Source organism: uncultured Gimesia sp., assembly GCF_963976445.1.
Lineage (GTDB): Bacteria > Planctomycetota > Planctomycetia > Planctomycetales > Planctomycetaceae > Gimesia.
The window spans coordinates 1-84,271 of sequence record NZ_CAXBKP010000030.1 but is presented as its reverse complement, the minus strand read 5'-3'; the positions used below and the strand labels follow the sequence as shown (position 1 = coordinate 84,271).

65 protein-coding genes and 2 tRNA genes are annotated in these 84,271 nt (G+C 48.1%); 37 read left to right on the top strand and 30 right to left on the bottom strand.

The window, feature by feature from the left end:
• Nucleotides 1–97: 97 nt before the first annotated feature.
• Together AAC022_RS23720 and AAC022_RS23715 are read right to left on the bottom strand one after the other, a co-directional pair.
• On the bottom strand, nucleotides 98–1,012 hold the full coding sequence (locus AAC022_RS23720; protein ID WP_339735151.1) for an ABC transporter ATP-binding protein: 915 nt from the start codon (nucleotides 1,010–1,012) through the stop codon (nucleotides 98–100).
• A gap of 20 nt (nucleotides 1,013–1,032) precedes the next feature.
• Nucleotides 1,033–1,482 carry a GntR family transcriptional regulator gene (locus tag AAC022_RS23715; RefSeq protein ID WP_339735149.1) on the bottom strand — a complete coding sequence of 150 codons (450 nt, stop codon included), beginning with the start codon at nucleotides 1,480–1,482 and terminating at the stop codon, nucleotides 1,033–1,035.
• A gap of 250 nt (nucleotides 1,483–1,732) precedes the next feature.
• On the opposite strand from AAC022_RS23715, the gene AAC022_RS23710 reads away from it, so the two are divergent.
• Nucleotides 1,733–2,980 carry a hypothetical protein gene (locus AAC022_RS23710; protein WP_339735147.1) on the top strand — a complete coding sequence of 416 codons (1,248 nt, stop codon included), beginning with the start codon at nucleotides 1,733–1,735 and terminating at the stop codon, nucleotides 2,978–2,980.
• Between the two features lie 108 nt (nucleotides 2,981–3,088).
• Here the strand turns inward: AAC022_RS23710 and AAC022_RS23705 are convergent, their stop codons facing one another.
• Nucleotides 3,089–4,288, bottom strand: a complete 1,200-nt coding sequence (locus AAC022_RS23705) for an aminotransferase class V-fold PLP-dependent enzyme (protein WP_339735145.1) — start codon at nucleotides 4,286–4,288, stop codon at nucleotides 3,089–3,091.
• A 106-nt stretch (nucleotides 4,289–4,394) separates the two neighbouring features.
• The gene (locus tag AAC022_RS23700; protein ID WP_339735143.1) at nucleotides 4,395–5,552 is read right to left on the bottom strand and encodes a serine hydrolase domain-containing protein; all 1,158 of its coding nucleotides are present in this window, start codon (nucleotides 5,550–5,552) and stop codon (nucleotides 4,395–4,397) included.
• 292 nt (nucleotides 5,553–5,844) lie between these two features.
• Between AAC022_RS23700 and AAC022_RS23695 the strand changes: the two genes are divergently transcribed.
• Nucleotides 5,845–6,510 (top strand): response regulator transcription factor, encoded by a 666-nt coding sequence (locus AAC022_RS23695; protein ID WP_339735141.1) that lies wholly within the window; start codon nucleotides 5,845–5,847, stop codon nucleotides 6,508–6,510.
• Between the two features lie 300 nt (nucleotides 6,511–6,810).
• Nucleotides 6,811–7,188, top strand: a complete 378-nt coding sequence (locus AAC022_RS23690; protein WP_339735140.1) for a rhodanese-like domain-containing protein — start codon at nucleotides 6,811–6,813, stop codon at nucleotides 7,186–7,188.
• A 147-nt stretch (nucleotides 7,189–7,335) separates the two neighbouring features.
• Here AAC022_RS23690 and AAC022_RS23685 read toward each other — a convergent pair whose 3' ends face one another.
• The 3 genes from AAC022_RS23685 to AAC022_RS23675 are packed head-to-tail and all read right to left on the bottom strand — an operon-like array spanning nucleotide 7,336 to nucleotide 8,250.
• Complete coding sequence (locus AAC022_RS23685) at nucleotides 7,336–7,686, bottom strand: BON domain-containing protein (protein ID WP_339735138.1); 351 nt, start codon at nucleotides 7,684–7,686, stop codon at nucleotides 7,336–7,338.
• Nucleotides 7,687–7,715: 29 nt separating this feature from the next.
• On the bottom strand, nucleotides 7,716–7,931 hold the full coding sequence (locus AAC022_RS23680; RefSeq protein WP_339735136.1) for a carbon storage regulator: 216 nt from the start codon (nucleotides 7,929–7,931) through the stop codon (nucleotides 7,716–7,718).
• Nucleotides 7,903–8,250: a hypothetical protein gene (locus AAC022_RS23675; RefSeq protein ID WP_339735134.1), complete on the bottom strand. Its 348-nt coding sequence runs from the start codon at nucleotides 8,248–8,250 to the stop codon at nucleotides 7,903–7,905. Before AAC022_RS23675 ends, AAC022_RS23680 begins: the two co-directional genes overlap by 29 nt.
• 496 nt (nucleotides 8,251–8,746) lie before the next feature.
• Here AAC022_RS23675 and AAC022_RS23670 point away from each other — a divergent pair, with 496 nt between their 5' ends.
• The 3 genes from AAC022_RS23670 to AAC022_RS23660 all read left to right on the top strand — a co-directional run bounded on the left by AAC022_RS23670 (nucleotide 8,747) and on the right by AAC022_RS23660 (nucleotide 13,570).
• Nucleotides 8,747–10,207 carry a PAS domain S-box protein gene (locus AAC022_RS23670; protein WP_339735132.1) on the top strand — a complete coding sequence of 487 codons (1,461 nt, stop codon included), beginning with the start codon at nucleotides 8,747–8,749 and terminating at the stop codon, nucleotides 10,205–10,207.
• A 205-nt stretch (nucleotides 10,208–10,412) separates the two neighbouring features.
• Entirely contained in the window at nucleotides 10,413–11,819 is a 1,407-nt protein-coding gene (locus tag AAC022_RS23665) for a magnesium chelatase (RefSeq protein ID WP_339735130.1), read from the top strand.
• A gap of 50 nt (nucleotides 11,820–11,869) precedes the next feature.
• A complete protein-coding gene (locus AAC022_RS23660; protein WP_339735128.1) occupies nucleotides 11,870–13,570 on the top strand; it encodes a hypothetical protein in 1,701 nt (566 codons plus the stop codon).
• A 79-nt stretch (nucleotides 13,571–13,649) separates the two neighbouring features.
• Here the strand turns inward: AAC022_RS23660 and AAC022_RS23655 are convergent, their stop codons facing one another.
• The gene (locus AAC022_RS23655; protein WP_339735126.1) at nucleotides 13,650–16,973 is read right to left on the bottom strand and encodes a hypothetical protein; all 3,324 of its coding nucleotides are present in this window, start codon (nucleotides 16,971–16,973) and stop codon (nucleotides 13,650–13,652) included.
• Nucleotides 16,974–17,446: 473 nt separating this feature from the next.
• Here AAC022_RS23655 and AAC022_RS23650 point away from each other — a divergent pair, with 473 nt between their 5' ends.
• Nucleotides 17,447–19,081 (top strand): hypothetical protein, encoded by a 1,635-nt coding sequence (locus AAC022_RS23650; RefSeq protein ID WP_339735124.1) that lies wholly within the window; start codon nucleotides 17,447–17,449, stop codon nucleotides 19,079–19,081.
• 20 nt (nucleotides 19,082–19,101) lie between these two features.
• Here AAC022_RS23650 and AAC022_RS23645 read toward each other — a convergent pair whose 3' ends face one another.
• From AAC022_RS23645 to AAC022_RS23625, 5 genes are all read right to left on the bottom strand, one after another.
• A complete protein-coding gene (locus AAC022_RS23645; protein ID WP_339735123.1) occupies nucleotides 19,102–20,265 on the bottom strand; it encodes a multiheme c-type cytochrome in 1,164 nt (387 codons plus the stop codon).
• A gap of 69 nt (nucleotides 20,266–20,334) precedes the next feature.
• The gene (locus AAC022_RS23640) at nucleotides 20,335–20,736 is read right to left on the bottom strand and encodes a hypothetical protein (RefSeq protein WP_339735121.1); all 402 of its coding nucleotides are present in this window, start codon (nucleotides 20,734–20,736) and stop codon (nucleotides 20,335–20,337) included.
• An 85-nt stretch (nucleotides 20,737–20,821) separates the two neighbouring features.
• Nucleotides 20,822–21,928, bottom strand: coding sequence for a DUF1559 domain-containing protein (locus tag AAC022_RS23635; RefSeq protein WP_339735119.1), 1,107 nt, complete (start codon nucleotides 21,926–21,928; stop codon nucleotides 20,822–20,824).
• Between the two features lie 127 nt (nucleotides 21,929–22,055).
• Entirely contained in the window at nucleotides 22,056–23,354 is a 1,299-nt protein-coding gene (locus AAC022_RS23630; RefSeq protein WP_339735117.1) for a tetratricopeptide repeat protein, read from the bottom strand.
• A complete protein-coding gene (locus tag AAC022_RS23625) occupies nucleotides 23,351–24,385 on the bottom strand; it encodes a hypothetical protein (RefSeq protein ID WP_339735115.1) in 1,035 nt (344 codons plus the stop codon). Before AAC022_RS23625 ends, AAC022_RS23630 begins: the two co-directional genes overlap by 4 nt.
• Before the next feature lie 568 nt (nucleotides 24,386–24,953).
• On the opposite strand from AAC022_RS23625, the gene AAC022_RS23620 reads away from it, so the two are divergent.
• The 3 genes from AAC022_RS23620 to AAC022_RS23610 are packed head-to-tail and all read left to right on the top strand — an operon-like array spanning nucleotide 24,954 to nucleotide 28,838.
• Nucleotides 24,954–25,808, top strand: coding sequence for an HAD-IIB family hydrolase (locus tag AAC022_RS23620; protein ID WP_339735113.1), 855 nt, complete (start codon nucleotides 24,954–24,956; stop codon nucleotides 25,806–25,808).
• Between the two features lie 44 nt (nucleotides 25,809–25,852).
• Complete coding sequence (locus tag AAC022_RS23615; protein ID WP_339735111.1) at nucleotides 25,853–27,073, top strand: glycosyl transferase; 1,221 nt, start codon at nucleotides 25,853–25,855, stop codon at nucleotides 27,071–27,073.
• 4 nt (nucleotides 27,074–27,077) lie between these two features.
• On the top strand, nucleotides 27,078–28,838 hold the full coding sequence (locus tag AAC022_RS23610; protein ID WP_339735110.1) for a sugar phosphorylase: 1,761 nt from the start codon (nucleotides 27,078–27,080) through the stop codon (nucleotides 28,836–28,838).
• A gap of 28 nt (nucleotides 28,839–28,866) precedes the next feature.
• Here AAC022_RS23610 and AAC022_RS23605 read toward each other — a convergent pair whose 3' ends face one another.
• The gene (locus tag AAC022_RS23605; protein ID WP_339735108.1) at nucleotides 28,867–29,274 is read right to left on the bottom strand and encodes a VOC family protein; all 408 of its coding nucleotides are present in this window, start codon (nucleotides 29,272–29,274) and stop codon (nucleotides 28,867–28,869) included.
• 132 nt (nucleotides 29,275–29,406) lie between these two features.
• Nucleotides 29,407–29,775, bottom strand: a complete 369-nt coding sequence (locus tag AAC022_RS23600; RefSeq protein WP_339735106.1) for a cupin domain-containing protein — start codon at nucleotides 29,773–29,775, stop codon at nucleotides 29,407–29,409.
• A gap of 207 nt (nucleotides 29,776–29,982) precedes the next feature.
• On the opposite strand from AAC022_RS23600, the gene AAC022_RS23595 reads away from it, so the two are divergent.
• Nucleotides 29,983–30,525, top strand: coding sequence for a hypothetical protein (locus AAC022_RS23595; protein ID WP_339735104.1), 543 nt, complete (start codon nucleotides 29,983–29,985; stop codon nucleotides 30,523–30,525).
• A gap of 46 nt (nucleotides 30,526–30,571) precedes the next feature.
• Entirely contained in the window at nucleotides 30,572–31,102 is a 531-nt protein-coding gene (locus AAC022_RS23590; RefSeq protein WP_339735102.1) for a type 1 glutamine amidotransferase domain-containing protein, read from the top strand.
• Nucleotides 31,103–31,148: 46 nt separating this feature from the next.
• Here the strand turns inward: AAC022_RS23590 and AAC022_RS23585 are convergent, their stop codons facing one another.
• Nucleotides 31,149–36,593: a neutral/alkaline non-lysosomal ceramidase N-terminal domain-containing protein gene (locus tag AAC022_RS23585; protein ID WP_339735100.1), complete on the bottom strand. Its 5,445-nt coding sequence runs from the start codon at nucleotides 36,591–36,593 to the stop codon at nucleotides 31,149–31,151.
• Between the two features lie 209 nt (nucleotides 36,594–36,802).
• On the opposite strand from AAC022_RS23585, the gene AAC022_RS23580 reads away from it, so the two are divergent.
• From AAC022_RS23580 to AAC022_RS23515, 14 genes are all read left to right on the top strand, one after another.
• Entirely contained in the window at nucleotides 36,803–37,975 is a 1,173-nt protein-coding gene (locus AAC022_RS23580) for a XylR family transcriptional regulator (protein ID WP_339735098.1), read from the top strand.
• A gap of 108 nt (nucleotides 37,976–38,083) precedes the next feature.
• A complete protein-coding gene (locus AAC022_RS23575; RefSeq protein ID WP_339735096.1) occupies nucleotides 38,084–38,569 on the top strand; it encodes a MarR family transcriptional regulator in 486 nt (161 codons plus the stop codon).
• Between the two features lie 893 nt (nucleotides 38,570–39,462).
• Nucleotides 39,463–40,077, top strand: coding sequence for a sigma-70 family RNA polymerase sigma factor (locus AAC022_RS23570; protein ID WP_339735094.1), 615 nt, complete (start codon nucleotides 39,463–39,465; stop codon nucleotides 40,075–40,077).
• A gap of 18 nt (nucleotides 40,078–40,095) precedes the next feature.
• Nucleotides 40,096–42,204 (top strand): protein kinase, encoded by a 2,109-nt coding sequence (locus tag AAC022_RS23565; protein ID WP_339735092.1) that lies wholly within the window; start codon nucleotides 40,096–40,098, stop codon nucleotides 42,202–42,204.
• 200 nt (nucleotides 42,205–42,404) lie between these two features.
• The gene (locus AAC022_RS23560) at nucleotides 42,405–43,862 is read left to right on the top strand and encodes a glycosyltransferase family 2 protein (protein ID WP_339735090.1); all 1,458 of its coding nucleotides are present in this window, start codon (nucleotides 42,405–42,407) and stop codon (nucleotides 43,860–43,862) included.
• Between the two features lie 685 nt (nucleotides 43,863–44,547).
• A complete protein-coding gene (locus AAC022_RS23555; protein ID WP_339735088.1) occupies nucleotides 44,548–45,471 on the top strand; it encodes a DUF1559 domain-containing protein in 924 nt (307 codons plus the stop codon).
• A 52-nt stretch (nucleotides 45,472–45,523) separates the two neighbouring features.
• Nucleotides 45,524–46,048 (top strand): hypothetical protein, encoded by a 525-nt coding sequence (locus AAC022_RS23550; RefSeq protein ID WP_339735086.1) that lies wholly within the window; start codon nucleotides 45,524–45,526, stop codon nucleotides 46,046–46,048.
• 85 nt (nucleotides 46,049–46,133) lie between these two features.
• Nucleotides 46,134–46,754: a GntR family transcriptional regulator gene (locus tag AAC022_RS23545; RefSeq protein ID WP_339735084.1), complete on the top strand. Its 621-nt coding sequence runs from the start codon at nucleotides 46,134–46,136 to the stop codon at nucleotides 46,752–46,754.
• 18 nt (nucleotides 46,755–46,772) lie between these two features.
• The gene (locus tag AAC022_RS23540; RefSeq protein WP_339735082.1) at nucleotides 46,773–50,165 is read left to right on the top strand and encodes a PSD1 and planctomycete cytochrome C domain-containing protein; all 3,393 of its coding nucleotides are present in this window, start codon (nucleotides 46,773–46,775) and stop codon (nucleotides 50,163–50,165) included.
• Between the two features lie 15 nt (nucleotides 50,166–50,180).
• Entirely contained in the window at nucleotides 50,181–51,581 is a 1,401-nt protein-coding gene (locus tag AAC022_RS23535; protein WP_339735080.1) for a DUF1501 domain-containing protein, read from the top strand.
• A 48-nt stretch (nucleotides 51,582–51,629) separates the two neighbouring features.
• Nucleotides 51,630–52,748, top strand: coding sequence for a mandelate racemase/muconate lactonizing enzyme family protein (locus AAC022_RS23530; protein WP_339735078.1), 1,119 nt, complete (start codon nucleotides 51,630–51,632; stop codon nucleotides 52,746–52,748).
• Nucleotides 52,749–52,794: 46 nt separating this feature from the next.
• Nucleotides 52,795–53,829, top strand: coding sequence for a succinylglutamate desuccinylase/aspartoacylase family protein (locus AAC022_RS23525; RefSeq protein ID WP_339735076.1), 1,035 nt, complete (start codon nucleotides 52,795–52,797; stop codon nucleotides 53,827–53,829).
• Between the two features lie 32 nt (nucleotides 53,830–53,861).
• A complete protein-coding gene (locus tag AAC022_RS23520; protein ID WP_339735075.1) occupies nucleotides 53,862–55,535 on the top strand; it encodes a sodium/solute symporter in 1,674 nt (557 codons plus the stop codon).
• A gap of 40 nt (nucleotides 55,536–55,575) precedes the next feature.
• Nucleotides 55,576–56,406, top strand: coding sequence for an alpha/beta fold hydrolase (locus AAC022_RS23515; protein WP_339735073.1), 831 nt, complete (start codon nucleotides 55,576–55,578; stop codon nucleotides 56,404–56,406).
• A gap of 29 nt (nucleotides 56,407–56,435) precedes the next feature.
• On the opposite strand, the gene AAC022_RS23510 is transcribed toward AAC022_RS23515, so the two are convergent.
• On the bottom strand, nucleotides 56,436–56,768 hold the full coding sequence (locus AAC022_RS23510) for a PEGA domain-containing protein (protein WP_339735071.1): 333 nt from the start codon (nucleotides 56,766–56,768) through the stop codon (nucleotides 56,436–56,438).
• Between the two features lie 530 nt (nucleotides 56,769–57,298).
• Between AAC022_RS23510 and AAC022_RS23505 the strand changes: the two genes are divergently transcribed.
• From AAC022_RS23505 to AAC022_RS23495, 3 genes are all read left to right on the top strand, one after another.
• Nucleotides 57,299–57,372 (top strand) — tRNA-Pro (locus tag AAC022_RS23505).
• Nucleotides 57,373–57,601: 229 nt separating this feature from the next.
• Complete coding sequence (locus AAC022_RS23500) at nucleotides 57,602–58,591, top strand: aldo/keto reductase (RefSeq protein ID WP_339735069.1); 990 nt, start codon at nucleotides 57,602–57,604, stop codon at nucleotides 58,589–58,591.
• 365 nt (nucleotides 58,592–58,956) lie between these two features.
• Nucleotides 58,957–60,120 carry a transglutaminase-like domain-containing protein gene (locus tag AAC022_RS23495; protein ID WP_339735067.1) on the top strand — a complete coding sequence of 388 codons (1,164 nt, stop codon included), beginning with the start codon at nucleotides 58,957–58,959 and terminating at the stop codon, nucleotides 60,118–60,120.
• A gap of 60 nt (nucleotides 60,121–60,180) precedes the next feature.
• Here AAC022_RS23495 and AAC022_RS23490 read toward each other — a convergent pair whose 3' ends face one another.
• From AAC022_RS23490 to AAC022_RS23480, 3 genes are all read right to left on the bottom strand, one after another.
• Nucleotides 60,181–61,584 carry a PepSY domain-containing protein gene (locus AAC022_RS23490; protein WP_339735065.1) on the bottom strand — a complete coding sequence of 468 codons (1,404 nt, stop codon included), beginning with the start codon at nucleotides 61,582–61,584 and terminating at the stop codon, nucleotides 60,181–60,183.
• 97 nt (nucleotides 61,585–61,681) lie between these two features.
• The gene (locus tag AAC022_RS23485; RefSeq protein ID WP_339735063.1) at nucleotides 61,682–62,176 is read right to left on the bottom strand and encodes a hypothetical protein; all 495 of its coding nucleotides are present in this window, start codon (nucleotides 62,174–62,176) and stop codon (nucleotides 61,682–61,684) included.
• A 110-nt stretch (nucleotides 62,177–62,286) separates the two neighbouring features.
• Complete coding sequence (locus AAC022_RS23480; protein ID WP_339735061.1) at nucleotides 62,287–63,213, bottom strand: DUF1559 domain-containing protein; 927 nt, start codon at nucleotides 63,211–63,213, stop codon at nucleotides 62,287–62,289.
• A 51-nt stretch (nucleotides 63,214–63,264) separates the two neighbouring features.
• Between AAC022_RS23480 and AAC022_RS23475 the strand changes: the two genes are divergently transcribed.
• A complete protein-coding gene (locus AAC022_RS23475; protein WP_339735059.1) occupies nucleotides 63,265–63,792 on the top strand; it encodes a hypothetical protein in 528 nt (175 codons plus the stop codon).
• Between the two features lie 2 nt (nucleotides 63,793–63,794).
• Here the strand turns inward: AAC022_RS23475 and AAC022_RS23470 are convergent, their stop codons facing one another.
• The 5 genes from AAC022_RS23470 to AAC022_RS23450 form a co-directional block, all read right to left on the bottom strand.
• Nucleotides 63,795–64,649 (bottom strand): GntR family transcriptional regulator, encoded by an 855-nt coding sequence (locus AAC022_RS23470; protein ID WP_339735058.1) that lies wholly within the window; start codon nucleotides 64,647–64,649, stop codon nucleotides 63,795–63,797.
• A gap of 291 nt (nucleotides 64,650–64,940) precedes the next feature.
• A complete protein-coding gene (locus AAC022_RS23465) occupies nucleotides 64,941–66,344 on the bottom strand; it encodes an alkaline phosphatase PhoX (protein ID WP_339735056.1) in 1,404 nt (467 codons plus the stop codon).
• A 380-nt stretch (nucleotides 66,345–66,724) separates the two neighbouring features.
• Nucleotides 66,725–67,870 (bottom strand): MlaD family protein, encoded by a 1,146-nt coding sequence (locus AAC022_RS23460; protein WP_339735054.1) that lies wholly within the window; start codon nucleotides 67,868–67,870, stop codon nucleotides 66,725–66,727.
• 90 nt (nucleotides 67,871–67,960) lie between these two features.
• Nucleotides 67,961–68,776, bottom strand: coding sequence for an ATP-binding cassette domain-containing protein (locus tag AAC022_RS23455; protein ID WP_339735052.1), 816 nt, complete (start codon nucleotides 68,774–68,776; stop codon nucleotides 67,961–67,963).
• A gap of 38 nt (nucleotides 68,777–68,814) precedes the next feature.
• A complete protein-coding gene (locus AAC022_RS23450) occupies nucleotides 68,815–69,657 on the bottom strand; it encodes an ABC transporter permease (RefSeq protein WP_339735050.1) in 843 nt (280 codons plus the stop codon).
• Between the two features lie 359 nt (nucleotides 69,658–70,016).
• On the opposite strand from AAC022_RS23450, the gene AAC022_RS23445 reads away from it, so the two are divergent.
• Both AAC022_RS23445 and AAC022_RS23440 read left to right on the top strand, forming a co-directional pair.
• The gene (locus tag AAC022_RS23445) at nucleotides 70,017–70,787 is read left to right on the top strand and encodes a hypothetical protein (RefSeq protein WP_339735048.1); all 771 of its coding nucleotides are present in this window, start codon (nucleotides 70,017–70,019) and stop codon (nucleotides 70,785–70,787) included.
• 321 nt (nucleotides 70,788–71,108) lie between these two features.
• Complete coding sequence (locus AAC022_RS23440) at nucleotides 71,109–71,576, top strand: SRPBCC family protein (protein WP_339735046.1); 468 nt, start codon at nucleotides 71,109–71,111, stop codon at nucleotides 71,574–71,576.
• 54 nt (nucleotides 71,577–71,630) lie between these two features.
• Here the strand turns inward: AAC022_RS23440 and AAC022_RS23435 are convergent, their stop codons facing one another.
• From AAC022_RS23435 to AAC022_RS23420, 4 genes are all read right to left on the bottom strand, one after another.
• Complete coding sequence (locus tag AAC022_RS23435) at nucleotides 71,631–73,289, bottom strand: PQQ-binding-like beta-propeller repeat protein (RefSeq protein ID WP_339735044.1); 1,659 nt, start codon at nucleotides 73,287–73,289, stop codon at nucleotides 71,631–71,633.
• A gap of 14 nt (nucleotides 73,290–73,303) precedes the next feature.
• The gene (locus tag AAC022_RS23430) at nucleotides 73,304–73,582 is read right to left on the bottom strand and encodes a hypothetical protein (protein ID WP_339735042.1); all 279 of its coding nucleotides are present in this window, start codon (nucleotides 73,580–73,582) and stop codon (nucleotides 73,304–73,306) included.
• Nucleotides 73,583–73,681: 99 nt separating this feature from the next.
• A complete protein-coding gene (locus AAC022_RS23425) occupies nucleotides 73,682–75,067 on the bottom strand; it encodes a sulfatase (RefSeq protein WP_339735040.1) in 1,386 nt (461 codons plus the stop codon).
• 34 nt (nucleotides 75,068–75,101) lie between these two features.
• Complete coding sequence (locus AAC022_RS23420) at nucleotides 75,102–75,617, bottom strand: DCC1-like thiol-disulfide oxidoreductase family protein (RefSeq protein ID WP_339735039.1); 516 nt, start codon at nucleotides 75,615–75,617, stop codon at nucleotides 75,102–75,104.
• A gap of 291 nt (nucleotides 75,618–75,908) precedes the next feature.
• Between AAC022_RS23420 and AAC022_RS23415 the strand changes: the two genes are divergently transcribed.
• From AAC022_RS23415 to lexA, 3 genes are all read left to right on the top strand, one after another.
• The gene (locus AAC022_RS23415) at nucleotides 75,909–76,886 is read left to right on the top strand and encodes a vWA domain-containing protein (RefSeq protein ID WP_339735037.1); all 978 of its coding nucleotides are present in this window, start codon (nucleotides 75,909–75,911) and stop codon (nucleotides 76,884–76,886) included.
• A 294-nt stretch (nucleotides 76,887–77,180) separates the two neighbouring features.
• Nucleotides 77,181–80,708 carry an acyl-[ACP]--phospholipid O-acyltransferase gene (locus tag AAC022_RS23410; protein WP_339735035.1) on the top strand — a complete coding sequence of 1,176 codons (3,528 nt, stop codon included), beginning with the start codon at nucleotides 77,181–77,183 and terminating at the stop codon, nucleotides 80,706–80,708.
• 192 nt (nucleotides 80,709–80,900) lie between these two features.
• Complete coding sequence (gene lexA, locus AAC022_RS23405) at nucleotides 80,901–81,509, top strand: transcriptional repressor LexA (protein WP_339735033.1); 609 nt, start codon at nucleotides 80,901–80,903, stop codon at nucleotides 81,507–81,509.
• 14 nt (nucleotides 81,510–81,523) lie between these two features.
• Here the strand turns inward: lexA and AAC022_RS23400 are convergent, their stop codons facing one another.
• On the bottom strand, nucleotides 81,524–82,087 hold the full coding sequence (locus AAC022_RS23400) for a DinB family protein (protein WP_339735031.1): 564 nt from the start codon (nucleotides 82,085–82,087) through the stop codon (nucleotides 81,524–81,526).
• Nucleotides 82,088–82,366: 279 nt separating this feature from the next.
• Between AAC022_RS23400 and AAC022_RS23395 the strand changes: the two genes are divergently transcribed.
• Nucleotides 82,367–82,439: transfer RNA gene (locus AAC022_RS23395), tRNA-Ala, on the top strand.
• Between the two features lie 205 nt (nucleotides 82,440–82,644).
• Nucleotides 82,645–84,189, top strand: coding sequence for a hypothetical protein (locus AAC022_RS23390; RefSeq protein WP_339735029.1), 1,545 nt, complete (start codon nucleotides 82,645–82,647; stop codon nucleotides 84,187–84,189).
• The last annotated feature ends 82 nt before the right edge of the window (nucleotides 84,190–84,271 follow it).

Sequence of the window (84,271 nt, the reverse complement as noted above, 5' to 3'; positions counted from 1 at the left end):
CCGCCTGCGTTCCCGCCATTCTTTCCAGAGCAGAGACTGTAAAACGAAATCCATAATACGGGTCCTTTAATCTATCGCTCTCAAGATACTATGCTTGTTATACAACAACCGGAGTTCCCGCCTGCGGCCAGCCCTGCGTGCGACCGATCACAAACGATTCAAAAATTTCATCCAGACTCAAATCCACGACTTCATGATCGATTCCCAATTCGGCTAAATGCTCCACAAAGTCCGCTGCACCATCAACGGTTACCACAAACTGATCATCCAACTGCAGCACATCGAGCAACCCTGCCGGCGGTGAGACTTCAGAGATACCTGTGGAAGTCAAAATAATGCGTTTGACTTCACTGCGCAGTGTTTCGGTAGCAGCATGGCGTATAATTCTGCCGCCATCCAGAATCGCTACTGCGTCCGCGACCGCTTCGACTTCATCGAGTAAATGCGAACTGAACAATACGGTCCGCCCGGCTGCCTGGAGATGTTCGATCAGATCGCGATTGAATTCCTTGCGGGCAATCGTGTCCAGCCCTAACGCGGGATCGTCCAGAATGACCACATTGGGTTCATGCGCGAGGGCCAGTGTTAATCCCAGTTTGACGTTTTGTCCCTTGGAAAGCTGTTCAATTCGCTGATGTCGGGGAATGTGAAAGCGTTCCAGATAATCATCGGCGAGTGACTGATTCCAGGCGGGATAAAAGGGGGCCAGAAAATGACAGAGTTCGATCGGCGTCATCCAGCCATACATCGTCTGGTCTTCCGCCAGATAACCCACACGACGCCGAAGTTCAATCGCATCTCGCGTGGGGTCACAACCATCGACCTGCATTGTCCCGCTATCCGGTTTCAATAAACCGAGCAGCATTCGTATCAAAGTGGTTTTACCGGCTCCGTTTCGCCCCAGTAAAGCCAACGTCTGACCACGGGGAATGTCCAGTGAGACATCATCCAGTACGACATTCGCACCGAATTGTTTATGAACCTGATGAATTCTGATCGCCGATTCTGACATGAGAATCTCCTGATGAAAGGTTACGCGGTTCTGGATTCTGGCTTGTGTTTCTGTTGCGCAGCGGCTTCTGCTTTGAGTTCCCGTTTCACATCCGCAACCGACGCCGTTAACAGCTTCCGCAATTCAGCCGCCGTCAGCCCTAATAAAATGCCACGATGCACGACCGCAGAAAACTCCATTGAAAACTGATCTCGCTGTTCGGCCATCTGTTGTGAAGTTTCTGTCACAGCAGATTGAGGCAGCACGAACGTTCCTTCTCCGTGACGCATTTCGACCAGCCCTTCGGCAGATAAACGCTCATAAACGCGTACAATCGTATTCACATTGACGGTCAACCTCTGTGCCAGCTTGCGAACGGAAGGCAAGCTATCCCCCGGTTTCATAGTTCCTGAAAGACAATGTGCCCGGATTTGTTCCATGATCTGCCGAGAAATCGGCGTCGAAGAACCGCGTTCAATTCGAATATGCATGATGACCCCTCCCAAAGAGTACACAGTACTATAACAGTGAATATTTTCAGGTCAAGACCATTTTTTCACTGTTCGAAGTTTTCGAGAAATCACGAACTCTCGATTCTTTCGAATTTCCTTGCAGAAGTGTGGGGAATCCAGCATAGTTAACATAAACACTCACTGACCCATCTTCAGGATGCTGATTGTTTTCATTCGCTTTGGCTCGAAGTATCTCGCTAACCTGCCCCTGAATAACAGGAGAGACAACATGTCGCAAATGAACCGGCGAACCTGGCTCCAGCAGGCTTCGGCTGCTTCCCTGCCTTTGTTGATGTCAAACACAACCCGTGCTACAGAATCTCCCGCGCGACCGAAGCTGCCCGTTGCCGCTGTCGTTACCGAATACACGCCCAATTCTCACACTGACGTCCTAGTCGGAAAAATCCTCGCAGGGTTTCAACAACAAGGGGGACTGGGACCTGACCTGTATCTTGCCTCGCTGTATACCGATCAGGTTCCCGAGCGCGACATGAGTCGGGCATTGTCCCGCAAATACAAATTCCCCATCGCTGCCACCATTGAAGAAGCCCTCACACTGGGAACTAATCAAGTTCAAGTCGCCGGCGTTCTGAGCATTGGAGAACATGGAACATACCCCCACACGCCGAAGACGAAGCAGCATATGTATCCCCGCAAACGGTTTTTCGATGAAATTACGGCGACATTCAAAAAGTACGACAAAGTAGTCCCGGTGTTTAATGACAAGCATCTTGCCTATCGGTGGCGGGATGCAAAAGCCATGTATGACACCTCTCGCAAAATGAACTTTCCGCTGATGGCGGGTTCCTCACTGCCAGTGACATGGCGCAAGCCAGCATTAACACTACCTGAGGATTGTGAAATTGAAGCGGTCTTAACCGTCGGTCGTGGCCAATTTGAAGCACATGGATTCCATGCACTCGAAGCACAACAATCACTGATTGAACGTAGAACAGGTCCCACCGGAGTCATCGCCGTACAGACGGCGCGGGGCTCGCAAATCTGGGAGGCAGAACGGCAGGGTCTGTGGGCACGTCCCATGTTACAGGCGGCGCTGGATGTGATCCCGAATGTCGCCAAGGGAGACTGGGAAGACATCCTGAAAGACGACAGTGCCTTCTATTTCCTGGAACATCAGGACGGCTTAAAAAGCACCATCGCGATGGCCAACCGCCTGAGTGTGCACTATGCCGTCGCGGTGAAGCTGCGCGGACAGGAAAAACCGCTGGCCACCTGGTTCAAACTGGAACTGAATCCCCCCTTCGGCCATTTTGCGTATCTGCTCAAAGCCATCGAACAAATGATCCACACCAATCAGGTTTCGTATCCGGTCGAACGTACGTTACTCACAACTGGCATTTTAGACGCGGTGATGCACAGTCTGGCTGCGAACGGAAAACGGATCGAAACGCCACAGCTGGCGATCGATTATGAGAATGGAAATTGGCCTTTTGCGAATCAGAATCGGAAACACTAGAGTACATCCCCTTTAACCATAGCGTCCCTCGTTCTATGATACTCGGTCTAAATCGCCCTGAAGACGCTACAGTAAACCTGGACACAGGCTCAATTTCAGCGATCGGGACTACTTCAGTTCCTCGCACAAGCGTTTTGCTAAAATGTGTACATTTTCTGCAGTCAGACACAACGGATTAATGGTCAGCAAGCCTTCGTGTAATCGAGCATGGTTCACATAAATCGGCGGCGATCCCTGACGCAGTCGCTGACAGACTTCAAACGCGGTTCCCACACTCTCTTCATCAATATGAATATCTAGAAGAGGCCAGCGCTCACTGCTGAACGGCGTGGCCAGATAACAGGTGGCGTTAACATTCGCCAGTTCCAGCTCCTCGCCGATTAATTCCAACCAGGATCGAAATTCCTGATTCTGCGCGTCGTATGCTCCCGAGGCAAACAGATCGAGCGCCGTCAGGAGCGCGACGATTTCTTCCTTGGAAACCTTCAAAGCCCGGCCGATTCCATGCCGGGGCAAGCCATGAAACAATGACGTATCGATCAAATCAGCGGGAGGCTGCCAGAGCTCGTAATGGTCGTCCATGTCGAGCATCTGTAATGCGGCCGAAGAAATCAACTCGCGTTTGCCACATAATAACCCGGTTGACTGCGGTCCCCGAATCGCCTTCCCACCACTGAAGGCAACCAGAGCAGCGCCTGTGGCTGAGATCGCCTTCAAATTGGCACGAGGAGGCAGTTCGCCCGCCGCATCGACTAGAACCGGCAAATCATGTTGTCGCGCGACTTCAACGACTTCTGTTAATGTCGGCTGTGAATTAGCCGCATGCACATACACGATACCTGCGGTGTTCTCGTTAATCGCAGCCGCGTACTCCCAACTTTCCGTACGACGCACTCCGGCATTGGAAACAATTTCATTGAAGCCAACCTCAACCAGTCTTGCTCCCGCAGCACGAACGGCATGGTCGTAACCGCTGCGCTGCTCCCGCGCAATGATGAATTCATGCGGAAATCCGTCACAGTGAGGTAGCTGTTCCATCCGCTTTAAATCATGACCTGCCAGAATCGCCGCCGTTCCCAACGTCAGAGCGCCCGCCGCTCCTGAAGTCACCAGCCCCGCTTCCGTTCCTGTATGCCCGGCGATTTTTTTCGAGGCAGCCGCCTGAAGCTGCTCCAGTGGAACCGACTCACCCGCAGCTTCGCGAAATGCATCGAGTACTTCGGATGACATCGGTGCCCCGCCCAGCCGAGTCACGCTGCCGCAAGCGTTAATGATCGGCGCCACGCCGAATCTTTGATAAATACTCATCAGTGACCATCTCTCTGAAGAACAAAATAAGCCAGGAACTTGAGTGCTTCTTACATGCTACTGGCAGGAATCGCGGGAGCATTGCCCCCCGCGTGTCAGAGTGAATTCACTTGCCAAAGCGTTCCAGCGCCCAGTTTTTGAACACGCCGCGTGCCTGCGCCCCTTTGCCCGGAAAACCGCCATGCTGCACCATCCAGATCACGACGATTCCTTTCTCGGGATAGATTTCCATATTCGTCGCGTGGGCTCCACCGTGCCCGAACCAGTCCGAACCAACGGCCAGTCCGAGTCCATAACTCTGTTTAACAGAGTCCGGCGTCTGTCGTTTTGTCAGTTCTTTAAACGCCGCTTCACTTAAATAACGCCGCCCATTCAATTCGCCACCATTAAGCAGCATCTGACAGTAAGTCCCGGTATCTTGCGCCGTGGAAAACAGACCGCCGGCTGGCATGGGAAACCGACGATTCCGATCAGTGAGCGGGTAGGTCAGCTGGTTCAGAGGAAACTCGACTAAATCTGTTTTTGCAGCATCGGGTCGATACGACTTTGCCAGACGAGCAACTTGCTCTGCATTGGGCCAGAAAGTGGTGTCTTTCATTCCGAGGGGATCAAACAGCCTCTGCTGCATGAAGTCTTCGTATTTAGTGCCTGTCACCACTTCGATGATTCTCGCAGCCGTGTTGATGCCGGCATTGGAGTATTGGTAGTGTGTACCGGGCTCGGTTTGCAGTGGTGTCATCGCATAACTGCGTACGGCTGCTTCCAGCGGAAGCGCATCGAGCGTCGGCACTTCAACGGCTGATTTAAAGGGCAATCCGCTCACATGACTGAGCACTTCCCGGATCGTAATCGGATGGGTTGGCTTGTGAAGTAGCACGTGCTTGTTATCTTTTTCAGCCACAACCATCTGACCGCGAAATTCAGGCAGGTACTTTTCGACTGGATCATCCAGCGAAATCTTGCCTTCATCGACCAGCATCATGACCGCGGTCGCCGTCATCCCTTTGGACTGCGAGGCAATCCAGAACATGGCATTCGGTTGTATCGCTTTCGCCCCCGCGATATCAGCAAAACCAACGGTATCCACCGACAGCACTTTGTCCTTGTCGGCCACTAATGCCACAGCGCCTGCCAGTTCATGCCGATCGACAAATGGCTGGAGCACCATTTTCGATGAACTGGGAGATTCGGCGTACAACGGTCCGAGCAGTGTAACAGCAGTTAATAGTGTGAGGACCGTAAATCGGGAAATGTGAAGTCTCATGGGAGTCCTATATTTTGGGTAGCGGAATATTTTGTTCTATCTTAAAGCAACTTCAGGATTCGGGTAAAGGGGCCGAAACCTGGAAACCATGATCCCTGCCCAAAATCAATGGCAAGCAGGAATTACCAGACCAGAAAGCAAATACGCTCTTTCGAACCATTTCATCTGTTTGTACAATGTCTTTAGTAAAGAGTAGAAAGAATCGAAGGGGCTGCTCTTAAGACCAGTTTCTACTTCTTACCGGCAATAATCAATTCATAATGTGAGACGACTTGATGAGAGCATCATTTTAATGAGCAATTCGAATCAGCAAAAAACGCGTATTATGATTGTCGATGATCATCCCATTGTCAGAGAAGGATATTCGCGGCTGATTGAACGAGAACCCGACCTTCAAGTCTGCGCAGAAGCAGATAGCAAAGTCGGTGCGATTAAGCAGATCATGGACGATCCTCCCGATCTGGTTATCGTTGATCTCTCTTTGAAAGATGGCAGTGGCCTGGAATTGATCAAAGATATCAAATCCCAATTCAAACAGATCAAAATGTTGACGGTCTCAATGCACGATGAAAAATTATTTGCAGAACGGTGTATTCGGGCGGGTTCGCTGGGGTATGTAAATAAACAACAGGCCGCGGGGCAATTAATCGAAGCCATTTACCGGGTCCTCAAGGGGAAAGTCTTCCTCAGTTCCGAGATCACAGAGCGTATGATCTGCCGCTCAGTCGGTTCCGAAAATTACTCTGACGCATCCCCCATTGAAAGTCTCTCTGATCGTGAGCTGGAAGTCTTTGAACAAATCGGTCAGGGAGAAACGACACGCCAGATTGCTGCAAAACTGAATTTGAGCCCCAAAACCGTGGAAACCTATCGGGAAAATATCAAACACAAGCTGAATCTGGATAACGCAACGGAATTAACCCAGAATGCAATCCAGTGGGTGCTTGAAAAAAACTAAAGGAATTGCCGAGTTCCAGTTTCATCAGGCTGGTATGACAGTCCAGGCTGAGCAAGCCCATTGTGGCCTGTCACACAAAAGCCCACGTTCCCCAAGTTCAATACCACATTTCCACTGGGGTATTTCCCGATAGCAGCATCAGAAATTCACCCTCATGCTCTCGCTCTCTTAGCCTGATGTTCACAGAGTTTGATATCGATAAAATAAAACCAACGATGCAGAATTTCTATGTTGTGTTTTAGAAGTACAAAAATGGAATGAGCGTAAAGCCGTTCAATATTTTTGTAGAGGGTTGAGACCATGGTGACCATCAGCAGAAATGACTTACAGAGGCTCATCGTATCATGCCCTGATCTGAAACTCGTCGAGGTTTTGTCCGAAACCTCGTATCAGGAATTTCACTTACGCGGGGCGATTAATATCCCATTGAATCATCATTTTGAGGAACAGTTTCTGCAGAAATTTCCAGATAAATGCCAAACGATCATTGTCTACAGTTTGAATTTCGAATGCCCGATTTCCGAGCAGGCCATGCAGCGTCTGTTGGAGTTGGGCTACCAGAATATTTATGATTATGAGCCTGGCAAAATCGACTGGAATGCTGCGCAACTTCCCGTCGAGCATGGTCATTACAAGACTGCTGTTTTTACGAAACAACAAGGGTTTCTTTTTCCATGAGCAGTCTGCTCAAATTGCGGAAGCCATGACAGGCTGCCACCGCAGAATATAAAGAGCGTCTCGCAGGAGAACTCACGTGCCTTCGTCTATATGTGCAGGCACGCAGTACAAGTCTCGGATGAAGACGAGGCCTATTCCATACCAGCATTAAAAATGAGGCTCGATATTTCTTTCAACAACCAATTCGTTAGTTAATGTCTTAACCCCATCCAACGACAAAACCCGGGTCTGGGCAACCTGTTTTAAGAAATAAGTAGGAACTTCTCCCTCCAGAAATACAGCTCCCTGATCTACCACAACGCGCACTCGAAACAACGGAGCATAACCTGAATTTCTCAGGGCCCGTCTGATCCGCGCCATAAGTTGATTGTCTGGATTGGGAAGCAATACGCTCCGCGTCTCTCCTTGTAGTTTCACCATTCTCTCCTTAGTTTTGACTGGCAGAATAAATAAATCAGGCAGCATAACAAAAAACAGTACAGGATTCCCTGCCAGCAACCTCAGGGAATTCATCAGAACAGCAGCGATTAAAGGACTAACTGATCCTGCTCATGGGGCTGCTCTGACAGGTACAACTCATCCTCACATAAGGGCTCGACGGGGACCTCATTTCGCCGAATCGGGATTTTCCGGGAACATTCGATTCCCAGTTTCACTTTTCCCCCTCGAACTCGGACAACCGTCAATACAATATCATCTGCAATCCGAATCTGTTCATTTTTTTTGCGTGTTAAAACGAGCATGACGTCCTTTCCCTGAATGGAGTGTACGCGAAATCTGATTCTGGCAAGAATAACGCGCCAAAAACGCCAGCCGTTCCAGCGTCCCTCGATCAAAATAAAGCAAACGTTGCCGACAGTCCTCACTTAATACGGTCGGATGGGCAGCTTGAATCACCCGCGCCAATTCCTCTCGCGTCATCCGACGGACTTGTTCGTTCGACAGATCAGCAATCAATGTATAATCTAATGCCTCTGCCTGATCTTCCCACATTAATTGATTCCGAGGGCGGGCGTCACTCTGTTTTTGTTCTGATCCCGTTGAGCTGCCTGTCGTATGCATAATGTTCATTCCCTGGAGAGAGTGCTTGAACCAAGATGAAAAATACGAAAAACATCCCTGCCCCTTATGCTCAGAGTTTTCCTTCCTACATCAATCTGAGACGCCGATAGTACATTCCATTACAATTGAGCACACGAGTCATGTCGCTAACCTGACTCTCTCGCACTATCTTTCCTCTAGACGATTCATCCATAAAGCATATTTCGATTATGAATTTCCTGTTAATCCCAATTCTGTCTCGCTACAACAGAGAGTTACTATGACTCACAGCAAAATGTGTTTCTGAAGCGAATCACCCATTGCACACTACATTACAGACTCTGTCATTTTTAGAAAACGGGGAATCTGTCCAAATTTGAGTAGGGGAATTCCCTAGACTCACTCTGCTGGGAAAACATCGTCGTGGGGAGCTTATTTACAGTTTCAGTGCGAATGGCTATTTTGAAGGTTTAATTCAGTTTAAGGGGGCCGTTTGAAGACCACATCCGGAAATAAAATGACTAGCATGCGCAATCCACAAGGCTTACCAGTTTTGCTGGTGGAACCAGATTCCGATTCACGGGCTCAGCTGACCCAGATATTGGAGAGCGATGGTTACCACATTGATATTGCCGAAACGCAGGCGCAAATGCTGGACCGAAATAACTGGTCTGATTACTTCCTGATTGTTCTCGAACACGACCTCCCCGATGGGAGAATTGACGAACTTTTACCCAAGCTGAAACAACTGGCGCCGCATACTGAGCTACTGGTGATCACATCTCAACACAGACTTGAGAATATGATCATCGCCTTTCGGAACGGAATCGCCGACTATTTTGTCAAGCCAATCGACGCTGATTTATTTCGCGCTTCGTTAAAACGAATTCTGCAAAACAAGACTGTCTCCAGCAAATTACGCCAGATACAGGCACAACTCAAGGCCATCGTGGAAGCAGCCATCGAAGCGGTGATCACGATTGACCGCAGGGGCATCATCCAATCGTTTAACCCGGCGGCTGAGAAAATGTTTGGCTATACTGCCAGCGAGATTATTAATCAAAACGTCAGTCTACTGACTTCACTCCCCACGCGAGCGCACCACGATGAATACATCGCCCGCTATCTGGAAACGGGAATCTCAGAAATTGTCGGAGCCAGACGGGAGCTGAAAGCCTGCCGCTGTGATGGATCGACCTTCCCTATTGAACTCTCGGTGACGGACATCCCTCAATTTGGCATCTTTGCCGGAATTATCGCTGATATCAGCGAACGCAAACAGGCAGAGCAAAAACAGAAAGAATTGTCCCGCGCCATCGCAGTCGCTGGACAGCAGGAACGTCGCAACCTTGCTAATATTCTGCACGATCATCTGCAGCAAGTCTTGGTCGGCGTGCGGATCCATCTAGACATTGCGAAAAATGATACTGCAAATCAAGACGTAAAACAGACCCTGATACGCGCCGATGAGCTACTCAATCAAGGCCTGGAAATCACGCGTTCCCTAACGGCAGAGCTGAATCCGGTTGTATTACATGAGGAAGGGCTGGCCACGGCGCTGGAGTGGTTAGCCCATAATATGAAAGAACGTTATAAATTAAGCGTAACTCTGGATCTCGATCACCGTGCCAACCCGCAAAATGAAACAACAAAAATTGTTTTATTTGAATGCATCCGCGAACTGCTGTTTAATGTCGTCAAGCATTCTCAAATGAAGGAAGCCCATGTCAGTATGACGCACCTGCCGAACCATGATATTGAACTGACTGTCTCTGATAAGGGCATCGGCTTTGATACGCGGCAACTTGACCACCGGCTCCCCGATGCCAATGGAATCGGCCTCAGCAATATCGAGTTTCGTCTGTCACTCATCAAAGGGAAATTCTGGCTGGATTCTCACCAGGGTGAAGGCACAACCGCGCATATCATCGCCTACCTGAATTCCGATAAAGTAAGCGATCCCAACCCAGATGCCTGAAATCAGGGGATGACAATACTTTTTCACTGAATCCAGGCATTCCTGAACAACTGCACTATAGCCAGCGTTCCTGTTTCGTCTATGATTAAGAGTGCCTCGTTATTTTCAGCAAATGTACCAACTTCTCTGTTTCTCTGTCCTTATTCAGAGCAACAGATTCTACGACATACAATCCCGCTTACTCACAGCAGAATGAGAATACTTTATGAATCGTCCCACCAATCTGGCGGAACTTCGCGAAAGCGGCTGGCAAAGCAAAACGGTCAAACGTGAGATTTACGATAACTTAATGCGTGCCCTGCAAAGCGGCGATGAACTCTTCCCCGGCATTGTCGGCTACGATGATACCGTGATTCCCGATATTGTGCTGTCTTTGTTGTCTGAACATGACATGCTGTTCCTGGGAGAGAAAGGACAGGCCAAAAGCCGCATCATGCGGTTGCTGGTGCGTTTCCTCGATCCAGAAATCCCCTATCTCGACATCCCCGACTCCCCCGTTCACGATGATCCCTACCAGCCCATCACCAGCGCAGGACGAACGTTCCTGGCCAACACTCCCGATCAGGAAGTGCCGATTGGCTGGTGGTCCCGCGATGACCGTTATGCGGAACGACTGTCCCCCGGAACCAAATTTGCCGACGTCATCGGCGAAATTGATCCCGCCAAACTCGCACACGGCGAAAGTATGTCCGCCGAAAGTGCCCTGCACTTCGGTCTGATCCCGCGCATGCATCGCGGCATCTTTGCCATGAATGAACTGCCTGAGCTGGATGAACTCGTGCAGGTTGGCCTGTTCAACATTCTGGAAGAACGCGACGTCCAGATTCGCGGCTATCCCATTCGCTTCGACCTCGACCTGCTGATCCTGTTTTCTTCCAATCCGTCAACGTTCAACCGAAGCGGTAAAGTAATCCCACAATTGAAAGACCGCATCGGCTCGGTCGTTCACACGCATTACCCGCGTGACCGCAGCCTGGGGATTGAAATCATGGAACAGGAAGCAGACGTGGAACTGGATGGCGAAGTGCCGGTAGTCGTGCCCTATTTCATGCGGGAAATCATCGAACAGATCACTGTCGCCGCCCGGGCTTCCAAATACGTCGATCACGATTCCGGCGTGAGTGCCCGGTTCAGTATCGCCAACTATCGCATGATGGTCGCTTCCGCCCGCAGGCGTGGTGCCGTCCTCGGTGAAAAACCGTCGGTCCCCCGCATCAGCGATCTGGGGCACCTCTACTCTTCTTCACTGGGAAAACTGGAACTGGACCTGATGGGAGCCAGCCAGATGTCCGAACGTCAAGTGCTCGATGCTATCATCGCCCAGGCGATTCAAGATGTGTTCCAGGAATACATCGTCGAACACGGCTTGGCAGAAATCAGCGAAATCTTCGCACAAGGCATCAAGATCGAAGTGGGAGACATGCTGCCGTCATCACAATACGCAGAGCGACTCAAACGGGTGCCTCCCATCTGGGACAAAGCTTTTGAAGTTAATGCATCCGGTGATGAGGCGATTCGTGCGTCCTGTATTGAATTCGTTCTGGCCGGCCTGTATGCCAACAGCAAAATTTCACGCTCGCAGGATCACGGTCGCATCACTTATGAAACCTGATCGGAATTCCGTTCTCAAATCACTCTCTTCAGAGAGATCGAGATACCTTTATGACTGACAAACGACTGACCGGCGGGATTATTCATACGTACCAGAAGTACGATCCGAAACGCATCCCCGATCCGATGCAGCCGCCCCCCGATCTGGTTTCCCCTGCGCTGAACCATATGATGTATTATGGCTCAATGCGGGAACTGACCGAGGAAGAGCTGGCGCGGGCGATTCGCCTGGATCCTAGCCAGATTGCCGGTCTCGGCCCCAGTCTGGATGCCCTGCTGGCAATGCTGGAAGAACGCAAACGCAAAATTCTGGAAACGTATGAAACAGATAGCGTCCGCAAAAAAGCCCGCCGCAGTTATCTCGATTATGCAAAACAGCTACAGCCTCCCAAACGGCAAAAAGATTTCTTTCATCAGGCCGTTCGCGCAGAGCAGATCTACGACCTGGAACGACTCTGGTACAAGGTTAATGATGATCAAAGCCCGTTCTCTCAAGGTCTGGTCCAACTGGTGGATCGCCTGGGTGACAAATACGAAATTGACGAGCTGGCGGCCAATTATTATTTCACAGGACGCACTTCCCTGACGATTCCAGAAGCGTTGGAAATCAAAGCGGAACTGGAAAAAATTGACGAACTGCTCAAACAACTGGAAGAAGCCCGCGAGACCGCACAGATCGCCATCATCGACATGGAAGCCCTTTCTGAATTCACTCAGCCGGGTGATGTCGAATCGCTGCAAGCGATGCAGAAACAGGTCCGCGATCTCATGCGAGAAATGGCCGACCAGCAAGGGCTGGAATTCTCGAAAGGCCAGTTTCAACTGACTCCCAAAGCGTATCGCCTGTTTCAGAGTCGCATTCTGGAGCGAATCTTCAGCGACCTGCAGGCATCACGCACCGGACGGCACGGCGGCCCGGTTATCGGCGAAGGTGCAGTGGAAATTCCAAGCACGAAACCATATGAGTTCGGGGATTCGGTCTCAAACATGGACATCGTGCAATCCTTCACCAATGCGATTCTGCGAGACGGACCAGGCTTGCCGATTCGTTTGAAATCAGATGATCTGGTGATTCATAAAACACGCAACTCGCCTAAATGTGCAACCACCGTTCTGATGGATATGAGCGGCTCAATGCGCTACGAAGGTCAATACGTCAACGTGAAGCAGATGGGTCTGGCGCTGGAAGCATTGATCCGCGGCGAATTTCCCGGCGATTATCTGCAATTCATCGAGATGTACTCATTCGCGAAACCGTGTACCGCCGGTGAGATTGTAGAGCTGATGCCCAAACCGGTCACGATCTTCGATCCTGTGGTCCGTTTGAAAGTGGATATGAGCGACGAACGAATCAGCGAGCAAGTCGTGCCTCCGCACTTTACGAATATTCAACACGCACTCCAGCTTTCACGGCACTTCCTCGCAACACAGGACACGCCCAATCGGCAAATCATCCTGATTACCGACGGCCTGCCCACCGCGCACTTTGAAGGTGAAATGCTGTACCTGTTGTATCCGCCCGATCCGCAAACCGAAGCCGCCACGATGCGCGAAGCCCATTTATGTAAACGCGAAGGCATCACGATTAATATCTTTCTGATCCCCAGCTGGTCCCAATCCAGCGAAGACATCCAGTTCGCCCATCGTCTGGCCGAAGCCACACAAGGCCGCGTCTTCTTCACCGCCGGCAGCGACCTCGACCGCTACGTCGTCTGGGACTACGTCAAACAACGCCGCGATATCATCGGTTAACGAAACCAGGCCCAACGATAGTGATCGCCGGGCCTGACTCATTTCGTTACTATTTCATCTGGTAGATTTGGAACGGTTTTTATTTATCCAGATCGTCGAGTTCAATCATCAGATGCAATTCATTTTCAATTGGTATATTGACACCCCCGAATGTCAACTTACCAACCACTCTCAAAGAGATTTCTGTTGGGGGATCTCCCTTCGAAAAGTTTTCATCTAAATATCCCTTTACCATCTCTTTGATATTTTGATGAAAAGTATAGTAGTCACTCAATTCGATCACATAAGCGTCCCGTTTTGCATCGTGCCTCATCTTTAATGAGTCGAAAGGATTTGATTTCTCTTTCGGACCTAAAACGGTTGACAGCCCTTGCCCCGAGTAGACGACACTTGCCACAATCGCTTTGCTATCGTTAGCATGCGCAACTAGGTCATTTCCGGGAATAGAAATCGTCAGTTCATGAGGTTCTCCAACTTTAATCCCTATATTTTCAATCTCATAGGCCGTTTTTTCGTCAGCCCCGGTTCCAGTCTTTTTAGCTTTATACCCATACTCCAGAACCACATTCTGTCGATCCCAGAGATAACTTTGTAAAGCGGCTGACTGACTGCCCGGAATCACCGGAATCGCCAGATGACCAGACACGCCGTAAGGCGTCGCCACATGCACGTCCACAAAGCCGTTCGGAAACTCCCGGCTATTCTCTTTATGAATTACCTGGACACCAGCTGGAATCCGCACTTCCATCACATCCCGACTGAGCAGCGAAAAGGCCGCGTTTCGATTTCCGGTCAGCACTTTGGTTTCGTGCACACTGAAATGATTTCCTACCAGAAACAACGTCGTTTCCTTGGCAGGATTGATGCCGGGTTGACCGTAATAGTCGATCAACTCGGGCGCCAGGTCGGTAATACCGGAAGAGAACATTTCAAATCCACCCAATGTATTTTCATTGGGCACACGGGCATACACGGTCTGCATCGGCAGCTTACTGGCGACCTGATGCACACGTCGCATGATCCGTTCGACTTCACCTTCCCGGTAGCGGTCCGCTTCACAGACCACATCTTCCAGCGCCAGTTCCATACACCGAATATCCTCACTCCAACGGGTATTTTCCAGCATCGAGGAGCGAGTTTTATGACCATCCCAGGGCCGCGTCATTCCGGACAGCTTGAAATACTGGCCATGCGAATCAAACGTCACATGCTCAATGAATGAAGGCATCAGAACAACCGCCACACACTCCCGCATGCCGGGTTCCAGTTCCCATTGTTTTCGAAGTTCATCTTTGGAAGGACCTCCGATCAGCATATCTTTGACGAGAACTTTGAAATTATTATCGATTGGCGGCGACTGCACGCGTGGATAAAACCGCCAGCCGAATGTATCAGCCCCATGTCCAAACGCGACTGCCGTTGAGTTCAAGGCGATGGTCTGCATATCGATCTCAATCCGCCGCGAATAGCGTGTCATGTTTTGGGCGTTGATCTTACCTGCAGAAAATGCCAGTGCCAACGCGAGTTGCATTTCGCGACGCATACTAAAAGAATCTGTGATATTCTGATCCTGTCGTTGGGGATCAAGGGCAAACACATGAATGGGCCAGCGACATTTGACATATTCGACGAATGCCTGCTCGGCCGCAGGATCGGAGCGCAGTTCGCTGTCATCCATCCCGGGATACTCCGATTCCGTCATCTTAAAATCGGTACCAAAGAAACAATGCTTGCCGGTACACATGCAGTTGCATTTCGGGTCACGGCTGACCCGTTTGATATCTTCATTGAGCTGCTCATTGAGGAGCGACGCTTCGACCAGAACCGCCCAGGCCAGAGAGCTGACCGTGGTCGGCAGAAGATTGAGCTTTTTGTTATCATTCCCCTCTTCATTCTTGGCATAGTTCTTTTTATTGAGAGTACCATCAAATTTCTGAGCGTCAAAGAGATCAGAACGGTGGAATATCCCCGGATCAGGCTGCTTTTCCAATATCCGATGTGTTTTCCATAACTGCTGTCGCAGCCTCTGTAATGTAGAATAATCTTCCGTACGGACCGCTTTATTAATCGTCTCACACAGTGCCATGCGGACTTCCTGTGGTGCCATCCCCTCGGGACTGCCAATCTGAGTTGCCAGCGTATTCCATAATTTGGGATTCGACTTCAGATAATCATAGGCAGCTTCCAGTTCTTCCCGCAGAAACCCCCGGACGTCGGAAAGATGAGTATCATGATCGACTGGCTTGCGCTGATAAAACTGATAGCTGATGGCCACCAGTTGGCGTTCCCCGAACACATTCACAACCTGAGTAGGAGGAATTGGATTTCGAGCCCGACGATTGCCGGGTGCCACCATCACAACCTGACTTGAATTCTGCTCGATAGCTTTTTGATCTTTGACACGTTTAATTGCATCTGGAGCAGAGACTTTTGTTGATAACATCTGTGCTCTGACGTCAGTAGGCGGAGGCGGATTAGCTCCAGCATTGCCTTTTTCCGGAATCACATCCGGCGCACGTCCCATTGCTTCCTGAAGTTTCAATACCGACAGACTCAATTCGTCCACCAGATCATTGATCACCAGTTCCCGAAAGACACGGGGCAGTATTTCTCCTGAAATATGGGGCGTCGCCGTGACAGTCACCTCGGCCCCATGACCTTTGCGCGTATGGTAGCCCGGTAACACAGAGACGGGAATTCGTACCAGATTCAAAGAGTACCCCGGCGCATCGGCCGTGTCGTCCCCTTCATTCACGCGACGAATTTCATTCAAGTGATCCAGATACCGTTTTAACTGATCCAGTTGAATCGTCGGCTCTAGCCCATATTTCATATCCTTGAAAGCACTATTCGTATCGGTAAGATTAGGATTATTATAAATATTAGTCCGCACGATCGGTGAATTAGTTGTTCCTGTTGCGGCTATACCAGAAACAATCGGCTGTCCTTCAGACATTTGCTGCAATATATTGTAATTATCTGTCCCAGGTATCCCTACCGTAGTACCATTGGCAGTCTCTTTACCTACGGAAGAAGCGGCAGCCTGAATGGCCAGAGCATTAGACAGATAAGCCTGGTCGCTACGTTGAATCGACGCATTCATCATGATTTTGAATTCGTTGACCTTCTTGGCCATCACGCGTTCGAATTCCTGACGGTGTTTCGTCAGACGCGATTCGCCCCAGACGTCAGGTGCTTTAATGACGACGGTTCCATCCTTACCGATTTTGTGCTCCATATGGTCGAGCTTCACCGCCACGCGTTCCATGGAGGTTTGAGGCTTTGATTTCTTGGAAAACCAAGGCAGCCCGCCTCCGGCCATCAGACAATCAACGGCTGGATTCCCCACCGTGATCGTAGACACCAATAAGATGCGAACAAGACAATCCTTATACTTAAACATGGTCACCTTCCTTGGAACCATTCCGTGCCAAGACTTGAACGTGATGATCAAGCCAAATGATTCACCTTATAAATAACAGCCCTACTATTGGTCAAAGTCTCAGATCTATACACAAGATCTCACACCACATTCAAAATCGGCCTTCTGTGTCGTCTTGTTCAGGGTGATTTCCCCCAATTCAATGATTAAATAGGGAAGAATCAAGATTTCGCTCATGATCCGAATATTCGACACAATTAGAACCCGGTTGAGTGAGCGCCAGAAGGAATCTGGAGGTACTTCTTTTTTAGTTTTTCAGCTGGAAATCAGGACTTTCCCGAGAAATGTGTCCATCCAGCATTGTACCAACTGAGAATCAGCAAATTCGTTATTTTCCACTCAAACCCCCTATTCACACTTTTGTCGCCAGTACATTCACGTGTACAATGACACTACAGTACCCATTAGTCCACAACCGAGAAAGGACCATACCGATGTCTCGATCGAGCACACTACCATTTGTCACCTTGCTATTGTTTTTGGGTCTTAGCCCAAACACTGAGGGAGCTCAAACAAATGAAAATACAGTCAAGGTCCAGAGTATTACTTTATTGGAAAACAAGACGGCGAAAATCAAATTCGAGATTCATGTAGAAGCTCCCAAGAGTGATGTCGAGATTAACCTGGAAAATATTACCGATCCGAAAACGATTGAGAGTACAGTGAAGATCGAGAAGAATGGCAAAGGCCAAATCACTCGTAAGTTTGATAAAAAAAAGTTGAAACTGACTTTAAGTAAAGGAGATTATCAACTCGAATATATTGATCCTACAATTACCATTACTGGTCCGGCGTATCGAGTAGAAATTCAGCAGGATCAAATCACGAGCCAAATCGAAGGAACACTATCCGGAAACGTGAGTGTCAAAAATGGAACCAAATACCCCTGGAATGGATCAACAATCATCAAATTTGCTAACACAAAGCAGGAAGAGTCGAAAATTGACACTCTCTCTAAAGACTGTGCTACTGGTGAAACAATAGATTTGTTTTTTGAACAACAAGAAATCCTAAAACAGCCTGCGAAATACACCGTCAGCGTCACTGACTTTAAAGCAGATAAGGCTCATCCTAGTCTGATTGTGGACATGAAAAAGGTCTGGCCACATAATCCGGTTTATTCTCAGTTCCCCGGCAAGATCAAAATTTCCGTCGATGGTAAATGGAATAATTTGTTCACAGAAAAAGACTTCAAAACTGTGACAACAAACTCGAAATTACCGCTGATAAAACTAGATGAACTGACTGTGACTCGTACGGAAACAAATAAAGCCATTGTGAGCTTAGACAATACCGATTTAAGTATTTTGAACGGCGCTTTCAAAGTCGATTATGACTATAAATACACTACAAATCCCGGCCCAATTCTTGCTTTCCAGGTCCCTTCAGAAAAAGATTCCCATTTGCAACCTGGAGCGACTCTCCAAGTAACGCACTCCACGACTCTTCCTTCTGTAAACTTACTGGTTGACACACAAGATCCACTTGACGATATTGCTCCAATTCTGGCATCAATTCACAAAGCGCTGGCAATAAGAGTTGAACTAATCGAAGTGAAAGACCTGAAGCCAAGCGACTTAAAAAAACGTTTCCCTGATGCCTCAAAATACCCAATCACATACCAGCCTCGTAAAAGTCCAGCAAAAAAAACTCTTCTGAGTCAATTTCTTTTGAATCTAAGTCTACTCAATAAAAGCACACCAAGTGCCCCCCTCCTCGATCGATTAAAATCGATCGATAGCAATGCGAAACAAATCTCCTCGTTCTTTGCTCCGATTCCTTCTCAATCGTTATTTCAAGCAACACTACGGAGACTCGCCTTACAGGGCGATCATGACGCAGACATCACGCTGTTCAGAAAACAACGCTCTGAACAAACAAAGTTGGCAAGGAGTTTTATGCAGGTCTATAATGCTCTGGTGCTAGAATCTACAGATATTGTTCAGGTCCGAATTAACTTACAAGCATCTCAGCCAAGAACAACTCGGAACAATGGGTTGCCTAATATTCCTAATTTAATTGAAGCTCAATCAAATAGATTATTCCAATTGGAGTCTAATAATAGATAACCCTTTTTCTGATTTCCTTTTCATTCCGGTTTCCGAATCCAGTGATCATGAAACCGAATGCCGGCCGTCCACTCGACGGCTGGCATGTGGCATTCGATGCAATCTCCCTGTGGCTTCACAGGGCACACGGTTAACTGATCAGCGGCTTGATGACAGGACTGGCATTGCTGGATATATTGTGTCCGGTTATGTGAGGTGGCGTCGTGTGGATCATGACAATTCGCACACGAGAGCTGACCGTCTGATTTCAGATAACATTTGCTTTTCTTTAAGCCATACGGCTGGAAACGAACCAGTTCATTCGGGTCTGCTGTTGCGGAAATATTATTTTCATCCCGATGACATTGTGCGCAGGCGGCAATGTATTGTTCCGCGTTGGCGTAGTTAATCAGTGGCTTACTTTCACCGCCGCGACCGAGCTTTGCCAGTTCAACATGCTGCTGGCGGGGGCCGTGACAGCGTTCACAACCCACGTTCGGTATAAAATAATCCGGATTGAATGGTGCGCTCGGCGGCGGGCCAACCGTCATATGACAGCCTAAACAGGCCAGCACATCCGAAGCCTGCATCGGGCGGCCAAAACACTCGATACTGTTACGGTTATATTCATCATACTGCTCATGATCGGGCGTCAGTCCCAGTCCTTTTTGATTCGCCAGCCAAGACCAGCGCAGCTCGACTCCCTGCCGCCGTTTTTCATCAACGGCGATCGCCGTCTGCGCATGCGTCCCCGAGCCCAGTAGCCAGGTTACTGACAGTGCTGGCATCGTGGGATACGTCTCATCTTTGACAAGAAATTGCCCCGCGCCTGACTGAAATGACCACTGCTGATCGCGACGGGAATCCGGATAAGTATCTAACTTCAATAACTGTTCTGCCAGACGACTTTCATGCATCTGTATTGCGGTCTGTGAATGACCGGAACGCTGGTGTGCCTCAAATTCCTTGCGGTGACAATCCGCGCAGGCTTGATCGCCGGCAAAGTTAGCAGTCAAGAATTGCTTCCAGGCCGACGCAGGATCGTGAGGAGGCAACTCAGTCGCCGATTGCAACTTGTTGTTGGTTCGGCTTTCCGTTTGCGAGGATCTGTCCCCATCATCAGAACAGGAAACGGCGATAGCCATCATGCCCAAGAGCATGACAGCTATCAGCATACGTCTCTGATTGCCGTTAACCTGCTTCAACGATGCACCTTATAAATCGACAGTGTTCAACGGCACTTAAATTGATTGGCTGGAGTAGACAGAAACAGATTAACCCGGGAGTGGTGCTTCTTTGATTTTCCATTCTTTCCCCTCGCGCTGCAGCTTCCAGGTCATTTGGGTTTCTGACTTGTCACCAGATTTTTTTTTCGCTGCACGATCTCCGTCTTGAGAAGAGATCACTCCGCCAATAACTTTGACAGGCACATTCGCTTCATCTCCATTGATCTCGGCTTGACCTTCTACAATAAAGGCATATTTGCCATAATCTTTCCGGTTCTTGGGAGCAGCACCGGAAACAAAGGCAGCCTGAAACATTTCTTCATTGCCACTCGCATCGCCGAGCCCGACTACATGTGCATAGACGTTTTCTTCCACAGTGGGTTTAGCTACTCCCCCGCCACCACAGCCTGCCAATAAACAAGACACCAAACATAAAATCCAATTTTTCATCTTTCACTCTCTTCCCAATGTATTTCATAAAAAGTAACGCTACAGACACCATTGTCTGTAGCGTTCTCTTGAAGCTCACACTCGTTTAAAATTCGCCAATGGTTTCTCCATATCGGATTGTGTTCAATGGCCGCCAGATTGCAGCGTTGTCCACATTATCACTAATGAAGCGTACGGCGCCATCGGCCAACAACACATTGACACCCCCCGTATGATAACTGCGGGCGGCAGCATAAACGTCAGCTGTTGTCCGCTCTTCAGTACAATTCAGATAAGGGACGGCGTCTGTGGGAATCGAAGAATCACAGCCTGCCAACACGTCGGCGACTCGAGAGTTGGGGTTATTATAAGCAGTAAAGATGGTTGCCCCCATTGCCGGCGAAAACCAGACTCCCCGGATATCAACACTCACTCTACTGGTAAAACCATCTGCCCCTACGATTTCACTGATCGCGACGGTATTGCTCATTCCATCTACAAAGTCACTGTCGGTCGTCCCTTTTCCCTGCTGGAAATGATCGCCGGATCCGCCAGAGCCAATCGAAATTTCCTCCTGGGTAGTGAAGAAACAGCCAAAAGCGCCCCGCGTGCTGCGGTCTTCCCAGGAAAGCATGTTTCCAGATCCCCAACTGGCGGCATAGTTATTTCCCTTGGCCAATGATTCCAGACCATAAGTTCCATCACTATAATAAGAATTATCAGTGGGAGCCGAAGGACAGCGATTAAATGCCGGCAGACGCTCACGACCAATATGATCTGGGGCCAAGTACTCGCAGTGATCCCAAGGATTGGTCGTCGGATTCCCACGGATATTATCTGCACAGGCCTTTACCTGATTCCACAATCCAGGCTGTTCCATATAGGGTAACATCATCACCAACCAGTGAAAACCAAATTCATTCTGGCCATGTTGCCAGCCCCCGGTTTTAAACCGATTGCCTGATTCATCATAACAGACATATCCAGGTGGAAATGAACCATGGGCATCCAGGTGATTGTGTAATGCCAGACCGTATTGCTTGAGGTTGTTTTTGCACTGTGAACGACGAGCGGCTTCACGTGCCTGTTGAACAGCGGGTAACAACAGGGCGATCAAAATGGCAATAATGGCAATCACCACCAGCAGTTCAATTAGTGTAAAACCGCGACGCCATTTCTGTCTCGCCTGCTCTCGAACTCGTAGATGTTGCATGTACTTACTCTCCGTTTAAAAATAAAAAGAATTACTGATTCACCACTCCAACCTGAATCATGTTGGTAGCGGACTTCATAAAAATGGCACACATATCGTGATCAGCTTCACGCTTCAATCATCAAAATCAAGGACGTCCGTTACGCCAGACATTCAGACAACCAAAGTGCTGCTGCTGTAAGGATGTGATTAGTTTCTTTCCCGGTATCGCATAGCGTGACGCATTCAGCGCCATTGCCTGCTGAACATGATCTCGTGCTTTTGTCGTTTGTTGTGTGTCTTCATAGAATTGTGCGAGTAAAAAGTGTTGGTCCGCTGTGGGAACCAGTGACAACGCCGATAAATACGCTGCTTCTGCTTCTGCATAGTTCCCTCGTTTTCTTTCAGCAAATGCCATCCCTTTCCAGGCGGCGACGATCCCCGCCTGCTGCTGCTCTGAACGTGGTAGCGTTTCCCAGGCCTTCAGCGCCCGGCGATAGTACCGCTCACTTTCCCCCCAATTCTCCTGCTGTTGATAGATATTGCCCAGTAGCTGATAGCTCAGTGGACTCGCCCCTGGTTTCCCAGTCCAAGTCTTCAACAAGCGGGCCGCGGCAGAACGCTGCCCCAAAATCGACAGTAATCGTGCCCGTTGATACGTGAACTCTTCACTTTGAACAGGACGACGTGCCATGAACGCCAAATTCCGTTCGATTTCGTAACAGTCCCGATCCAAGTCGCGTGCCAGATCACGGACGGACGCGCCGCCAATTTCTTCCCAAGGCGACAGCACGCATATTTCACGCACCCCTTGCCTGGCATCTCCTAAACGTCCACTCCCCAGATTTTCTTCCGTTTTCGTCACCATCTCATCGACTCGCGACTGGACATAAAACGCAGGCACAACCAGAGCGGTGATACCAACCAGCAGCCAGACCAGAGCCCCTTGACGCGGCATTGACGCTGATTCCTGAAATGGAAATAGATTTCCTACAAGCAGCAGTGAGGAAACCATGATCCAAAAGGCAATGACCGGACGCAGCAAGAAAAACTCCCAGGCATCATCCTGACTCAAAGTGACACTTGCCTGATCGCTCGTAAACGCAAGGAAGAACAGGCCTGCGGTCCCGATAAATAATACGAACTGCACTGTCAGAAATATAAAACGATTTCGCCGTTTCAAAACCGCGAACATCGCTTCAACTAACAACATCGCCAAAGGCAGCATGCACAGAAAACTAACAACCATGATATCCAGGCGGACGTAAGGCAGGCTTAACCCACCTTCAGCACGCACACGCTGTATCCACCAGGCGACACCACACGTCAACACGCCTGCGGTCACTAATGAAACTGTTCTAGCTGGCGTCTGAATGTCATTCTCGGACGGACTTTCGATACTGTCTGCCTCTAACTGATTTCGCGATTTCCGCTCCTGGCGTTTCATGCGGGCACACGCCTCGGCGACTTCCAAATCAGGCCATCATAGGCATAATGCAGAAACGCCATAATTAAATTTGCCGTGAGCCAGAGCTCGATCAGATGCGATCCCATCAGCCAGGCGCCCATGCCCAGAATGACGATGAAGACTGCTAACACCAGTCCCCAGCGGGGCATCAAACGAGCAAAAAGCGCTGTCGTTGGTTTGCCTGATTTCTGAGTGCGATCTACCGACCAGCTGACAATCGCCAGATATTCAATGGAATGAAATAGTGCGGACGCCGTGACCAAGACCAGTAACATCATGGGATTTTTCATCACGATCGCCCCTAGCATTGCCAGATAGAGCGTCATCACGCTGATGAAATACAAACATCGACCGACCGTTTTAGCTCTTAACTGCCAGAGTTCGCGTAGAATCATGCCGGCAGGAATGGCGGCGAACAGTGTATCCAGTAGTCCCCAACCTTGGCTCATTGATGGTCCCCAAGAGGTCCAACTGGCGATTCGAAATGTGACATACAATAGGAACGCACGCATCAGCCATTTATCAATCCGTGCACGACGGGGAGAGAAGCCACCGGTTTTTCGACCATAGATACTATAAATACCATGATGCTGTGCGGCGAAATGCCAGGCGTTCCAGATGTAATCAATCGTCAGCAAACAGGTCAGCGCGCCGGTTGAAATCTTCACGGCTACGGGGATCGTCAATAAGCACACCGTAATCAAAATATATTTCGTTTTGTTCGCCTGTAATCGGTCGCGTTCCAGAAACAGGAGTGCTGGTGTAATCCAGCGATGAGGCGTTGTGATAAAATAGATCTGCCAGAAGCTGATGCCACTTTGAATCTCCAAACCGCCCCACCACTGAAACAAAACCAGTAAAGGCCAACCAAGATTTGCCAGAAAGAGCAGATCATATTTGGGATCAACCAGCCACGCTGCCTGCAGCGATTGCCGCAAGCTCCCCGTAACCGCTTCCGATCGCTCTGAAGCAGCTTGAGGCAAAAACGTAGTTTGAGAGAGTTGTGACATAACCAAGCCACGATGGTCCAATACCATCGCACCAATTCGATTTTCTATGATTGAGGAAAGAATGACTTCACAAGACGCTTCAATTAAAAGGTGAAATGCATCACGAAATCACGGACTTCAGCAGGCACGCATTCATTTTTTTGAACTACAGAAACACAATGGTTTAGAGATTATGTGCACATCTTCACATCCCTCTTCACTTGCTAACATGGTTGGCATCTTAAAAGCGAATTGTTAATAATCTGTGAACAAATGAAGAAATTACCTTTACAGAATGCGCTTAATAAAAAAGCTCATTAAGTAAGGCACTATTCAAACAAATAACTTTCCAGATTAATGTTTTGTGAATTTCATCCTCAGATTGTGCAAAGATCGCTGAAATCTCGATTGAGGAATATTCATCACGACGACATCAGACAGATAAGCCTGTTATTTGTACTTTGAATTTCTATATTTGTCCCTGTGAAGCAATCTTGCTATGCTGCTTCCTACTGATGATCCTGTTGGACTAATTGACAGGAATCTTTTTTGAGGTCTGCTCACTTCTTTAACTGTTGTCTGTCTGGTTATGCCCGTCGATTACCAATTTGCCCCACACAATCCACGGCCACTTGTGGTGATGACTGATCTGGATGGGACGCTGCTGGATCATGATACCTATTCTTATGCACCAGCCGTCCCGGTGATGGAACGTCTCAAATCAGAGGGAATCCCCCTGATTCTGAACACCAGCAAGACAGCTGCTGAGCTAAATGCATTGCGCGAAGAACTTCAGAACTCAGATCCGTATGTCGTGGAGAATGGTTCGGCCATTTATGTCCCCTCTGGTTATTTTGCGGCAAAACCAGACGAAATTGCCCAAAAACCGGGAAACGAGATGCACGTTTTGGGGGCACTCAGGACAGATATTCTGCCAATTATTCAAAAAATCCGGACAGATGAGAAATTCCTGTTTACCGGTTTTGCAGATATGGAAGTTGCTGAAGTCATTGCATATACGGGATTATCGGAGACTGCCGCCACACAGGCTGCAACACGAGAATTTTCCGAACCCTTAATTTGGCAGGACTCGGCACATCAATTGCGTAAGTTTGAAGCACTGATTGCCAATCATGGTCTGCGGCTGCTGAAAGGTGGCCGGTTTGTGCATGTGATTGGCGCATGTGACAAAGGAAAATGTCTGCATTGGTTACGAGAGCGTTTTACGTGCTCGTCTGGCGTGCAACCTGTGTTTGTAGCACTCGGTGATAGCCAGAATGATGTTGCCATGTTAAACGCAGCAGACATTGCTGTCATAGTGCGCTCTTCCCATCAGAAACCGCCAGACCTTGAGAAGCAATCTTCGGTCATAATTACTGAAGAAACCGGCCCACAAGGATGGGCCAATGCGTTAACCCAAATACTAGATGAAACACTGATCTGATCAGTCTGGTTTTGGCGCTCAAGCTTTGATTACGGAGGTCTGGTATGGGAGACTTTTACCAAAACGGTATCATTACCACATTACACAACCTCTCTTCACGTTCGACTGAAGAGATGGAAGCTGAGTTGGTCCAATTTTCTGAAGTCCGCCCGATGAGTCTGGTATTGCCCTGCCTCTACAGCGAACTGGAAGGACCGGCCCTCGACAAAATTGTGACGGAGCTGGCTAAGGTCGAGTATCTGAATGAAATCGTCATCGGCCTGGATCGGGCAGATGAAGCACAATACAAACATGCGATCCAGTTTTTCAGTCGCCTGCCTCAGAATCATCGCATTCTCTGGAATGATGGTCCACGATTACAAGAAGTCAACAGGCTGCTGCAAGAACAAGGGCTGGCTCCAAAGGAACTGGGAAAAGGCTGCAATGTCTGGTTCTGTCTCGGCTATATTCTTGCTCAGGGAACAACTTCGTCGGTCGCGCTGCATGATTGTGATATTTTGACATACGACCGTAGTCTGCTCGCACGATTGATTTATCCGGTCGCCAACCCTAGCTTCAACTATCAATTTTGCAAAGGCTACTACGCCCGTGTCGCAGACAGTAAAATGAATGGCCGCGTCACACGACTATTAGTGACTCCCTTGATGCGTGCTTTGAAAAAGATTCTGGGCTCACTGGATTATCTCGAATACCTGGATAGCTACCGTTATCCACTCGCGGGGGAATTTTCGTTTCGCGTCGATGTGATCAATGACATTCGGATTCCCAGTGACTGGGGACTGGAAATTGGCGTGTTGTCTGAAGTGAATCGGAATTATTCGACGAACCGGTTATGCCAGGTTGATATTGCCGATAAGTATGATCATAAACATCAGATTTTATCAGTCGAAGACGCTCAGGCAGGGTTGTCGAAAATGTCGATTGATATTGCCAAAGGCGTTTTCCGCAAACTGGCCACCAATGGTGTTGTATTTTCGACTGAAACCTTTCGTTCGATCAAAGCCACCTACTATCGAATTGCGCTGGACTTTATCGAGACGTATCGTAACGATGCGATCATCAATGGCCTGAAGTTTGATGTGCACAACGAAGAGAAGGCCGTCGAATTATTCGCTGAAAACGTATTAAAAGCGGGACTTCATTTTCTGGAAAATCCAATGGAGACCCCCTTCATCCCCAGTTGGAATCGTGTGCAAAGCGCGATTCCGGATATCTTCAGACATCTGTGTTACGCCGTTGATGATGACTACCGGGAGTTTTCCTGAAAACATGATTGAACCTGTCGAACATTCCGCAATCAGTGAATACCGCTTCCTTGTTGAAAATCACTTACGGGTTATTTATCCGGAGATCGACCATACCGCATTCGCCCAGACTTTGATTGACATCATGGCTCCGGATGGGATTTGTCAGACACCGGAAACTCACCAAAACCACTGGGATCAGCGCGATGCCGTAATGATTACCTATGGCGACAGCCTGCTCACGGAGGGGCAGCAGCCATTGGAAACATTGCTACAGTTTTCAAAAACATTTCTCAAAGAGACCATCAACGGCATCCATATTCTCCCGTTTTTTCCCTTCAGTTCCGACGATGGGTTTTCCATCATCGACTACCAGCAGGTCAATCCTAAACTGGGCAATTGGGATCATATCAACGCGATCGCCGAAGAGTTCCATCTGATGTCGGATCTGGTGATCAATCACTGTTCCAGTCAGAGTGAATGGTTTCAACAATTTAAACAGGGAGAATCTCCGGGGAAAGATTATTTCTTTTGTGGCAGCCCGGATGACGATCTCTCTGAGGTTGTTCGTCCGCGAACCAATGATTTATTGCAACGCATCGATACCCCAGAAGGTCCCCGTTATGCCTGGTGTACCTTCAGTTTTGATCAGGTCGACTTAAATTTTGCTAATCCGCAATTACTGCAGGAAATTGTCAAAATCGTTAAATTATATCTCGATCACGGCGTGAAAGTTTTTCGCCTGGACGCGGTTGCCTTTATCTGGAAAGTCGCCGGAACCAACTGTTTGAGCCTGCCGGAAACTCATGAACTTGTGCGTCTGTTTCGTACGTTAATTCAATTTGTTTCACCCCAGGCCATGATCATCACCGAGACCAATATTCCAAATCGGGAAAACCTGGCCTACTTTGGCAACTCAAACGAAGCGCATGCCATCTATAATTTTTCCCTGCCTCCCCTCTTGGTGAATGCACTGCTCTGCGGAAGTTGTCAGCATTTGAAAACATGGATGATGAGCATGCCCCCGGCACTGCATGGCACTACATACCTGAATTTCATTGCCTCGCATGATGGGATTGGATTGCGTCCTGCGGAAGGCTTGATGGACGATGAAGAAATCAACGAGATGGTTTCGAGGATGGAACAGTTTGGAGGCCAGATCTCGATGCGGTCTCTCGCGGGTGGCGAGAGGCGGCCTTATGAAATTAATATTTCGTTATTCGACGCCATGCGCGGGACCCTGGAAGGCGAAGACGAATGGCAGATTCAACGTTTCCTGTGCGCGCATGCCATCATGTTTGCTTTGGAAGGTATACCGGCTGTTTACATTCATAGCTTTCTGGGCACAAGAAATGATCAATCAGCCGTCGAACAAACCGGGCAGAATCGTTCGATCAACCGTCATCGCTGGGACTATGATCAACTACAGGAACAACTGGCGAATGAAACATCAACACACGCACACATCTTTCAAGGCATGTGCCATCTGCTAAAAGTGCGGCGACAACAACCTGCTTTTCATCCCAATGCGACACAGTTTACCTTACATCTGGGTGACAGTGTATTTGCATTCTGGCGTCAGAGCATGTATCGCCAGCAAAGTATCTTCGCGATTAATAATGTCACCAATCAGGAACAGATTGTCCCCTTGTCGGAAATCAATCTGATCGGAACCGATTCCTGGGTCGATTTAATCAGCGGCGAGTTATATACGGACCTTCGAGGAGATCTGGTATTGAACCCCTATCAGGTGATCTGGCTGACCAATTTACGGGAGCAGACATAATCCGAATGCAGAGAGCACTGTACTCGCCCTAAAACTCTTCTGGTTTTTCAACCTGATTCTGAAAACAGAGTTCATAGCCATCAGGATCTTTCATAAAAAGCTGATTCATCCCATAAAATGCCACCTTGGGTGGTTCAAGCGAGATACCTTGGGCTGACAGTTCTTCGTAAATCGCCTGCGCGTCATCGCAGTGAAAAAAGAACCCGACTCCTTTGCAACGTTCTTCCGAAGTTCCATCCTCATCAGCACAGGCTAACTGCAACATAAGCGCCGTATTGTTCCGTTCCAGTCGACACCAGGCCAGCTTGCCTTCCGGCTCCCACTTGAGTTTCATTTCAAAACCAAGTTGATCACAGTAAAAGTCAGCAGAGCGAGACAAATCTTCGACAATTAAAAGAGGTACCAGTTCGCGAATTGCAGTAACAGTTTGTTGCATGATCAGCTCCATCTTACGAACAAAGAAAAACAATATGTTCACGTATTACAATCAAATCTCTCACAGATTTCAAGATGTTTATAGCGCACCAGGTAGAAAGCGGCGACTTTCTATTTAATGAGGATTGTAAACTTAATCTTCCTGATCACGGTGAACCGTATCCGGAGAGAAGGCGGGAGTGCAAATCGCGATATACTCAGCCCCTTCTTCACCCGGAGTGCTGTAACGCACCCATTCACCAGGTTCTAAAACAATTGCCTGTCCTGCTTTGACTTCGGTTACACTATCAGAGCACTCCACACGCAAGACTCCTTTGAGCACAATCGACGTCTCACGAAAATCAGGTGTTTGTGCGGGTTCCACCCAACCACCGGGAGAGACCATCCGGGCAATGCTCATCGATTCATCGCCGGTATTAACGCGTCCCACAAATTCTTCAATCTGCTTTGGTTTGTTGCCCGCTGCTTGAACGACCGTGGGTTGCTTAATCAATTGAGGCATGGCTGTTCCTTTATGTGAAATCAATACTGAAAGAGATTAAATCATCCATTCTCATAAATTCTCAATGATCGATCAGCTGTGTACTGGGAAAACGGATTTTGTCATTTTATGATGAACTCAAATGCATTTCAGGGACTTACCTGATTTTTGCAATTCCACGACTCCCTTCTCCCTCTCATTTTTTGAACGGCATTCAGGAAAGATCCTATGTTGACAAGTTTATTAATTCCAATTGCATTGTCGGCTGTAGCTTTATTTTTTGCCAGTTTTTTATCATGGATGGTATTTCAACTCCATCGAGATGATTGGATAAAACTGGAAAGTGAAGACGCGTTTCTGGAAGCAGTTAAGAATCAGAATATTCCACTGGGTAGCTATATGTTTCCCGGTTGCAAGTCGCCAGAGGAAATGAAAAGTGAAGAATACCAACAGAAATGGAATGACGGCCCGTGTGGAATCATGACGGTTTTCCCGAAAGTGAATATGGGAAAGAAACTGGGACTGACGTTTTTATATTTTCTCATCATCAGTTTTGCTTTAGCCTATCTGTCGACTCAGGCAATCGCACCCGGTGCAGAGTTCATCGTCGTGTTTCGCTTCATGGCAACCGCCGGTTTGCTGACATTTCTAGCAGCCACCGTGCAACATGCGATCTGGTTTCATAATCGCATCATCGGACACGTAATCGAATCGATCCTGTATGCTGTGATTGTCGGGCTGATTTTCGGACTCATGTGGCCTGCCGCATAGCTCTCACATTTTATTAAAATTGATAATTAAATTCTAAGGAACAAAGATGACTGGTCCTCTTCCCTTATCGGGTCAAAAGTTTCTCTTGTTTGTGGGCGAGGATTATGAAGACCTCGAACTCTGGTATCCTAAATTCCGGCTGGAAGAAGCCGGCGCTGAAACAACCATGGCGGGGTTAGAAGCAGGCAAAACCTATCTGGGAAAACACGGCTACCCAGCCGTTTCTGATACCACGATCGACAGTATCAACTCAGCAGACTATCAAGGCGTGATCTGTGCCGGTGGCTGGATGCCCGATAAACTCAGACGCTTTGAAAAAGTCTTGTCATTGCTTACCGAATTCAATGAGAGTCAAAAACTGATTGCCGCCATTTGCCATGGCGGCTGGATGCCAATCTCGGCTGGTATTTACCAGGGAGTCAAGGTGACCGGATCACCGGGTATCAAGGATGATCTGATTAACGCGGGCGCGATCTGGGAAGATGCGTCCGTGACCGTTGACCGTCATTTTGTTTCCAGTCGACGACCAGGCGACCTGCCCGATTTCTGTAGAGGCATTCTGGAAGTCTTACTGTAAGAGACAATTGCCTGCTGCTGACAGGTTGCATCTGTCAGCAGCTTATTCAATCGAATACTTTTTTGGCCCGCCGTTGAACTTTAGAATCAGCGTGCGTTTTCAGCTGTTGCTGAATTTTCGGATCTACCAGTTTTACAGAGAGTTTTTCAGACTGGACCGCTTCCAGCAGTGCAATTGCCCGGGATTCCGTTCTGAGTAAAGCTTGTAGCGCAAGCGTACGATTCCGGGGAGTCAGCTCGGGAATTGCGTGGATCAGAGCCTGCGTTGCCGATGCTGAATCGATGTCTCCGATTCCACTGACGGCTCCCATCTGCAGTTCTGCCTGCTTGGGGTCACCCAGATAACGTTTCAATTGGGCCTGACATGTTGCGAAATCAAGCATGGCGATCATCCTCAGTGCATCATAGCGGGTTCCTGGTTTTACTTGTGGATCATCGGCCATCTTGACGGCATGAAGCAGTGAATGCTTCCAGCGGGCAGCCAGTTTCGGATCCTCTTCGAGGAGTGTTTCAATTCTGGCACGCGGCCAATCTCCGGCAATGGTGATCCCGTTGATAACCCCGCCGCCAATTACAACCGCCTGCCAGCGTTGCAGCGTCCCCTCGTCTTCAGGCAAAGACGCGTCGAGTAATGTTTTTAGCTCCTCTGCCTGATTCCGTTTTCCCAGTGCAATCGCTTCCCGCCAGATATCGGGAATTTCACGGTACTCGTCCGGCGTGCCCACTTTGACACGGGCGACAAGCGATTTAATTTTTGTAACTGGATCCACAGAAACAGCTGGCTGTTTTTTTTCTTCGGGCTTCACAGGCACTGCCTGATTTTGCTTCTCGATTGAGCTACTACTGGCAACAGAGATTTCCGAAAGAAATAACCAGCCTTGTTTACTTTGAAAATCAATCCGGATAAATCGTGCCCGTTGTTCTGGTAGATTGATGGCGACAGTACGTGAATCGATTTCATAGATCCCCAGACCGTCGGGATGGTCATCAAAGTTTGAAAACTTGAGCGGGTTCCCATACTGTTGACCATTATTGCTGAAGGAAACCAGAACTGAGGAGGGGGCATGAATCGATCCCGGATCATGGTTAACGCCATACACAATCTTTAACGAACGCACCGGCATTTTTTTGCCGAGATCAAACTCAATTCGTGGCTGTGGTTGTTCGCCTGCAAAACGAAACCCGACCCAGTCCCCATCATTAAACCGTCCGGAACCCATGGATTGATTCACCAGCTTCAACTTTTTCGAATCATCCGGATAGTTCGCGTCCGGAGCAATAGCCCCGACATACTTGTAATGAATGGGGGCACTGTGTTCCTGTAGAAAAGCCAATAAATCGGCCATCGCATCCGGCGAAATCTCACGCTCCAGTCCTTCCGGCATCAGCGACTTACCGGTATTACTCAGTTCTTCAAGCTGTGCTCTGAGAATTGTCTGAACTTTCCCCTGCTGCCCTTTCAAAGTAATACTGTTACTTTGCTCGGAGACCAGAATCCCGGTATTGATTCGACCATCATCAGTGAGCGCCAGATAGGAAGCATATCGTCCATCGACGGCTTTGTTGGGATCGAGAATCGAAGTTAGCAGAAATGACTTTGACTGATCCGTCAACGCCGCCAGATCCGGACCGACCACATGCCCTTTTCCATTTAATTTATGACAATTCGCACACTGTTTCTCAAACACCACACTGCCCCGCTCGACATTGGCTTGTTTCAGATCAATCGATTGATAGCGTTTGAGAACCGCTTCACGACTGGCACTGGTGGCGACAGAAAACAATTTCCTGGCACGGTGACTGAGTTTCTTATTTTTATGATCGATCAGACGCTGGCGACTGGTTAAATCAATCTGTGCGGGCTGAATCAGTTTGTTCTCGACACTGTTTAATAACTCAACGGTCGTCGATTCGCGTGCCAGAAGCTGGTTGAGAACTTCTGTTTGCAAGGCGGGCGTGAACTGTTTCCAGTTCTCAAGAACCATTTGCATCGCCTCCGCATTCTGCGTATTGATCAAACTGCGCAGCGCCGCCATTTGAATTTTTAGTGAAGTTTGCGGCGTTAATAAGTCAGAGATCAACTGCCGCTCTTCCTGACCTTGACCAACCTTGATCACAAACGCAATCGCGGCAATACGCTCTGCTTCAGGACTCTCTGAATCTGCAACCAATTGACGAGCCCGCTCGTGCAATATTTTCATCTGCTGACCGAGCGTCTGATCCTGGCTGATTTTTTCGCCGCCAGTCGTTCCTAATATTTGAGACAAGGCCATCCACTCCCAGACGGGAGTTTTCGCATTCTGAACCGCATCAGAGAGCAAATGCGCTGCAATCTGTTTCAGAACAGCGGCATCTTTTGTCGCAACAGCCATCCCCAGCAATGCTTCGAAAACCGGCTGCAGCTTGGGTTGGCTACTGGTCTGTGGAATTAAAACAGCGATTGCCGGTGCCAGACGACTCGGTTCGAAACTGGTCAGCACAGCCGACCTGATATAGACATTTTCTGAATGCTGTTCCATCAGTTGTAACAATGCCTGTGTCGCCGATTCGTTTTCTAATTCGCCGAGCGAGTAAGCCAACTGTAATAGGACGGATAAATCCTCTTCCTGTTTGACGCGCTGCAGGACTGCATTTGCTAAAGGGTTCGATGCATTTAAAAACGGCTCCGACAATCGGATGGTCTCTCTTCGAACGCCCGGATGAGAATCCTGAAGCCGCGGCAGTAATAACTCAGCATCCAACGCTTGCAAGCCATCCAGAGTACACAGTGCCTGCAAACGCGACTCAGGTAAGCTCGCATTCGAAGCAATCGACTTCAATTCTGCGATGGAGTTCGAATCAGCCCGTAAGATCAATTCCTGCTGCACCATATCACGTAACGTGCCATTACTGCTTTTCAGCAGTTTTGCAAGATCCTGCGATCGTATCTCTTTCAATTTCGGAATGGGTTTATACTGCTGCTCTTTCCGAGAAACCCGGTAAATCCGGCCCCGTGTTTCTCCCGCACGAACATTGAGTTTTTGGACTGTCTCGGGAGAAAGAAACTTGGGATGTTCAATTAAATAACGATACATGTCCACGATCAGCAATGATCCATCAGGCGCTGTTCTTGCCTGTACCGGCCGAAACCAGTTATCGGTCGAGGTTAAGAATTCCCGTTCCTGTTCTTCCGGCGCACGCATCCCGAAAAAAGTAACTCCATCCGGCTGGATGACCTGACGATGCACAAGCTGATTGACCGGTTCACAGACAAACGCGTTCCCATAAAACCCGTCCCCCAGTCGTCGATCACGGTAAAGCCCCAGACCACAGGCAGACGTCGGCCGCCCGCGCTGCCCACTTAAATGAAACTGGACCAGTTCCCCTACCGGATAGAGTTGGTTGGCACCATTGCCTCGAGGAACAGAAACCTCAGGAGGAGGCGAAACAACAAACGGGTTCTTGCGATAATAGGATTCGTTAACGGGATAATGCACGCACAGGCTTCCGTTGCGACAACCGAACCAGTTCCCCCAGTCATCACGCACACGCCCCTGCTGGGTTCGACCGCTTACCGGCTCCAAGACTCCTGTATCGGGCTGAAACCGAAAATCACGATTTGTCACATTCACCGTCTGGCCATTAAACGACTGAATGACTCCGCCGAACAAACCACCCGACGCATAGACCCAGTTATCCAGTCCGGGAACCAGGCTATTAACGCGTGCCTGATAATTATGGGTTGCGAAACCAGTTAATATTTTTTTCTGAAGGTCCGCTTTTCCATCGCCATTCGTATCTTCCGCATAAATCACATCGGGGGCCGTACAAACCAGAACGCCCTGCTTCCAGAGCATCAATCCGGTAGGAAACGCCAGTCCTTCCAGAAAAACGGTCGCCTTGTCATAGACGCCATCTTTGTCTGGGTCTTCCAGAAATTTTACAACGCCCCCCGGCTTCAGGTTCCCATCGATGCCATTCGGATAGTCCCGCATTTCGACCACCCACAATTTCCCGTCAGGTCCGAATTCCACCGCGACGGGATCAATAACCAAAGGCTCCGCCGCGACCACTTCGACCTTGAGATGATCGGCGTAATTCATACGTGAAATCGATTCGGCAGGCGTTAACGCTCGCTTGCCGCCGGTTCGACTCACATCTTCTTTTGCTTGAAATGAACCTGGTAACTGTCGATCGACTTCTTCCAGGATTTGTTTCTCTAACCCGGGAGCGAAAGGACCAGGCAGATCATACCAGACCATTGCACTTCGGCCTTCGTAGCCGCCTTCCTGCAGGACCCGTTCGGAGGGAATATAACAGGGAACATCATTCGCATAGGACGTAACCCATAATTTCGAGCCATGCCGTTGCTTGATCGCCAGAGAGTAATCTACAACGACTTCCCCTCCCAGAAAGACCATCGCCAGATCATCGCCAAAGATCCACGATTTTACCGGGTAAGAAATTTTCTTAGTTAAGGCCTGTCCCTGTTCCAGTCGTTTCAGATTCTTTTGCGCATGATACGCCGTGATCCCTTTTTTCTGAGCCCGCTGTTTCCACTCGTCCTCTGTCGGCAGCTTGTCCAAAGCAAGCGTAAGTTCTTCACTCTCCGAGGTCAGATTTCCTGACAGGGGAGTTAATTTAGATTTGAGACGCTGGCGGACTCCGTCTGCGATTCCTTTTCCATTTACGCGAGCCGCCCCCTGATCATTGCCTCTGAATTTCGGATTCTGATCAGCGCCACAACCAATCACCACCATCGCCATACAGCCAGGAACATCCGCTTCGATGCCTTCGACCGCGCAACCGGCCCAATCCCCGGACATAAACGGAACTCCCCCTAACGTGGTGCAATGACAGGCATAGTTCACAAGAATCGCACGCGATTTTCCATCAAGACTTTTAACCCGTAGGATCGGAAGGTCATGATCTTTCGGCCCGCTCACATCCCGACGATTTTTCGCAAAGGTCGCCGTTCCGATTCCCCACTCCAGGAGAGAAGGTTCGGTATTGTGGATGGCTTCTTCTGCCACTTTAGTCAGGAGTAACACCAGATCTTGAGTGTAACGATCTATAATCACTTGTTCTGAAGCAGTCAGATCTTTGATAAACAGATTGGGAAGAACCCCCGTGAGCATCGGAGCGGAGTGCGTATGCGTGGAACAGATCACCAGATTCTGAGGAGCAATGGAATACTGTTCTTTCAGTTTCGCGACAACAGATTTCGTCACGGAAGCAGAGACGCCACAATTATCGACCGAAATCAGAACCTGCGGTTGATGATTCTGAGAACGAATCACGATCGCACGTGCCCAGAGCTGCTGCTCAACCCGATCAATCGGTTTTGTACTGCGCGAAGCATAGCCACTTAGCAGAACGGGGTAATCGGGAGTGATATCTACTTTGGCGATCCCCACGGAATAGGTTTTCGCTTTTTCAGCAGATAAACGGGAGATACAACCGCCTGTGACGATTACGGCCATCACAATTCGAAGTACAATCGATAGCTTCATCTTGATTTCCTCAAAGCAGTTTCAGTCTCAAGCGCATCAATCTCTCAGAAATCCATAAATCAGATTCAGAGTGTCCTGTTTCCTAATGACGCTATCATTTATGATCTAATTTTGAACTTAACATCTCTAGTTTACCTGCTTGACTGACGCAGTATCAATCCAGTGCTGCGTCAATCTCTTTTATTTTTGCGACACACCGGAAAGAGACCATGCCCCGTTCTGCTACGCCACAGGTTGCAATCTTTATTGAAACCTCAAAGACATTCGGTCGCGGAATAATACAGGGAATTTCAACGTATTCGCGAACGCATGGACCCTGGTCTATTTTTATTGACGAATGGGGACCAGCAACCTCAATTCCCGCCTGGATGAAACAGTGGGAAGGAGACGGCATTATCGCCAGAGTGCGTTCACAACAGATGTGCGAACGGCTTCAGCAATCTGGTGTACCGATAGTAGATACAATACACCAGGTTCCAGGCCTGAATCTTCCGGGTGTTTATTCCGATGATACTGCGATCGCTCAAATGGCTTTTGAACACTTACGGGATCGCCACTTAAGACAGTTTGCATTTGTGGGGGTAGAACGGGCCAACTGGTCACTGCGTCGTCGCAATGCATTCGCAGAGATTTCACGTCAGCAAGGATTCGAGTGTCATATTTATTCTCCCCTTTCGCGCAGGCGTTTTGCAGAAAGCTGGAATGGTGGCCAGGAAGATTTAGGAGACTGGCTGGAATCACTTCCGAAACCGGTCGGACTGATGGCCGCACATGACTTGCGTGCTTTATGTGTTTTGGATGCCTGCCGTCGTCGAAAGATTGCTGTTCCTGAACAGGTCGCTGTTGTCGGCGTTGATAATGATGATGTGTTTTGTGAAGTGATTGATCCCCCCCTCACCAGTATTTCACATCAGGCAGAAGAGATTGGTTACCAGGCAGCCGCCTTGCTCGGTCGCTTGATGCAAGGTGATTCCGCACCTGCTCAGCCAGTTATGCTGCCTCCCAGAACCCTGGTACCACGCAGATCAACCGACATCATTGCCGTCGATGACATGTCCATTGCCTTGGCACTGGAATTCATTAGGCGCAATGCGTGCAAACAAATCAATGTTCCTCTGATTGCGCGGCATGCGAAACTCTCCAGACGTTCTCTAGAACGGCGCTTTATGAAACTGATTGGCAAAACACCGCACCAGATACTTGCAGAAGAACGACTCCGCCGCGCTAAACAACTATTGATTGATACCGACTTCACACTCGAACAAATCGCGGCAATGGTCGGATTTTCCAGTGCCGCCTATCTGAGCGTCGTGATTAAAGAACATGCAAATTGCACACCGATTGAATTTCGTCTAAATGCGTGCCAGCCAGGAAATGAATAAAATGAAGTCGACTCCAGAACAGCGACATCACAGAATTGGTAGCCTATTGACTCCCCAATAGTTTACATCTAGAATTATCGTCTAAACATTTTTTGTCAGGAATCAACAATGACACAGGGTAATTTGCAACAAGAACTTAAAAAGAAACAACCCTTCACTTCACTGGAGCAGGAAGCGATTCTAAATATCTTGCGTACCAGTGATGTCTTTCACAATCAGTTCGGCAGATTATTTCGTGAGTATGGCTTGACACCTTCCCAGTATAATGTCCTGCGAATATTACGTGGTGAAGGAAAGCCAATGCCTTCCCTGGAGATCGCCAGTCGCATGGTGCAAGTTGTTCCAGCAATCACCGGGTTGCTGGATCGACTGCAGGCTCAAGATCTGATCAAACGAAACCGATGCACAGAAGATCGGCGCGTCGTATATATTCAAATCACTCCCAAGGCATTGAAACTGTTGAAAAAAATTGACGAACCTGATCTGTGCCTGCATCGCAAACTGGTCGGACATTTGAGTTCTGATGAACTCACTGAGCTCAGTCGACTTCTGGAAAAAGCGCGTGCCGCACTGACAGCGGCAAATCAAAACTAGTGCTTTGTCAAGCTAGAAATTGAAGGTTGGGGGTGTTGTTTACGTGCTCCGTTGTCGCACTCTCGTAATATCTATCAACCCCAAATTTAAACATGACACTCCACTAGGCTCTTTTATTGCTGTCTCGTTTTGATGAAATGCGGATCGGGTATCTTCTCCAGACTCTGCTATGTTTCAAAAGTCGAAAAGCGCACGAACCAGGCCATATCATCAATGCCGGCTTGACAATGAGCACAGCTTGTCGCTCGGCGGGTATCGTGATTGCTGTCAGAACTGGCTCAAACCGGGATTCCAGTGATCCTAATATTGGCCCAATTTCATGAAAGCTGTAACTGAAAAGTTTGACTCTAATCAGCTTATCTCAATTTCATGAGTGACATCAATTCAACACTTCCCCATACCCATAACAAATCAACAGTATCAAGTGCCCAAAAAAACTGAAACCTGCCACTTACTCCCCTGCCAGACGATACATTCCGAATTCGTCTTCAACAATTTACTGAATCTGCTCAACTTAAGCGGATCGGGCAATAATTCTTTCCTGTTTTTTAGACCTAATCTCTAATCTCTCGTTATAATATTCTGCTTCACAGCGGTTATTTTATAGAGAGTTTTTTAAGACAATAAAGGTGCGTTTCCCCCTTGCTTCTCACTACAATAGTGATTGAAAAGCCACTCCAACCACATACGTGCCTGTAAATGTTATTTCATTATGCATCATGTTTCAGTAAATTTAAATATATCCTGATCTTTATACTACAGCCCTGAATTGGGTAGAATGGAGTGTACTCCACTCAACACACACAAACGCCCACGCTCACGTATGAACACATCGACACGGAGCCAGAATCACGATGGATCATTGTTAAATCCACTCCCAGAGGAACGACAGAATGAATTACGGCTCCGATTGGCCATCAACACATATCACTCTCTTGAATCGTGTGCGTGTTCCCACCGATTCAGAAGCATGGAGAGAGTTTGTGAGAATATACGGGCCTTTAATTTACAATTACTGTCGGAAATTTCGATTGAACGACTGCGACTCGGAAGATGTCTGTCAGGAAGTATTCCGCCAAATCAGCACTTCTCTCAAATCTTTTGAATACAATCAAAAACTGGGACGATTCAGATCATGGTTGGGCACGGTTACCTATCATGAAATCTGTCATTTTTTAAAAAAAAACCAACGATTCAAGAATCAATCAGGGGAAAACGGACTTCAGGAATTTATCTATGAGCAGCCAGGCGAAATTGATGCGATGTGGGCTGATGAATTTTGTAGCCACATTTACACAACTGCTTTAGAGAATATTCGACCTGGATTTGATGAGAAAACCTGGAAGGCATTTGAGTTTACCTGGGTCAAAGATCTACCCTCTCAAGAAGTTGCGATGGAATTGGATACAGACATTACCTGGATCTACAAAGCAAAATGCCTGGTACAAAAAAAACTGAAGGAGGAAATTCAACGACTTTCATTTGATAGTGTTGTATTTCAAAAATAAGTTTATCTTGAGTCTTTCATGGAAAAGTGCATCTCGGAAAGTCTGTTATTCCAGTACCTCGTCAATGAACTTGACGAAGATGTGGGAGAACTTGTCAAGGAACATCTGAATCAATGCCCCCATTGCCAGAAAAAGGCGGAGTTGTACTCGGATGACGATGAACTCAAACAGTGGCACGAATCTCATCAGCGACTACAGGGAAACGATGATTCACAAAGATACCCCTTCAGCGAAGATCGATTAGATCGACTATTTAACTCAACCGTCTCCTCGATTCAACAGCCAAAACCGTACTCTCCAAAACGATCTGCTGTCAACAATCAGAACAGCAGCGTGTCGTTTAACAGCAAGCTGAATCAAGACACAATCAGAGTGATTGGCAATTATCATTTAATCAAAAAAATCGGCCAGGGAGGCATGGGGGTTGTCTACCAGGCAATTCATGCACATTTAAAAAAACAAGTCGTCCTTAAACTGCTACTGAATAACGACTGGGAGAATTCAAACCAGACACTCAGATTCTATCGCGAAATGGAACTTGTGGGACAACTGGACCATCCCAATATCGTCAAAGCCACTGATGCTGGTGAGGCAGATGATACCTGTTTTCTGGTCATGGAATCTTTAGAAGGCCATGACCTGAAAAAGATTCTGAAAACAGAACGCTCAATCTCGATCACAGCTGCATGCTCGATCTTGCGACAGTCTGCCAATGGATTTCAATATATCCACAACAACAAGCTGATCCACAGAGACATCAAACCCTCAAATCTGTTTCTAACAACAGATGGTCAGATTAAGATTCTTGACTTGGGCTTAGCAGGACTCAGCCATTCTGAAACGTCATTCAGTGACCTGACTGATAGTAATTGTATCATGGGTAGTGCCTACTATATGGCTCCCGAACAGGCACTGAGCGTCAAAACGATTGATCAACGCTCGGATATCTACAGCCTGGGTTGTACGTTCTACCAACTGCTCACAGGGCGGCTCCCGTTCAAAAGAAATACACCCGTCGAAACGATCATCGCACACCGGGAAGATATTGCGCCACGCTTCTCTGATTATTTGCCGGAAGTTCCCGAGGCACTGGAAGAATTATTCCAGTCGATGATCCAAAAAGATCCGAATGACAGAATTCAAACGATGGCTGAGGTCGTTAAAAAAGTGGATGAATTCCTGCTACAGGAACAGGATTCACTCATCCATGAAGCATCAGACACCAACCTGACTCATAGCCAGGAGTTGATTCAGCTATGCCAGAATACTGATTTATCACCTCCGGTTGAAGCGTTGAATCAGTACTCCAGTACTCTGTTTCAGCCGATGCATCGATTTTGGAACAAAAAAAAGATCTCCCTGGTGATTTTAGGAATTGTCCTATTGAACATCGGACTGTTTAGCATTTTTCCACTTTCACCCCCTCCTGTGATAAACGATGTTCTTATAATTTCCCCAGAAGAGGCTCAGGAACAAAGAGCTGCAGCGATTTGGGCTATGAAGCATGAATGCGAACTTACCCTGCTTCTGGCAAATGGCGTTAAAATGAATGTCAGCAATACGACAAAGGGCTTACCCGACGATGATTTTCAAATCATTACGCTTAAATATTTCCAAGATCAGCCCTTAACCCAAAACTCTCTGGCTCTTTTAAAAGGTATTATGAGCTTAAAAGAGCTCCGGTTAGACGACTGTGTGATTGGTGATAATGCACTTTCTTCGATCACAGGGCTCACCTCACTAACCATATTGGATCTTCATCATACAAAGCTCACAGACAAAGGCTTATCCCATATCAGTGGGTTAAAAAATCTGAAGACGCTCTCACTTAAACTAAACCCAAAGCTGACTGATAAGGGTCTAGAGGCCCTGAATCAACTGACGCGTTTAGAAGACGTAGATCTGGCCAGACTGAATGTCACAGACAAAGGGATCATTTTTATCCAGAATAATCCCAACTTGTCCAAACTGAACATATCAGAAACAAAAGTAAGTGATGCATCTATTTCACATCTCATCGCTCTCAAGGATCTGAAAGATCTATACCTGAAGAAGACTGTGATTTCAGAAAAAGGCATCGAAGAAATCGGAGATGCCTATGAAAATAGCCCCGTCAGATTTGATTAATAGCATTTACACTTAACGCTTATATCGACCCTATCCCCCAACCAGCACCACCGTTCCCCCCCTTGCCTATAAGACATAGTTGTGCACCTGCCCACTTGAACCTTACTGATGATTCTAAACTTGATCAGTTTGTCCCATTCTGAATACTTAACTTATGTATTTCACAGGAGGTTTAATCAACCGTTAAAAAGGGCCCCAAAATGGTAGGTAACGCTCTCTGGCCGAAATCGGACAGAATTAATCAACAGAATCAATTCTCTGCTCAAGCTAAAGTCCGTGAAGACAAAATTAGTATCGTGATTACCGCCAGAAACAACGCCTTATTCCTGGCAGAGGCCATCGAATCGGCCTTGAATCAAAGTATGTCCTGTGAAGTAATTTATTCCGATGACTGCAGCTTTGATGATTCAATCACAATTGCGAAGCGATATCTTGACCAGGGAGTCATCACCCTGGAAACGCCTTACCACCTTGGAGTCTGTGAAGCTCGAAACCGCGGTGCCGCTCAAGCGACAGGAAATTATCTTTTATTCTTGGATGGAGATGACATCCTGCCGCCTGACTATGTAAAAGAACACTGGGATGCCATCACGCCAACAACCCCTTTTGTTTATGGAGGAGCCGAAGCCTTTGGAGATTTCACAACGCTGTGGGATGCCCCGGAATGGACTCAAGGTCAACTCTGGTTAAGAAATTTTGTCAATACCTCTGCGCTATGGAACCGTCAAGCATTTGAGACGGCAGGTCGCTGGCAAAATAAAATCAATACCATGTGGGACTGGGATCTGGCTTTGCGAGGTGCAAGACTGGGTGCTCCCGCATTAAGTAAGGCGATTCTGAAATATCGCCAGCATACGAGTTCCTGGTCTGCGAATATACAAACCAAATATGAAAAAAGGCAAGAAGTCCTGTTACCACATATGCGCCGCGCGTGTGCCAAACTCAGCGTGGGATCCATTATCAGCGGCAGGCTTGCCAGCTTTTTTCCTCAATGGATGTCAGCTGTCGCCCAATCTGTCAATCTCATCAATTCCCAGGAACCAGTGGAACTGGTTCTATTGGATAATTCCAGAAATGAGAACACTCTCTCCCTAATCAGGGCTGAAGCCAATCGATATCAGAATACATTTGAAACGGTCAGAATCATCCCGCATCCTGTCTCTTTCTCTTTTTCAAACGAGAAAGAACGGAGAGATAAAGTGGCCAAATTTATGGCTCACTCCTGTAACCGCCTCAACGTGGAAATGAGAGGCGACCTGCACTGGCTGATCGAAGACGATATTCTGGTCCCGCTGGAAGCAGGTGCCAATCTGATGAAGCAACTGACTGATGGCTGGGTTCCGCCGAACGCCGTGAGTGGCTGCTATCGAAGCCGTCATGCAGAAACACAATTTGTTGGCGGACATTTTGACGACTATCATCTCGTCAACGCGTTTACTGAAATTGGCACTGAGACGACTCCCGTGGATTATTGCGGTACAGGTTGTCTCATGTTCTGGAAAGACCGAACACCCCGGTACTGGGACAGTCATTATCAGCATGCACCGGCACACGACTGGGAATGGTGTGCTCGAGTCAAACAAGCGGAAGGTGAGATCCTGATGCTGCCATCAGTCCATTGTGGCCATGTGAAATCGCCCGAAGAGATTCTCTATTGAATCTGGGAGGGGTAAAAAAGAAAAGCACAGGCTCACGTACACAAAGATAGGAAGCAGGCACTAGTCCCCTAACGTTGCGTGCTCTTTAAAAGCAAGTGAGCCCATGCATTTTCATGATTAGTTCATTCACGCTTATCACAGAAATGAATGACACCCTCTAATTGCATATAGGAATGCTAAAGGCATTTCTTCCTGGATATTTTTAAGTTTTCGATCATTTCTGATAAAAAACCAACGAGAACAGCTGAAACAATCGCACACACAGGGTTAGCATGTACACATTCGATCATATTAGATTTGATTTTTTCAAACCGATAATCACCCTAAGTCATTCTGATTTCTCTAGTTTTGAACTCTGTGCCCATCCAGCTACCAATCACTCTCGATTCATCCTCTACTGAAATTGCCCCTTACTCCTCAAATGGATTTGTCAAGTTTTGATCACCGACCATATACTGTACATATCCAACAACACACTAATCCTACGTTTGAGATTTACTTGTTTGAACATCATTTTCATTTGACATTTTATTGTTAACAATATACAAAGAACATCGTTAAACAATTTGTCTACTAGAGCTCTCAGATTAATTCTTCCTGGATACTGAAAATATCACCCTCCACTAATACACAGAATCGACTTCGAATCATCCCGTTATTGGTAAACACTTGAAGGAGAATTGAAATGAAATCGCCAGCGAACTCAAGGGGATTTACACTGATTGAACTACTGGTAGTGATCGCAATCATTGCAATTCTCATTGCACTTTTACTACCAGCGGTCCAGCAGGCACGAGAAGCAGCACGCAGAAGTACGTGCAAAAACAACATGAAACAGCTCGGACTCGCTTTTCATAATTATCTTGAAACTCATAAGGTTCTGCCTCCGGGTTATGTCCAAACGAGCCTGGCAGCGCGTAATGAAGCTACCTGGATCTCTTTAATACTCCCATTTATTGATCAGGCGAATCTCTACAATACAGCAGACTTCAACGCTTGCTTTGGATGTACCAGCGTCGGTGGGACGAATTATGAGTTGATTTCGAATGCGATTCCCATGCTGCAGTGTCCTACTGATCTGCCGGTCCCCTCACTCCCCTATAATGTCTTCGCTAGAGGTAATTATGTTGCCAGCAATGGTGTCGGACCGCTCGTCTCGGGCTATGGACTCGACCCCAGTCCTCCCGCACGCGGTGCTGCCGGAACCTTTGGTCAGAATTCTGCCAGAAAAATGCGGGACTTCCGGGATGGAAGCAGCAATACCATCGTTGTTTCGGAACTGCAAAAAGTTGAAAATGGAACCGACTTTCGCGGGGTCCTACATTATCCGGAAGGCCCCTTTTTCCACCATAACTTTACTCCGAATTCCAATGTTCCAGATCAATTGCGTACTGCTTTTTGCGACAGCAATGCCAAGCCAGCATGCACAGGCACATACACGGCACACAACAATCGTAATCTGCTCTATTCCGCGCGGAGCCTGCATACTGGAGGCGTACACACTCTTCTGGGAGATGGCGCAGTTCGTTTTATTAGTGAAAATATAGATTTAAACACGTGGCAAAATCTAGGCCTGTTGAATGACGGTAATGCCATTGGCGAGTTTTGATCTCTCACGCAATGCATTGTTATACATCATCAGTTTTTACAAGGGCAATGAAATGAATCATGTTCATATCTCACTGGAAAAGATTCCAAAGGATCAATGCTTGCCGTTTATTCCGAAGTCTCTCACAGGGACTTGTTTAAAATTATTTCTGCTCACGATCACCGTTTCATTTTTGACAGTCTATTTATCCGGTTGTTCCCAACCCACATCCGATGGTCCAGAACGCGCGGCTGTTAGCGGGCAGGTCAAATTCAAGGGTTCACCTGTAGAAGTTGGCACGATCACTTTTGCACCGGTCTCACCGAATGTGGGGCCTTCAACAGGCGCCAAAATCAGCGCAGGAGCATATTCGATCCCCCAAGACTCCGGACCGGTCATCGGAACGAATCGAGTTGAAATCACCGCTTATCAGAAAACCGGGAACAAAATTGAAGCGGGAACGCCCAACCCGCCAGGAACGATGGTTGATGAAGTAAAGTCAATCATCCCCAAAGAATACAATCAAAAAAGCAGCCTGACTGCTCAGATTGAGAGTGGAGATAATAAAAACACCGACTTTGATCTTGGTGATAAATAGGAATGGTTTTGATAACATTTCAGTTATTATTCATAATAGAACATTGTTCAATAGCGAAAAGCATCTCAGGTTTTAAGGAAATCAAATGAATGAGTCTCAGTTGGTCCGAGGTTTGGGCGAACAGATAGTTGAGCGTCTGAGAGAAGACATTTTCTCAGGAAGGATCGCCGAAGGAGAACGCTTACGTGAGATTGACCTGGCCGAACGATTCGCCGTTAGTCGCGGTCCGATTCGTGAAGCAATCCAACAGCTTGCCTGGGAGGGAATTGTCGAAACGGATCGGAACAAAGGCGCTCTGGTTTCTACTTCCGCCCCCAATGAAATCACAGAACTGATCATTCCGCTGCGTTGCACGATCGAAAAATATGCAGTCCGACTTTTTTTCGATAACTTAGCAGAAGAAGATTTCCTCGTTTGGGAAACGATACTTGAGAAAATGAAACGCGCGTGTGAAGCAAAGGACTTTGCCCTGATTTCGGAACACGACATTGCCTTTCATCGTGCGTTAGTCACGCGCTCTCATTCCCCTGACCTGTTAGCAATCTGGTCCTCCATTGTCTCGCGTGTGCGACGGCATTTTCGCGAATCCCATTTAAAATATACCAACCCGATTCAAATCTATGAAGAACATCTGCCCATACTCGACGCATTCAAAAATAAAAGCCTGGCGGAGTCACTGGAAGCGATTGAACAACATATTGAATAAATCAGATGAAATTCAGTTATGCACACTCAAATAAATCATCTTAAGACATTCCTGCTTCAAGGTCTGATCTGTTTCGGAATCTTTTCGAGCAGCTTGCAATCTGTCCGCGCAGAAGTAAAACCGAATCAGCCTGCGCAAACACAACAGGAACACTTTTTTGAACAGCACGTTCGCCCGCTGCTGATCAAGCATTGCATCGAATGCCATGGCCCCAAAAAACAGTTTGCAGAATTGCGGCTGGATTCTCGCGTGCATCTCCTCAAAGGGGGAGAAACAGGCCCTGCGATCAAAGTCAAGCACCCCAATGAAAGCCTCTTAATCAGCGCCGTCCGCCGTGAGTCACTCGAAATGCCTCCCGAGGAACCACTTAAAAAAGAAGAAATCGAAATTCTGTCGACATGGATCAGTCAAGGGGCTATCTGGCCTGAAACAGCAGCGATTGGCAACACCACAAAAGTCAACTTCGCGGAACACTGGGCGTTTCAACCCGTCCAAAATCCCAGCCGACCTAAAGTAAAAGAAACAAACTGGCCACAGAACGACATCGATTATTTCATTCTTTCCAAACTCGATGAACATCACCTCAAACCATCACAGCCTGCAAAACCAGCGACGCTCCTGCGGAGAATCTCCTGGGATCTCACCGGACTTGCCCCTTCACCTCAGCAGGCCAAACGCTTTGCCGAGAGTCAAAGTCCGCAATCGATCGAATCCGTGATTCAGCAACAACTCGCTTCCCCACACTATGGAGAACGCTGGGGCAGATACTGGCTTGATCTGGCACGGTATGCAGACACGAAAGGCTACGTTTTTTTTGAGAAGCCTGCGTTCCACATCGCATTCACTTACCGAGATTATGTGATCCAAAGCTTCAATCAAGATAAGCCTTTTAATCAGTTTATTCTGGAACAACTGGCCGCTGACTCATTGAAAGACCAGATTCCGCATCAGTCGCAAGCAGCACTGGGCTTCATCACCGTTGGTCCAAGATTCAAAAATGACATTCATGACATCATCTCCGACCGCATTGACGTAGTCACGCGTGGATTTCTGGGTTTAACAGTTGGCTGTGCTCGCTGTCATGACCACAAGTATGATCCCATTTCAATCGAAGACTATTATTCTCTGTACGGAGTCTTTCGAAATTCACTCGAGCCGATTGATCTCCCTTTTGTCAATGCAGAAAGTCTCCCTGCCCCACTGAAAGCGCAGGCACAAAACATAAAACAGGCCGCTGAGAATCTGGAACAACTTTATCAACAACAGTATGACAAAGTTTTGCACGATACTTACAAGAGACTAGCCGAGTATCTGAGCGTTGCACAATCACGCAGGGACGGGCCGGATACCGTGAAATTTGATGTCATCGTCGACGGTGATGATTTGAACCCGGAAGTCTTATTGAAGTGGCAAGAATTTCTGGATCTTACTGAAAAGGCGAACTCCCCGGTCTTCACCCTCTGGCATCAACTGGCAAAATTTCCCGACGATCAATTCGCCAGCCAGGCCCCAGCCTTACTCCAACAGGCAGTCAGAAACAAAAACAGCGATCCCCTGATTTCGCTCATCGCCTCTCATCTGTTAACCAGCAAACTTGAGAGCTTTCAGGATGTGATATTGAGCTACGAAAAGCTCTTTAAAAATATTGATCAGGAATGGGACAACTGGATCGTAGAAGCCCCCAAACCGGGTCATGAAACAAACCAGAAACCGTTGGCTCCACAAAAACAGACTTACCTGCAAGCCTTTTATAGCCCTGACTCGCCGTTAGTCACGCCGCGACACGGTTTTACCATCTTAAAACTGTTTCCGGATCGTAAATTACAGAAAAAAGTCCAAGAGCTAAACGCGGCTTTAGACACAGCCCGCGCAGGGGCACCGGTCGAACTGGCACAAATGCTGTCGCTACAGGACGCGGAGCAAATTATTGAACCACGAGTTTTTCGACGGGGAAACCCGGGAATGCCAGCACAGTCGATTCCCAGACGCTACCTGAGTTTTTTCAACCAGGTATCCGACAAGCCATTCACACAGGGGAGTGGCAGACTGGAACTTGCCAAAGCCATTGCATCACCCCAAAACCCACTCACTGCTCGCGTTATTGTGAATCGGGTCTGGCAGCATCACTTTGGACAGGGAATTGTTTCTACCCCCAGTGACTTTGGTATTCAGGGAGCGGCCCCCTCTCATCCCGAACTTCTAGACCATCTGGCAAGCTGGTTCATGCAGAATGGGTGGTCGATCAAAAAACTCCATCGCTATATCATGCAGTCTGCGACCTATCAACAACAAAGTATCTCACATGCAACGGGAGAGAAGCTAGATCCCGCAAACAAACTATTATGGAGAATGAATCGCCGGCGTCAGGACTTCGAAACCATGCGGGACAGTTTACTCCAGGTCAGTCACCAGTTGAATTTCAATATCGGCGGAAAATCGATTAATGGAATCACAGCGAATTCCAATCAACGCAGAACTTTATATACCTCCATTAATCGCCAAAACGTTCCCGGCCTGTTACGCATATTTGACTTCCCCTCTCCCGATGTCAGTAGTGGGAACCGCAATTCGACCTCAGTTCCGGGGCAATCACTGTTCCTGATGAATCACCCGCTCGTTCTGAAATCTGCCCAGATCCTGGGAGAAGAAGCGTCACAGGTTTCTGATCCCACAGCCGGTATCAGCCAGCTCTATCAGAATATTTTGCAACGCGCACCAACGCAGGAAGAATTGAGCGACATGCTGGCGTTTCTGAAAACAGATCAGGTTCCCACAAAACAAGCTCCCACAGCGTCTCAATGGGAGTATGGTTATGGCGCGTACGATCTGAAATCGAAAACATTATCAAATTTCAAAACAATTCCTTATTGGAACGGCAAACAGTACCAAGGCGGTGATCGACTGCCTGACCCTAAAATCGGCTGGGTCTTTTTAGATCAAACCGGCGGCCATCCAGGGAATGACCTGAAGCATGTCGCGGTGATTCGCTGGCGCGCCCCCGAAACGATGACGGTTTCCATCAAAGGCAGTTTTAAACACGAACTGCCGCAAGGAAATGGAGTGCGGGGGCGTGTACTGATCGCTGGCAAACAGGCTCTGGGACCATGGACCATTCATCAAAAGTCGGTGGAAACCAATCTCGACCAAGTCAAATTAAAAAAAGATCAAACGATTGATTTCATCGTCGATATCGCAGACCAGCTGGGGTTTGACTCATTTATCTGGTCGCCCGAAATCACAGTCCAACCAGTTGAAACAGCAGCAACTTCCAAAACAGATCGCAGTCAATTGACAGTGCGACACTGGAACTATTCCCAGGACTTCAGGGAACCAGACAATATCCATATCACGCCTTGGCAAAGTTTGGCTCAGATTTTATTGCTCTCCAACGAATTTCAGTTTATCGATTAATCCTGCAGGAAAACCATGCATCAATTCACACAATCTCTCCCCCCCTTCACCCGGCGCGAAATGCTGACGCGATCCGGCATGGGAATGGGAATGCTGGCGTTAGCAGGCCTGACAGAGAAGGAAAACGCACAGGCGGCAGGCAGCAAGACTCCAATTACCAGACATCATCCCGCCCAGGCCAAACAAGTCGTGCACCTGTTTATGAACGGCGGCCCTTCGCACGTGGATACGTTTGATCCGAAACCGTTACTCAATAAGTTTCATGGCAAGCCGCTCCCTAATCCAAATTTACCGACAGAACGAAAGACGGCTGGCGCCCTGGGGTCTCCTTTTCAGTTTAAAAAATATGGTGAATCCGGAATCGAGGTGAGCGAGCTGTTTCAGAAAACGGCCGCCCATATCGATGACATGTGCATCATTCGGTCGATGCACTCTGATATCCCGAATCATGAGCCTTCTTTACTTTTGATGAACTGTGGCGACAATGCCCTGCCTCGCCCCAGCTTCGGTTCCTGGGTGAATTACGGCCTCGGTTCACTCAACGAGAATCTTCCCGGTTTCGTTGTCCTCTGCCCGAATGGTTTTCCCGTTGTGGGTCCTAAAAACTGGCGTTCCGCTTTCCTGCCCGGCTCATTTCAAGGAACCCACCTGGATACGAAAGAAACGGACGTCTCGCGATTAATCGAAAACATCAATAACCCGCAATCGCCCCAACGTCAGCGCCGTCAACTCGATTTGTTACAAAAAATCAATCAGCGCCATCTGGCACAAAGAGGACACGACTCGCTACTCGAAGCCAGAATCCAGTCTTTCGAACTGGCTTACCGCATGCAATTTGAAGCATCGAATGTGCTTGATCTTTCCAAAGAACCGAAACACATCCACGAAATGTACGGCGATGGGTTACAAGGCCGCCAGCTATTGATGACCCGCCGCCTGCTCGAAAAGGGCGTCCGATTTATCCAAGTCTGGCATAGTGGCGGCCAGGCATGGGATCACCATAGTAATATTGAAAAAGGTCTCAGGCAGCTTTGTGGTCAATGGGATCAACCCATTGCCGCTTTTCTGACCGATTTAAAGCAACGAGGCATGCTCGATTCCACTTTGCTTCTCTGGGGCGGCGAATTTGGCAGAACCCCCGTCGCAGAACTTCCCGCCATGAACGGCCGCGACCACAACCACTATGGCTTCAGCATGTGGATGGCGGGCGGAGGAGTCAAAGGCGGACACGTCCATGGCGCAACCGATGAAACCGGTTTTGCGGCCTCTGAAAACAAAGTCCACGTGCATGACCTCCATGCCACAATGCTGCATTTACTGGGCATTGATCACGAAAAACTCACTTACCGCTACGCAGGCCGCGATTTCCGCTTGACCGATGTGCATGGCCACGTCGTGAAAGAAATCCTTGCGTAACCAATCTCTATTTTAAATCACACATTTCATTCAAGGCGCTTTAGATTCATGAAAATCGAACAAATCGTTTGTCAAATTTTGAGATCAGGATCCGTTACAAATAAAACAGCCAGTTGCCAGGATTCCGTTCTGGTCCGTATTAAAACTGACAATGGTCTGGAAGGAATCGGTGAAGCCGACTCTTCACCGGAAGTCGTCAAAGCAATCATCGACGCGCCCTATAGTCACAATGTCGCCTGTGGTTTAAGAGAACTCCTCATCGGTGAAAACCCACTGGAAACGGAACGACTCTGGCAGAAGATGTATCGGCACACCATGTACTTTGGCAGAACCGGCGTCACCATTACCGCGATGGCTGCCATCGATATGGCGCTCTGGGATTTGAAAGGCAAACATTTCGGCGAGCCGATCCATCGTCTATTAGGAGGTCAGCATCACACGGAATTCCAGGCCTATGCGTCGATTCTGTTTGGCAAAGATGGTCAGGAAACCTGTGACATCGCCCAGCGCTGGATTGAAAACGGCTACACGGCCGTCAAATTTGGTTGGGAACCGATGGGCCAGTCAGAAAAGCTCGATCTGGAACTCGTTGCCGGCGCCCGAGAAGGAATGGGAGATGGCACGTTATTAATTGATGCAGGCTGTGTCTGGGATGCCAGAACCGCGTTGCAGCGCGCACATGCATTTTCCGATTACAACATCGGCTGGCTCGAAGAACCGCTGTTCCCGCACGATGTCGCCGGCTACGCCTGGCTCAAAGATCGTTCGCCCGTTCCGATTGCCGCGGGAGAAGAAGAATGTGGCCGCGAATCATTCCGTCCTTATTTCGATCAACGCGCCCTCGACGTTTATCAAATTGACCTGGCCCGCAACGGTTTCACAGAAGCCTCTTACCTGAAACAACGAGTCGCAGAAATTGGCGCGCGGCCCTGTAATCACTGTTACACCAGCCCGATCACCGTCGCAGCCAGCCTGCACTGGCTGGCGACCTGCAAAGACGCATTCATCTTCGAAGACTGTGTCGAAGACGAACCACTGAGACACGAATTGACCTACGAAAAAGTACAGGCGGAAAATGGCGTGATTCAAGTCCCCAATCGACCAGGACTCGGAATTACGCTGAATGAAGAATTCATCGCAGCGCACGTCGTCTCAGAATCGAAATAAATCCAACACATGATTTCCCCCCCCCTTAATCAAAAGAATCAGCCCGATGACTCAAACTCCCATTCAAACGAAGATTGATTTCGACAAACCCGGAATTCAGTGGGGCACGCTGAATATCCCTTTCTCTTATAACCTCAGTGGCTGGGCACAACTGCAGATTCCCATTTCCACAATGGCGCACGGCGAAGGCCCTACTGTGCTCCTGATGGCGGGGAATCATGGCGATGAATATCCAGGCCAGATTGCCATTATGAAATTGATGAAAACTCTCAATCTGGAAGAGATTTCAGGACGCATTATTTTCATCCCTGCGATTAACATTCCTGCAGCCAAAGCAGCCACCCGGCTTTCTCCCCTGGATGGTAAGAATTTGAACCGCTGCGCCCCCGGTAATGCAGACGGCACAGTGACTGACATCATGGCGCATTACCTGACACACGAACTCTTTCCACGGGTCGACGTTGTCATCGACTTGCATACCGGCGGTCGCGGCGTCTATTTTTATCCATGTGCCCATATGCATCTGGTCGAAGATCGAGAACAACGCCGCCGAATGGCGCAAGCAACTCAGGCTTATAATACCGATTTCGCATTTCTCTATGCCGATATCGCCGGCAAAGGACTCCTGCCTGTCGAAGCGGAAAGATTGGGAAAAACGGTCGTCACCACCGAAATGGGAGGTGGCGAAGTCACAAACGCTGCCGTCCATCGGCTCTCTCAGGAGGGGCTGCAGAATGTATTGATCCACCTGAAAGTGCTGCAAGGCGAAGAAAAAAGTCGCTCTGATTTAGAGCTGCCTCCGACTCGCTGGATCCAGGCACTGGATGCGGAAGATTATATTTTCTCCCCAGAGTCCGGTCTCTTCGAAAGTTTTGTGGATGTCGGAGCTGACGTTTCTGAGGGGCAACCATTGGGAGCACTCTACTTCCTCGAACGTCCCGATCGCGAACCAACGATCATTCACGCCAATTCCGACGGTATCGCCATTGCCCATCGCGGCCCTACTCTGACCAGTCAGGGAGATATTCTGTTCTGTCTGGCGCATGATGTAGATCAGGCAGTTCTGAAAACATTTGAATAACCGCGTGTTTCTCAACAACAGGGATACCCCACATGAGTTGGTTGGACTGGTTAATCGTTTTCGTTCTGAATGGGTCGGTCATCGCGTTTGGCTTTTATCTGGCTCGTGGTACCAAATCCAGCAGTGACTGGTTCCTGGGAGGACGGTCTCTCCCCTGGTGGGGTTTAGGTCTCTCGATTTTCGCGACCAGTGTCGACAATGCTGATGCCGTCTCGTTGACGGGATATGCTTATAACCACGGCATGCACATCATCACGGCCTTTACACTCGCCAGTGTCTGCGGGGCCATCCTGGCTTCGTTTATCGTTGTGCCGGTCTTATATCGCGGCGGTTTTTATACCAACGCGGAATACTTGGAAACCCGGTACGGAAAATCCATTCGAACAATCAGTGCGCTGATTCAGATTCAATACCGGACCAGTATGCTGGGGCTGATGATCTGGTCGATCTATCTGATGTTACAGGGAATTCTCGAATTTTCACCAGTCCAATGCTGGGCTTTGATTGTCTTGCTGGTCATTTTCACTGCTGCCTACACAACCTGGGGCGGCCTGACCTCGGTGGTCTGGACCGATGCATTACAGAGCCTGATCATGATGGCCGGAGGCATTACCATATTCTGCGCCGTCTGGTCTGCCAGCGGAGGCTGGTCTGCCACCGTTCAAAAACTATCCGAGTCGACCGACGCGAATGGACAGCCCTTGATCAACTGGCTACACATCGGCCAATTTCAAGACAGTCAATCAACGTCTCCCTATCTGATTGTCATCGGCTGGACCATTGTAGGCCTGGGATATTACACCGTGAATCATACTCAAACCATGCGACTGATGGGGGCACGTTCGCTATGGGATATGAAAATGGCAACGCTGTTTGGCTGCCTGCTGATTATGCCCATCATGATCGGCACCACGTTGATGGGCGTCATGGGGCGTGTCATCGTTCCCGAGTTTACTGACCATTCCACAGCCGACCAGCTGTTTCCCTATTTTGCGAATCAGTTTTTGGCCCCCGGCTTCAAAGGCCTGGTTGTCGCCGGAATTCTGTCCGCCGCCATCAGTACCTTCGATTCAATCGGCTCCGCTTTATCGGCTCTGTTTACCCGCGACATTTACGCACGCTGGATTTGTACGGACCAGACTGAAAAGCACTACTTGAAAGTCACGCGTTGGGCCACCATCGGCATCCTGTTGATGGGTTTCCTCTATATCCCGTTCATTGTCCGTTATGACAATATGATCCAAGCCTTCCGCACCCTGATTCCCATTTTTGTCACCCCCTTATTTACGATTTATCTGTTAGGCGTGCTGACTCGGGTCCCGCGCGAAAGCGGCCTTGTCGGACTGCTCGCTGGCTCTCTGTTCGGACTACTGGGGTTCATCGATCGCGAACTCGTTGACCTTGAATGGCTCAGCCCAGTGCTTACCGAAAAATGGTACGCCTTCCCCTGCTCCATGATCGTAACGACCATCGCCATGTTTGCAGCAGCGACGAAATGGGGCTGGCTGAAAAAAGAAGCGCCCCTGAAACAGAAACAGCCTGAAGTTTCACCGAAGCACGACTGGCTCTCCGAGAGTCGTCAGGAATTACTCGAGATCAAACTCTCTCCGTTTTCAAAACCAGTTCCACAATATCTAAACCCTAACTGGTACGCGATTTTACTAATCGCAATTTCCTTCTGGATTATCTTTGGTTACTTCTGGTAACAGACTTTCAAGCCAATCTTTATAGATGAATGATTTTATTATGAACTCATGTCGAATGATTCTTACCATCTTTGTTTTGAAAACGGCAATTGCGATGTCGGTCTTCGCTGCCGATCCGGTGTTGGAACAGTCGGCTCCCCAAGATTTCGAATTCATCGCAAACTGCGATCAAACCAGGCAACGTTATGTCATGATTCTACCCGAAGCATTTTCGAATCAGGAACCACATTCGGTATTAATCGCACTGCACGGCCATGGCTCTGATCGCTGGCAGTTCATCAAAGACAAGCGAGGCGAGTGCCAGGCAGCACGCGATATCGCTCAGAAATATCACATGATCTATATTTCTCCCGACTACCGTGCACGGACCTCATGGATGGGTCCCAAAGCCGAAGCGGATCTGATTCAAATCATCAACGACCTAAAATCGAACTATAAAATCAAGCACGTGTTTTTGTGTGGGGGATCCATGGGGGGATCTTCGAGCCTGACCTTTGCAGCGCTTCATCCCGAATTGATCGCTGGGGTCGCCGCGATGAATCCCACGGCCAATCATCTGGAATACGACAAATTTCAAACAGCTATCCAGACATCCTTCGGCGGGACGAAACAGGAAATTCCCCACGAATATAAAAAACGGAGTGCCGAGTATTGGCCGGAAAAATTAACCATGCCTCTTAGTATTTCGGTCGGCGGTCAGGATCAACTGGTTCCCCCTGACAGCGCTCGACGCTTGAGCAAGGTTCTCAAACAGCTCAACGATAACGTGCTGCTGATCGACCGTCCCCAACAAGGTCACGCGACGTCGTATGAAGACAGTGTTTCCATTTTGGAATTTGTGATCCAACGAACATCACAAAAGAAAAACTAAAACACCAGCTACCGGCTACCGGCTACCGGCTACTGACCGATTTGAGTTTCGCTACGCAGCAGATTGCCACGATTCAGCAACTCTTCGGTCGGCACAACCACCTTCGGTTGTAACTGGTAGGTAAACTCGTGCCGATTCGTGACCTCGAACGGCAAGAGATTATCAGAGACGGCATCCAGCGGAAATGTCTGATACCAGGGCGTCTTCACTTTTTGCATCACAGTCTGCGTTTCATAGCCATCTTTGGTGAGTGTGATTTCACGAGTACCATAATAAGTGAAATCAACCGATGCCGGCGTATACCCGATTTCGTCTCCATCGACCTTGACCAGCGCCCCCGTCGGGACCGAACGTATGGTCATTCTCCGATGCACACAGCCGATTTGACTGCCTGAGACCAACACCAATAGCGCAACAATCAGCCAACGTTTCACAGAAACGGAGAGGGTTGAATTTGAATTTACAGGTGGAACAGAATCGGACATGGACGGTTTGAATGAAATTGACAACGACTAAAAAAGTGAGAGCGCAGGCTCTAAAGCCTGATTCCGGAGCGGGGATTCTACTTAACTTCCCAATTTCTGCCAAGAGAAGTTTCATTATGACGGCGCCTCGAACAACACAGCAAACACTTATGTAATAACGACTTACGCACTTACACTAAAACAGGATCAATAAACAGAAACCTGCGAACCTGATCCCCCTGAAATGTTTCTCACTATCACTGAGGCCTTGAAAGAAGCAGTTTTATGGTGTTTCACCGATTATTTTGAAGACAAAAGCGGGTAAGTGACTCGGTTATCTTGAATTTCTTCCGCGGGCGTGCGATAAAGTGCGAATAAATAGTAAGTTATCGATCTCTGAGCCAGTACATCAGGATCGTTAACCAAATCGGGACGTGGCGCAGCCTGGTAGCGCGCTACACTGGGGGTGTAGAGGTCGCAGGTTCAAATCCTGTCGTCCCGACTTCTTTCAAAAAGCTTAAATCTCTTTAAACGTTGTGAAGACAACTGTTGACGGGATTTAAGCTTTTTCTTTTCCCCCCTACTCAACCGTAGCGGTTTCGGTAAACTTACAAATACGCACAAGCACTCTCTCAGTCGGTTTACTAAATTTTCGTTTACAGTCTTAGCTGAACTGCCACGCAAGCTACTCAACGAACAAACTCTCCACAACAATCAAACAGGAAATAGCAATGCAGAAACGGAAACTGGGAAACAGTAATCTGGAAGTATCCGCACTGGGACTCGGCTGCATGGGCCTGAGCTTCGGGTACGGTAAGCCTGTTGAAGAGCAAGCAGGAATTGCTTTGATCAGAACGGCTGTCGATCTGGGCATTAATTTTTTTGATACGGCCGAGGTCTATGGAGCGTACACGAACGAAGAACTGGTTGGCAAAGCGTTGGCACCCGTCCGTGACAAGGTAGTCATTGCCACCAAATTTGGATTCGCAATTGATGAGCAGGGTAATCAGACAGGTCTCGACAGCCGCCCGGAGCACATCCGGGAAGTTGTTGAAGCGTCTCTGAAGCGGCTACAGACCGACCACATTGATCTGCTCTATCAACATCGAGTTGACCCCAACGTGCCTATCGAAGATGTCGCTGGAACGGTTAAAGAACTGATTCAGGCAGGCAAGGTTCAACATTTTGGTTTGTCCGAAGCGGGCGTAGAAGTCATCCGCCGCGCCCATACAGTGCAACCTGTGACCGCACTACAAAGTGAATATTCACTGTGGTGGAGAGAACCGGAAGAAGCAATTTTCCCAATACTCGAAGAACTGGGGATCGGCTTTGTCCCCTTCAGCCCCCTCGGGAAAGGTTTTTTGACCGGTAAGATCGACGAATCCACTACGTTCGACAGTAGCGACTTTCGCAACAAAGTCCCGCGATTCTCGCCGGAAAATCGGAAAGCAAACTTGGAACTGATTGAGCTTCTTGATCGGATCGCGAAGCGTAACAACGCAACGACAGCACAAATCGCGTTAGGCTGGCTGCTGGCCCAAAAGTCCTGGATTGTTCCCATTCCGGGGACGACCAAATCACATCGTCTCGAGGAGAACATCGCAGCATCTGAGATCAAGCTCTCTGAATCCGATCTCTCTGAAATCGAGAATGCCGCTGCTCAGATCAAAGTGAAAGGGGATCGATACCCTGAGGCCGCAATGAAAATGATCAATCGCTGAGAACCGACAACTGAAACGGGCATGCGCGATCTTGTCAGCTGGAAATCCGCCCGATAAATTGACATTCAACCTGTTTAGAAAATGGAATATATGCTGATCTGGTACAACGCCCTACACTAGAGTGTAGCGGTCGCAGGTTCAAATCCTATCGCCCCAATTCCGTTCAATACAGCGCTTCGCGAGATCTCGTGTCGCGCTGTTATTCATTAATGCTGACCAAGTTCTTCCACTTCAAGTTGCCAACTCCTGGCGATGCGACTACAATCATTCTGTCATTCGTACGAATCTGATAATACAACCCACTCGATGCGTGTGATCATGCCTTTGTTTGAAACAATGTTATGACTGAATCAGAAAGCCCTCTCATGCTTGATCGATTTTTTCTCACAGTGGCGCTGGTGATGGCTCTGGCAATGATATTCAAGCCAATCTCAAACTGCTCTGCTCAAGATCAATCAGGCCAGACCTTGACTCCTGATACCCCCTACCATGCCGAAAAGAAGGAACCCGTTAATCACAGTGTGGAATTCTCGATCGTGGTGACACCTCCCTACCACTGCAAAGTCTTGAAAGTATGGGTCCCGGTCCCGCAAACCGATTTTGCGCAGCAGATTCAAGACAGCCAGTTCAGCACATTTCCCAACGACGTGAAACCACAGATCAATAACGAACCCGTTTATGGAAATCGATTTGCCTATTTTGAATTTCACAATCCCCATGGTGCTCAGATCATTACACACCGATTCAAAGCCAAAGTCTGGAATTTAGACTGGCAGCTGAATCCAAAATCAGTTGAAACAGTTAAAAAGTGGCCTGATACATTTACGTCTTATCTTCAACCTCAATCACTGAATCAAGAACAAAAGTTTCAGCAAGTCATACAACAAATCGCTTCTGGTTCCAATAACGCCAGCATGCCTCTGGTAAGTGCGATGAACTGGATCGACCAGAACCTGGCTTACGATCACATCAATGCCTCGCTAAGAGCAGATGCCAATCATGCATTCGTACAACGACGAGGACATTGCAGCGATTATCACGGACTGTGTGCCACCATGGGACGCGCACTCGGCTATCCGACGCGTGTCACATACGGCCTGGCACTGTTTCCGAAAAATTCTCCTTCCCACTGCAAAATGGAAGCTTTTTTACCCCCCTATGGCTGGGTCAGCTTTGATCTATCCGAAACACAGAAACTCGTTAAGAAGATCCAGACCTCACAAGAACTTTCCGATTCGCAGAAAACAGGTTTGGCCGCCGCCGCCCGGAAACGGATGCAATCGGGCTTTCGCGAAAACAGCTGGCTGCTGTTGACCAAAGGGACCGATTACGAATTAGTCCCGAAAGCCTCTAATCCGGCTCGCGTGATTCGAACAGCCTATGTCGAAGCCGACGGCGAAGTCTTGCCCGAACCCGATCCTGCCAATTTAAAAAAACGGGAATTCTCCTGGATGACCTCACACCGCTACACCGCAGACAAGGCCTTCAAAAAACCCTTTAAAGATCTTTCGACACTGACAGATGACTGATTGAATGATTGTCCCTTTTCTTGAAATACCAAACGGTTTTTAGCTTAGATCTACTTCCCGTCAGACAGAGCCTGATTTCTTCTTGAATCCACGGTTCCTGAGAAAGTCAATTAACAGAACCAGTAGCACACTGACACCTGCCAGGGGAAAGAACAAACAACATAGTACAATGAGTGCGGTCAACCACCAGGGCAGTCCATGCTCACGTCGGCGTGGAAAACCAGATTGTCCTTGAGGTCGGCGTTTCCACCACATCCATAATCCTGTCACAGGCATCCCCGCCAGAACCAGACAGGCGACCAACCAGATAACCTTGGTAGTAGGGCCCCAGAAACTGCCAACATGGAGCGGGTACGTCCAGCCGTGTAACCAGTAGCCGGGGTGATCAGACAGACGTTCGACGCTGGTCATGGTTTTTGACTGCGGATCGATGATGACATTATCGTATTTATAGGAACCATAGGTTCCTGTCGAGTGCGCATTCATGGCTCTAATATTGATCCCAGATTCCGATGAATTCTTCATCACGAGTTCCAAAGATCGATCCGGATACTCATTTGCGGCAACAAACCAGGCAGCGTTAATCTGCTCTGACGCTGGTAGCACTTTTTCCTGTTCGTCCTTCTCTGTTTTGCCTTTTCCCTCAGCGAATTCTGACAGACCAGCAATACCGCTATTCGCGACAGTTGAAACGACAAAGACGCCTTTCCCCCAGACAACGGTGTAGAATAGTCCGGTACTGACAATCAGCAGCAATACTGGCAATAAATAGATTCCCGCCAGAGCGTGCACATCCCTGAGGATCACATAGGGTTTTGCCTTGAGTCGTGGAATCCAGACTCCACGCACTTTTTCCCGGCGACGAGGCCACCATAAAAAGATTCCCGTGCACAGTAACACCAGCCCCCAGGATGTAACCAGTTCTATAATCACGCGACCAGTCGTTCCGATAAACAAATGACGGTGAATATCCAATACCACTTTGAAGAAACCACGCACCGGATCTGCCTGGGGATCAAGTTCCCCCAATACGGTCGCGTCATATGGATTGAGATAGAGCTCTTTTTTGGTTCCGGCATCCTCATTCACAACAGAGACAGTCACAGAGCGATCTAATTCGGGAGGGGCAACCAGTCCCGTTACTTCCCAACCATCGGCGTGCGTTTGAGCAGCATGGATCAACTCCGACGGCGTCAGTCGCTGCGATTGTGGTTCCACGAACGCCAGATCGCTTCGCAGTAGTCGGCCAATCTCGGGTGAAAAGATGTAAATGATCCCCGTGATCGCTAAGGTCATCAAAAATGGTGCCGTGATAATCCCAGCATAAAAGTGCCACCGCCAAACCGTTCGAAACAGACTGATCTGGGGCTCTCGTGCAGACGCCGAAGAAACACCAGCTTCAGTGTCATCTGATTCCTCAACGTCGATCGCATCAACCGTTGTACTGTTCGTGGTTTGTTTCACGGGGATCTACTTTCCTGGAATAGAAGCACTGTTCGAAGTCATTCGCGCCCCAAACAGTTGCACTTCTGTTGACCTGCACGTATTCAACTAATCCGCATCATCTTTTTTTCATGCCCGGTCCAATGGGGAGTCGATTCGTGCCTTTTCCACCCTTCTGTTGTTCACCGGGCTCAATAATTTTGGCATCCTCGATATTGATCGGTTGAATCGGAGTCCCCTGCTCCGTAATCGTTACTGTCTTTTTTGAGGTCTTGGGAGTTGCATAGACATTTCCCAGCCGGTCTGGTGAAAGTCCTCCTAATTCTGGTTTTTGTGGCCAGTAAATTGTAAAAACGTAGTCACCCGGCGGTGCGCCATCACCATATTCATAGGTCGTGAGGGTATATCTTCCATCGTCCGCAACAATGCCCGACGGTCGCGAAGCGCGTTTGTCGACATTTTTATTCACCGGATGCAGTCGGATAATTGCACCGGCTGGGATCTGATTATTCACAGTCACATAACCGGTTGTCTTCATCGTTTTCGCTTGCCAGTCTTCGCCGGAGCACCCGGCTATCAACAGACCCGCGAAAAAGATCCATAATAATCTCATATTCCTATACCACTTTCCTATGTGTAGACGCTGCCGCTTGAGTGCGCAAGGGCGAAGGCAGAAGAAGATTTGGTAACAAACAATGCAGGTAAAATCTCAACCAACCCGGTTCAGAATTCACCTAGGACTTCGCCGCCACCACAGCTGGACATTGCCCAGATGGTATCCACGCTCATGTTCTCCGACAGGAAGCGAACAGAGCCATCTCCCAGCGCAACGTGTATACCGCCGGTATGAAAAGAATAGGGAGCACTGTAGAAATTGGTGACGTTCATTATTTCCGATCCGCCAAACAGCGTTACGGTAGGTTCGCCGCCAGAGGTCGCAGCAGGTGTCACCAGACTGGGTGCTAAATAGGTCCCCAGAACATGTGAGGTCCAGGCTTCACGTTCTGCCCCCCAGGTATCACCATAGAGAACATACATCTGGGGAGAGGCTGCGCCGCCCGGTTCCCGTTCATTCCCCACGTACCAGTGTGCTCGACCGGCAGACTCGTGAAACATCAGTGTGTTCGTCAAGCCATCCGTCACATCACGAAACGAAATCTTTGCCCCCCAATGAAAGAAAGACTTTCCAGGCGCATTGTAGAGATCAACATCATTAAAGGGTGAGTAGAGATAGGAATAGTCAGAGGTCGCAGCGCCGGAAACTGCTTGCTCACCCGCACCAGGAGTAGACGGGCATTGAAGTACGGTGGGCACTTGCATTGATTTGCTCAGATTCGCAGCATTATGCCAGGGGAGGTCAAAATCATACGAATTCTGTAAATTCCCCTGGTCCAGATACGGTAGCAATGCCACAAATGCACTGCGTTCAGCGACACCAATTGTGGGGACACACCGGTAAACATCGTGGTAATTATGCACGGCCAAACCGAGCTGCTTCATATTATTTTTGCATTGGGTTCGGCGGGCTGCTTCGCGGGCCTGTTGAACTGCCGGCAGCAGTAATGCAACCAGGATCGCAATAATCGCGATTACAACCAATAATTCGATGAGCGTAAAACCCCGTCGGAGACGGGAAGTTGACGTAAGCATGGCGCAACTCCTGATAGATAACCAAATTATAAAACCACATCGTTCAATCAGATGTGGCTCAAGCGTGAGGCTGGCTATCGCAGGAATGCGGATTGGCTTGCAGCTTTTTTAAGAACAGTAAACAAGTTGAGATTCAGTCTCAACAATCATCATCATAAACTGAAAGCAAGCTTTGTCAACTCAAGAGAGAAAAAATCACTTGAAGAGTTCGTACATTCAATCGAAAAGCAGTTTGCCTACAGTTTGTTTGAATTGGCGGGGCTGTCTCAGAATAGATCATTGCTGTACTTCAGAGAAGCCAATCAAGTTCCTCCATGTGCAACGCCACAACACTTACTCTTGTTTCAGTTTCCGAAATGGGATGAGTTGCCAGAGACGGCGATCTCGAAGAAATATTCCCAGCCAGACCAGCACGCCGCAGTAAAGGTTTCATGCAGTAGAATGTTTGCTCATCCGGCTCTCCAGATTGATCTCTTGCTGAATGATTGGTCTAGCTTAGAAAACAATCACCAGCATCTAGAGCGGTCATGTTCAAACGGAGTTAAGAAACCATGCCAGATCATGATTCTTGCCAATTGAATTTACTTAGCGATTTTGCTCAATATCGGATGGTTATCGCGGATATGATAAGAGAGGGCTTTGCGAGCAGATCGCCAATCTTTTTTGATCAACGCTTTGAGAATGGATTGATGCTGACGCACCGTTTCAATTGCGGTTTCCCGATCCTGGTCTTCCCAGTCAAACAGAATGTCATAATATCTGCCCTGCCGCTGAAAAAAGTCCTGAATGTAATAATTCCCGGCTTTTTCGATGATATATTCATGCAATGAATTATCGATCACCACACTCTCAGTCTTCTTCTTTGGAATCACATTTCCATCAAGAATTCTCTGTAGATCTTCTTTGACCAGATGCGGCTTTGCCAGTTCCAGCGCCTTCAATTCAAGCAGTTCACGCACTTCCAGAAACGACTGCATATCTTCCTGGCGAAATGGCCTCAGTCTCCAGCCTCGGCGGGGAATGTGATCCAGTATCCCGGTCCCCGCTAAACGGTTCAAAATAATCCGCAGTGATGATCGACTGATTTTATATTTCTGAGCGGTCACTTCCTCACGAATATCGACCGGCTCTCCTTGCAAACTCAGTTTCACAAAGTCATTCGTGATCACTTCAAACATGTCGGCAGGAGGTTCTGGCAAGACCGACTTTTTCCCGCGTTTCAACGGTTTGATCTGCTCCGGGTTTATGACCAACCTGCGATTGGATCCTTTTTGCAGTAGTCCTTCTGCAACCAGTTCGGCCAGCGCAATTCTTACGGGTGAAAAACTGACTTCATAATGCTCTGCCAATGAATCCAATGTCAGCTGCGCAGGTAGCTCCTGACCGTTCCGCAAACGAACTTCCAAATCATTCTTGATATAATTCTTGAGCGACATTATTTGAATATTAGACTTTAAAGCAGACAGGCAAGTTTTGTTTGTAAAATCAGAAAAGTGAGTCTCGAAAATACTGCAGACCCGTCAGACACTCTTTCAGTTTACAGTTCAACACAAGTGCTTTAAAGCCCGCATCTTCGGAAATGCGGAAAACTCCTATTACCTTAGGACAAACGGCTCTCAGCCGAGACACACCTTCCTTTGGTGTACTTGTTCATGAAATAAGCCTCGTTGCTCTACCACAGAACAAGAGGCTTGAAATCGTCTCAATGACTTAGAAAGGGCCTTCCGCTAAACCCCCAGTTCATCCCAAGGACCTGTGATCGCAAAGGTCACACCGGGATGCTGAATATTGACAAACAGCCATTGACCATCCGGGCTGAAACAAGCGCCCGCCCATTCACCACCGCTGAAATCACCCTCCAGACTGTCATACTGTCCTTTTTTCAGTTGGATGTTGTTAATCGCTACGGTTTTCAAGACTCCCTTACGACTCAGTGCATGCAAACGCAGCGGTTTCAGATCCGCATCTTCACACAGAATCAATCCACCTCGCGGACTCACTGTTAAATTGTCCGGACTGTCCAGAATCTCATGGCTGGGAGACTGAAACACAAGTTGCAGTGTCTGATCTTTGGGTGAGAATGACCAGACCTGACCCAGGCCGGCTTCTCCGCCATTGGTGCAGTTAAAATAAACCAGACCGTCACCATACCAACATCCTTCCAGGCGACCAAAGGTGGTAGCCCCCTTCTCTTTCCCCTGCGAATAAACGCCGAGTCCGTCTTCCTTGCCTGGCGTATTCCGACGGACCGGATCTTCAATGTCGACCCATTCCGCTTCATAACGAACGCCACGTATTGCGCCGGTTCGCAAATCCCGTTGACCTTTGACCTTCAACATCTGTAAGCCTCCCCCCTTTGTAAGCACCTCACGCTCATTCGGCAGGAAGCGGTAGAAGCCCGCTGTATCCCGGTCTTCCGTTTCGTAAATGATGCCATCACGCGGATCGATGGCGAGCGCTTCATGCACAAACCGTCCTAATGCTTCCAGCGGCTCTAATGAAGCCGTCCCTTCTGCCGGTACTTCGAAGACCCAGCCATGATGTTTTTCATGCTGATATTGAATATCTCGAAAACTTTCTTTCGGTCCAATTACTGTCTCTTCACAAGACAACCAGGTTCCCCAGGGAGTCGGTCCGCCGGCACAGTTTTGTACGGTCCCCGATAAACTGGTCCAGCTTTTCAACCATTTCCCCGCTTTGATATCAAACTGAAGATTCGCGCAACCGCCGCCCGCTTTCCGGTCAAATGTAATGGCTTCCGGACCGAAACTTTGGGAACCGCGAATTTCATGATTCCGACAGAGAGTAATCACATCCTCTTTCTGGGAAATCACCGCCATGCCATCATGGCCTTCGGGAGTGATCACTCCATCCGACATTTGATCTCCGACCCAACCGAACGACTGATACCGAAAACCTTCTGGTAACCGCAGTAATGGCAATCCCGTTGTCTCATCCGCCGCGGGGCGAAGTTCAGCATGGTCTTTCGTAATCCCATGAGCAGACGCTGTCGTCAGAAAACGAGAAAAGACAGTTCCCACCGCAGGGGCGGTAATAGCGGTCTTTAAAAAATGACGTCGCGAAGATGAGGTACGCACGATTTGCTCTGCCTTATGCTGGGAATTCAACATCCAGTTTCACTCATTGAAACAAATCAACGTCTGGATCTATTTGGGGATAATACAGCCATTTATTAAGTTTTAATGAACGTTGCATTAAGATCTCTAAATAGCAAATTCTTATTTCGCTGTTCACTGGCCTCTACTCCCCAAAACGGGCCTCTTCACGCATAACCATCTGTAAAATCGAGTGAAATGCCATGTTCACAAAGGGCCACATATTTTGAACCATCCACAACAGCGCAGCGCGGATTTATTCTATTTGATACCAACCAACGGATTGGACCTGAAGATCTGACAGGGCACAGGAAGAATACGCCCCTGCGCTTTAGTCTCAACAATCAAGGAGACGATAAGGGCTGGACCATCAAGCAAAATTCAGCAGCTTCGTTTTAGCGTGCTCTGCCGGGAAACGAAAAGCCGGACTGTTTGATCTGCGACGGCTGTTCGGTTGGTTGTTTGAGTCCCGAACTCCCTTTCATAGCGCCACTCACTCCCAGTATTTCCGGGTGACGGGCAATTTTATCGCTGAAGATGCGCACGTCACGCGCGATCGGCTCCAGGTTATTCAATAGAACCGTCAACGAACTGGCCGACCGGTTCATATTGCGGTACAACTCTGGATCAGACATGAATTTTTTGAGGGAGCCATCCCCCGCATTCAACGCACGGCTAAACGAACTCATCTCCGCCATAATCGAGTCCAGGCGGGATAAACTTCGATCCAGTTTGATAATCATCGACTGACTATGTTTGGCCAAAGGATCAGTGACTTGTGAAAGATTATCCAGGTTTTCTCCTGCCTTTTGTACTGCTACTTCCACCGAAGCAATCGTGCGGTGCGTACTTTCGATCATCGCAGGCATTGCAGCCATCGTGCGTTTCAGATTTTCCTGTTGCTTGGGATCGGCAACCAGTTCGTTCACACTCCCCATCATCAGGTTCATTTTTCGCATCGCCAGCGAAAACTCCTCTAAGGAAGTTGCCGCACGTTCGATTACGACATCCAGATTCCCCTCTTTGGTCTCCATCAGTCGGTTCATATTTCCGGCCAGTTTCTCCCACTCTTTGCTGGTCGAAGTAAAGGCTTCCAACGTTTTGGAAACCTGTTTCTCCATCCGGAAAACGACTTCCATCGGGTCACTGGAAGCCTGCCCGATCAGCCGGTCGCCTGGCTTGACAAAGTCAGAACTGGTTCCGGGAGTGATCACAATTTTCGAATCACCCATGATCGAACTCACAATTTGCGGACTCGCATCTTTTCGCAGATGTTGAGTTTCACTGATAGCAACCAGCAACATCACACCCGGTTTCGTATCACTGGTGATAATCTTAACCACCTCACCAATCCGAATCCCGTGCCGCACAACGGGGGTCCCACGATGCACGCCTGAAATGGATTCAAATCGCATCGCAACCGTGTATTTTTTCTTCCATAAGGTTTCCAGTTGACCGAACTGGAAAATCATCGCGGCTCCCGTAATCAACGCGGAAATCACAAACAGTCCTACACGAAATTGTATTTGGCGATCCGTCATAATTGCCTCAATCTCGATCTCATCCTTGAGATCAAATCCTCTGATACGTTTTAAAATTGTTGATGAATACGATTTCTGATCGGCTACCGATCAGGCAGTCTCCGCCATTTCCCGAATCCGGTCTCCGGCTTCGCCATACACAAACTGATGGACTCGTGGCGAATCAGACTGAAACGCTTCTTCTGAGGTTCCTTCGAAGACAATTTGCTCATCTCCGGGGTTAAGACGCGCCAGTGGATACAACATAATAATCCGATCCGCAACTTTTTTGACGGTACTCATATCATGCGTCACGACAATACTGGTGACCGGGCGACTGGCCCGTGTCTGCAGAATCAGCTCGTTAATCACATCCGTCATCACAGGGTCCAGCCCCGTTGTTGGCTCATCATAGAGCATGACTTCAGGAGTCATCGCTAGAGCACGCGCTAATCCTACACGCTTTTTCATACCGCCGGAAAGTTGTGCCGGCTTCTTCTGACTGATTGTTTCAGAGAGCCCGACCTCTCTTAACCGTTCGACTACAATCTGATCGATCTCTGCTTTTTTCAGTTTCGTATTCTGTGTCAAACCGAAGGCAACATTTTCGTAGACAGAGAGACTGTCAAATAGCGCTGCTCCCTGAAACAGATAGCCAATCCGGAGTCGATCCCGGTGCAATTCACGTGGATTACGGTCTGTAACCGAACGTCCGCTCCACAAAACATCGCCTTGTGTGGGCAGCAATAAATTCATGATCAGCTTCATGGTCACGCTTTTTCCACAACCACTTTCCCCAATCACAACGAGCGTTTCTCCCCGATGGACACCAAACGAAATATCGCGCAACACCTGCTGTGTTCCAAACTGACGTGATACATTTCGCAGTTCAAGTACATAGCCGTCTTTTGATTTCTGCTCATCCATAGCAATTTTTTCTTTTGATTCGGTACAGAGACTCTGCTTTATCTAACCACACCCGGATAGACCGTCTGCATGAAGTGATAGAAGTTGACGATTCCCACTCCCAGCATGAAATCGAGAATCATGATCATAATGAAAGAATACACAAATGCTTCCGTCGCTGCTTTCCCAACTCCTTCTGCACCAGCACCACAATGAAAACCCCGGTGACAGGAGACCAACGAAATTGCAGCGCCAAAGAAGAAGCTCTTGAAGATTCCCCCCAACACATCATACGCGTACACAAATTGTTGTGAATAATGCCAGTAGTAAAATGAATCGACGCCTAAAATCTGGGTACTGAAAAACCACCCCCCCAGGATGCCAACCGCATCGGCGATTATCGTCAGCAGGGGGATCAATAAACAACAGGCCAGAAACCGCGGCACAACCAGATAATGAATCGGGTCTGCCCCCAACGCGCGCAGGGCATCAATCTGTTCGGTGACGCGCATTGTTCCCAATTCGGCCGACATCGAAGTTCCCACGCGACCGGCTAACATAATCGCCGCTAGAACCGGTCCCAGTTCTTCCACCAACGAGATGGAAATCACCGCACCGATTTGATTTTCCAGATGCATCAATTTGAACTGATCATAGGATTGCACGGCCAGGACCATGCCTATAAAGCCGCCAGTAATCAGGATGACAGGGATACTTTGAACCCCAATGTGATACATGCACGACCAGAGATTGCTCCGGGGAGGCAGTCGCGTGACCATCCAGCCCAGCATTTCCCAGCCAAAGAGAAACAGGTCGCCCATGAGGCAAATTAAATTGATTACTCCGCGACCCAACCCGTGAATGATGGTATCTCGGGGGTACGAAGTTGAAACTGATGACATTAATTGTTTCCAGTTCAGACTTTACTATTCGAACGGCAGAATCTTCCGAAGCGGAAGGTTAATGGATTTCTCGATTTGAATCGAGACCATTTCCCCCAAGACAGGCGAAAAACAGCCCCCATCAATATTCCAGTCCAAAACTGACATTTTTTGAGCTGACTCTATTCGAAACCGGTACACTCCTGATAAAATACATCAAGATCAGTTGAATTGATAAATTGGGATCTATCTCCAATGCCCGTACTGATTTAATGCATGCTCCCCATCTGGGGCAGTCAAGAAATCCAAGATTATATATGATGTAGCTTCACCTTTGACATCAATACCGAAGAACGCAAGCGAAAGTAAGGATAGGTAAAATGAGAACTTTTTCCGTAACGCTATTTTCCGTAATTTCACTCTCACTGATTCCCATGGTTTCGGCAGAAGAGAAGAAAGCCGACCCGGCTGTTGAACAGGCTAAAGCTAAAATTCGTGCTGCCGGTGGTTCCGTTTTGGAATTGGCACAAAACGACGACCGGCTGGAAATTGCCTTCCATCTTTCGGACCAGAAAGTCACCGACGACACCCTGAAAACACTGTCTGGCCTTTCCAAAATTGCCAGTCTTAATTTGCGTGGGACTGAAGTGACTTCATCAGGGCTGGCTCATCTGAAACACCTCAAAGGCCTGACCCATTTGCATCTTGAAAAAACCAAAGTCAACAACGCCGGCCTCAAGCAGCTGCAGGCACTCCCGAACCTGGAATATTTGAATCTCTACGGAACCGAGATTACCGACGCTGGCCTGCCCCAGCTGAACTCGTTGAAAAAACTAAAACGCCTGTATGTCTGGCAAACCAAGGTCACTCGACCAGCGGGCCTGGCTTTACAGAAACAGATTACTGGCCTGGAAATCATTGGTCTCCCCGAAGAGCCCAAACCGGTAGTAGCAGCAAAACCTGAACCTGCAAAACCGGCTGAGAAGAAACCCGCCGAGAAGAAACCAGCCGAGAAGAAACCAGAAACCAAGAAAGACAAAAAACCAGCTCCGAAACCCGCTGAAAAGAAAGCGGAAAAGAAAAAAGAAGAAAAGAAGCCCGCTGAAAAACCAGTGGCAAAGAAAGAAGACACTAAGAAGAAAGAGAAGTAAGTTCTCATCACACAGGCACACGTTTTCCAGCAGGGCTGAATCAGCCCTGCTTTTTTTAGGCACCGGTTATCCTAAACCAAACATCCGTCAACCAGACCGAACATCCAGACGCGCCCGTCGATCCCAATTTGGTAGCCCCATTCTCCAGGATTATTGATCTCAAACGCTTCAGAAGCTGTTACAATAAGCCGGAATCAGGGCTGCCAAGCCTCGGTGAAGTCGAATTCGCAAAGAGCCACCTCAATTCCCTCGCACTGATTTTGAAAATCCTGATTCAGATCAGCCAGGAGTAGCAGTGGCGAATTTAAGGAGTGGGCCGCCTTGGAAATTACCTATCATCAGGAAATCATCGCGCCAATCGATGTCGTTTTCAGATTTCTCAACGATGACGAAAAAATGAAGCTCTGGATGGAAGGCCTGGAGTCGATTGAATATCCCAACGGCCAAAATACTGAGAACCCGGTCGGGACCGAATTCATCCACACCATCCGCGAAGGCGGGCACACACAGCAGTATACGGGGACGGTCACGGAATACGAGCCACCCACTCTAATCGGAGTCGAACTGCGTAGTGCCGCTTTTCAGATTAATGTGACTTATGAATTAACAGAGCAAGGTCGTAAAACGCAATTAGATTACCATTGTGAAATGATCTTCACTTCTCTGTTTTATCGGATCATCGGCTTTTTATTCTGTGGGTTGACGAAGCGAATCTTAAATTCGCAAATGAAAAAACTGAGTCAACTCGCGGAGCAGGAATCCGTTCGGCGCTCTCCCCCTAAAGAATGAATCGAAATCATTCGCAGAAGAACAACTTTGGCTGTAGTCGCAATTGGGAGTCAATTACTTCGAGGCAGGTGAAAGATCAAAACAGGCGGCCTCTTCACTATTTCGAACAAATAGTTTCCCATGTGCCAAAGCCGGATGATTCCAGGTTTGGCCTGCAATAGCCTGAAATTCTGCAACCTGCTCATATTTTTCAGGATCTGCTTTCACCAGTTCGACGCGTCCGTCTTCCGCCAGAATCAGCAGATGGGAGCCAACCAACAACATTTGGCCATATCCATAGCGGCCTCGTTTCCAACTCCGTTTTCCCGTCTCCAGATTCAGGCAGGTCAAGATGCCTTCATCCAGGCCATACACAAACCCATCCCGCTGCACAGCAGAGTTGAATTTGAGCTTCAGACTTTGACTCTCCCAGTCCTGAGTCACTTTTGCTTCCGGCGCTTGATCAGAAACAGTGACCTTGAGTCGGGTGGAGCCGGCGCCATAACCAGACCCCAGATACAGGGATGTATCATCAAGAAGAATTGGTTGTGCCGCATTGACTCCCGGCTGATTCGTCCAGGGGAAAAACCAGAGCGACGTTCCATCTTGGGGTGAAAAACTTTCCAACCCCTTGGAATGAAATATCAACACCTGCGGCGTTCCATTCAGCATCGCAAACTGAGGCGCACTGTAACTCGATTTATGCGTGCCACTTGCCCACGCCTTTTCACCACTTCCTTTGTGGAAGGCAATCACTGATTGATTCTCCGCCTTGGAGTCACTCTTCTGAACTCCCTGATTGACAATCACCAGGTTTTCCCAGATCAGAGGTGAACCGGACATGCCCCATTCCAGATTTTTTAAATCACCCTCTTTCAGCAGATCATAAGACCAGACCAGTTCCCCCGTACCTGCTTTCAGGCAGTTCAGAATCCCGATCCCCCCCATTGTATAAAGCAAACCCTCATCGAACGTGGGTGTTGCCCGCGGTCCCACGCCTCCCAGTGTTTCTGAAAAACGGACTGGGTCCGTATGAGTCCAGATCTGATTACCTGTCTGCACGTCATAACAGACCACGGTCTCCTGTTCGCCACGTTGCTCCTGGGTAAAAGCGCGGTTGCCAATCACACAAAAGGAGCTCCAGCCGGCACCAACCGGATGTTTCCAGAGCAATTCCGGTGGATGCTTATTCCAGTCGGTACGAATGGTTTGATCCCGAACGATGCCATCCCGTTCCGCCCCCCGAAAAGCGGGCCAGTCACCGGGAGAAAGCTCTAGTGCCTGTTCTGTCAGCTTAGCTTTTTCTGCAGGCGAACTGTTTTTGATCTTTTCAAAATATTGTTCTGCGCGCTGCTCAGGCGTTGGTAAAAACCGAAATCGAAAGCGGGGGAGCATATCCCCTTCAAAGCCTTCCACGCGGAACAGCGAAAAGAAAAGCACGAATACCAGCACTGTCCCGATCAGACCTTTGAAACGTGTTTTCCACGCAACGCCGGAAATCAACATCCACCAGAACAGCATACCAACCAGAATATAGCAAATACCAAAATAGACCGAGAAAACCTGATACGTTCGATCTGGAGCTAACTGAAACCACCGATAAATAACCGTAGCGATACCCAGAAGTAAAATTCCCAAGCCCCATTTCCACCTGAGCTTCCGCTTTGGCAACGGTGAAATCTCGGAATCACTGGACTCAGGAAGTGCCTGCTGTTCCGGTTCGCTGTCATTCATAAAGCTGTTCTGACCTATTTTTTGAATAATCCGATGTAAGACTTAACCACAGTGGAAGCAGGTTTCATATCTGATTTGACAACCTGAGCCAAGGGAGCATAGACGGTCTTAACCGAGTTGGAAAACGGCCCGAATTTCATCTTCCCTTCCATCCAGACCAGCGGTCCTGCCATCACAAAGTACAGCAGCAGAAACGCAGTAAAACACATCACGCAGACCCCCGCCTTTTGCATGAATGTCGGTTTATCCGAATCTGGTTTTAGAGTCGCATTGGAATCAATGGGAGCTGTCATTTTCTGTACCTTTCACCCGAAAACACTCTGATAGTGGTACTCTTGAAAGACAGGTTGCGTTTCATATTTCTTCCTGAAATGATAAATACAGCACCAGATTCATTTTTTGCGAAAAGCTGGCAATTGCTGGCCGGTTTCACGATCGAATTCGTCAGGCCTGCGTGTGCGAGGCAGCCGATCATGCGTCTCTTCCTGCCACTGATCGAGGGCTGACCGCAATTCCTGTTGCACTTTCTGAAACGCTTTCTGACCGGCGAGATTATGTAACTCATGCGGATCAGTCTCAAGATCATATAGTTCTTCCTCAGCCCGCGGTGCTAAAAAACAACTTTTCTGGTCTTCGGTTAGCTTCTTGCCGTCTCTCAATTGACGCATTTTAACATAGGTTTCACTGCGTACCGCATCTGCCGGTGGGGTGCCGGGAAGATCCGGATAAAAGTTGCGAATATATTTGAATCGAGATGCACGAACTGCACGACCAAAATCTTCAAAATCATGCCAGTTATGTTCGGCAAAAATATGAAGTCGCGTTGTCGCGGCCGGATTTTGCAGTATGGACTTAAAACTCTTCCCCTGAAAAGTCTCGCCGGAAGGTAGACCGGCCAACTCCAGAATTGTCGGCGCCAGATCAACCGAACTAATCAACGAATCAGAAACCGTTCCCCCTTTCACCTGCGCAGGCCAGGTCACAATCCAGGGCGTTCTGACACCACTGTCATACACGGTCGTTTTACAGCGTGGGAAGGGACGCCCGTTATCACTTAAAAACACAATCACCGTATTCGATGCTGCATCCTGTTTTTTCAACTCGTCACGGACTCGCCCGACCACCCCATCCAGCCTGGTAATTTCATCGTAATACAACGCCAGATCATCTCTGACCTCAGGAGTATCCGGCAGATACGGAGGCACGATGACATCTTCATTCGTATGAGGGCGTTCGATTATATTTCGTTGATAGGGACGATGTGGATCCGTAAACGCAAACCACATGAAAAAAGGTTTGTCTTTCGGTCGCTGTTTGAGAGTGGGAACCCATTCATTCAGTTTTGTGGTCACGTGATCAAATTTGCTTTTCGTCGGCGTGCCCAGATGCCATTTACCCGCGGACGCAGTATAGTACCCCGCGTCTTTTAATTGTTCTACAAACGTCACCTGACTCTCGGGTAACGGAAGATGCAGTTGATGAGCGCCGGTACTATGCGGATAACGGCCGGTGATGATACTTGCACGGCTCGGACTGCAGGAACTGCAGGTCAAATACGCATGATTAAACTTCATGCCGTCCACTGCCAGTTGATTCAAATTCGGCGTCTGAATCTTTGGATGACCATATGCACCACAATCATCCCACGCCATATCATCGGCGATGAAAACGATGAAATTCGGTTTTCCCTCAGGCGGCTTCTGCGCGAATAAAGCCCCACTGCAAAAATTCAAAACCAACAGTGTCGTAACCAGGGATAAAAACGGAATCAATCGCATAGTTCTCTCTTCACTCACTTCTGAATTCTCAGGTTCAAGGTAAAAAACGCGTCCGTTCTTCCGGTGTCGGCATCCGACAGGTTTCGTGTTTGCCAAATAGACGATAACGCGATCCCGCCACCATGCGGTAACCGAGATTCCTGATCGGCAAAGGAATCAACCACAACAGCCATCCACAAATATTCCAGGGAAATCCCAACAACCACAAAACTCGTACAATTGCCGCCGAGCGCCGATAAAGCCGGCCTGACTCTGCAGTGCGAAAAATGACCGTATCAATATTCTGAATGTCCTGCACACTCAATAACGCGGCTGCAGTCTCTCCCTGCAAGGGCGAATACAAAAGCCGACCCTGTCGATCCCGCGCCATCGCAAAATCGACACTGCTGTTACATAAACCACACACACCATCAAAGAATAGAACTGGCTTATCCATAGCCGCCCCCGATTCACTATTGATTTCCTGAGTTTCTGTTGGAGAAACAGGACTGGGAGCCACTTCGTTACGACGATCCTGGACAGTCTGATCAACGGCCGTTGATTTTATCATCTGATTCCGTACCGCAACCTCGAAATACTTAAAAGGGCGTGGACAAAATCTCAAAACACCCATATCACCTAATATTATACGTAACAAGCATTTATCTCCAGTCGTTTTTTCACGCTTTGAACGGAATCCTGCGAAATCTTGAAGCAATGATCAGATCATGATCCCAAAGGAGTTTCTGAACTGATTTCTTTCTGTCGTTTACTGAATTAAACGCTAGAATAAGAAAGACATACAACCCAAAGTCCCCTCAAAAGGATGCTATTTTTCTGTTTTCTTCTACAAGAGTCTCTCATGCCCACATGCCAACAGGATTCTGATCCGCCATCGCGCTGGAATCAGGGTATCGGTGTGTCGACCCTGTTCCACCTGATCCTCATCGGTGGTTTAGCCATGATTGTGGATCATGAAGTGGAACTACCGCCCACATCAGCCGCCAATACAATTCAAACAAGCTGGTCTGCTCCGCAGAAAGACATTGAGCCCGTCATACTGGAAATAACGGCGGTCACACAGAACAAGGAAAGCGCTTCCAGCGCCGCGGTCATTTCGAAATTGCCACCGGTGCTCGATTTGAATTCTGCTCCGGATCCCAAGTCGCTCTCTTCCTTTCTGGACGGGCCGCTTCCCCAGGCAACTCAGCATGAAGAGTCGCTCACGACCAAATACGCGGCAGACATCGTGGGCGCCTTATTAACTTCATCAGCCTTCGGGAATGCCAATTCCGGCTCTGGAAACGGAGCAGGAAATGGTGATTTCTTCGGCCTCAGTCCCAAAAGTAAACGCATTGTCTACGTCGTTGATTCTTCTAAAAGCATGAACTTTCCACATGAAAGCGTGGGAAAAACCAGACTCGGTCGGGTCAAACTGGAACTTGCTAAATCGATTTTCTCTATGGATGAAAATCAGGAATTCTTCGTCATCTTCTTCAGTGACTTCGCCATCCCCATGCCTGCCAGAAAACTCCAGCCTGCAACGCCCGCGGCAAAGCAAAAATTCCTGTCCTGGGTGGCCAAGGTCCCTGGCGTCGGAACCACAGAGCCGCTGGAAGCCCTGCTACTCGCACTCCGTCTTCAACCAGACACGATTTATTTCCTGACAGATGGTCAATTCAATCCCACCATCGTCAGAGCGTTTAACAAAGTCGCTGCAAAAACAAAACGAAATCAAAACGTGATCGTCAACGGTATCTGCCTGGGAAATCGGGAAGGCGAATCACTCATTCGTGAACTGGCAGAGAATAATTCAGGCAGCTACACCTTTATTCCCTGATCCCGCCACACGCAAGAACGTCACAAATTTACACCTCAAGATATTCTCTCGCAGTATCTTACGCTCTGTCAGAATCTAAGTCTTTACAGATAAATGCTTTTTGACATATTATGCCCTTGATTCGATCTTCACATTTTTCTCGTGATATTTTCGAGCATTCTTCGCCTTCAATGAAAGAAGCAATTTGGTTGCTTACCTTTCAATTACTTTTCCGAATGTCGCCCGGCAATCAAAATCTGATTCAATCAGAGACCATCAGATAGGGGCGTATCGATATCTGGATCTCGACAAACAATGAATTCAATAGACACCACCGAAACAGAGACTCAGAATCTCGGTGAGCGAAAAGGAACTTTAAACTCACCCTCATTTCTGGCGCTGCTGGCAACCCAGTTTCTGGGCGCTATGAATGATAATATGTTTCGCTGGTTTATCATTCCCATCGGAAAACCGATGCTCGGCGATGCGGTCGCGCTTTCATTGGGTTTAGCCTGCTTCACGCTACCCTACCTGCTACTGGCAAGCGTCGCTGGCTATCTTGCCGACCGCTTCAGTAAGCGCACGGTGATTATTTCCTGCAAGGTGGCCGAGATCGTCATCATGATCTTAGGAGTTCTCGCTGTACAGCTGGGGAATATTTATCTGCTCTTTTTGATCGTGGCTTTAATGGGCTGCCAAAGTGCGCTCTTCGGCCCTGCCAAGTTTGGTAGTATTCCTGAAATGTTACGCGACAACCGGCTCTCGAAAGGGAACGGCATGATGGGACTGATCACGGTTGTCTCTTCGGCCCTGGGATTTATCGCCGGCAACTATTTATACCACGTCACGCAGCCTGATCTCTCAACCCCCGGATCTTTCACCGGTATCTGGATTGCCGGATTTACGCTCGTCGGGGTTGCCATTATTGGTACCCTGGTCAGTCTGAATATTCGCAAACTCCCCCCTGCTGCTCCAAAACGAGGCTTCCCCTTTAATCCCGCAAAAGAAACCTGGCACCAGCTGCAACTGCTCCGCAGCAGCACCCCCTTACTCAGAACCGCGCTCGGTGTCGCCTTCTTCTGGATGCTGGCTTCACTTGCACAAATCAACGTCGATACGTATGGAATTCACGAACTGGGGCTCTCACAAAAAGATATCGGGCCGTTACTGGGAATTCTGGTCTTCGGAGTTGCTCTAGGAAGTATTCTCGCAGGGATCTGGTCTGCTGGCCGCATTGAATTAGGCATTGTTCCACTCGGAGCCGCCGGAATCGTCATTAGCTCGTTGCTTCTATTTTTCACTGGCAGTAGTGTGATCCCCGACCAGGAATCCAGCTCTCAATTCTATTACCTGTTATCACTACTCTGGCTGTTTCTACTCGGCGTCAGTTCCGGACTGTTTGACATTCCACTCGAAACGTTCCTCCAACATCGTAGCGATGTAAAGACACGTGGAAGTATTTTGGCAGCGGCGAACTTTCTGGCATTCTCCTTTATCCTGTTCGCATCATTCGGTTTTTGGGTGATGCAGGACTGCCTGAAGATGTCTGCCAGCCAGATTTTCATGGTGATCGGTCTACTCACAATTCCGGTCGGCATTTACATCTTCAAGCTACTCCCCAATGCCACCATCCGCTTTATGGTGTGGCTCGTGAGCTGCACGATCTATAAACTCAGAGTCAAAGGACTGAAAAATCTCCCCAAAGAAGGAGGCGCACTCCTGGTGGCGAATCATGTCTCCTGGCTCGATGGAATTTTTCTAATTCTCACATCAACGCGCCCCGTCCGAATGATCGCTTTTTCGACTTATGTGCAAGGCCCTTGGATTTCGTGGCTTACAGAAATGTATAACACCATTCCCATCAATGTCGAAGATGGGCCGAAAGCCTTAATGCGTTCTATTAAGGTAGCCCGCACGGCAATTAATGATGGAGAATTAGTCTGTATCTTTGCAGAAGGCAAATTGACTCGTTCTGGTTATTTACAACCGTTTCAGTCTGGTTTAATGAAAGTCATCAAAGGAACTGGCGCTCCTGTCATTCCCGTCTACATCGACGAACTTTGGGGAAGTATTTTTAGTTTTCATGGCGGAAAGTTTTTCTGGAAAAAACCCCGGCGCTGGCCTTACCCGGTTTCCATCCGCTTTGGGAAACCCATCCTGCACCCGGAAAATGAAAAACATGTCCAGAAGGTTGTTCAAAACCTGGGGGTCGAAGCGGCCAATTTTCGAAAGACGTATCAAATGATTCCACCAAGACTGTTTCTCAGAAAATGTAAAAACCGACGATTCCAGCAAAAAGTCGCCGACTCAACAGGAGTTGAAATTTCAGGCGGCAAGCTTCTTACAGGAGCACTGTTGATGAGACGGTTACTCAACAAACACGTTTTAAAACAAGACGAAAAAATGGTTGGTGTGCTCCTGCCACCTTCGGTGGGAGGCTGTGTCATCAATGCCAGCCTCGCAATCTCCGCTCGCGTTCCAATCAACTTGAATTACACGCTCTCAGACGGCGACGTCAATTACTGTATCAAAGAAGCAGGTATCAAAACGGTTCTGACCAGTCTGAAGTTTCTGGAGAAAAAACCGATCGACATGGACGCCAATGTCGTGCTCCTCGACGATCTAAAACTGAAAGCCTCAATCTTTGACAAACTGATCTGCTTATTCCTGGCGTATGTCGTACCCGCGTGGATCATCGAACGATTCATCGGTTTAAGAAACGTCGATTCCGATGAACTGAGTACCGTGATCTTTACATCCGGCTCAACAGGCCGCCCCAAAGGGGTCATGCTCACACACCATAATATCGTTTCTAATATCAATTCAGCCGATGATTTACTACACCTCTCTCCCAAAGACTGCATGCTCGGAATTTTGCCGTTCTTCCATTCTTTCGGTTATACGATTTCGCTTTGGATGCCATTTATCCGCAATATGGGCGCCTGTTTTCATTTTAACCCCACCGATGCACGCACCGTCGGAAAGATGATAGAAAAATACAAGGTCACACTCTTCGCATCGACCCCTACCTTCTTAAGGCATTACCTGAAACGCTGCACTCCGGAGCAATTCAAAACGCTGGAGATCGTAATCACCGGCGCAGAAAAACTTCCGCAAAGCCTGGCAAATGAGTTCCATGATAAATTCGGAATCTTTCCCACCGAAGGTTATGGCACGACTGAACTCTCGCCGGTAGCTGCCGTCAATATTCCCCCCAGCCGGCAACTTGACATGAATGAAATCAGTTCCAAACCAGGGACCGTGGGACGGGCAATTCCCTGCGTCATGGCTAAAACCGTGAATCCGGATACCATGCAAGATCTGCCTGACGGACAGGAAGGGCTTCTGTTTATCAAAGGTCCCAACGTCATGAAAGGCTACTTGAACAACGAAGAAAAAACAGCCGAAGTCATCTTCGACGGTTGGTACAACACCGGAGACTTCGCCACAATCGATGAAGACGGGTTTATCACCATCACAGGCAGACAAACGCGATTTTCAAAAATTGGTGGGGAAATGGTACCTCACGTTCGAATCGAAGAACTGATTGCTAATATAGTCAGTGATCCTGATGCGGACGAACCCGAAGTCCAAGTGGCCGTGACTTCCGTTCCCGATCCTAAAAAAGGAGAACGGCTAATCGTTCTCCACAAACCACTGAATATCACCGTCGATACGATTCTGAAAGAGATTGCGAAAGAAGATATCCCCAATCTCTGGATTCCATCCAGCGACAGTTTTCTGGAAGTGGAAACTATCCCGCTCCTGGGTACAGGCAAACTGGATCTGGCAAAGATTAAGCAGCTTGCCGCTGATGCGTATTCCACTAAAGTCAGTAGCTAACCTAAACGACAATCACGTCTGAGGTTATCAAAATCCGAAATCCACACCACTTATCGGGATTTACACGAAATCCTGTAAAAAAACGGTTAGATTTTCAGGTTCCATTGGTCCATTAGTGTATAGAACGGGCCATTGTGTGGCTTACGCCACTCTGAATTTAACCGTTTACGCGAAAGTGATGAGGAAGCAGGCATGATCAACAAAACTGTCAAACTGACGGAACGACAAACAGCAATCTATCAATTTTTGAAAGATAAGATTGTTAACCGCGGCTATGGCCCCACAGTCAGAGAAATCGGTGACGCTTTTGATATCCGGTCCCCCAATGGCGTCATGGGACATTTAAAAGCGCTGGAACGCAAGGGGCTCATCAAACGACAGTCTCATATATCCAGATCGATTCAACTTTGTGATAATTCGCAAAAGCCGGCCAATATTGCTTTAGTTGGCACATTGCAAGCAGGCGCTCCCCTGGAACAACCTCCACAAGGTCAAACACAAGTTGACTTTAGTCCCCTGTTCGACTCTTCTCAAAATTTCTGCCTGAAGGTAAAAGGCACATCGATGATCGATGCCCAGATCCAGGACGGTGATTACGTTGTAGTCCAAAAACAGGAGACATGCCAACAGGGAGATATCGTCGTCGCGCTGATTGGCCATCAGGAAGCCACCTTGAAACGCTTCTATCAGGAAGAGAATCGTGTTCGTTTAGAACCCGCTAATTCGGCAATGGCGCCCATCTATTCGAACGATGTCAAGATTCTTGGAGTCGTACAAGGTGTCGTCCGAAAATTCACTTGAGCCTTCAGTTCGGCTTAGTCCTGATCTGCCAGCGCCGCCATTTCTGTGCGTGCCAGTGTAATCAGCATTGAATCCGGCAGGGATGTTGCACCAACCTGACGTAACATATTTACCACTTGCGCCGTAGTGTAATGCGCGTGAGTACAAACGTGTAATAAAACATCACTACGTTTTGTTTGATGCACGCGTCCCTTGCCCGAACTGCTACTGCGTTTCTTGATGACTTCGTCCAGCGACGCTTCCGTTAACTGCTCCAGATAATGCATCCAGCGCTGATCCAGTGCGCCCCACTTCTGTTTCAACTCAGAAAATGTCTGAATGGCTCCTGCTCCCTTTTGATTTCCCGGAATTTCTCCCCGCAAATCTCCGGGCACCAGGGGGTTCTCGTCTCCCTCTAATGCCTCCAGCCAGACATATTCTGCCGCATACAAATGCAGCATCGATTGCCAGATCGATCCTTGTCCGATTGCAAACACTTGAACGCGTTCTGCTTCTGAAAGCATTTGAACAGATTCCAGCAACCGTTGATTCACCCACCGACGGTGTTCGTGTAATCGCGAGATTAACCTGATAGACATAGCAACGCCCCCCGATCCGATCTGATCCATCATTTGCTCGAAGAAGTACAGAATCGCTCCTGTCTTCACTCTCTTAAGAGTAAATTTCCGTTACCTGGGTTCGCAAGCCTGAACACGATTTTCCCCTGCATCACTCTGGTTGGCACCTGTCGTGGGACACGATTCGGGATACGAGACGTTTTTTAACTGTTTTTTTCATTTAGATTGTTTCTCAGCACTTGAATTGCCGAAACTATTTTCTATCCTTAGCCTTACATTCAGGTGATTTTACTGCAATCTGGGGGATTAGCTCAGTTGGGAGAGCGTTTGGCTGGCAGCCAAAAGGTCACCGGTTCGAGCCCGGTATCCTCCACATCAAAGACACTTACGCATTGTCGTAAGTGTCTTTTTTTATTGCACTTACGTATTTCCAAAGCCACTTCCATAGGGCTTATGTGCCGATAAATGTGCCGATAGTAGAGCAAAATGTGCCGATAAGCCAATTTGATTTTTGCTTTTATTTGTATAATGATAACAACAAGTGTGGTTGTTTAAATCATTTCCAAAAAGGCATATTCATGAAAATTCATGTGGTCAGAAAGCAAGATCTTAAGAGGGATAATAGAGGTAATTACAGCACACGAATTGGCTATAAAGAAGGTAAAAACCAACCTCGCTTCAACCTCGGTAAAGATAAACAGCAAGCCGAACAGCGATACAACATTCTCAGAAATCTCTACGAAGAAAACCTTGCTAAGATTAGAAGAGATAACAAACGGTGGAAGATTGACATACCTGAAATCTGGAACAAGCGTATTTTAAGATATGCGAAGCAAATCGAAAAAGGAAACTACGAATCCATTTTTGATCATATCCCGACCGAGGAACCTGATGACTATGTTATCAGGTTCAGAGAATTCCAAGCAGATTTTCCATCGCTTCGATTAGCTCCTTTTGACTTCGTTTTTTTTGCTGATGGCGTAAGAAAATTAGAGCAGCTTGAATACCAGAGAACAGATAGTTTTTATCACGATCTTAAAAGATCCTTTGTGGTGACTCCAGAAAGAGAAGTTCCAGATAAAGTAATTGCTGGAACATTTTATGAAGCTATAGATGCATATATTGCTGATATCAACAAGAATGGCGAAAAACTGTCTGATGGCATGCTCAAGCCATCTCAAAGAAAAAGAGTGCAATATTCAGAGAAACTAAAAGAACACTCAGACTGCTCTTTGTCTCAATTAAACTACGATAAATGTAATGAATTTTTCTCTTACTGGCGAAATAGACCACTTGGCAAAAGAGGAACACAACTTACCAAAAGCTCTGCAAAACATCAAATTGACGAATTGACAAGATTATTCAAATGGCTTGATTCTTCAAGTCAATTTGCTTGGGAACTACCAAGAAATTTTGAGAATCTGTCTAAAAAGATTGTTACTACAGAAGAAGACCATTCAACAGCCAGTTTAATTACTAAAAATTCATATTCACCAGAGCAATTGGCGAAGCTTTATAAGGCTGGTGATTCTTTTGAACAACTTTTGTTACTAGTCGGTTTGAATTGTGCGTTTGGTGCTGCTGAGTTTGGGCGTCTAACTTTTGATGAAGTTCTTTTTAATTACGATCATGAATATAAAGCTTTGTTGAAGTTTGAAACAACAAAAGCAGATAGTTTTCTTCGAGCACTAAGACCCAAAACAGGTGTGTTTGGGGAATGGTATCTTTGGAAAGAAACAGTAACAGCTTTGCACTATGGAATCGAACGAGCAAAGAAAGCAGGAAGTCCTTATATAGCTTGTCGAGAGAATGGGAAACGTCTTTACAATGAATCCGTAGCAAATCCCCAGCAGGCTACAGCGAGTATTTGGAATGATTTAGTAGCTAAAGTACAAAAAAACGATACCGGTTTTCCACATCTGCCTTATGGATCTTTAAGAGATACAATCCCAGATCTATTAAGACAAGAGGGCAAAAGTGAACTCGCTAATCTAAGCCTTGCTCACGGAAAACCTTTTAAAGCTGACACTCTTCTTGACTGCTATGGAAATAAACCTTATGGAAGGTTACATGACGCATTAAGAGAGTATAGAAATTACTTTGATGTGATTTTTCAGAAATAACATTCAATAGAGTGCCATCATCTCATCCCCCCCCTGCTCTCCTATCCATCATTTCCACACAGCTTTGTTCCCAACTTGACCA

Excerpts from the sequence above, each read along its gene's own strand:
- AAC022_RS23620 (WP_339735113.1), top strand. The coding sequence starts at position 24,954 with ATGCCCGTCGATTACCAATTTGCCCCACACAATCCACGGCCACTTGTG.
- AAC022_RS23575 (WP_339735096.1), top strand. The coding sequence starts at position 38,084 with ATGACACAGGGTAATTTGCAACAAGAACTTAAAAAGAAACAACCCTTC.
- AAC022_RS23600 (WP_339735106.1), bottom strand. The coding sequence starts at position 29,775 with ATGCCTCAATTGATTAAGCAACCCACGGTCGTTCAAGCAGCGGGCAAC.
- AAC022_RS23660 (WP_339735128.1), top strand. The coding sequence starts at position 11,870 with ATGACTGACAAACGACTGACCGGCGGGATTATTCATACGTACCAGAAG.
- AAC022_RS23540 (WP_339735082.1), top strand. The coding sequence starts at position 46,773 with ATGCACACTCAAATAAATCATCTTAAGACATTCCTGCTTCAAGGTCTG.
- AAC022_RS23525 (WP_339735076.1), top strand. The coding sequence starts at position 52,795 with ATGACTCAAACTCCCATTCAAACGAAGATTGATTTCGACAAACCCGGA.
- AAC022_RS23715 (WP_339735149.1), bottom strand. The coding sequence starts at position 1,482 with ATGCATATTCGAATTGAACGCGGTTCTTCGACGCCGATTTCTCGGCAG.
- AAC022_RS23500 (WP_339735069.1), top strand. The coding sequence starts at position 57,602 with ATGCAGAAACGGAAACTGGGAAACAGTAATCTGGAAGTATCCGCACTG.
- AAC022_RS23720 (WP_339735151.1), bottom strand. The coding sequence starts at position 1,012 with ATGTCAGAATCGGCGATCAGAATTCATCAGGTTCATAAACAATTCGGT.
- AAC022_RS23455 (WP_339735052.1), bottom strand. The coding sequence starts at position 68,776 with ATGGATGAGCAGAAATCAAAAGACGGCTATGTACTTGAACTGCGAAAT.
- AAC022_RS23640 (WP_339735121.1), bottom strand. The coding sequence starts at position 20,736 with ATGAAAAATTGGATTTTATGTTTGGTGTCTTGTTTATTGGCAGGCTGT.
- AAC022_RS23580 (WP_339735098.1), top strand. The coding sequence starts at position 36,803 with ATGCCCCGTTCTGCTACGCCACAGGTTGCAATCTTTATTGAAACCTCA.
- AAC022_RS23470 (WP_339735058.1), bottom strand. The coding sequence starts at position 64,649 with ATGTCGCTCAAGAATTATATCAAGAATGATTTGGAAGTTCGTTTGCGG.
- AAC022_RS23635 (WP_339735119.1), bottom strand. The coding sequence starts at position 21,928 with ATGCAACATCTACGAGTTCGAGAGCAGGCGAGACAGAAATGGCGTCGC.
- AAC022_RS23530 (WP_339735078.1), top strand. The coding sequence starts at position 51,630 with ATGAAAATCGAACAAATCGTTTGTCAAATTTTGAGATCAGGATCCGTT.
- AAC022_RS23565 (WP_339735092.1), top strand. The coding sequence starts at position 40,096 with ATGGAAAAGTGCATCTCGGAAAGTCTGTTATTCCAGTACCTCGTCAAT.
- AAC022_RS23415 (WP_339735037.1), top strand. The coding sequence starts at position 75,909 with ATGCCCACATGCCAACAGGATTCTGATCCGCCATCGCGCTGGAATCAG.
- AAC022_RS23460 (WP_339735054.1), bottom strand. The coding sequence starts at position 67,870 with ATGACGGATCGCCAAATACAATTTCGTGTAGGACTGTTTGTGATTTCC.
- AAC022_RS23555 (WP_339735088.1), top strand. The coding sequence starts at position 44,548 with ATGAAATCGCCAGCGAACTCAAGGGGATTTACACTGATTGAACTACTG.
- AAC022_RS23710 (WP_339735147.1), top strand. The coding sequence starts at position 1,733 with ATGTCGCAAATGAACCGGCGAACCTGGCTCCAGCAGGCTTCGGCTGCT.
- AAC022_RS23690 (WP_339735140.1), top strand. The coding sequence starts at position 6,811 with ATGGTGACCATCAGCAGAAATGACTTACAGAGGCTCATCGTATCATGC.
- AAC022_RS23435 (WP_339735044.1), bottom strand. The coding sequence starts at position 73,289 with ATGAATGACAGCGAACCGGAACAGCAGGCACTTCCTGAGTCCAGTGAT.
- AAC022_RS23480 (WP_339735061.1), bottom strand. The coding sequence starts at position 63,213 with ATGCTTACGTCAACTTCCCGTCTCCGACGGGGTTTTACGCTCATCGAA.
- AAC022_RS23700 (WP_339735143.1), bottom strand. The coding sequence starts at position 5,552 with ATGAGACTTCACATTTCCCGATTTACGGTCCTCACACTATTAACTGCT.
- AAC022_RS23585 (WP_339735100.1), bottom strand. The coding sequence starts at position 36,593 with ATGAAGCTATCGATTGTACTTCGAATTGTGATGGCCGTAATCGTCACA.
- AAC022_RS23400 (WP_339735031.1), bottom strand. The coding sequence starts at position 82,087 with ATGTCTATCAGGTTAATCTCGCGATTACACGAACACCGTCGGTGGGTG.
- AAC022_RS23465 (WP_339735056.1), bottom strand. The coding sequence starts at position 66,344 with ATGTTGAATTCCCAGCATAAGGCAGAGCAAATCGTGCGTACCTCATCT.
- AAC022_RS23655 (WP_339735126.1), bottom strand. The coding sequence starts at position 16,973 with ATGTTTAAGTATAAGGATTGTCTTGTTCGCATCTTATTGGTGTCTACG.
- AAC022_RS23450 (WP_339735050.1), bottom strand. The coding sequence starts at position 69,657 with ATGTCATCAGTTTCAACTTCGTACCCCCGAGATACCATCATTCACGGG.
- AAC022_RS23680 (WP_339735136.1), bottom strand. The coding sequence starts at position 7,931 with ATGCTCGTTTTAACACGCAAAAAAAATGAACAGATTCGGATTGCAGAT.
- AAC022_RS23520 (WP_339735075.1), top strand. The coding sequence starts at position 53,862 with ATGAGTTGGTTGGACTGGTTAATCGTTTTCGTTCTGAATGGGTCGGTC.
- AAC022_RS23475 (WP_339735059.1), top strand. The coding sequence starts at position 63,265 with ATGTGGCTCAAGCGTGAGGCTGGCTATCGCAGGAATGCGGATTGGCTT.
- AAC022_RS23595 (WP_339735104.1), top strand. The coding sequence starts at position 29,983 with ATGTTGACAAGTTTATTAATTCCAATTGCATTGTCGGCTGTAGCTTTA.
- AAC022_RS23390 (WP_339735029.1), top strand. The coding sequence starts at position 82,645 with ATGAAAATTCATGTGGTCAGAAAGCAAGATCTTAAGAGGGATAATAGA.
- AAC022_RS23570 (WP_339735094.1), top strand. The coding sequence starts at position 39,463 with ATGAATTACGGCTCCGATTGGCCATCAACACATATCACTCTCTTGAAT.
- AAC022_RS23430 (WP_339735042.1), bottom strand. The coding sequence starts at position 73,582 with ATGACAGCTCCCATTGATTCCAATGCGACTCTAAAACCAGATTCGGAT.
- AAC022_RS23610 (WP_339735110.1), top strand. The coding sequence starts at position 27,078 with ATGATTGAACCTGTCGAACATTCCGCAATCAGTGAATACCGCTTCCTT.
- AAC022_RS23605 (WP_339735108.1), bottom strand. The coding sequence starts at position 29,274 with ATGCAACAAACTGTTACTGCAATTCGCGAACTGGTACCTCTTTTAATT.
- AAC022_RS23495 (WP_339735067.1), top strand. The coding sequence starts at position 58,957 with ATGCTTGATCGATTTTTTCTCACAGTGGCGCTGGTGATGGCTCTGGCA.
- AAC022_RS23650 (WP_339735124.1), top strand. The coding sequence starts at position 17,447 with ATGTCTCGATCGAGCACACTACCATTTGTCACCTTGCTATTGTTTTTG.
- AAC022_RS23625 (WP_339735115.1), bottom strand. The coding sequence starts at position 24,385 with ATGTCACAACTCTCTCAAACTACGTTTTTGCCTCAAGCTGCTTCAGAG.
- AAC022_RS23485 (WP_339735063.1), bottom strand. The coding sequence starts at position 62,176 with ATGAGATTATTATGGATCTTTTTCGCGGGTCTGTTGATAGCCGGGTGC.
- AAC022_RS23560 (WP_339735090.1), top strand. The coding sequence starts at position 42,405 with ATGGTAGGTAACGCTCTCTGGCCGAAATCGGACAGAATTAATCAACAG.
- AAC022_RS23425 (WP_339735040.1), bottom strand. The coding sequence starts at position 75,067 with ATGCGATTGATTCCGTTTTTATCCCTGGTTACGACACTGTTGGTTTTG.
- AAC022_RS23630 (WP_339735117.1), bottom strand. The coding sequence starts at position 23,354 with ATGAAACGCCAGGAGCGGAAATCGCGAAATCAGTTAGAGGCAGACAGT.
- AAC022_RS23705 (WP_339735145.1), bottom strand. The coding sequence starts at position 4,288 with ATGAGTATTTATCAAAGATTCGGCGTGGCGCCGATCATTAACGCTTGC.
- AAC022_RS23670 (WP_339735132.1), top strand. The coding sequence starts at position 8,747 with ATGACTAGCATGCGCAATCCACAAGGCTTACCAGTTTTGCTGGTGGAA.
- AAC022_RS23535 (WP_339735080.1), top strand. The coding sequence starts at position 50,181 with ATGCATCAATTCACACAATCTCTCCCCCCCTTCACCCGGCGCGAAATG.
- lexA (WP_339735033.1), top strand. The coding sequence starts at position 80,901 with ATGATCAACAAAACTGTCAAACTGACGGAACGACAAACAGCAATCTAT.
- AAC022_RS23410 (WP_339735035.1), top strand. The coding sequence starts at position 77,181 with ATGAATTCAATAGACACCACCGAAACAGAGACTCAGAATCTCGGTGAG.
- AAC022_RS23550 (WP_339735086.1), top strand. The coding sequence starts at position 45,524 with ATGAATCATGTTCATATCTCACTGGAAAAGATTCCAAAGGATCAATGC.
- AAC022_RS23590 (WP_339735102.1), top strand. The coding sequence starts at position 30,572 with ATGACTGGTCCTCTTCCCTTATCGGGTCAAAAGTTTCTCTTGTTTGTG.
- AAC022_RS23615 (WP_339735111.1), top strand. The coding sequence starts at position 25,853 with ATGGGAGACTTTTACCAAAACGGTATCATTACCACATTACACAACCTC.
- AAC022_RS23420 (WP_339735039.1), bottom strand. The coding sequence starts at position 75,617 with ATGATAAAATCAACGGCCGTTGATCAGACTGTCCAGGATCGTCGTAAC.
- AAC022_RS23545 (WP_339735084.1), top strand. The coding sequence starts at position 46,134 with ATGAATGAGTCTCAGTTGGTCCGAGGTTTGGGCGAACAGATAGTTGAG.
- AAC022_RS23695 (WP_339735141.1), top strand. The coding sequence starts at position 5,845 with ATGAGCAATTCGAATCAGCAAAAAACGCGTATTATGATTGTCGATGAT.
- AAC022_RS23445 (WP_339735048.1), top strand. The coding sequence starts at position 70,017 with ATGAGAACTTTTTCCGTAACGCTATTTTCCGTAATTTCACTCTCACTG.
- AAC022_RS23675 (WP_339735134.1), bottom strand. The coding sequence starts at position 8,250 with ATGCATACGACAGGCAGCTCAACGGGATCAGAACAAAAACAGAGTGAC.
- AAC022_RS23665 (WP_339735130.1), top strand. The coding sequence starts at position 10,413 with ATGAATCGTCCCACCAATCTGGCGGAACTTCGCGAAAGCGGCTGGCAA.
- AAC022_RS23510 (WP_339735071.1), bottom strand. The coding sequence starts at position 56,768 with ATGACCATACGTTCGGTCCCGACGGGGGCGCTGGTCAAGGTCGATGGA.
- AAC022_RS23515 (WP_339735073.1), top strand. The coding sequence starts at position 55,576 with ATGAACTCATGTCGAATGATTCTTACCATCTTTGTTTTGAAAACGGCA.